106 protein-coding genes and 2 pseudogenes (1 of these 108 only partly in view) are annotated in these 114063 nt (G+C 62.1%); 45 read left to right on the plus strand and 63 right to left on the minus strand.

Annotation, left to right across the window (positions count from 1 at the left end; translation table 11 throughout):
- Window positions 1-116 precede the first annotated feature (116 nt).
- Window positions 117-611 (plus strand): DinB family protein, encoded by a 495-nt coding sequence (locus tag CPI83_RS01350; protein WP_021346035.1) that lies wholly within the window; start codon window positions 117-119, stop codon window positions 609-611.
- Between the two features lie 33 nt (window positions 612-644).
- Here the strand turns inward: CPI83_RS01350 and CPI83_RS01355 are convergent, their stop codons facing one another.
- The 4 genes from CPI83_RS01355 to CPI83_RS01370 all read right to left on the minus strand — a co-directional run bounded on the left by CPI83_RS01355 (window position 645) and on the right by CPI83_RS01370 (window position 4130).
- Window positions 645-1106, minus strand: coding sequence for a DUF6389 family protein (locus CPI83_RS01355; protein WP_097386661.1), 462 nt, complete (start codon window positions 1104-1106; stop codon window positions 645-647).
- Between the two features lie 230 nt (window positions 1107-1336).
- The gene (dmpG, locus tag CPI83_RS01360; RefSeq protein WP_020909650.1) at window positions 1337-2365 is read right to left on the minus strand and encodes a 4-hydroxy-2-oxovalerate aldolase; all 1029 of its coding nucleotides are present in this window, start codon (window positions 2363-2365) and stop codon (window positions 1337-1339) included.
- Window positions 2362-3306, minus strand: coding sequence for an acetaldehyde dehydrogenase (acetylating) (locus CPI83_RS01365; protein WP_020909649.1), 945 nt, complete (start codon window positions 3304-3306; stop codon window positions 2362-2364). Before CPI83_RS01365 ends, dmpG begins: the two co-directional genes overlap by 4 nt.
- Window positions 3303-4130, minus strand: a complete 828-nt coding sequence (locus CPI83_RS01370) for a fumarylacetoacetate hydrolase family protein (RefSeq protein ID WP_092765720.1) — start codon at window positions 4128-4130, stop codon at window positions 3303-3305. The genes CPI83_RS01365 and CPI83_RS01370 overlap by 4 nt, the downstream gene beginning before the upstream one ends.
- A gap of 69 nt (window positions 4131-4199) precedes the next feature.
- Between CPI83_RS01370 and CPI83_RS01375 the strand changes: the two genes are divergently transcribed.
- Window positions 4200-4961 carry an IclR family transcriptional regulator gene (locus tag CPI83_RS01375; RefSeq protein WP_020909647.1) on the plus strand — a complete coding sequence of 254 codons (762 nt, stop codon included), beginning with the start codon at window positions 4200-4202 and terminating at the stop codon, window positions 4959-4961.
- On the opposite strand, the gene helR is transcribed toward CPI83_RS01375, so the two are convergent.
- A complete protein-coding gene (gene helR / locus CPI83_RS01380; protein ID WP_092765692.1) occupies window positions 4923-7145 on the minus strand; it encodes an RNA polymerase recycling motor ATPase HelR in 2223 nt (740 codons plus the stop codon). The two genes, CPI83_RS01375 and helR, sit on opposite strands and share 39 nt — an antisense overlap.
- A gap of 271 nt (window positions 7146-7416) precedes the next feature.
- Here helR and CPI83_RS01385 point away from each other — a divergent pair, with 271 nt between their 5' ends.
- The gene (locus tag CPI83_RS01385; protein ID WP_232816830.1) at window positions 7417-7881 is read left to right on the plus strand and encodes a hypothetical protein; all 465 of its coding nucleotides are present in this window, start codon (window positions 7417-7419) and stop codon (window positions 7879-7881) included.
- 13 nt (window positions 7882-7894) lie between these two features.
- Here the strand turns inward: CPI83_RS01385 and CPI83_RS01390 are convergent, their stop codons facing one another.
- The 7 genes from CPI83_RS01390 to CPI83_RS01420 form a co-directional block, all read right to left on the minus strand.
- Entirely contained in the window at window positions 7895-8812 is a 918-nt protein-coding gene (locus tag CPI83_RS01390; RefSeq protein ID WP_092765693.1) for a carbohydrate ABC transporter permease, read from the minus strand.
- A gap of 8 nt (window positions 8813-8820) precedes the next feature.
- Window positions 8821-9771, minus strand: a complete 951-nt coding sequence (locus CPI83_RS01395; RefSeq protein ID WP_046379584.1) for a sugar ABC transporter permease — start codon at window positions 9769-9771, stop codon at window positions 8821-8823.
- Window positions 9772-9780: 9 nt separating this feature from the next.
- Window positions 9781-10674, minus strand: a complete 894-nt coding sequence (locus CPI83_RS01400) for a phosphodiesterase (RefSeq protein ID WP_029256636.1) — start codon at window positions 10672-10674, stop codon at window positions 9781-9783.
- 22 nt (window positions 10675-10696) lie between these two features.
- Window positions 10697-11449 (minus strand): tyrosine-protein phosphatase, encoded by a 753-nt coding sequence (locus tag CPI83_RS01405; protein ID WP_092765694.1) that lies wholly within the window; start codon window positions 11447-11449, stop codon window positions 10697-10699.
- 51 nt (window positions 11450-11500) lie between these two features.
- A complete protein-coding gene (locus CPI83_RS01410; protein ID WP_029256634.1) occupies window positions 11501-12859 on the minus strand; it encodes an extracellular solute-binding protein in 1359 nt (452 codons plus the stop codon).
- A 49-nt stretch (window positions 12860-12908) separates the two neighbouring features.
- Window positions 12909-14039, minus strand: a complete 1131-nt coding sequence (locus CPI83_RS01415; RefSeq protein ID WP_097386662.1) for an ABC transporter ATP-binding protein — start codon at window positions 14037-14039, stop codon at window positions 12909-12911.
- A gap of 163 nt (window positions 14040-14202) precedes the next feature.
- On the minus strand, window positions 14203-15081 hold the full coding sequence (locus CPI83_RS01420; protein WP_092765696.1) for a MurR/RpiR family transcriptional regulator: 879 nt from the start codon (window positions 15079-15081) through the stop codon (window positions 14203-14205).
- A 180-nt stretch (window positions 15082-15261) separates the two neighbouring features.
- Here CPI83_RS01420 and CPI83_RS01425 point away from each other — a divergent pair, with 180 nt between their 5' ends.
- The 3 genes from CPI83_RS01425 (at window position 15262) to CPI83_RS01435 (ending at window position 18126) form a co-directional block, all read left to right on the plus strand.
- Window positions 15262-15498 carry a CsbD family protein gene (locus CPI83_RS01425; protein ID WP_003943084.1) on the plus strand — a complete coding sequence of 79 codons (237 nt, stop codon included), beginning with the start codon at window positions 15262-15264 and terminating at the stop codon, window positions 15496-15498.
- A gap of 143 nt (window positions 15499-15641) precedes the next feature.
- Entirely contained in the window at window positions 15642-17810 is a 2169-nt protein-coding gene (locus CPI83_RS01430; RefSeq protein ID WP_021346030.1) for a catalase, read from the plus strand.
- A gap of 46 nt (window positions 17811-17856) precedes the next feature.
- A complete protein-coding gene (locus tag CPI83_RS01435; protein ID WP_020909642.1) occupies window positions 17857-18126 on the plus strand; it encodes a Rho termination factor N-terminal domain-containing protein in 270 nt (89 codons plus the stop codon).
- Between the two features lie 57 nt (window positions 18127-18183).
- Here the strand turns inward: CPI83_RS01435 and CPI83_RS01440 are convergent, their stop codons facing one another.
- A complete protein-coding gene (locus CPI83_RS01440; RefSeq protein WP_097386663.1) occupies window positions 18184-18489 on the minus strand; it encodes a hypothetical protein in 306 nt (101 codons plus the stop codon).
- A 160-nt stretch (window positions 18490-18649) separates the two neighbouring features.
- Here CPI83_RS01440 and CPI83_RS01445 point away from each other — a divergent pair, with 160 nt between their 5' ends.
- Window positions 18650-19798: a glutamate--cysteine ligase gene (locus CPI83_RS01445; RefSeq protein WP_092765698.1), complete on the plus strand. Its 1149-nt coding sequence runs from the start codon at window positions 18650-18652 to the stop codon at window positions 19796-19798.
- 77 nt (window positions 19799-19875) lie between these two features.
- A complete protein-coding gene (locus CPI83_RS01450) occupies window positions 19876-20403 on the plus strand; it encodes a CinA family protein (protein WP_092765699.1) in 528 nt (175 codons plus the stop codon).
- Between the two features lie 8 nt (window positions 20404-20411).
- On the opposite strand, the gene CPI83_RS01455 is transcribed toward CPI83_RS01450, so the two are convergent.
- The 3 genes from CPI83_RS01455 to CPI83_RS01465 form a co-directional block, all read right to left on the minus strand.
- Window positions 20412-20624, minus strand: coding sequence for a hypothetical protein (locus CPI83_RS01455; protein WP_029256626.1), 213 nt, complete (start codon window positions 20622-20624; stop codon window positions 20412-20414).
- 73 nt (window positions 20625-20697) lie between these two features.
- Window positions 20698-21549, minus strand: coding sequence for a PHP domain-containing protein (locus CPI83_RS01460; protein WP_092765700.1), 852 nt, complete (start codon window positions 21547-21549; stop codon window positions 20698-20700).
- Between the two features lie 37 nt (window positions 21550-21586).
- Window positions 21587-22285 (minus strand): TetR/AcrR family transcriptional regulator, encoded by a 699-nt coding sequence (locus tag CPI83_RS01465; protein ID WP_232816831.1) that lies wholly within the window; start codon window positions 22283-22285, stop codon window positions 21587-21589.
- Window positions 22286-22503: 218 nt separating this feature from the next.
- Here CPI83_RS01465 and CPI83_RS01470 point away from each other — a divergent pair, with 218 nt between their 5' ends.
- From CPI83_RS01470 to CPI83_RS01480, 3 genes are read left to right on the plus strand one after another with little or no spacing between them, the layout of a single operon-like run.
- Window positions 22504-23874 carry an MFS transporter gene (locus CPI83_RS01470; RefSeq protein WP_019745950.1) on the plus strand — a complete coding sequence of 457 codons (1371 nt, stop codon included), beginning with the start codon at window positions 22504-22506 and terminating at the stop codon, window positions 23872-23874.
- Between the two features lie 14 nt (window positions 23875-23888).
- Window positions 23889-24353, plus strand: a complete 465-nt coding sequence (locus CPI83_RS01475) for a MaoC/PaaZ C-terminal domain-containing protein (protein WP_020909637.1) — start codon at window positions 23889-23891, stop codon at window positions 24351-24353.
- On the plus strand, window positions 24350-26005 hold the full coding sequence (locus CPI83_RS01480) for an AMP-binding protein (protein ID WP_232816832.1): 1656 nt from the start codon (window positions 24350-24352) through the stop codon (window positions 26003-26005). The genes CPI83_RS01475 and CPI83_RS01480 overlap by 4 nt, the downstream gene beginning before the upstream one ends.
- A gap of 7 nt (window positions 26006-26012) precedes the next feature.
- Here the strand turns inward: CPI83_RS01480 and CPI83_RS01485 are convergent, their stop codons facing one another.
- Both CPI83_RS01485 and CPI83_RS01490 read right to left on the minus strand, forming a co-directional pair.
- Window positions 26013-26249: a hypothetical protein gene (locus tag CPI83_RS01485; protein WP_097388107.1), complete on the minus strand. Its 237-nt coding sequence runs from the start codon at window positions 26247-26249 to the stop codon at window positions 26013-26015.
- Between the two features lie 334 nt (window positions 26250-26583).
- Window positions 26584-27309, minus strand: a complete 726-nt coding sequence (locus CPI83_RS01490; protein ID WP_021333291.1) for a TetR/AcrR family transcriptional regulator — start codon at window positions 27307-27309, stop codon at window positions 26584-26586.
- A gap of 97 nt (window positions 27310-27406) precedes the next feature.
- Here CPI83_RS01490 and CPI83_RS01495 point away from each other — a divergent pair, with 97 nt between their 5' ends.
- Window positions 27407-27784, plus strand: coding sequence for a VOC family protein (locus CPI83_RS01495; protein ID WP_097388108.1), 378 nt, complete (start codon window positions 27407-27409; stop codon window positions 27782-27784).
- On the opposite strand, the gene CPI83_RS01500 is transcribed toward CPI83_RS01495, so the two are convergent.
- On the minus strand, window positions 27772-29385 hold the full coding sequence (locus CPI83_RS01500; protein WP_092765702.1) for a helix-turn-helix domain-containing protein: 1614 nt from the start codon (window positions 29383-29385) through the stop codon (window positions 27772-27774). The two genes, CPI83_RS01495 and CPI83_RS01500, sit on opposite strands and share 13 nt — an antisense overlap.
- 103 nt (window positions 29386-29488) lie before the next feature.
- Here CPI83_RS01500 and fepB point away from each other — a divergent pair, with 103 nt between their 5' ends.
- From fepB to CPI83_RS01525, 5 genes are read left to right on the plus strand one after another with little or no spacing between them, the layout of a single operon-like run.
- A complete protein-coding gene (gene fepB / locus CPI83_RS01505) occupies window positions 29489-30502 on the plus strand; it encodes a Fe2+-enterobactin ABC transporter substrate-binding protein (RefSeq protein WP_092765703.1) in 1014 nt (337 codons plus the stop codon).
- 4 nt (window positions 30503-30506) lie between these two features.
- Window positions 30507-31553 carry an iron chelate uptake ABC transporter family permease subunit gene (locus CPI83_RS01510; protein WP_225989595.1) on the plus strand — a complete coding sequence of 349 codons (1047 nt, stop codon included), beginning with the start codon at window positions 30507-30509 and terminating at the stop codon, window positions 31551-31553.
- 2 nt (window positions 31554-31555) lie between these two features.
- Window positions 31556-32605, plus strand: a complete 1050-nt coding sequence (locus tag CPI83_RS01515; protein ID WP_232816833.1) for an iron chelate uptake ABC transporter family permease subunit — start codon at window positions 31556-31558, stop codon at window positions 32603-32605.
- A 23-nt stretch (window positions 32606-32628) separates the two neighbouring features.
- On the plus strand, window positions 32629-33453 hold the full coding sequence (locus tag CPI83_RS01520) for an ABC transporter ATP-binding protein (protein ID WP_097386664.1): 825 nt from the start codon (window positions 32629-32631) through the stop codon (window positions 33451-33453).
- Window positions 33454-33474: 21 nt separating this feature from the next.
- A complete protein-coding gene (locus CPI83_RS01525) occupies window positions 33475-34317 on the plus strand; it encodes an SIP domain-containing protein (protein WP_092765707.1) in 843 nt (280 codons plus the stop codon).
- A 17-nt stretch (window positions 34318-34334) separates the two neighbouring features.
- Here CPI83_RS01525 and CPI83_RS01530 read toward each other — a convergent pair whose 3' ends face one another.
- Window positions 34335-35684: a lipase family protein gene (locus CPI83_RS01530; protein WP_092765722.1), complete on the minus strand. Its 1350-nt coding sequence runs from the start codon at window positions 35682-35684 to the stop codon at window positions 34335-34337.
- Between the two features lie 293 nt (window positions 35685-35977).
- Here CPI83_RS01530 and CPI83_RS01535 point away from each other — a divergent pair, with 293 nt between their 5' ends.
- Entirely contained in the window at window positions 35978-36619 is a 642-nt protein-coding gene (locus CPI83_RS01535) for a TetR/AcrR family transcriptional regulator (protein ID WP_021333298.1), read from the plus strand.
- An 81-nt stretch (window positions 36620-36700) separates the two neighbouring features.
- Here CPI83_RS01535 and CPI83_RS01540 read toward each other — a convergent pair whose 3' ends face one another.
- The 6 genes and pseudogenes from CPI83_RS01540 to CPI83_RS01560 all read right to left on the minus strand — a co-directional run bounded on the left by CPI83_RS01540 (window position 36701) and on the right by CPI83_RS01560 (window position 42300).
- On the minus strand, window positions 36701-37438 hold the full coding sequence (locus CPI83_RS01540; RefSeq protein ID WP_021333299.1) for an SDR family NAD(P)-dependent oxidoreductase: 738 nt from the start codon (window positions 37436-37438) through the stop codon (window positions 36701-36703).
- A complete protein-coding gene (locus CPI83_RS01545; RefSeq protein ID WP_092765708.1) occupies window positions 37435-38910 on the minus strand; it encodes an aldehyde dehydrogenase family protein in 1476 nt (491 codons plus the stop codon). The genes CPI83_RS01540 and CPI83_RS01545 overlap by 4 nt, the downstream gene beginning before the upstream one ends.
- A 133-nt stretch (window positions 38911-39043) precedes the next feature.
- On the minus strand, window positions 39044-39709 hold the full coding sequence (locus CPI83_RS31375) for a crosslink repair DNA glycosylase YcaQ family protein (RefSeq protein WP_343229957.1): 666 nt from the start codon (window positions 39707-39709) through the stop codon (window positions 39044-39046).
- Window positions 39685-40209 (minus strand): annotated as a pseudogene (locus tag CPI83_RS31380) (crosslink repair DNA glycosylase YcaQ family protein); the annotation flags it as partial. The pseudogene CPI83_RS31380 and the gene CPI83_RS31375, both read right to left, overlap by 25 nt.
- Window positions 40209-40850, minus strand: coding sequence for a histidine phosphatase family protein (locus tag CPI83_RS01555; protein WP_092765709.1), 642 nt, complete (start codon window positions 40848-40850; stop codon window positions 40209-40211). The gene CPI83_RS01555 and the pseudogene CPI83_RS31380, both read right to left, overlap by 1 nt.
- 13 nt (window positions 40851-40863) lie before the next feature.
- Window positions 40864-42300 (minus strand): FAD-binding oxidoreductase, encoded by a 1437-nt coding sequence (locus CPI83_RS01560; protein WP_092765710.1) that lies wholly within the window; start codon window positions 42298-42300, stop codon window positions 40864-40866.
- A gap of 140 nt (window positions 42301-42440) precedes the next feature.
- Between CPI83_RS01560 and CPI83_RS01565 the strand changes: the two genes are divergently transcribed.
- The gene (locus CPI83_RS01565) at window positions 42441-43340 is read left to right on the plus strand and encodes a LysR family transcriptional regulator (protein ID WP_046379565.1); all 900 of its coding nucleotides are present in this window, start codon (window positions 42441-42443) and stop codon (window positions 43338-43340) included.
- A gap of 22 nt (window positions 43341-43362) precedes the next feature.
- Here CPI83_RS01565 and CPI83_RS01570 read toward each other — a convergent pair whose 3' ends face one another.
- Window positions 43363-44442 (minus strand): helix-turn-helix domain-containing protein, encoded by a 1080-nt coding sequence (locus CPI83_RS01570; protein ID WP_232816834.1) that lies wholly within the window; start codon window positions 44440-44442, stop codon window positions 43363-43365.
- A 9-nt stretch (window positions 44443-44451) separates the two neighbouring features.
- Complete coding sequence (locus CPI83_RS01575; RefSeq protein WP_021333307.1) at window positions 44452-45423, minus strand: alpha/beta hydrolase; 972 nt, start codon at window positions 45421-45423, stop codon at window positions 44452-44454.
- A 93-nt stretch (window positions 45424-45516) separates the two neighbouring features.
- Here CPI83_RS01575 and CPI83_RS01580 point away from each other — a divergent pair, with 93 nt between their 5' ends.
- From CPI83_RS01580 to CPI83_RS01590, 3 genes are all read left to right on the plus strand, one after another.
- Window positions 45517-46110: a hypothetical protein gene (locus CPI83_RS01580; protein ID WP_097386665.1), complete on the plus strand. Its 594-nt coding sequence runs from the start codon at window positions 45517-45519 to the stop codon at window positions 46108-46110.
- Between the two features lie 159 nt (window positions 46111-46269).
- Complete coding sequence (locus CPI83_RS01585) at window positions 46270-46698, plus strand: YciI family protein (protein ID WP_007735729.1); 429 nt, start codon at window positions 46270-46272, stop codon at window positions 46696-46698.
- Window positions 46699-46701: 3 nt separating this feature from the next.
- Window positions 46702-47976 (plus strand): RNA polymerase sigma factor, encoded by a 1275-nt coding sequence (locus CPI83_RS01590; RefSeq protein WP_097386666.1) that lies wholly within the window; start codon window positions 46702-46704, stop codon window positions 47974-47976.
- Window positions 47977-47991: 15 nt separating this feature from the next.
- Here CPI83_RS01590 and CPI83_RS01595 read toward each other — a convergent pair whose 3' ends face one another.
- Complete coding sequence (locus tag CPI83_RS01595; RefSeq protein ID WP_097386667.1) at window positions 47992-48405, minus strand: hypothetical protein; 414 nt, start codon at window positions 48403-48405, stop codon at window positions 47992-47994.
- Between the two features lie 152 nt (window positions 48406-48557).
- Between CPI83_RS01595 and CPI83_RS30930 the strand changes: the two genes are divergently transcribed.
- The 4 genes from CPI83_RS30930 (at window position 48558) to CPI83_RS01610 (ending at window position 51906) form a co-directional block, all read left to right on the plus strand.
- Complete coding sequence (locus CPI83_RS30930; RefSeq protein ID WP_021333309.1) at window positions 48558-48728, plus strand: hypothetical protein; 171 nt, start codon at window positions 48558-48560, stop codon at window positions 48726-48728.
- 76 nt (window positions 48729-48804) lie between these two features.
- Complete coding sequence (locus CPI83_RS01600; protein ID WP_081051136.1) at window positions 48805-49476, plus strand: TetR/AcrR family transcriptional regulator; 672 nt, start codon at window positions 48805-48807, stop codon at window positions 49474-49476.
- A 144-nt stretch (window positions 49477-49620) separates the two neighbouring features.
- On the plus strand, window positions 49621-51054 hold the full coding sequence (locus CPI83_RS01605; protein WP_097386668.1) for a lipase family protein: 1434 nt from the start codon (window positions 49621-49623) through the stop codon (window positions 51052-51054).
- Window positions 51055-51207: 153 nt separating this feature from the next.
- Entirely contained in the window at window positions 51208-51906 is a 699-nt protein-coding gene (locus CPI83_RS01610) for a type 1 glutamine amidotransferase domain-containing protein (RefSeq protein ID WP_019745921.1), read from the plus strand.
- 98 nt (window positions 51907-52004) lie between these two features.
- Here CPI83_RS01610 and CPI83_RS01615 read toward each other — a convergent pair whose 3' ends face one another.
- Genes CPI83_RS01615 through CPI83_RS01625 form a run of 3 tightly spaced genes read right to left on the minus strand, consistent with a single transcriptional unit; the run spans window position 52005 to window position 54849 of the window.
- The gene (locus tag CPI83_RS01615; protein WP_097386669.1) at window positions 52005-53309 is read right to left on the minus strand and encodes an HNH endonuclease signature motif containing protein; all 1305 of its coding nucleotides are present in this window, start codon (window positions 53307-53309) and stop codon (window positions 52005-52007) included.
- A gap of 56 nt (window positions 53310-53365) precedes the next feature.
- Entirely contained in the window at window positions 53366-54220 is an 855-nt protein-coding gene (locus CPI83_RS01620; RefSeq protein ID WP_092765476.1) for an alpha/beta hydrolase, read from the minus strand.
- The gene (locus tag CPI83_RS01625; protein ID WP_021345987.1) at window positions 54217-54849 is read right to left on the minus strand and encodes a TetR/AcrR family transcriptional regulator C-terminal domain-containing protein; all 633 of its coding nucleotides are present in this window, start codon (window positions 54847-54849) and stop codon (window positions 54217-54219) included. The genes CPI83_RS01620 and CPI83_RS01625 overlap by 4 nt, the downstream gene beginning before the upstream one ends.
- A gap of 68 nt (window positions 54850-54917) precedes the next feature.
- Here CPI83_RS01625 and CPI83_RS01630 point away from each other — a divergent pair, with 68 nt between their 5' ends.
- Window positions 54918-56351: an amidase gene (locus CPI83_RS01630; protein ID WP_092765477.1), complete on the plus strand. Its 1434-nt coding sequence runs from the start codon at window positions 54918-54920 to the stop codon at window positions 56349-56351.
- Here CPI83_RS01630 and CPI83_RS01635 read toward each other — a convergent pair.
- Genes CPI83_RS01635 through CPI83_RS01650 form a run of 4 tightly spaced genes read right to left on the minus strand, consistent with a single transcriptional unit; the run spans window position 56348 to window position 58323 of the window.
- Window positions 56348-56986 (minus strand): DUF5701 family protein, encoded by a 639-nt coding sequence (locus CPI83_RS01635; protein ID WP_042953281.1) that lies wholly within the window; start codon window positions 56984-56986, stop codon window positions 56348-56350. The two genes, CPI83_RS01630 and CPI83_RS01635, sit on opposite strands and share 4 nt — an antisense overlap.
- Window positions 56987-56996: 10 nt before the next feature.
- The gene (locus CPI83_RS01640; protein WP_092765478.1) at window positions 56997-57641 is read right to left on the minus strand and encodes a TetR/AcrR family transcriptional regulator; all 645 of its coding nucleotides are present in this window, start codon (window positions 57639-57641) and stop codon (window positions 56997-56999) included.
- Entirely contained in the window at window positions 57629-57892 is a 264-nt protein-coding gene (locus tag CPI83_RS01645; RefSeq protein WP_019745914.1) for a hypothetical protein, read from the minus strand. Before CPI83_RS01645 ends, CPI83_RS01640 begins: the two co-directional genes overlap by 13 nt.
- Entirely contained in the window at window positions 57889-58323 is a 435-nt protein-coding gene (locus CPI83_RS01650) for a hypothetical protein (RefSeq protein WP_031333873.1), read from the minus strand. The genes CPI83_RS01645 and CPI83_RS01650 overlap by 4 nt, the downstream gene beginning before the upstream one ends.
- A gap of 154 nt (window positions 58324-58477) precedes the next feature.
- Here CPI83_RS01650 and CPI83_RS01655 point away from each other — a divergent pair, with 154 nt between their 5' ends.
- Complete coding sequence (locus CPI83_RS01655) at window positions 58478-59806, plus strand: diacylglycerol kinase family protein (RefSeq protein WP_020909604.1); 1329 nt, start codon at window positions 58478-58480, stop codon at window positions 59804-59806.
- Between the two features lie 112 nt (window positions 59807-59918).
- Window positions 59919-61493, plus strand: coding sequence for a carboxylesterase/lipase family protein (locus tag CPI83_RS01660; protein WP_092765479.1), 1575 nt, complete (start codon window positions 59919-59921; stop codon window positions 61491-61493).
- Window positions 61494-61503: 10 nt separating this feature from the next.
- On the opposite strand, the gene CPI83_RS01665 is transcribed toward CPI83_RS01660, so the two are convergent.
- Complete coding sequence (locus CPI83_RS01665; protein ID WP_092765480.1) at window positions 61504-63444, minus strand: BTAD domain-containing putative transcriptional regulator; 1941 nt, start codon at window positions 63442-63444, stop codon at window positions 61504-61506.
- 82 nt (window positions 63445-63526) lie between these two features.
- Here CPI83_RS01665 and CPI83_RS01670 point away from each other — a divergent pair, with 82 nt between their 5' ends.
- Complete coding sequence (locus CPI83_RS01670; RefSeq protein ID WP_092765545.1) at window positions 63527-64405, plus strand: alpha/beta hydrolase; 879 nt, start codon at window positions 63527-63529, stop codon at window positions 64403-64405.
- A 2-nt stretch (window positions 64406-64407) separates the two neighbouring features.
- On the opposite strand, the gene CPI83_RS01675 is transcribed toward CPI83_RS01670, so the two are convergent.
- Window positions 64408-65385, minus strand: a complete 978-nt coding sequence (locus CPI83_RS01675; protein ID WP_092765481.1) for an ABC transporter substrate-binding protein — start codon at window positions 65383-65385, stop codon at window positions 64408-64410.
- A gap of 244 nt (window positions 65386-65629) precedes the next feature.
- Here CPI83_RS01675 and CPI83_RS01680 point away from each other — a divergent pair, with 244 nt between their 5' ends.
- Genes CPI83_RS01680 through CPI83_RS01690 form a run of 3 tightly spaced genes read left to right on the plus strand, consistent with a single transcriptional unit; the run spans window position 65630 to window position 69529 of the window.
- Complete coding sequence (locus tag CPI83_RS01680; RefSeq protein ID WP_021345977.1) at window positions 65630-67183, plus strand: MBL fold metallo-hydrolase; 1554 nt, start codon at window positions 65630-65632, stop codon at window positions 67181-67183.
- Window positions 67184-67197: 14 nt separating this feature from the next.
- Window positions 67198-67863: a YoaK family protein gene (locus CPI83_RS01685; RefSeq protein ID WP_019745905.1), complete on the plus strand. Its 666-nt coding sequence runs from the start codon at window positions 67198-67200 to the stop codon at window positions 67861-67863.
- Between the two features lie 37 nt (window positions 67864-67900).
- Entirely contained in the window at window positions 67901-69529 is a 1629-nt protein-coding gene (locus CPI83_RS01690) for a sodium:proton antiporter (RefSeq protein ID WP_092765482.1), read from the plus strand.
- On the opposite strand, the gene CPI83_RS01695 is transcribed toward CPI83_RS01690, so the two are convergent.
- Window positions 69530-69967: a DUF2867 domain-containing protein gene (locus tag CPI83_RS01695; RefSeq protein ID WP_021333325.1), complete on the minus strand. Its 438-nt coding sequence runs from the start codon at window positions 69965-69967 to the stop codon at window positions 69530-69532.
- A gap of 53 nt (window positions 69968-70020) precedes the next feature.
- Here CPI83_RS01695 and CPI83_RS01700 point away from each other — a divergent pair, with 53 nt between their 5' ends.
- Both CPI83_RS01700 and CPI83_RS31285 read left to right on the plus strand, forming a co-directional pair.
- Window positions 70021-70593: a TetR/AcrR family transcriptional regulator gene (locus CPI83_RS01700; RefSeq protein ID WP_069145352.1), complete on the plus strand. Its 573-nt coding sequence runs from the start codon at window positions 70021-70023 to the stop codon at window positions 70591-70593.
- Window positions 70594-70772: 179 nt separating this feature from the next.
- Window positions 70773-70901: a hypothetical protein gene (locus CPI83_RS31285; protein WP_003943237.1), complete on the plus strand. Its 129-nt coding sequence runs from the start codon at window positions 70773-70775 to the stop codon at window positions 70899-70901.
- 60 nt (window positions 70902-70961) lie between these two features.
- Here the strand turns inward: CPI83_RS31285 and CPI83_RS01705 are convergent, their stop codons facing one another.
- A complete protein-coding gene (locus tag CPI83_RS01705; RefSeq protein ID WP_046379550.1) occupies window positions 70962-71846 on the minus strand; it encodes an NAD(P)H-binding protein in 885 nt (294 codons plus the stop codon).
- A gap of 56 nt (window positions 71847-71902) precedes the next feature.
- Between CPI83_RS01705 and CPI83_RS01710 the strand changes: the two genes are divergently transcribed.
- Window positions 71903-72229, plus strand: coding sequence for a helix-turn-helix domain-containing protein (locus CPI83_RS01710; RefSeq protein ID WP_019745900.1), 327 nt, complete (start codon window positions 71903-71905; stop codon window positions 72227-72229).
- Between the two features lie 7 nt (window positions 72230-72236).
- On the opposite strand, the gene CPI83_RS01715 is transcribed toward CPI83_RS01710, so the two are convergent.
- From CPI83_RS01715 to CPI83_RS01740, 6 genes are all read right to left on the minus strand, one after another.
- Entirely contained in the window at window positions 72237-73298 is a 1062-nt protein-coding gene (locus tag CPI83_RS01715) for an alpha/beta hydrolase (RefSeq protein ID WP_097386670.1), read from the minus strand.
- 83 nt (window positions 73299-73381) lie between these two features.
- A complete protein-coding gene (locus tag CPI83_RS01720; protein ID WP_084326783.1) occupies window positions 73382-74851 on the minus strand; it encodes a cellulase family glycosylhydrolase in 1470 nt (489 codons plus the stop codon).
- An 80-nt stretch (window positions 74852-74931) separates the two neighbouring features.
- The gene (locus CPI83_RS01725; RefSeq protein ID WP_097386671.1) at window positions 74932-77055 is read right to left on the minus strand and encodes a phospholipase C, phosphocholine-specific; all 2124 of its coding nucleotides are present in this window, start codon (window positions 77053-77055) and stop codon (window positions 74932-74934) included.
- 104 nt (window positions 77056-77159) lie between these two features.
- Window positions 77160-78905 carry an Ig-like domain-containing protein gene (locus CPI83_RS01730; RefSeq protein ID WP_232816835.1) on the minus strand — a complete coding sequence of 582 codons (1746 nt, stop codon included), beginning with the start codon at window positions 78903-78905 and terminating at the stop codon, window positions 77160-77162.
- Window positions 78906-78934: 29 nt separating this feature from the next.
- The gene (locus tag CPI83_RS01735; RefSeq protein ID WP_232816836.1) at window positions 78935-80044 is read right to left on the minus strand and encodes an Ig-like domain-containing protein; all 1110 of its coding nucleotides are present in this window, start codon (window positions 80042-80044) and stop codon (window positions 78935-78937) included.
- A 303-nt stretch (window positions 80045-80347) separates the two neighbouring features.
- Window positions 80348-82270, minus strand: coding sequence for an O-acetyl-ADP-ribose deacetylase (locus tag CPI83_RS01740; RefSeq protein WP_097386672.1), 1923 nt, complete (start codon window positions 82268-82270; stop codon window positions 80348-80350).
- 78 nt (window positions 82271-82348) lie between these two features.
- Between CPI83_RS01740 and CPI83_RS01745 the strand changes: the two genes are divergently transcribed.
- From CPI83_RS01745 to CPI83_RS01755, 3 genes are all read left to right on the plus strand, one after another.
- A complete protein-coding gene (locus CPI83_RS01745) occupies window positions 82349-83029 on the plus strand; it encodes an NUDIX hydrolase (RefSeq protein WP_097386673.1) in 681 nt (226 codons plus the stop codon).
- Window positions 83030-83090: 61 nt separating this feature from the next.
- On the plus strand, window positions 83091-84215 hold the full coding sequence (locus tag CPI83_RS01750) for a dihydrodipicolinate reductase (protein WP_097386674.1): 1125 nt from the start codon (window positions 83091-83093) through the stop codon (window positions 84213-84215).
- Window positions 84212-84691, plus strand: a complete 480-nt coding sequence (locus CPI83_RS01755) for a carboxymuconolactone decarboxylase family protein (protein WP_019745891.1) — start codon at window positions 84212-84214, stop codon at window positions 84689-84691. The genes CPI83_RS01750 and CPI83_RS01755 overlap by 4 nt, the downstream gene beginning before the upstream one ends.
- Window positions 84692-84693: 2 nt before the next feature.
- Here CPI83_RS01755 and CPI83_RS01760 read toward each other — a convergent pair whose 3' ends face one another.
- Genes CPI83_RS01760 through CPI83_RS01785 form a run of 6 tightly spaced genes read right to left on the minus strand, consistent with a single transcriptional unit; the run spans window position 84694 to window position 92471 of the window.
- Entirely contained in the window at window positions 84694-85482 is a 789-nt protein-coding gene (locus CPI83_RS01760) for an SDR family NAD(P)-dependent oxidoreductase (protein ID WP_019745890.1), read from the minus strand.
- Window positions 85472-87217 (minus strand): amidohydrolase family protein, encoded by a 1746-nt coding sequence (locus CPI83_RS01765; protein ID WP_097386675.1) that lies wholly within the window; start codon window positions 87215-87217, stop codon window positions 85472-85474. Before CPI83_RS01765 ends, CPI83_RS01760 begins: the two co-directional genes overlap by 11 nt.
- Window positions 87214-88875 (minus strand): class I adenylate-forming enzyme family protein, encoded by a 1662-nt coding sequence (locus CPI83_RS01770; RefSeq protein WP_020971225.1) that lies wholly within the window; start codon window positions 88873-88875, stop codon window positions 87214-87216. Before CPI83_RS01770 ends, CPI83_RS01765 begins: the two co-directional genes overlap by 4 nt.
- 19 nt (window positions 88876-88894) lie before the next feature.
- The gene (locus tag CPI83_RS01775) at window positions 88895-89935 is read right to left on the minus strand and encodes an NAD(P)-dependent alcohol dehydrogenase (protein ID WP_020909584.1); all 1041 of its coding nucleotides are present in this window, start codon (window positions 89933-89935) and stop codon (window positions 88895-88897) included.
- Window positions 89932-91086, minus strand: a complete 1155-nt coding sequence (locus CPI83_RS01780; protein WP_097386676.1) for a serine hydrolase domain-containing protein — start codon at window positions 91084-91086, stop codon at window positions 89932-89934. Before CPI83_RS01780 ends, CPI83_RS01775 begins: the two co-directional genes overlap by 4 nt.
- Window positions 91083-92471: an NAD(P)-binding domain-containing protein gene (locus CPI83_RS01785; RefSeq protein ID WP_175470368.1), complete on the minus strand. Its 1389-nt coding sequence runs from the start codon at window positions 92469-92471 to the stop codon at window positions 91083-91085. The genes CPI83_RS01780 and CPI83_RS01785 overlap by 4 nt, the downstream gene beginning before the upstream one ends.
- Before the next feature lie 167 nt (window positions 92472-92638).
- On the opposite strand from CPI83_RS01785, the gene CPI83_RS01790 reads away from it, so the two are divergent.
- On the plus strand, window positions 92639-93295 hold the full coding sequence (locus tag CPI83_RS01790) for a TetR/AcrR family transcriptional regulator (protein WP_021333340.1): 657 nt from the start codon (window positions 92639-92641) through the stop codon (window positions 93293-93295).
- 3 nt (window positions 93296-93298) lie between these two features.
- Here the strand turns inward: CPI83_RS01790 and CPI83_RS01795 are convergent, their stop codons facing one another.
- Window positions 93299-93871 carry a TetR/AcrR family transcriptional regulator gene (locus CPI83_RS01795; RefSeq protein ID WP_046379538.1) on the minus strand — a complete coding sequence of 191 codons (573 nt, stop codon included), beginning with the start codon at window positions 93869-93871 and terminating at the stop codon, window positions 93299-93301.
- 36 nt (window positions 93872-93907) lie between these two features.
- On the minus strand, window positions 93908-95023 hold the full coding sequence (locus CPI83_RS01800; RefSeq protein WP_097388109.1) for an agmatine deiminase family protein: 1116 nt from the start codon (window positions 95021-95023) through the stop codon (window positions 93908-93910).
- A 174-nt stretch (window positions 95024-95197) separates the two neighbouring features.
- Here CPI83_RS01800 and CPI83_RS01805 point away from each other — a divergent pair, with 174 nt between their 5' ends.
- Window positions 95198-95512, plus strand: a complete 315-nt coding sequence (locus tag CPI83_RS01805; protein ID WP_042953267.1) for a hypothetical protein — start codon at window positions 95198-95200, stop codon at window positions 95510-95512.
- Between the two features lie 30 nt (window positions 95513-95542).
- On the opposite strand, the gene CPI83_RS01810 is transcribed toward CPI83_RS01805, so the two are convergent.
- Window positions 95543-97129: a helix-turn-helix domain-containing protein gene (locus tag CPI83_RS01810; RefSeq protein WP_097386677.1), complete on the minus strand. Its 1587-nt coding sequence runs from the start codon at window positions 97127-97129 to the stop codon at window positions 95543-95545.
- A 171-nt stretch (window positions 97130-97300) separates the two neighbouring features.
- Between CPI83_RS01810 and CPI83_RS01815 the strand changes: the two genes are divergently transcribed.
- From CPI83_RS01815 to CPI83_RS01825, 4 genes and pseudogenes are all read left to right on the plus strand, one after another.
- On the plus strand, window positions 97301-98131 hold the full coding sequence (locus tag CPI83_RS01815) for a siderophore-interacting protein (RefSeq protein ID WP_097386678.1): 831 nt from the start codon (window positions 97301-97303) through the stop codon (window positions 98129-98131).
- Window positions 98132-98205: 74 nt separating this feature from the next.
- Window positions 98206-99291: an ABC transporter substrate-binding protein gene (locus tag CPI83_RS01820; protein ID WP_097386679.1), complete on the plus strand. Its 1086-nt coding sequence runs from the start codon at window positions 98206-98208 to the stop codon at window positions 99289-99291.
- Between the two features lie 40 nt (window positions 99292-99331).
- Window positions 99332-99709, plus strand: a pseudogene (locus tag CPI83_RS31385) (maltose acetyltransferase domain-containing protein); the annotation flags it as partial.
- Between the two features lie 24 nt (window positions 99710-99733).
- Complete coding sequence (locus tag CPI83_RS01825) at window positions 99734-100138, plus strand: DapH/DapD/GlmU-related protein (RefSeq protein WP_343229958.1); 405 nt, start codon at window positions 99734-99736, stop codon at window positions 100136-100138.
- A gap of 11 nt (window positions 100139-100149) precedes the next feature.
- On the opposite strand, the gene CPI83_RS01830 is transcribed toward CPI83_RS01825, so the two are convergent.
- The 8 genes from CPI83_RS01830 to CPI83_RS01865 all read right to left on the minus strand — a co-directional run.
- The gene (locus tag CPI83_RS01830) at window positions 100150-101697 is read right to left on the minus strand and encodes an ABC transporter ATP-binding protein (protein WP_097386680.1); all 1548 of its coding nucleotides are present in this window, start codon (window positions 101695-101697) and stop codon (window positions 100150-100152) included.
- Complete coding sequence (locus tag CPI83_RS01835) at window positions 101697-103328, minus strand: ABC transporter ATP-binding protein (protein ID WP_097386681.1); 1632 nt, start codon at window positions 103326-103328, stop codon at window positions 101697-101699. Before CPI83_RS01835 ends, CPI83_RS01830 begins: the two co-directional genes overlap by 1 nt.
- Window positions 103329-103460: 132 nt before the next feature.
- Window positions 103461-104354: a hypothetical protein gene (locus CPI83_RS01840; RefSeq protein ID WP_097388110.1), complete on the minus strand. Its 894-nt coding sequence runs from the start codon at window positions 104352-104354 to the stop codon at window positions 103461-103463.
- A 46-nt stretch (window positions 104355-104400) separates the two neighbouring features.
- The gene (locus CPI83_RS01845) at window positions 104401-106173 is read right to left on the minus strand and encodes a sulfite reductase subunit alpha (RefSeq protein ID WP_097386682.1); all 1773 of its coding nucleotides are present in this window, start codon (window positions 106171-106173) and stop codon (window positions 104401-104403) included.
- A 31-nt stretch (window positions 106174-106204) separates the two neighbouring features.
- Window positions 106205-111673, minus strand: coding sequence for a glutamate synthase-related protein (locus CPI83_RS01850; RefSeq protein ID WP_097386683.1), 5469 nt, complete (start codon window positions 111671-111673; stop codon window positions 106205-106207).
- 182 nt (window positions 111674-111855) lie between these two features.
- Window positions 111856-112899, minus strand: coding sequence for a ParB/Srx family N-terminal domain-containing protein (locus CPI83_RS01855; RefSeq protein ID WP_042953247.1), 1044 nt, complete (start codon window positions 112897-112899; stop codon window positions 111856-111858).
- Between the two features lie 185 nt (window positions 112900-113084).
- Window positions 113085-113945, minus strand: a complete 861-nt coding sequence (locus tag CPI83_RS01860) for a 3-hydroxyacyl-CoA dehydrogenase (RefSeq protein WP_097386684.1) — start codon at window positions 113943-113945, stop codon at window positions 113085-113087.
- Window positions 113946-113954: 9 nt separating this feature from the next.
- Window positions 113955-114063: the 3' end of a TetR/AcrR family transcriptional regulator gene (locus CPI83_RS01865; protein WP_021333352.1), read on the minus strand. The gene runs 512 nt beyond the window's last position; the window shows 109 of its 621 coding nt (coding positions 513-621); the start codon falls outside the window, past its right edge; the stop codon is at window positions 113955-113957.

Below are 114063 nucleotides of genomic sequence, written 5' to 3' on the forward strand. Positions count from 1 at the left end.
GTCTTTGCTGTAACGGCAAAATTTGATGCGGGATCGGAGTGAGTTCGGAAGGATCGGTTCTGCCCATCCAGGAATGAAGCCTCTTCATCGTTCTTCGCCGAGGAAGGAGAACCGCCATGGCAACGTCGCGTCGCAGCCGCCGAGATGCCCCACCACCCCGGACAGGGAATAGCGAGGCAGCCACACTACGAGCGTTTCTCGACTACCTCCGTGATTCGATTGCCGCCAAGGTCGAGGGTGCTCCGGAACCTCAGGTGCGCACCACAATTGTTCCGTCGGGAACAACCTTGCTCGGGCTGGCCAATCATCTGACCTTTGTCGAACGATCGATGTTCCTTGCAGAAAACGTGACGGATTGGAAAGCGACGTTTCAACCGTCATCGGAAGACAGCGTGGACGGTGTCGTCAGTCGCTATCGCGAGACGGTCGAGCGCGCCAACGCAGTTCTCGACGGATGCACAGATCTTGCCGCGCCCATCCCGCGGCCGGGGGCGAAACGACCCGCTCCGAGTGTCCGCTGGGCGCTCGTGCACATGATCGAAGAGACCGGACGCCATGCCGGGCACGCTGACATCCTCCGCGAATTGATCGACGGTTCGACCGGACGCTGACGCTGCAACGTGTTCGCCGATGCTTCCGCGCTTTCACCGAGGCGAATGTCCACGGCTGATCTCTGGGCCCACGAGTACAGCGTCGACAGTTCCGTCGGGAGTCGTTACTTCCCAGGGTAGTTCGGTGGCGGTCGAGGGAATGAGCCCGTCGATCCATTTGGCCACGACACCGACGATCACTTTCTCGAGTTCCACACGTGACCACTTTCGCGGTCGATGCGGAACCGGCGGTTCCCAGCCCTCCTCGCCCCAGATCGCGCCGAATAGCTCTCTCTCGTCACCGATCTGCTGATTCAGACTGAATGCGTCGGGACCCTCGTATCGTGCCCAGACGCCGAATGTTCCCTCGCCGTCTTGGTCGAGCGAGACGTCGATGACGATCCCTTCGGTGCGCGGGGTTGCCGCGTTGTGGATCGCAGCCAGTCGATCGCTCACTACCCCCGACGCGGTATCGAGGACAGATCTCAATTCGTCACGGTATTCGGTAGGTTCCACGAGCTCAGCCTATCCAAGGTATCACCCTGCAGGTCTTGCATCGATGAAGCTGGTTTCCTGAATTCGTCTGTAGCGGAGAAGTTTCTACTCTGAGCGTCAGAGATGTCGTGCGACGAACTTTGCCAGCTTTTCGAGTGCCGTGTCGGTGGGCTCTCTCGGCCGAAATGGCAAGTCCCGCCCCCGTCCGGAGACGGGAGCGGGACTCGGGTATCAGCGAACTCGGCAGCGCGTCAGACAGCTTCTTTTGTCGCCTGCGCTGCGAGGGTGAGCGCGATGTCGACGATCATGTCCTCTTGACCACCCACCAGACGGCGGCGGCCGGCTTCGAGAAGCAGTGTGCGAACGTCGATTCCGTAGCGCTCCGAAGCGGCCTCGGCGTGGCGCAGGAAGCTCGAGTACACGCCTGCATAGCCGAGCGTGAGGGTCTCGCGATCGACGCGAACTGGCCGATCCTGCAGCGGACGGACGATGTCGTCGGCGGCATCCTGCAAGGCGAACAGGTCGCAGCCGTGCTCCCACTCCTCGATGTTCGCGACGGCGATGAAGGCTTCGAGGGGGCAGTTACCGGCTCCGGCACCGTGACCTGCAAGCGAAGCATCGACGCGGGTGACGCCGTTCTGCACTGCGACAACGGAGTTGGCAACCGAGAGCGAGAGGTTCTCATGCGCGTGGATACCGATTTCGGTGCCCTCGTCGAGGATGTCGCGGTATGCGCGAACACGATCCGCGACGTCGTTCATCACCAGACGTCCACCCGAGTCGGTGACGTAGACGCAGTGCGCGCCGTACGACTCCATCAGTTTGGCCTGCTTCGCCAGTTCTTCGGCCGGCGCCATGTGGCTCATCATCAGGAAGCCAGAGACGTCCATGCCGATCTCGCGGGCGGTTTCGATGTGCTGCGCGGAGACGTCGGCCTCGGTGCAGTGCGTGGCAACGCGAACCGAGCGAACACCGAGGTCGTAAGCGTGCTTGAGTTCACTGATCGTGCCGACACCCGGAAGCAGCAGCGTGGTGAGACGAGCGTGCTCGAGTACCTCGGCCGCTGCTTCGATCCATTCCCAGTCGGTGTTCGAGCCGGGGCCGTAGTTGAGCGAGCCGCCGGCGAGGCCGTCACCGTGTGCAACTTCGATCGCGTCGACGCCGGCAGCATCGAGAGCTGTGACGATCCGCTTGACGTCGGTGGGCGAAATACGGTGGCGGACAGCGTGCATGCCGTCGCGAAGGGTGACGTCCTGGACGAAGATCTTGCGGTTGCTCACTTGGTTGCTTCCTTCTGCTGGGCGATGCGCTCCGCGATCTGCATTCCGGCGGACGTCATGATGTCGAGATTGCCGGCGTACGCAGGCAGGTAGTGTGCAGCACCCTCGACCTCGAGGAACACCGACACCTGATGGGTGGGGCGATTGCCGTCGACGAGCAACGTCTCGACGGGCTGGTCGGCCGGGATCTCGGTGATCTGGACTTCCTGCTTGAGGCGGTAGCCCGGAACATAGGCGGAGACGTCGCCGACCATCTTCTCGATGGACTGACGGATCTCCTCGTGAACAGCCGGGTCCGGGGCGTCGACGAGGCAGAACACCGTGTCTCGCATGATGAGCGGCGGCTCGGCGGGGTTGAGGATGATGATGGCCTTGCCGCGGCGGGCGCCGCCGACTGCCACGATCGCCTCGGATGTGGTCTCGGTGAACTCGTCGATGTTGGCGCGCGTTCCGGGACCGGCGGACTTGGAGGCGATGGACGCCACGATCTCCGCATACGCCACCGGGACGACCCGAGAAACAGCCGCAACCATCGGGATCGTGGCCTGGCCACCACACGTCACCATGTTGACGTTGGGTGCGTCCAGGTGCTCGTCTGCGTTGACGGCCGGCACGACGTACGGGCCGATGGCGGCAGGCGTCAGGTCGATCATGCGCTTGCCGAGGGGAGCCAGCCGCGCGTTGTTGGCGACGTGAGCCTTTGCCGAGGTGGCGTCGAAGACGATCTCGATCTCGTCGAAGTTCGGCAGACCGATCAAACCCTCGACACCTTCAGCCGTGATCGGCACGTTCAGACGCGCTGCGCGGGCGAGGCCGTCCGACGCTGGGTCGATGCCGACCATCGCGCCCATCTCCAGGTAGTCGGAGTTGCGCAGCACCTTGATCATCAGATCCGTGCCGATGTTGCCCGATCCGATGATCGCGACCTTGACCTTGCTCATGCGTTGTCCTCTTCGCTGGAAAAACTGGTGGTGACGGAACCGAACCCGGAGACGGTCACGGTGACTTCGTTGCCTGTGGTGACCGGTGCCATGGGGCCGAGTGCGCCGGACAGGATCACCTGGCCTGCCGTCAGCGGCTGCCCCAACTCGCGTGCCGTGCGGGCGAGCCAGACGACTGCTTCGATCGGATCGCCCAGGCAAGCGGTTCCGACGCCGGTGGACACCTCGGTGCCGTCGACGGACATCGACATGACGACGCCGGCGGGTTCCACCTCGTCGAGGGTGCGGCGTTCGGTTCCCAGGACGTACACGCCCGAGGACGCATTGTCGGCGACGGTGTCACCGAATTTGATGTCCCACGACTCGATGCGGCTGTCGCAGATCTCGATCGCTGCGACGGCGTAGTCGATCGCGCCGCGCACCTGCGCACTGTCCAGCGGTCCGTCCACGAGGTCGGCACCGAGCACGAAGGCAACTTCCGCTTCGACCTTGGGCTGGATCAAACGACTCATGGGGATGGTGCCGCCGGCGGGGAACTCCATGTCGGCGTACAGAACGCCGAGGTCGGGCTGGTCGACGCCCAGCTGTTGCTGGACTGCCACCGAGGTCAGGCCGATCTTGCGGCCTACGACGACGGCACCCGCCTGCCGACGGATTTCATCGACGCGGCGCTGGACAGCGTAGGCAGCGACGAGGTCGTCGGCGCCGATCAGATCGCGCACCGGTGCGCAGGGAGTACCGCTCGCGATGGCGGCTGCGAGGCGGTCAGCAGCAGCTGAGATGTCCGTCTCGCTCGCTGTACTGGTATTCGTGGGCTGGCTCATGGCCATTACTTTCGCCGTGGCGCCGAGATTGCGCCAGGGAACTGTCTCACTCAGCGATACGCTGGGCAGGTGACTGGCGGCGCAAACCTCGACACCGTGCTCGGCAAGGCGGTGACGATCCTGCGTGCCTTCCGGGCTGACGACCACGTGTTGCCTCTCGCCACCCTGGTCCAACGGACCGGACTGCACAAGGCAACGGTGCACCGCCTGGCCAACGAACTGGTCGCGAACCGGCTACTCGACCGAATCGACGGTGGCTACCGGCTCAGCGGCGGCCTCTTCGAACTCGGCATGCTCGCCTCCCTCGAACGCAGCCTCCTGGAGATGGCGATGCCGTTCCTCCAAGACTTGTACGAGCGGACCCACGAGACAGTTCACCTGGGGGTCCGCGACGGCCACGACGTCGTATACGTCGCGAAGATCGGCGGACACCGGCAAGCCAACTCGCCGTCCCGGACCGGTGGCCGGATACCGCTGTATTGCACCGCAATCGGCAAGGCACTCCTGGCATTCTCCGACAACGAGTTTCGTCGCGAGGTGCTGTCGGAACCGATGACGCGCCGAACCCCGCACACAATTGTTGCGCCCGGCATTCTCAATACCCAACTGAACCGAGTGGTCGAGACCGGTATTGCGTTCGAGCGCGAGGAATCAGCGCCGGGTCTCGCGTGCGTTGCGGCGCCGGTATTCGGGACCAACGACAAACCCGTCGCCGCCATCAGCGTCACCGGTCCCACCAGTCGCTTCGTTCCCGAGAGCCAAGTGCCTTACGTTCGCGCCGCTGCCGAAGGCCTACACAGCACCATCGCTCGCCGCGAACGCTTGCGGTGATCTGGCCGTCCCGGCATGGACGAGCCCGGTCAAGGCCTGAGGCAACGGCCCGTCGTGTAAGACGCCGAGACGTTGGGTTGCGCGGGTGAGGGCGACATAGAGTTCCGACGCGCCGCGTGGGCCGTCGGCGATGATTCGCTCCGGTTCCACGACGAGCACGGCATCGAACTCCAGACCCTTCGTTTCCGAAACAGGCACAGCGCCCGGCACATCCGCAGGTCCGATGACGATGCTCGTACCTTCGCGCCCGGCCTCGTCCTGATTGAATTCGTCGATGGCGGAGGCTAGTTCGTCGGCGGATATTTGTCTGGACCACGGCGCGATCCCGCAGGCGCGGACGGACTCGGGTGGCTGCACGTCCGGCGCGAACTCGGCGAGCAGGGCGGCGGCGACGCTCATGATCTCGGCGGGGGTGCGGTAGTTCACCGACAGGGATCGGTAGATCCAGCGGCCGGGAACGTACGGCTCCATCATCGTCGCCCACGAGCGGGCACCTGCGGGTGAACGGCGTTGCGCGAGATCACCTACCACCGTGAAAGATCGGTCTGGGCAGCGGCGCATCAGGACTCGCCAGTCCATCTCGGACAGCTCTTGGGCCTCGTCGACCACGATATGCCGGTACGTCCAGTCTCGGTCAGCAGCAGCGCGTTCGGCGAGTTCCCGGGTATCGCGTTCGACGAAACGATCCGCCAGGTCCTCGGCGTACAGCATGTCCTGGGCGAGAAGGTGGTCCTCGTCGTCCATCAGATCCTCGCGGCTGATCATCATGTCCAGCACGCCCGCTGCATACGCGGCCTCGTCGCGGCGTTCACGTTCGGCACTCTGGTCGACGGGCTTGTCCCGGCCGAGCATGTCCACCAACTCGTCGAGTAACGGAACGTCCGAGACAGTCCAGGCGTCACCGTCCTGGCGAAGCAGCTTCTCGTCCGCGCCTGCCGCGCGTAGTCGCGCGGGAGAAGTAAACAGCTGTGTCAGTAGCTCTTTCGGAGTCAGGATCGGCCAGAGCGTGTCGAGCGCCGCGGTAAATGCGCTGTTTTCCACCAGCTCTGCGGTCAGGTCCGTCCGCACTTGCTCCCAGGCTTCACGGTCACTGCGTGTCAACCACCCCTTGCCGATCCGCGCTATCGCCCGTTCGGTCAGCGCCCAGGTGAGGATTTCGGTGAACACAGTGCGTGCGTCGTTGTGGGGGAGTCCGCTCGAACGGGCTTCTTCTCGGGCCCACTCCGCGGTTTCGGCGTCGATCCGCACCGTGACGTCCGCCAATTCGATCAACAGTGGGTTCTCGGGCAATCGCTGATGATCGGCAATCGCTGCGCCGAGAACGTCCAGGATCTTCAACGAACCTTTGAGCCCAGCGGCCTCCGGAGTGTCCTCGGCGGTGACGCGTAGACCGGGAACGAGATCACCGGTGGTCATGAACACCACGTCGGACTCGCCCAGCGAGGGCAGTACGCGGCCGATGTGGTTCAGGAACGCCGGGTTCGGCCCGACCACGAGAACGCCGTGACGTTCCATCCGCTCCCGCTGGGTGTAGAGCAGGTAGGCGACGCGGTGCAAGGCGACGACGGTTTTCCCGGTACCTGGGCCACCTTCGATCACCAGCACCCCGGGGTGTTCGAGTCGGACGATGTCGTCCTGTTCGGCCTGGATGGTTGCCACGATGTCCCGCATTCCCTCACCGCGGGGTGCGTTGACTGCCGCGAGCAGGGCGGAATCGCTGTGCGTGTCGTGTTCTACGCCGTCGGGGCGCCCGAGTACCTCGTCGGTGAAATCGACCACGCGTCGACTCCGGGTGCGGAACTGACGGCGTCGACGCATGTTCTCCGGGTTGGCAGCGGTGGCAACGTAGAACGCGCGAGACGCCGGCGCCCGCCAATCGAGCAGCACCGGTTCGTAGTCGTTGTCCGCATCGAGAAGGCCGATCCGGCCGATGTAGGAGGTCTCGCCCGAAAGCGAGTCCAACCGGCCGAAACACAGTCCGTTGTCGGCTACGTCCAGCCTTTTCACCTCTTTGGCAAGCGCGCGCACCTCGGCGTCGCGTTCCATGAGTGCTTCGCCGTTTCCGCGCAGAGCGGTGTTGTACCTGCCTTTGACTCGGGCGCGCTCCGCATCGAGGCGTGCGTAGAGCCCCTCCACATAGTTCCGCTCGGATCGCAGTTCTTCTTCGTGTCCCTGGGTTGGCACGTGCCCTCACTTCCGCTGGCTGTTCCGATCCCGTAGTCGGTCGTGCGGGATCGGAAGAGCCATTCTGCGGCACTACCCGGGCCTTGCCGCAAGGCCCCCAGTGGGATATATATTGATAGTGGAAGGGAGTGTTGATCCTCCCTCACAGTTCTTGTAGCAGATCCCCCAGACTGACGTATGGCTCCCAGCCTGGTCGATGTTTGGACCCTGAACGCCACGGGTACAAATCTAGTGGCCGGTGTTCCAAAATCGGTTGCCCTCATGAACTTACGTGGATCGAGGGATTGTGAAGGCGATACTGGCAACGGCCGCAAGCATCCTTCTGGTGGTTGCCTTGGCCGTTGCCATCTTGCTTTTCCTTTCCGGATCTCCGCGCGAAAGCACCTCACACGAGCTTGCCGATACGGTGCACACGATCGGCGGAAAGCCGACCACCTGCAGCGAGTTGTTCGGCGAAACGTGCAGCTTCGCTTTGCAGTCGGACTACAACCAGTGGGGACAAGACCTCGACAGTTTCGTCAATGCGGGAACTCTCGGTCCCTTCGCCCGCAGCATCGGCTTCGTGGCGGAGGCAAAGCTGAGCTTGCAAGCATGCGAGGTCAGCGCCGCAGCTGGTCGGACGATTCTCGATTTCTACACTCTCGCCGAGATCGACCATCCTGCGGCAACCACCACCGATCTCTTCCCCTTCTGGAACGAGTCCCGCCAATTCCTGTGCCCGGTAAACAGTTTCTGAGAACGGTTGATCGCTACTTGAGCCCGGACTGAACAAACGCGTCGCGCACGTAGCGCTGAAGGAATAGATAGATCAGGAAGATCGGCAGGCACGCGAGTCCGGACGCCGCCATGATGGCACCCCAGTTGTTCCCCTCGGCACCGAGGAAGCTACGGATTCCGATCTGCAGCACGGAATTCGACTGACGCATGATCAGCGCGGGCCAAAGGTACTCGTTCCAGGCCGAGATGAACAGCATGATGCCGAGCGCTGCGAGAGCGGGCTTCATGTTGGGCAGCACAACCTTCCACAGCGTTGCCCACGAGTTCTGGCCGTCGATCTGGCTGGCGTCCAGCAACTCCCGTGGGAATGCCTCCATGTGCTGACGCATCAGCAAGACTCCGAAAGCCGAGCACAAGTTCGGGATCACGATGCCTGCAACGGTGTTGAGCAAGCCCATCTGGGAAATGAGAAGGTAGTTGGGGATCATCGTGACCTGAAACGGAACCAACCACGACCCGACGAAGAGCAGAAACAACGCTTGTTTGCCGAAGAAGTTCCACCGCGCGAACCCGTAGGCGGCGAGGATGGCGACGAACAGTTGGCTGACCGACATGGCCAACGCCATGGTGAAGGTGTTCACCATCATCGACGCCATCGGGATCGTGTTCCACACGTAGCGGAAGTTCTCGAGGCTGAAGGGCGAGGGGAGGGGGCTCGCCGACAGAGAATCGTCAGGGCGACGAAAGGCCGTGGCGAACAGCCAGTAGATCGGGAAAATGCTGAACACGGTCACGGCCGCGAGGACAACATGTCCGAGCACTCGCCGTGTTCGAAATCGGGACCGGACGGGTCCGTCATTGTTCTTGCTCCGGGTGTCGAGGTGTTCCACCGCCGAAGTCGCACCGGAACCATGCGTATGGCTGGGTGCATCGACCAGAACAAATGCCATGTCAGTTCCTAATTGTCGTAGAAGCTCAGTCGGTCCGACAGGCGGACGAAGATGACGGCGATGATTCCGAAGCCGACGAAGAAGAGAGTGCCTGCGGCAGCTGAAAGTCCGGCATCGAAGTTCTGGAAACCGAACTGGTACAACAGGTAATAGATGTTCGTGGACGCACCGCTCGGCCCACCCTGGGTGAGAATGTCGATCACAGGGTACGCCCACTGCGCACCCAGCAGAATCGTCATGAGGGCGAGGAAGACCAGTGTCGGGGACAGCAATGGCAGTGTTATCTTTCGGGTGATCGTCGCCTCGGATGCACCGTCGAGCGATGCTGCCGAAGCGTAGTCCGGATTGATGCCGGCCAGCCCAGCCGAGATGACCAGGACTCCGAACCCGAGCATTTGCCAGCCGACGATCACGACCACACCGAGGAGCGCGAACTTCGGATCACGAAAGATGTTGCCCATCTCTATTCCCCACGTCGCGGCCACCCGTGGGATGGCGCCGCCGTCGGGGTTGAAGAGCCAGCGCCACACGGCACTGCCGGCGATCGGCGTCACGAGAAAGGGCACAAAGATGAGAGCTTGATAGATGGTCTTGGAACGTCCGGAGATCCGCTTGGACACCATTGCGATGACGATGGGCAGCAACAGCGAGAACAGCATGAAAGCGAGTGTGTAGACCACGGTGTTCCGTAGTGCCTGGTGCAGCTCGGGCAATGAGAGCACCCGAGTGTAATTGTCCAGCCCTACAGCTACTTTGGGAGTAGTTGGTACCATGTTCCACTTGTAGAAGGAAAGATTGACAGTCTCGCCGAGCGGTTTGTAGATCCAGACGATCAACAGCACCACTGCAGGCAACAGGTACAGGTACGGCACCAAGGTTCGGGGCATCCACCCGGAACGGGCCGGGCGCGCCGCTACGGCACGCTCCGGCCCGCCGGTACTTGGAACTTCGACAAACATATTCGAGACTCAATTCACCAGTGCAGTAGCGGAATTGGAAGCATCGCTGGCGGGGACCAGTTTGGCTATAGCCTCTGCGAGGTACTCGGCGCTCATTTCGTACACAGTGGCAGACTCCTCGACCGGAACTACCGTGTGCAGAACGCGATCTCGGAAGACATGGACCATATTGAATGCCTGAGCGCCGTCGCGGCCGCGCATGCTGCCCTTGTCCGTGAGAAGGTCCTGTGTGTAGCAGGTCGCAGAGGCAACCGAGACGGGAATTCCGGCGAACGTGCAGGTGGTCGAGTAGTGCAGATGGCCACCGAGAATGCCGCGGACATCCGTTCCCTCGAGCACCGTGGCAAGTTTGCTCTGTTCCTTGAGTTCCACCAAAGTGAGCACGTCCAGAACCGACGGGACTGGCGGATGGTGCAGTGCCAGAAGAGTGCCGTGTGGAGCCGGTACGGCAAGGACCTCTTTGAGCCAAGCGAGCTGTTCGTCGGTGATCAGGCCGTGATGGCTTCCGGGAACAGTGCTGTCCAACACGATGATCCGGAGGCCGTTCACGTCGACCACGGAGTCGACGGACTCCTGCGTCGGAGCGGAATCCAGCAGCCCGCTTCTGAACGCCGGGCGTGCGTCGTGATTTCCCATGACCCAAATCACCTTTGCGCCAAGCCGTTCAGCCGCCGGCTCGACGATTCGGCGCAGTCGGACGTACGCCTCGGGCTCTCCCACGTCGGCCAGATCGCCGGTGAAGACAATAGCCTCGGGGCGCTGGCCGGCCCGCTCCAGTCGCTCGAAGATGCGTGCCAAGTTGGCATCGCTGTCCACGGAATCGTGGAGAAGATCTCCGTCGGTGACAAAGTGCGTGTCGCTGAGGTGCAGGATGTAGTGATCGGGTTCGCCGTACTGGGACATGAAATTCTCCTTCAAGTGTGTGTCAGTTGACCAGTGCAAGATGTAGGCGGTCGAGTTCTTCGGAGCTCAATCCGTGGGCAAGAAGGTATTCGGAGGCACTTCCGTACGAGTCGTCGATGGATTGCAGGCTTGCCCGCATGAGCGCAGCCGGGCTTGCTCCGACGAGCTGGGCGAGGTTCTCCCCGTCGCCGATGCCGTATTCGCGCATCTTGACGGCCATGGCCGATGCCCACTCGCCGGCCAACATGACCTCGGAGAGCGAATAGTCTGCGACGATGTCGCGGTAGTCAACGCCGACCGCTGCAAGAGCGAGAGCAACGACGAGGCCGGTACGGTCTTTGCCTGCCGTGCAGTGCACGAGTACTGCGCTGTCGTCGGACTCCGCGATGGCGCGCACCGCGCGAACCAGCCGGACTCCGCATTGGTCGATGACCTTCGCGTAGATCGCTGCGAGGTCCAAACTTGTTTCTCGAGAGTTTATTTCGCTCTCGAAGATGGGAAGGTGGAATTGCTGGAGGTCCAGCCCTCCGAGAGCGTTCGGTGCTGTGTCCAACTCTTCCTGTTCGCGCAGGTCGATGACGAAGGCCAGCCCGCGCGCTCGGAGAATCTCGCGGTCAGCTTGATCGAGTCGATGAAGAGCGTCCGCACGAAAGAGCTTGTTCCACTTGGTGCTGAGGCCGTCGCGGGCAGCGTATCCGCCCACGTCGCGAAAGTTGTAGGTACCGTTCAGATCGAGCCGACGATTGGCCCGCTGAACCGGAAGAGCTGTAGTCATAGTTTGTTCCCGATTCGGAAGTGATGTTCGCTGGAATTGGAATGGACCGTGTCAGCCGATCAAGTCCTGAGCCCGTTGCTGCGCGGCTTGCATGGTCGACTTCGGGTCCTTGCCGTAGAACACGGATTCCTCGATGGCTTGCGCGAGAATGTCGTCGACCTGGACATAGCTGTTACCGGGGTACGACTGCCACGGCTGAAGCGAGTCGAGTTGCTTGAGGTTGGGCGCCAGTAGCGGATTGCTGTCGGCCCATGGCTTGAGTGCAGCGGGATCCTGTGTCAGCGAAGAGCGGAGAGGCAGGTATCCGATCTTGGTGGAGATCTGTGTGTATGCGTGATCGCTGGTCATGAATTTGATCAGTTCCCAAGCAGCGCGAGCCTTTGCCGGGTCTTGCGAGAAGACGGAGAGGACCGAACCTGAGTTGGTGGGAACCGCTGCCTGCCCGTCGAAGGCAGGTAGCGCGGTAGCGCGCAGATCCCAACCAGCCTTGGCCGCAGAACTGACAAACATGCCTTGCAGCGCAGACGTGTTGAGATCGATCGCGATGTCGCCCTTTGCGAAGGCTTCGTACTGTGTTGCCGAATCAGCGTTCACCAAGACTCCGTCCTCGTAGAGTCCACGAAGCATGGTGACTGCCGAGACCGAGGCAGGCTCGCCGAATTCGATGGTCTTGCGATCTTCGGACAGCACACCCCCACCGGCCGATTTGAAGAGTGCCTGCATGCACCAGCTGCCACCCTTGACCGAACAGCTCACTCCCAGCGACGGCTTTCCTGTCTTGGCGGTCACTGCCTTGGCGGCAGCGGCAACCTTGTCCCAGGTGGAGAGATCGGTGTCTGCCGGGAGCCCGGCCTCGGTCAGCGCGGTGGAGTTATAGAACAATGTCGGGGTGGAGAACACATACGGAACGCCGTAGGTTTCCCCATTCCAGTCGCCGAGTGTTGCAGCTCTGGAGTGGAAGGGATGGTCGCCGCCGAAGTTTTCCTGGACTGCGTCCTTGCCGACCAGTTCGTCGAGATTTCTTGCTTTCAGTGCGGTGACGGCGAAATCAAGTGTGTCGAAGGTCAATTGAGCGACATCGGGTGGCGAACCGGCGAGCATCTGTGTTTGCACGCTGCTCGCGGTGCCGGAACCGGCCGCACCACCGCTCTGCGGCGGCTGAGCTTTGACGTGAATGTTCGGGTGGGCGGCCTCGAAGTCGGAGATGAGACCGGTGATGGTGTCTGTCCACAAACCTGCCTGGGCAAGGTTGTAGGACTCGAAGACGATGTCGACCTGCTGATTCGGGTCGAGTTCCGGTACCTGTACTGCGGAATCGGAGCCGCCGGTGGTGGCACCTCCCGTGGCGCATCCGGCAAGGGCGAGGGATGCCGCCAAAGCTGTGGCGATCTTCCATCGTGTTTTGCGCATGACAATTCTCCTGGTGGTGAAATGCAGTGTCAGAGGACGAGTTGAAGGTTCAGCTGAGAACGGATGAGTCGAGATCCAATGTTGCTGGTATGTCCAGCCATTCGAGTCTTCGTCCGCTGGATCGGTCGAAGAGATGAAGATGACGCAGTTCGGCGGACAGCACCGCGGGTTGACCCTCGTGAAGTGCGATCGGTCGCGGAGCGCGCACGCAGATCGTGGTCGACCCGACCATGCAGTAGGCCACCTGCTCGCTTCCGAGATTCTCGACCGAAGTGACGTCGACGGTGATACGCGCACCGGTCTCGGAATCCGCGCCCGGATGTATCGGTGTGAGGTGTTCGGGACGAATGCCGAGCACGACGTCGCGGGAATCGGACTCCCCTGGCCAGAGTGAGGCTTCGATTCCTTCTGCCGACACCCTCACTCGCCCGTCAATCGAGAATGCCCTCGCATCAACAAGATTCATGGCGGGACTGCCCAGGAATCCTGCGACGAACACCGATGCCGGACGATCGTAGACATCCTCAGGGGTGCCGAGTTGCTCGAGCCTGCCGTGGTTGAGCAGTGCGATACGCGTCGCCATTGTCATCGCCTCGACCTGGTCGTGGGTGACGTAGACGAAGGTGGCGCCCAATCGTCGGTGGAGGTCGGTGAGCTCACGACGGGTAGCCGTTCTGAGCTTTGCGTCGAGATTCGACAGAGGTTCGTCCATCAAGAACGCCTTGGGATTTCGAACGATCGCGCGTCCCACTGCCACTCGCTGGCGCTGGCCACCCGACAATTCCTTCGGCTTGCGTTCCAGCAGATGTGCGATCTCGAGCTGCTGCGCTACCTCCTCGACACGCGCTACTGCGGAGGCTTTGTCGATCTTCTTCACCTTCAGGGGGAATCCGAGGTTCTTGGCCACGGAGAGGTGTGGGTAGAGCGCATAGTTCTGGAACACCATGGCGACGTCGCGTCGACGCGCGGGAGCGGTGGTGATGTCTTCGTCGTCGAGCAATATCCGGCCGCTGGTCGGTTCTAGCAGGCCGGCGAGCATTCTCAGCAGTGTCGTCTTGCCGCAGCCGCTGGGGCCGAGGAGGACCAGGAAATCGCCGTCACGAACATCGATGTCGATGTTGTCGACTGCGGTGACATCTGCGAACTTCCGACTCAGATTCTCTATTCGAATCCTGCCCATTGGCTTCTCCCGATGAAATGACGTTACCCAATCGCATCGAATTGGGGATTTTCGTTACATCGGAAGTTAGCCAGTCGAAGATGAACGGTGATCGAACGCCGTCGTAAATGTCCGTAATTCTCAGGGCAACTATTCGGGCCGGAACGTATGGATGATCCGAATTTCAGCTAGTGGAAACGTGATTGAGGATTCCGATCACATGCTCGAGAGTCTGGGCGGCAGCTTCCGCCGACCCGCCGCGTCGTTCACTGACGGCGATCTGCAGGCCGATCAGAAAGGTCAGCTGGATGACGGTCGCCGAAGCTCCGTGCGCGCCCCACGGCCCGGTTCCGCCACCGAGAACCAGGCCCATGTCGGCCAGTTCCACCAGTGGGGACCGTGCGTATCCGGTCACGCCGATGACGATAGCGCCGGCTTCTTTCGCGGCGTGGGCGGGCTGGAGGGTCAACGAGTTGAGTCCACTGTCACTGATCGCGAGACAGACGTCTCGCGAGGTGAGGTGGCGAGCTGTCAGTTGCTGCATCACCGCATCGGTGGGTGCTTCCGCGGTCCGTCCGTTCAGGATGAACCGAACAGCCACTGCAGATGCAGATGGCCCGGATACCCCGTTTCCCACAACGAGTACGCGGTCGGCGTCGGCGATGGCTTCGACGGCCCGGTCGAAGGCATCCCGATCCAGTGGTGTGAGTGCTCCGCCGAGATCGGCAGCCACTTCGCCGAAGACCGCTTGCATCAACCCGATGCTGTCCTTGGTGTGCGAAGCATCCTGCACCCGGGATTCGGATGCGCCGAGGTCTCTGAGCAGGAGCATGCGCAGATGCTGAAAGCCCTTGAATCCGAGATTCTGACACGCTCGAATAACCGTTGCTGTCGACGTGGACGCGTGCTCGGCCACATCTGCCGCCGACCACCAGGCGAACTCCTTGGGCCGGGCAATGCAGATGTCGGCGACGCGTCGCTCGCTCGGGGCCAGGTTGGGCGCAAGCGCGCGAATCGTGGACAGCGTTCCGCCCACGGGGGGATCGGTCTGTAACTGGCTCATGTGCACTGAATAACACACGAGAGTGAACGGCACTCCCCTCGGCGGTCGCTACTCGTACGCGTCGCGCCTAGTCGGTGCACGGATGTTTATGCGAATTTCGACGGGGTAGGGCCTTCTGTGTGGGAGTCCTGTCTGTGTGGGAACCCTGAGCGAGAATCCGAAACGTATTGGAGGGTCAACGTGCCAGATGACAAGAGCGGTCCCAGCGAGGGAATCAAAGGCGTAGTAGAGGACGTCAAGGGTAAGGCCAAGGAAGCCGTTGGTGCGGTTTCCGGAAACGACAGTTTGACCCGAGAGGGCCGCGCCCAGCAGGACAAGGCCGAAAGCCAGCGAGAAGTCGCGAAGAAAGAGGCGGAAGCCGAGAAGGCTCGCGCCGAAGCGGCCGCAGACGAAGCGCGACAGAAGTCCGAGCAATAGCCCTGACGCACTCGTCACCCTCGGCCTGGGATTGATCCCAGCCCGAGGGTGAGTCGTGGCTCCGCGTTCAGTTTGAAATCTCTACTTACTTAGGGCGTAACAAGATTCGTGCGCCCAGCATGACGATCAAGAGGAGCTGTTCGATGCCTTCATCTCAGTCCGTCCCAGGTGCACCGGCCCCGAAAGCGCCGGACCTGAAAGAACCGGTCAAGCCTCGACAGCCGTTGCCGCCCAAGGACGACCAGCGGCAGCCGGAGGTGCGTACCGTCGCGGGTGCCGAAGAGAAGGTGAAGGGAAATGGACGTGGCCAGCGGGGGGAGTACCTCACCACCGCCACCGGTACACGGCTTTACGAGACCGACCACTCACTGACCGCAGGCGAGCGGGGCCCGACTCTTCTGCAGGATCACCATCTGCGTGAGAAGATCACACACTTCGATCACGAGCGAATTCCGGAGCGTGTCGTCCACGCCCGCGGGGCGGCCGCGCACGGCACGTTCCTGGCGAATGGCGCAGCCGAAAACATCTGTAAAGCCTCGTTGTTCGCTTCAGGTGCCAGAACCCCGGTATTCGTACGCTTCTCGACAGTTCTGGGTTCACGCGGTTCGGCGGATACCGTCCGAGACACACGCGGCTTCGCCACCAAGTTCTACACCGACGAAGGTGTCTTCGATCTGGTGGGCAACAACATCCCGGTGTTCTTCATTCAGGACGGAATCAAGTTCCCGGACATCATTCATGCCGCGAAACCCCATCCGGACCGGGAGATTCCGCAGGCGCAGAGCGCGCACGACACGTTCTGGGATTTCGTGTCGCTGCACACCGAAGCCACCGCGCACACATTGTGGAACATGTCCGATCGAGGCATCCCGCGCTCCTATCGCATGATGGAGGGCTTCGGCATTCACACGTTCAGGCTCGTGAATGCCGACGGCGATACGAATCTGGTGAAATTCCACTGGAAGCCGGCCGCCGGAGTGCATTCACTCGTGTGGGAGGAAGCGCAGATCGCCGGCGGTGTGGATCCGGATTTCCACCGACGCGATCTTGCCGACGCCATCGAGGCCGGCGCATATCCGTCCTGGGATCTGGGCGTGCAGGTGTTCCCTGATACCGAAGACGAAATGTTCGAAGGCATAGATCTATTGGATCCCACCAAGATCGTGCCCGAAGAACTCGCGCCGGTTCAGGTCATCGGAACGATGACACTCGACGCCAATCCGACGAACTTTTTCGCCGAGACCGAGCAGGTCGCATTCCACCCGGGTCACTTGGTTCCGGGTGTCGACATCACCAACGATCGTCTCCTGCAGGCGCGTTTGTTCTCGTACCTCGACACCCAGATCACGCGACTCGGTGGCCCCAACTTCGACCAGATTCCGATCAACCGTCCTCACGCGCCTGTCAACGACATGCTTCGCGACGGCTTCCATCAGGACGGTGTGCATACCGGAGTCGCGCCGTACCATCCCAATTCGTTGGACGGTGGGTGCCCGTTCATGGCCTCGGCGGACAGCGCGGCCTATATCGAGGTGCCCCAGGAAGTTTCAGGGCGCAAGGTGAGGCAGGCGCCGGCATCGTTCGACGATCACTTCTCGCAAGCTCGACTCTTCTACCGCAGTCTCTCCCCTGTCGAACAGGAGCACGTCGCGCAGGCGTATACCTTCGAATTGGGCAAGTGCTACGAGGAGAACATCAAGACCCGGAATCTGGGCATCTTGGCGAACATCGACGCGGGCCTCGTGTCGATTGTCGCAGGAGGGCTTGGCCTTCCGGTTCCCGAACCGACGGAGCCGTTGAGTGATCCGGAGCTCAGCCCTGCACTGTCTCAGGTTGGCGCGGAATGGCCGGTAGACGGAAGGATCATCGCGCTACTGGTCGACGAGAACTCCGATCTCGACACCGTGGTCGCCATTCGAGACAAGATCTTCGACGCCGGCATGGTGCCGCTGATCCTCGGCCCGCACGGCGGAACCATCGGGGACGGTGACGACGCGGTGACGGTGCAGCGAACGTACCTCACAGCTCGTTCGATCGAATTCGATGCAATCCTGCTGAGCGGCGACGTTTCTCGGATCGGCGAGGGCAAGTTGGATCCACGGGTGGAGACTCTGCTGAACGAAATGTATCGTCACAGCAAGGCAATTGGTGGTTGGGGTGAGAGCATGAGTGCGCTGGCTGCCGCCGGTATCGACGAGTCTGCATTGGGAGTCGTCGTCGATGCTGACGCGGAAGGAGCCCTCGCCTCACTCGCTCAGCTTCTGAAGACGCACCGCGTGTGGGGGCGTTTCGAGGTGCCGCCCACATCCTGAGTGCCGGCCACACCGTCGGAGTGAAGACGAGTGAAGGGACGAAACAGTGGCTCGCAAGGACTCACAACCTCAACTCAAGGATCAAGAACTCTACGAAGAGCTACGTGAGAAGGGCGATTCCAAGGAGAAGGCGGCTCGAATCTCCAATGCGGCCGCCAATCGAGGGCGGTCGACTGTCGCCAAGTCCGGCGGACAATCTTCGCCGTACGAGGAGTGGACGGTCGACGATCTGAAGAAACGCGCCAAGGAACTCGATCTGCACGGGTACTCGAAACTGAACAAGGGTGAGCTGATCGAGAAACTCCGCGATCACTGAGCCGGATTCTGCTCGAGTTGTATTCTGCTTGTGCAGAATACAACTCGAGCGTTCCGTTCAGTGCCCTTCTTGATCGAAGAGTTCCTGACCTTCCAGTCGCTTGACCCGACGGTGTTCCATCAAGATGGCCAGTGTTCCGACGACGAAGGACACGACGCACACCGCGCCGGCGATGACTGCCCATCCGTGAAATCCGTAACCTGCTGCCACCAAGGTCAATCCGAGTGTTGCCAGACCCAGCCCGATCAGCAGGTATCCGGGATAGTTGCGCCCGTCGCTGATTGCCTCCCCGACGTGCGATCGATTGGTGTGTTCGTCATCTACCGGTGAACTCCCGCTCATGTTGGTCACGGCGCACTCCATCCTTCGCTCATGAAGACTTGCGATTCTTCGCTCGTCGTCGGTTCACAGGGCAACTACCCGATCGATGGGTGAATGAAACAGATGGAGTAGTGCCGAAGTGCGGAGAAAGCCGTACGCTCGAAGTATCGGGTGTGGAGGAAAACCGGTGCGAGGAAGGCCTATGAATGGGAAGTCGACTCCTGACCTATTCTCGGTAGGTACACCGACTCTCGGTGTCGAGGAGGAGTTTTTGCTCTGCGATCCGCAGACTGGGCGTCCCAGTCTGCGCAACTCCGAGGTTGCTGCTGCCGGGCGAGAACTCGGTATCTCGTTGCAACTCGAACTCACACGTTGTCAGGTGGAGACTTCCACTTCGATCGGCAGCCACATTCGTGACCTTCGTGACCAACTCTGTGAGTCTCGTGCCCTCACCGCCGATGCCGCTGCCCGCGTGGGATGTCAACTCATCGCTGTCGGAACGCCTTTCTACGATCCACCGGTCGACGAGATCACGCAGAAGTCGCGGTACCAACGGATGGCCGGTCAATTCGGTGCGATCACCGAAGGTGTGATGTGTGGTTGCCACATTCACGTGGGTGTCGAAGATCGAGAACGATCAGTCCAGATCATCAATCATCTGCGTCCATGGTTACCAACCTTGTTGGCATTGACGGCGAACTCCCCGATCAGTGGGGGACGCGATACCGGTTATGCGAGTTGGCGTTACGTTCTGTTCGGCAGATGGCCCAGTTCGGGTCCGCCGCCCTTCTTCGAGTCCGTGGGGCACTACGAGGATGCCGTTGCAGCGATGCTGGAGACAGGGGTCATTCTCGATCCACACATGGTCTATTGGGACGCGCGCATGTCGGATCACCTTCCCACCGTGGAGATTCGGATCAGCGACGTGCCCGCCACCGTGGAGGAGACGATGACTCTGGCCACACTGGTGCAGGCACTCGTCGGCACCGCATCCGCTGCGATCACCAAAGGTGAGGTTGCGCCTGCGGTCGATCAGGAGCTACTCCGCGCGGCTTGCTGGCGTGCAGCACGCGACGGACTCGACGGCAGGTCGCTGGACGTGGAATCCGTGCGCTTGCTGACTGCACATCAGGCGGTTCGGCGATTGGTGGATCATGTCGAACCTGCACTGACCGCATTCGGAGAGTTCGAGCAGGTCACGGCTTCCTTGGACAAGGTCTTCAGCAACGGAAACGGAGCGATCATGCAGCGCCGGCAACTCGCACGCCGGTCACGGGTGGCCGATGTGATCGACGAGTGCGCCCGACGCACTTTCGAAGGGTGCAGTTCACAAGGTGGCAGTGAGCTGTAGGGCACGGTTGGAATTGGCATTCCAAGACCTCCAATTTCTTATCGAGGTCACCGATCGGACGGCAGGAGGAGGAACATATGAATGGCGATCCACGACCCGAGCTTGCGTCGGACAAGGATCTCGACGATATGTGCAGGCAGTTGGCCGCAGTAGTAGAGGAACACGGTCTGTCGGTGGCGACGGCGGAATCGTTGACCGCCGGGAACATCGCCGCACATCTAGGAAAGGCGCCGAACGCCGGTTCCTGGTTTTGTGGCGGGATCGTCGCATATACCCGAGCGGTCAAGCATTCCGTTCTTCATGTTCCTCACGGCCCAGTCGTCTGCGAGGACGCTGCTCGGGTCATGGCACACAGCACTGCCACACTGTTCGGCGCGACGTTGGCACTGGCCGTCACCGGCGAAGCCGGTCCGGATACCCAGGAGAACGTCCCACCGGGAACTGTGTGGTTCGGAGTCGTCGACCATGGGACCGCTGAAACAGAGAAACAGGTTTTCGCAGGTGACCCCGAAGCCGTCCTGGGAGCAACCGTCGAGCATGCGATCGGTCTACTTCTGCGTCACGCGTCCGGTCGCCGCACACCAAGTTCGACAGGCGTGGTGTAGTCGAGAATTCAACTGTTCGAACGATTCTTGTGATGTCCCTTGTGTTTCGCAGGAGCCTGAGCAGTAGGAATCAGACGGCCGTCGGCCGCGTATTTCTCGACTACAAGGTGCTTGCTGACGCCTCGATTGGCATCCACGGCGCACGCGATTGCTTCCTTGTCGGAGTCGAAAGGTTCCTCGGTCGAGGAGCCGTCGGGCATCGTGATCTTGTACCGATCCATACATCGACTATTGCGGGTAGATCCGCCTCCGACAACCTTTGCTCACGGAAATGTCGGCCAGGAGAACAGAAGGTCAGCGGGTCCAATAGTCTTCGGGCCTTCGACCTGAACGGAATCCGTAGTGTTCGAGCATCGCTGTCGCTTCCGGGAAGTTCGCCGCCAGAGCTTCGGGCACATGGGCATCGCTTCCGAATGTCACCGCTTTGCCTCCCTCTTCGCTCCACCACTGGGGTATCCAGGACCACAGCCGTCGGGTGTTCATCTCGAGCGCCCGACCGCTTTCGGCGATGGCGCGCATCCCATTTCGGAATCCGTCCTCGAATCGGCGGGGATCGAAAGGTCCGGCGATTTCGGTCGGCCATGCACGCACTGCGTAGTCGATATGGGTGAACACCTCGAAGGTCTGAGAGCCAGCCACCATACGCGGGATCTCTTCGAGGTAAGCCCACATCACTTCGTCGGCGCCCCACTTTCGAAACAGGGTGTTCGGTTCACTCCGATCGTCGCCGACTTCGAGCGTGTGCAAGGACCCCAATACCCGGTCGATCACACCGAGATCAAGGAGGTGCGACGCCTGCGCTTCGTGCAGGTGCGGTTGTCCGAACTCGACTCCGGTGAGAATCCGCAATTCAGGAAAACGGTGTCGACATCGTTCGATGCTGTCGAGATAGCCGTCGAGGTCGAGGATGGGTGCGCGGACGTAGCCGTCGGTGCTCAGCAGGTGATGTTGATGGGGCATCAGATCTGCGGCGGTTGTGCGCCACCGAGCATCGAAGTCGAGATGCTCGGTGAACACCAACGCGGGCAATCCGATTGCTTCGGCACGTGCGCAAGTCTGTTGCATTCGCCCGGAAGCGTCGGACTGTGGCCCGCCGGTATCCCACGACCACTCGCTGTGAACATGACTGTCCGCGGGTAGTTGCATGTTCAGTTCGTATCAGAGCGCGGAAGTTCTGGTGTGATTACAGTTCGGACTGGCGTACGAAGTCGCTCTGTGCGTGGGTGCCCCAAATTTCGGAGGACTGAGTCTCGGGTTCGCTGTCCAGCTTTCGAACTTCGTGAATGAAGTCCACTCCGTTCAGTTCGTCGGACGGAACCGACAGAAGCTTGCATGTGGTGCTGACGAAGAATCGCTGGACATCTTCCAACTCGAGACGCCCACCGGGCCGGTACCAGTGCGCAACCCCGGTGCACATCTCCAGTATCGCGAGTCGGCTCAATGCCAGATCTTCGATGTCGAAGGCGCCCACGCGTTGTCCGCGTTCGAGGATCTGTCCGAAAAGAAGCTCGTACTCGTCGCGCAGCGTCTGCAACTCGATGCGGTTGTCTCCGGTCAATCCGCGCATCTCGTACTCGGCGACGCGGGCAGTCAGTTGGTTGACAGCGGTAATGCCGACGTGCGACGACACCAGGCCGGCGAGCTGGACCACGGGATCGGCGCTGCGGCGCATCGCCCGCTCTCCCGACTGTGTCAGCTCGTCGAGGCACGACCGAATGATCGAGGCCAACAGTGACTCTTTGCTGCCGACGTAGTGATAGAGCGTTGCCGAGTTGATGCCGGCTTCTGCTCCGAGTTCACGAATGCCGGTAGCGGCGAACCCTTTCGTCGCGAACAGCGTGACTGCCGCCCGTTGAACGCGCCCCAGGTCCATGATCCTCATTTCGGTTGGTTGCCCAATCATGCTAGCATCGCCGCCGAAATCGACTGACCGTCAATCAATTGATTGATAGCTGCCTGTGTACTGGCAAATTACATATCTATTCATCAATCGATCGATTGAAAAATGCTTGACTGTGCGTTGGGTCACTGCATAGTGTTCTTGTCGAGCCTCCCCTCGGTGCGCGAGCTAACAGGGCACTCCATACAAGGAGCAATGACATGAACGACGCGAATCCTCCATCTCCCGCAACTGTCGACAGGCCTGCCCTGCGGCGTGTAGCCGGATCAGTTCTGGTCGGCACCACGATCGAGTGGTACGACTTTCAGATCTACGGCGCCTCCGCCGCTTTGGTCTTTGCGCCGCTGTTCTTTTCGGGCGCAGATCCCGCGCTGGCGACGATTCTCTCCTTCGCTACCTTTGCGGTCGGCTTTCTGGCGCGGCCACTCGGCGGTGTTGTGATGGGCCACTTCGGTGACCGCATCGGACGCAAGAAGGTCTTGGTGCTTGCACTTCTCTTGATGGGAGCTGCAACATTCCTGGTCGGCGTCCTTCCGACGTCTTCCCAGATCGGTGTGTGGGCCCCGATTCTTCTCGTTGTGTTGAGGCTGATTCAAGGATTCGGCGTCGGCGGCGAGTGGGGCGGTGCAGTTTTGACTGCTGTGGAGTACGCACCCAAGAATCGCCGCGGCTTCTACGGCAGCATGCCGCAGGTGGGTGTGCCCGCCGGCCTTCTGCTGGCGACGGCCGTCATGTTCGGCACCAAGGCGCTCACCGGAGACCAATTCCTGGTGTGGGGATGGCGAATTCCGTTCCTGCTGAGTATCGCTTTGGTTGCAGTGGGGCTGTACATTCGCACGGCGTTGGAAGAGACTCCGGCATTCGCTCGCGTGAAGCAGCAGAACACCGCGGTCAAGATCCCGATGGTCGACGCGTTCAAGAACTATCCTCGCCAGATCATTCTTGCCGCAGGTTCGATGATCAGCACCGGCGCCTACTTCTACATCCTCAACACCTACAGCCTGACGTACGCCGATCAATTCGATCTGCTGTCCGGAAACCTCATGCTCGGCGCGGTCATGGTGTCCGCGCTCGTTGCCGTCATCTTCATTCCGATCTTTGGTCAACTGTCCGAAAAGTTCGGCCGACGCCGGATCCTGATGGTCGGGATCACCGGCATGGGTCTGTGGGTCTTCGTTGCATTCGCCGCGATAGATACCGGCAACTTCTGGATCACCACCGGCGCATTGGCGGTCGGCGCCTTCATGCTCAGCATCTCGTACGGGCCGCAGGCGACGTTCATCGCCGAATTGTTCGACGCCCGGGTGCGCTACAGCGCGGCCTCGATCGCTTTCCAGATCGGTGTGCTCTTGGGTGGAGCAATCGCGCCGATGGTCGCGGCCATGTTGGTCCGCGCGACAGGTGGATCGTTCGCGGTGGCTGTGTATATCGCTGCCCTGTCGGTGATTTCGCTGATCAGCGTCTACTTCGTCCGTGACACCGACCTCGACGAAGGAAGCCGCGACATGTACATCGATGACAACGGGGCCTATCTACCGCCGGTCGATCAACGCTCAACGGTTGTCAACTAGTAGAGGAAACTTCAATGATCACAAAGAGTTTCGAAGAGATCTCTGTCGGAGACATTGCGGTAACGGACCCGCGGGTCGTCACCGAAGACTATGTGCGAAGTTTCGCCGACCTCACCTGGGATCGCCATCCTCTGCACCTCGACCCCGACTACGCGCAGCAGACGCGCTTCGGTCGCCAGATCGCCCACGGCGCACTCATGCTGTCCACCTTGCTCGGCCTGGTGGAGTTGGATCCCCGTTACCTCCAGTGCTTCTACGGACTTGACCACGTCAGGTTCCACCGGCCGACCTACCTCGGCGACTCGGTGCATGCGGTGTCGGAAGTGCTGTCGGTGCGTCCTCGCTCGGACGGTGAGACCGCGATCGTGACGTCGAAAGGCTCACTCGTCAACCAAGACGGAGACCTTGTTTTCTCCGGCGAATTCTCTTTCCTGGTAGGCGAGACCCATTCCCTCGACCTCGAAGTGGGTGCTCGGTGAGTTCTCGGCCGCATATGTCATGGTGGCAGGATCTCGAAGCAGAAGACTTCGAATGGACTGTGCCAGAGCAATTCAACATCGCGCACGCCTGTGTCGATGTGCAGAATCCCGATGATCTAGCCCTCGTCGTAGACACCGGTGGACACTGGAGTCGGTACACCTTCGGTGAAGTCGCCACGACAAGCCGAAAGTTCGCAACCGTGCTTGCGGATCTCGGCCTTGTCTCAGGGGATCGCGTCGGTGTGATGGTCCCACAGGGGATCGAGGTTCTCGCGACACATCTGGGCGCCTTCCGATCCGGAATGGTCACCGTTCCGCTTTCGGTCAAGTTCGGGTCGGATGCGGTCGTTCATCGAATGCGTGACTCGGGAGCGAAAGTGCTTGTGGTCGACAAGGACTGTTACGAACGAGTTGCCGACGGAATAGGTGAGATACCCGGCATCGAAGCCGTCATCGTTGTCGGAAAGACGGATCAGCCCTCCGATTCGACCCCCGTTCGACTTCTCGATTTCCACAGCCTCGTCGACAGTGCCGCAGAAAGCGCGGAATTGGCGGCGACGGGCCCCGATTCACACGCCATCATCATCTATACCTCGGGAACGACGGGGAATCCGAAAGGCGCCCTCCACGGGCATCGAATTCTCTTGGCGCACATGCCCGGTATGCGGACGGCATTCGACAATGCGCCGCAGCGGGGAGATGTCTTCTGGACGCCGGCAGACTGGGCCTGGATCGGCGGTCTGTTCGACGTTCTGTTTCCAGCCCTTGCGTTGGGGTGCCCCGTTGTTGCGACGCCCGACAAATTCACACCGGCGCGTGCGGTCGAGATTCTGAGCCGTCACAAAGTAACGGGTGCCTTCATTCCTCCGACTGCGCTCAAGCAGATGCGGAGTATCGGCGTCGACGGCACCGCTGCGCGTGGTATTCGGCTGCGAGCATTGGGAACTGGTGGTGAAGCCCTCGGTGACGCATTGCAGGCGTGGGTTGCAAACACACTCGGCGTAGCTGTCAACGAGTTCTACGGGCAGACGGAAATGAATCTGACCATCGGCACTTCGCGTTCGAAGTGGACGCCCGTGAGCGGCTCGATGGGTCGCGCTTTTCCGGGCTTCGACGTCACCCTCCTCGATCCGCTCGGCGAGCCGGTAGCGGTGGGGCAGGTAGGCGAGATCTGTGTGAAGGCAGGCAACCCCGGACAGTTCCTCGGCTATTGGAACCAACCGTCGAAGACTGATGAAAAGGTCTACGACGGGTGGATTCATACCGGTGATCTGGGTCGGACCGATGAAGCGGGGAACTTCTGGTACCAGGGGCGTGCCGATGACGTCATTTCGTCCGCGGGGTACCGGATCGGCCCCGGCGAGATCGAAGAGTGCCTGCTCTCGCACGACGAGGTAGCCATGGCCGGCGTCATCGGTGTTCCGGATCCGTTGCGCGGGGAAGCCGTTCACGCTTTTGTCGTTCTGTCCGAAGGAACGAACTCTTCGGAAGAGCTTCGCCAGGAGTTGCAGACCCACGTGAAAAGCCGCCTTGCTTTCTACCAGTACCCCAGGCAGATCACCTTCATCGACAGCTTGCCGCTCACCACCACGGGCAAGATCCTACGACGGGAACTCCGAACATTGGCCACTGACGCGAACGGCCTTGGCTAGCAGACGCCTACATGTTGGGTAGGTCCACGACGAAGAACCAACCGCTCAGGGCAAGACCGATGACGCCGGTGAAGAGGCCGACTATTGCATCCCACGGCAGCTGGCGGGCATTCGAGAGCAGATGCCCGCCAGACTTCTTCGGGCGACGTCGGAGCGCAAAGATTCCTGTTGTAATCGCGCCCGCACCCAGAAGGATGCCGAAGCCGAAAGCCCAGAACAGGAGTACCGACAGCGCGCCGAGCATCTCCGACCTCTCACTCCAGCGTGCGACGCGCTGTGTTTCGGTCGGGGGAGGCCACTTGTGAGAAGGCGACAGAGCTGCACCGAAACGGCGGGTGTGATGACGAATTGACTGGTCGCTGAGAAACATTGTCCACCACGCCTGGAGTTGAGTCGATGTGCCGCCGGTATCTACTCGTCTACCCCTTCTCCGTGGATATATGCCGCTGAAGTTGGGGCTAGCTGGTTGCGTCGCGCAGCGGAATCTCGATCAGAAGCTCACTGGAACCCCGTACCTCTCGGGTCGATTGATTCTCATAGGCGTGCAACAGCTCTCGCGGTTTCGAATTGCAGGAATGTCATTCGATGTGAACAAGACCTTCCAGGGCGTCGAGGACCCGGTCCAGCCCGAATTTCCACGCTGCCTCGGGGCTGTACGGGGTGTTCTTGGCTTCGCCGGCCGCTCCTCCGACTCGCTGCGCCAGCGGGAAGTTGTCGCCGAGATAGGCAGCCAGACGCTGGTTCCAGGACGACCACACCTCGGCCATGTCGGCCGCTCGGGGGTCGGGGCGCCGTGCTTGCGCCGAGGACCGGGCGAAGTCGGCGACAAACGTCAGCGCGGAATCCCGCTCGATGTCGCTCAGCCCGGTGCCGTCGAACGCGTGTAGTTCGTGGTCGTACTTCGCGATAGTTCCCGGACCCAACGCGGAGCGCTGATCGGTGATGTCCAGGAGCCACCAGTGCTCCGAGTAGAGGGCAAGTTCCTCCTCGGCTACCCGGCGCACGCGCTTGCGCCACGTCATGTTCCCGTACGACAGGCGCGGACTGTTGCTGCGCACGGTGTCGACCATGAGCACCAGGAGATCGTCACGGGACCCGACGTGGGTGTACACCGCCATGCCCGAGATTCCGAGCTCGGCGGCCAATCGGCGCACCGTCACCGCGTCCAGCCCTTCCACGTCCGCGAGGGCAAGAGCGACGTCGACCGCCTGTGAGGTGGTGACCTTCGCGCGAGGGCCGCGGGCTCCACCCTTCGGTGCGAGGGGGTGATCGCGCCACAGTAGGTCGATCAGTTCGCGTGCCATCAGCCGTCTCCAGAAATCGGGAATACCTCAACAGTGGTATACCTTATACGGTGCATACTGTATGCACTGCACAAGGTTTATGATCATGGAGGCCACGATGAAAATCACCAGCACTGCTCTGTCCTTGAACGTTGCCGACACGGACGCGTCGGCCCACTTCGCGAAAACCCATTTCGGCTTCACCGAGGCCATGTCCGACGATGGATTCGTTTCTCTGAATCATCCGGATGCCGGGGTCAACGTGGTCTTCCTTCGCACCGGTCTCGGTACGTTCAAGCCGGACTTCGTTGCAGGTTCGGCCGGGCAAGGCATGCTCATCGCATTCGTGGTCGATGACGTCGACGCCGAGTTCGCCCGCATCGCTGCCGAAGGTGCCTCCGTCGTCACAGAGCCGGAGACCGAACCGTGGGGCGAGCGCTACTGCCAGCTCGTCGATCCCAACGGCATCGTGTGGCAGCTCGTTCAGTGGGTGTGAAGAACCCGAGCGCTCGGCTCGGCGGCGCGCGGCACAGAACGTAACCAGAGGGCGCGTTCGACGGACTGAGCTTGGAAGCGTTGCGGTGAGATCCCGTGCGCAGTGCGAAACGCTCGGCTGAATGCGGGCAGGTGCGCGTAACCCAGGTTCCTCGACACAGTGCCGGGTGCAACCCCGAGTTGGAGTTGGGTGCGTGCCTGGGTCATCCGTGAAAGCGATCGCCATTGCGGATACGTAGTGCCGGTCTCGATACGGAACTCCCGGCGCAGCCTGGCAGCGTCGGTACCGAACTCTTGCGCCCACTCGTCCAGAGTGCGAGGGTCAGCCGGTCGGGCGGAGATTGTCGCTGCCAGTCGTGTGGCAATCGAATCGGCGGCAGACCCGTTCGAAACCGATTGTGCGAGAGGGCCGGTGGCGATGATGTCGAATGCTGCGGCGCTGTCGTGGCCACGCGGGCGCAAGGGTGTGTAGGCGGCGACGAAAGTGTGCAGCAATGCCAATTCGTCATCGGGGGAGAACTGCACGGTCTCGAGGGCGTCGGCAGATACGGTCGATCCGTTCGAGGAGCGGAAGCCGAGCGGCAGAAGCAGTGAACCCGTCGGAACCGTGACGGTATTGAGGACGCCTGCAGGCAGAATCATGGCCTCGCCGGTGCGCAGTTCCCAGCTGCGGTCCGCGACGTCCACCCGGGCTTGGCCTCGGTAAACCCACACTGCGACGTGGGCGCCGTTGACGCGCGGCCAGGTCGCGTTGGCCGGTATCGGCGGCGCAGTTTCTCCGGGCTGCCTGGGCTCTGCGAGCATGCGGACCAATGCTTGATCGTTGTCGGTGTCCACGCTGCGATCGGTTGGACCGGAGAGGGCCCGCCGACGGTAGTCGCTCGGGCTCTCTCCCATCTGGGCCCGGAACGCGCGAGTGAATCCGCTTCCTGTTTCGAAGCCGACTTCGTTTGCAATCCAACCGATCTCGCGGTCCTGCTTCAGGTACTCCAACGAGGCGGCGATCCGGGCTCGAAGCCGCCAGCGCGTGAAGGTGAGGCCGGTTTCTTCCACGAAGTACCGCTGGAGCGTTCGAATGCTGATCCCGGCACGCTTCGCGAATTGTCCCTCGGTGTCGTCGGTGCCAGGCGTTCGCAAAAGGGCGTGCGCGATCTCGAACGCTTCCCGTGACTGCGGCAATCGCGGCAGCGAGGTGGCCCCGTCGTCAGCCCGGGCGATCATCTCGAACAAGGACGACGGGTGTGCAGCGTCGCCGCGCAGATAGCCCAGGTTGTGAACGAACTCGTGGATCAGTCTGTCTTCCCATCCGGGCGGAACGCGCAGGCGCGTCACGGTAGCCGGCCCGGCGCTGGCGCCGTTCGAAGGCGGAAGCAGGATGGGAAACGCGACGGAATCCGAGTCCGTCTCCATTGCGTATCGCGCACCCGCCGGGATCCACAGCGATTCGCCAGCTGGTATCTCGTGGACCGTCGATCCGACTCGGACGCGTCCGCTGCCTGCAAGAACCCAGAACAACAGCGGCGAGCGGGCGGTGCTGGGCTCGGTGGCGCTCGCACGGACCGGCGCCAAACCGATCGCGTTCGGCTCAGATAGTGGTAACACGTTGGCGCTCCTGGACAACCCTTGCTACTTAAGTATGGCTAACTTTACCTCTGCCGTCTGCGTTCGCAGCGGCGCACTCTCGTACCTTCAGAAAGCCATAATCATGCGCAGATCACTTCGCCCGACGGCGGCAATACTCGCCGTGGTCGTCGCCCTCGCTCTTGCCGGCTGCTCCAGCTCGTCAGATAGCGATGCCGGAACCGAGGGCACCCAGAAAACCTCAGGTTCTGCCGAGGGATGGCCGCGCACCGTCGATCACGGCGACCGCAGTACCGAGATCACCTCGAAGCCGACCCGAATTGTGTCCACCTCGCCGTCGTTGACCGGCACGCTGCTTGCAATCGGTGCGCCGGTCGTCGCCAGCGCGGCAACGACGCCGTCGGGAATGACCGATGAACAGGGGTTCTTCTCCCAGTGGTCGGAGGTGGCAGCTGATCGTGGAGTAGAGGTTCTCTACCGAAATCTCGAGCTGAACCTCGACGCGATCGAGACGTTCGAACCCGATCTGATCATCGGGTCCGCCAACGGAGGTGACTCGACGCTCGACGCCTACGCGCAGCTGAGCGACATCGCACCCACCGTTCTTCTCGACTACGGCGCCAGCTCCTGGGAGGAACTCGCAGATCAGCTGGGGACTGTCACCGGACTCGAGAGCGAGGCCGACAAGACCGTCGACGAGTACGACAGCTGGGTGACGACGCAGGCCGGGAAGATCAAACTTCCCGAGCAGCCGGTGACGGCGCTGGTCTACATGGGTGCCGACGGTGTCTGGACGTTCCGGGCCGACAGCCCACAGGGCAATCTGTTGACCTCGCTCGGCTTTACCTATGCCGAGCCCGCTGAGCAGTTTGTCGCTCCGGACAAGCGGGGTGCCTCCGGCGTCGCGATCGTCAGCTCCGAGAACATGTCTGCCGCCCTTGACGGCTCACAGACGCTGTTTGCCGTCTCGATGGGACCCAAGGATGTGGAGAAGCAACTTGCTGCCGATCCGCTTCTCGCCAATCAACCTGCTGTCAAGGGTGATCGGGTCTACGCGATGGGAACGGCGGCTTTCCGCCTCGACTACTTCAGTGCCAAGCAGACAGTCGAGTCGCTGGTGTCCACGTTCGGTGGATGACGGCGTGAGCGCTTCTTCACAGTCCCGGACCGAAGCACCGCTGCGGTCCGGGACAGCCGCGCGTGCGGGGTTGTTGGTCGTGGCCTCCGTGGTCGTGATCGTGCTGGCGTCCGTCGGTGGGCTGGTACTCGGCTCTCGCAATATCCCCGTCGCCACCGTGCTCGACGCGATCCTTTCCTACGACGCCGGCAACAACGAACACCTCGTGGTGATCGGATCACGCTTGCCCCGAACAATTCTCGGGCTGGTGGTCGGGGCTGCACTCGGACTGGCCGGCGCGCTGATGCAGTCGATCACCCGCAACCCTCTGGCCGATCCGGGGCTACTGGGTGTGAACGCCGGAGCGTCAGCGGCAGTTGTGATTGCGATTGCCTATCTGGGGGTGACTTCGGTCGGCGGTTATCTGTGGTTCGCGCTCGCCGGCGCGGCCGTTGCCTCGGTGGGTGTGTACATGTTGGGGTCTGCGCATCGCAGCGCCGCGACCCCAGCGCGCATGGCGCTCGCCGGTGCCGCTGTGGCAACGGCGATCACGGCGCTCACCAGCATGGTTCTCATCAGCAATGAGGCTGCCTTCAATCAGTTCCGATTCTGGGCAGTGGGTTCGTTGCAGGGGCGCGGCGGAGACGTGATCGTCACCGTCCTTCCCTTCATCGCGATCGGTATCGTGTTGTCGTTGTTGCTGATTCGTCCACTCAATGCGATTGCTCTTGGTGAGGACGTTGCCAAAGGGCTCGGCGCCCGCACTGGTCCCGCCCGGGCCGGATCCGCTGTAGCAGTCATCCTGCTCGCGGGGGCGGCCACCGCGGCGGCCGGCCCACTCGGATTCGTTGGGCTGGCTGCGCCGCACATCGTGCGCGGCGTGGTCGGACCGGATCTGCGTCTTCTTCTGCCGTGCGTGCTCGTCGTCGCGCCGGCGTTTCTGCTCTTGGCCGACGTTCTCGGTCGCGTTGTCACCTCGCCGGGAGATCTGCAGACGGGGATCGCGGTGGCTGTGCTCGGCGGACCGTTGTTTGTCGCGCTCGTTCGCTCACGGCGGGTGGCGTCACTGTGAACATGATTGCAGCGCAGCCGGTCCCACCGCTCTTTCGCGGTTGGGTGGTTCGAATCGGGTCGTGGTCGTGGCGCATAGTCCCGCGAGTGCTGTTCGTAGCCATCTCAATCAGCGCGGCGTTGGCGGCGCTCTCGTTTGCCACGCTGATGTACGGAACCTTGGACCTGTCCTTGGGTGACGTGTGGCGCGCTCTGAACGGCGAAGGCACCCCAGCGGCGGTTCGGTCCGTCCAGAATCGCCGTCTTCCGCGGCTGATCACCGCGATCGGGGTGGGTGGAAGCCTCGGTGTGGCCGGCGCGGTTTTCCAGACGCTTTCGCGCAATGTTCTCGGCTCGCCGGACATCATCGGTTTCACCACCGGCGCTGCGACGGCAGCGGTGGTCCAGATCGTGTTCTTCGGCGGCGGGGTACTCCAGACCGCGGGCGCTGCTGTTCTCGGCGGCATGCTGACCGCATTGCTCGTGTACGCGCTGGCACGCAAAGACGGAGTCAGCGGCGGTCTTCGACTCGTCCTGGTCGGCATCGGAGTTGGGGCGATGCTGAGCGCCGTGATGTCGTTCCTGGTGGTACGCGCGGATATCGACGACGCCACCGTGGTGCAGCAGTGGACGGCCGGTTCGCTGACCGGGCGCGGTTGGCCACACGCGATCAGCGTTGCGATCGCCGTCGGTGTTCTGGTTCCTGCTCTCGTCGTGGTGTCCAGGCGCGTCACCATGATGGAAATGGGCGACGACGCAGCGTCTTCGCTCGGAATCTCCGTGGAGCGATACCGATTCGCCGGCATTCTGCTTGCGGTCGCGCTCACCGGAGCAGCAACTGCAGCTACCGGTCCCATCGCCTTTGTGGCGCTCGCAGCTCCCCAGATCGCACGACGGTTGGCTCGGCGCAGCGGTGTTCTTGTCGCGACCTCCTTCCTGCTCGGCGCGGTTCTGTTGGCGGGCGCCGACTTGATTGCCCAAGCGGTCGAGGTCGGTCTCCGAACTCCGGTCGGTCTTGTCACCAGTCTGCTCGGCGGCGCCTATCTGATCTGGCTGCTGGCCCGTCAGGCCTGAAAACCTTGCTACGAAAGAGATTCATGACTACAGCTACTCCGGTATCGCGGCTACACGCCGAGAAGATCGAGCTCCGGTACGCCGATCGAACCATCGTGGACGAGTTGAGTCTCGAGATCCCCGACGGCGGTTTCACCGTGGTCGTCGGACCGAACGGGTGCGGCAAGTCGACGTTGTTGCGTGCGCTCGGCAGAATGCTCGCGCCGCGATCGGGTCGGGTTCTGCTCGACGGTAAGGACATTCGGTCCTACCGCACCAAGGAAGTGGCTCGGCGCATCGCTCTGCTGCCGCAGTCTCCGCTCTCACCCGGAGCGATCACCGTGGCAGACCTCGTGGCTCGCGGCCGATATCCGTACCAGAGCATGCTGCGCCAATGGTCACCCGAAGACGAGCGTGTTGTCGCCGAAGCGCTTGCCGAGGTCGGAATGCGCAATGCAGCAGATCAATTGGTGGACGAACTGAGCGGTGGACAACGGCAGCGGGTATGGATCGCCATGACACTCGCGCAGCGCACCCCGGTGTTGTTGCTCGACGAACCGACCACCTTTCTCGACATTGCCCACCAGATCGAGGTTCTCGACCTCTGTTCCCAACTGCACCAGTCTGGTCGAACGTTGGTCGCGGTCCTGCACGACCTGAACCTCGCGGCCCGATATGCCACGCACGTAGTTGCCATGCGGTCCGGAGAAATCGTCATGCAGGGCAGTGCCTCGGACGTCTTCACCCCTGAGTTACTGCGTGAAGTGTTCGACCTCGAGGCTCTGGTCCTCGAAGATCCCGAAACCGGACGGCCACTTGTTGTTCCGCGTGATCGAAGACCTGCCAGCCAGCTACCCGTCCACAACTGAACCATCGATCAGGAGATATCAATGACTACCGCATCTCGACCTGAAGAAACTGAAACCTCTGCGTCGGCAAAGGCGCCACGCGGCGAAGACCACGACCGTGGTCTCAACGACGTGGTTGCCGTCGTCGAAAGCGTCGAACGTCCGACCGAGAGCATCTTGCGCATCACCGTCCAGCTGACTTCGTCGGCGGACGACCCGAATTGGCTGCGTCCCAACGTCGCATTCCGCATCCAGCTAGGTCCGCAGTACGGCGGCGTCTCTCGTGTCTACACGGTGCGCAGCTTCGATGCGTCGAGCGGTTCGATGACCTTCGACGTCGTGCTGCACGGTCACACCAGCCCGATGATGCGGTGGGCCGACGACCGTCGTGTGGGTGACACGTTCTCGCTCACCGGCCCTCGCCCGCACTTCCTCGTTCCCGAGATCGCTGGTCGCCGCGTCGCACTGTTTGCCGACGACACTGCGATACCTGCCCTCTATTCGATTCTGCTTCAGTGGCCCGAGGGTGTGACCGGTGTTGGTTGGGTCGCCACCGGTGACGCCGAGGCTTTCGCGGAACTGCCCGTGATCCCCGGCCTCGAATTGCATCATGTCGAGGATCGCCTTGCCGAGTATGCCCTCGAGCTCGAGAACCCAGGAGACTATGCGGTGTGGGGTGCCGGTGAGCGAGACGAAATGCGCTCCATCCGAGCGCATTTCCGTAAGACAGTCGGCCTGGCGAAGGACGACGTGGTTGTCTTCGGCTACTGGAAGCGCGGAGTCAGCACTACCGAGATAGATCAGAACAGACTTCGGAACTACACGAGCATCCTCGAAAACGGCGGCACGCTCGCAGACATCGACGATCTCGCCATCGGGATCTGACCCGGCGGTTGGATACTTCAACTCGCCGCGTGTTCTTCCGGCGCCAGTGAATTGCCCGGTGCGATGTTCGAGCAGTTGTTCGGCGCCGGATTCCCGTTGAAACGGTCGTTGAGCCAGGTGATGGCGCCGGGGAGCCAAAGCGCGCCACCGGGAACGTGACTGATGGTGTCGTACTGGTCGTACTGGATCGACAAACCTGCGTCGCAATAACGAGTGGCGAGTGTGCGGACGTCCCCGGCAACCATGACTCCGTCGCCAGGGCCGACGCCGGGTCCACCTGGCTGGGTGCCCTCGAGGGCTCCGTTTGCGGCTTGAGCGATGAACATAGGGATGGTGGGTATCGGCGCGTTGCCCATGTTGATTTTGTTGGCGACGTCGACGTACTCGGGCACCGAGTTGGGGTTCGCATACTCTGGTTTGGCAAGGTCCTGCCAGGTCACCCCCGGGTACTGCAGGATGACGTTCCCGATCGAGGCATCCTCGATGCGAGGTAGGAGTTCGCGTCCGCGATCGCCGAGATACGGATCGAAATCTATGTCGTAGGCACGGGCAAGTCCGACGACTGCCATCCCGACAACGCCTGCCCAGCCGATGCTTCCGTTTGCGTACCGGAGGTTGTTCGCCGGGTTGACCAACAGTCCACCCTGGGCGGCGCCGATCAGGTCCTCGTTGATGTCCGGGGCGTAGTCCGGAGCGAGGATGGACGCCCAGCTGGTGGCGATTGCTCCGCCCGAGTATCCCATCAGGCCGATCTCGGCTGAGTCGGCAATACCTGTCTCGGGAGTGTTACGGGCGGCGCGAAGAGAGTCGAGAGTCATCATTCCGTATTCGGGTCCCGCCGCGAAGTCTGCGTTCGGCCCTTCGGTGTCGGGAATGACGACGGTGTAGCCCAGTGCCAGTAGGGGACCGAACATGGCAGCTTCGCCGGAAGCGAGAGTCCCGCCGAAGGCGACGTTCCGTCCGCTGGCGGTCAGGCTGCCGATCGGGGTGTCCCCCGCAACAGCTCGTGACGGACCGTCTTCCGGGTTCAGCGAATCGTAGGCCGACTGGAACGAGACAACTTTGTCCGGCTGGGCATTGGGTGGTCGAAGAATCGATGTGACATTCGCAGACGGCCGGCCGAGAGCGTCGGTCGACCGGTACAACACCTGCACGGCTTGCAACGGGGTCGGAATGTTGACGACGTGATAGGGCAAGGTCCTCGTTTTGAGAACGGCCCCAGGCTGATACGACGACAGCGGTGCCGAACCGTCGTACTGATAGAAGGAATCCGCCGACGGTTGCGCGGCGACAGTAGGTGCTGTGATGCCTGTGAGTGCAATGGCTGTCAGCGCCACCGCTCCCTGAAAGAGAATCCTCGATGCCACGATCGACCCTTCGGTTTCGTATGTCTCTCGGTACTTGACGGGCTGGTGTGATGACGACCACACGCTATCTTACTTTTGAGTAATAAACGAGAGGCTTGCGCTGGTTGTTTGAATCATGCGCGGACGCAATCAGATTGGGCTTGTTGTTGTGACCATGCTGATTCGGTCCAGGGCGCCATGTGTACGATACGACTAGTAGCTATCGCGACAAGTTGCTGCCTTGGGCTGTGCCGGGTCCTCCGATGCCGGGAAATGCTCTGTGCTGCAAGGTCTTGAAGGACTAAGGAGTGGACATGGGTAAGCGCGCTCCCGACGACGGCGTGTTTCGGGGATCGGGTGATGCCGAGACGGGATTGCTGACTCCTCCGAGCGGTGCACGTAGTGAGGCGGCCCACGAGAAGGCCCTTAGATCAGCAGAAGCTCTTCTGAAATCCGGTGGAATGAAGGCCGCGACCATCGATGCGATCTCCGAACAATCCGGTGTCAGCAAGGTGACTCTGTATCGGCACTGGCCGTCGCGGCAAGCTATCGCTGCTGAAGCATTCGGCGTGCTCATGGCTCGTCATCTGACATTTCCCGAGACCGATAGTGCGCAAGCCGATTTGAACGACTATCTAGGTGACATCGGAAAGTTCTACCGAGGTCCACTCGGGTCGATCTTTGCCGAACTTGTCGGCGCGTGTGCCAACGATCCGACGACGGCGGCATACTTCCGCACTTTCTTCCTCGACGAACGTCGTCGGGGTTTCGCCGCACTGATTCGGCGGTGTGTGGATTCCGGCTACTTTCGCGAAGACATCGACACCGAGGAAGCGATCGATCTGTTCTTCGGGCCGTTGATCTACCGGATGTTGGTCGGGCACGCGGGTATCGACGACAACACTGTGCGCTCGATCATCGATCACGCAGTTCGTGGACTCCGCAGTGGTGCATAGACGGGTTCTCCGTTGAGAATCCGCAGCGCAGGGAGGGCGAATTGCCCTCCCCGCACTGCGATGTGCCTCAACACTCGGGTGTCAGCTGAGCATCTTCAGTACTAGCTGGTACTCACCGTTGATCTCGGCGTTGCGAAGCGGCTTGGCGGCGTCGACCACGATTTCCGTGGCGTCGTCGTGCGCCTTCAGTAGGCCGATGGTCTCGGCAATGTAGTCATCAAGTGGCAGAGCTGATTCCGAGTTCTCCTGACCCATCAGCGTGGTGCGGACTCCTGGCGGGATGAGTTCGATGCACCGGATCGAGGTATCGGCGAGTTGTACGCGCATGCTCTCGGTGAAGAGATGAACCGCCGCCTTTGTCGCGTTGTACGTGGGCGTGACGGGCAGCGGGACGAAGCCGACGGCGGATGAGACGGTGACGATGGTGGCATTGGGCTTCGTCATCAGATGCGGGATGAACTGGCCGGCCAAGCGAATTGTTCCGAGAAGGTTTGTCGTGACGGTTCTCTCGGCGATGTCGAGGAAGTCCGGGTTCTTCAAGTCTTCCGGGTACATGATTCCCGACATCGTCACGAGGACGTTCAGATCGGGAAATTCCTCCGTGACGGATTCATGTGCGGTTCGAATGGATCTCGGGTCGTCCACGTCGATGACGACCGTGCTGATGCCCGGGTACTTGTCCGAGATCTCTTGGAGCAGAGCGGATCGACGCCCTCCGACGATTACCTTGTTCCCCTCGTTCTGCAATCCCACTGCAAGTGCGAGGCCGATACCGGAGGTTCCGCCGGCAATGAAGATGGTATTTCCCGAGATTTTCAATTTGTGCTTCCTTGGTTTGTCGTGGGCGTCGACGTGGCGACAGTGATGGATTTGAGTTGGGTGTATTCGTTGAGCGTCTCGAGGCAGAACTCTCGCCCCAGGCCGCTTTCCTTGAATCCCCCGAAGGGGACACCGCCTCCCAGATTGAAGTACTGATTGATCCAGACGCAGCCCGCATCAAGACGATCCGCGGTTTCCATCGCGTTCTTCAGGTTGGAGGTATAGATCCCAGCAGCGAGACCGTACGGAGTGTCATTGGCTTCTGCGATCACATGCTCGTAGTTGTTCCATCTGAGGACGCACAGGACAGGTCCGAAGATTTCGTCCTGTGCGATTCGCATCGAGTTGGTGACCTCGAGAATCGTCGGCGCGACGAAGTTTCCGGCTTCGAATCCCGGCACTTCTACCAGATCCCCGCCTGTAAGTAGTTGTGCGCCTTCGTCGATCCCGGATTTGATCATGGAGATCACACGTTCGGCGTGTTCCCGGTGGATCAATCCGCTCAGTTCGGTGTCCTCGTTCAGTGGCGGCCCGACTCGCAATGATCGGAATCCTGCGACGAGTTTTTCCACGAAGGTGTCATAGATATCCTCGTGGATGAAGAGACGTGTTCCGGCCAAGCAGGATTGGCCGTTGCACATGAGGACACCTGCGGTGGCATCGGCGACCACTGCATCGATGTCCTCGATATCAGGAAACACGATGCTGGGACTCTTGCCGCCGAGTTCGAGTGTGGTCGAGATCAGCCGTGAGGCTGCGGCGTGTGCCACGAGTCGGCCGACTTCGGTGCTTCCGGTGAAAGCGAGTTTGCTGACCTTCGGATGGTCTATCAGGGCTGCGCCGGCGTCCTCACCAAGACCAGGGACAACATTGAAAACGCCTGCGGGAAACACGTCGGCGGCGATCCTGGCCAGCTCCATGACGGAAACGCAAGCATTTTCATCAGGTTTGAGGACCACTGTGTTTCCCGCAGCGAGAGCAGGTGCAATCTTGAACGCCGTCATTACCACGGGATCGTTCCAGGGAATGATCTGTCCACATACGCCCAATGGCACTCGCTTCGCGACCAGGTATCCCGATGCCAACTCGCGGCCGAAGCCATGGTGGGCCAGCGAGATTGACGCAAAGTATCGCAGGTGTGAGACGGCGGCTCGATAGTCCTCGCGCATCTCCCTGATATGGCGCCCGGTATCCATACATTCGAGCTGGGCAAGCTCTTCGGCCCGATCCTCCACGAGCGCGGCAAACTGCAAGATTTTGGCGGATCGTTCTTCAGCGGTCAGGTTCGCCCATGCAGGAACTGCCCGCCTGGCGGCTTCGACCGCGTCGTCGATCTCTGTGGGCCCGCACCGAGACAGTGTGGCGAGTAGGGCGCCGGAAGCGGCGTCACGCGCCTCGAATGTGGATGTGCCCATGGCTCGGAACGCTCCGTTGATGAACGCACCGTATTCACGAACTGCTTGACCTTCCATGGAACCTCCTAGATTGGTCAATCACTGATTGACGAAGTGTACTGTACGTTTCGTACACTTGTCGATGGTCGCCTTACCGCCCATGGATGGCGTCAGCAGAAAGACCAGCTAGAACAGTGTTCTGGTTACGTCGTCAAGGCGTAGCCGCAGCAATTCCAACCGCTTGCTTCATAGCCTGCGAGACATAGCCGGTGCCGATCTTGACGCCACCCAGCCACTCGGTCAGACGAACTGCCTCGGCGTCGAGCGACCGTTGCGCATCGGCGGACACGGATTCGAGTACTCGAACGTGGACCACTCCGGCGGCGTCTTGGATCCAGCAGCCCACGACACGACCGTCGACCCAAGCGGTGGTGCCGGCATTACCGCGGGTGTCGAAGAGTTGGTTGCGGTGCGGGCCGAGATAGAAGTCACGGTTCTTCCACCCCATGATCGTCGGGTCGAGCACCGGTAGGAGTGCCGCCCAAGGACCTGGATCAGACACCGTGGCGACGTCATCCGGCAGTAACCAGCCCGTGTCGCCTCCGTCGAGTGAGACTGCAACGGCTTCGAGTTCGGAGAGGGCGGCCCGGACAACCGTCTTGGTCGAGCCCAGCCACCAGACGATGTCGTCTTCCGTCCCCGGTCCGAAGGAGTGGAGCCAGCGTCGGACCATTTCTCGGTATCCGTCCGCAGATTCGAGATCGGTGGGGGCGTCGTCGAGCCAGTGTCGCGTGAGACGGGGAATCGGGCGGTGTTGGCGCCGCGCATGATGTCTGCGGTCGCCCCGAGGTGCGTGAGAACCCTGGGTGCCGACCAGATTTCGCCTGCCGAACCCTCGACCTTGACGTCGATCATCGGTACTGCCTGACGGACCTCGAGTGCGGAAAGGCCTTCAGGGGCATCGGTGAGCAGTGTCAGAACCTCCGCCCGCGCGCGATCGAGCCAGTCGTTGCCGTCGACGGCGATTCCGGCCTTGACGACATCCTTGGCCATTCGTGCGCGCTCGGTGTTCGCGACGCGGGCGGACGCACTCGACCACGCGGCCGGCAGCAAGTCTCGGGGAAAGGTGAAGAGTGTGCGGCGCATAGCCAATTGCTTCACGAGACTGCGTTGGTCGTACAAGGCGTTGTCGACGTCAGTGGCGTCCAATGACCGAACCCTCGCCCAGCAAGACAGATAGACAGTCGCTGATTCGGTGGCGTGCAGTACCGTCATCGCCCGCGTTGCAGCTTCCGGAGAATCGACGCGGAACGAAGGCGCCAGCGCATGACGTACTCCTATGCGTGCACGGCGTTCGTCGTCGGAAACATGGCGCATCAGGCCATCGTGCCACAGGCCAAGTGCGTCGTATCGGCTAGTTGCGCGAGAGTTCGATTGCGCCAGTAGTCGTCGTGTTGGAGATGTGTGATGGCCCCGGGCGTGGTCGCGAAGGTCGCAAACCCTGTGGCTTCGACGGGGATCTGCAGCCAAGAGGAGACGACGAATGTGTGTGCAAATCCGTGTGTTACGACGATGTGATCGTGATCGAGTTCGGTCATCAGTTCGCGCATGCACTCGCCGACCCTTGATGCGATGTCGCGGCGGGTTTCGGCACCGGCAACGGGGCCACGGTGATCGAGGCGGTTGTTGTCAGGAGCCGGAACCTGCCGCTGGGTCAGCCACGAGTTCGGGCGCCCTTCGGCTTCTCCGAAGCTGATTTCGCGCAATCGAGAGTCTGTTGTCGCCGGAACATCGAGCGTCCGGGCGATGATCGCGGATGTCTCGGCGCACCGTTCGAGGTCGGAAGAGGTGATGCGGATCGGGCGCGAAGTTCCTGTGCGTCGACGTTTCAACTCTTCGGCGATCAACTCTGCATCGCGCCTGCCGGCGGGCGTGAGAACCGAATTGTGCCAACCTCCGACGATGTCCTGTGCTGTGTGTTCGGCATGAGGATGAGTGACGACGTAAAGATCCTGCACGAGACCCCTTTCGTTACCCGACCGTTTCGGGCAACAGTATTCCAGGATTGAGGATTCCACGCGGATCCCAGGACGATTTGATCAGCTTCATGGCGGCGATGTCGGTTTCCGTGCGCCCCAGCGCTATCCACGGTGACTTCGCGCGACCGATCCCGTGCTCGGCGCTGATACTTCCGTGATGGGCGGAGACGAGTTCGAAGACCGTATCGGTCAGTTCGTGGGCGATGCTCGGTTCGGCGTCAAGAAGATTCACATGGATATTCCCGTCGGCGAAGTGTCCGAACAACATTGGACGCACATGGACGAATCGTTCGGTGAGTACTTCGCGGAGGCTCTCGATGAACATGCCCATCACGGACAAGGGGACGGAGATGTCGAGTTTGACCACCGGAGTCGTCGATGAAGCGCTGATGCTTTCGGTATGGCTTTCTCGCAGAGTCCACAGTTTTCGAGCGGGGCCAGGCTCGACTGTCGCGTCCTCGATGAGATCGGCAGAGGCGGAGAGAACTTCGAGGAGTGACTCTTCCGTCTCGCGCGGCGATGACACCTCGATCAGGGTGTACATCGGTGACGGTGTGCCGAACGGGCGACGGGCATCAGTGTGCGCGCAGACGAGGGAGATGCCGTCGTCGGTCATGATTTCGGCGGCTTCGACGGTCAACCCGCTCTGGCGCACGCGGTTGCACAACTGCAGCGCTTGGTCGACGTCGCGCACACCCGCGAGCACGACCTGGGTGTCGGTCGCCGGGGTGACCAACTTCATCAGGACCTTGGTGACAATCGCGAGCGTTCCCTCACTGCCCGCAAGAAGCCCTGGGATGTCGTATCCGACATTGTCTTTGACAAGTGGAGTCCACCTGCTCAAGACGGAACCATCGGCGAGTACTGCCTCGATTCCGAGTATCTGTGCCCGTGTATTTCCGTATCGGACCATGCGGGTACCGCCGGCGTTGGTTGCGACGATGCCGCCGAGGGTCGCGGATTCCTTTGATGCCAAATCGATTCCGAATCGGAGGCCATGTGCCGAGGCCGCCAGGTCGGCGCGAGCGACGGTCACGCCCGCACCGGCCGCGATTGTCCGGCCGATGGGGTCGACGGTCTCGATCGAATCCAAACGCCTGGTGCTCAGCACCACTGATCCAGCCGACGGTATTCCGCCACCGACCAGTCCGGTATTTCCACCTTGTGGGGTGATGGGAATCCCGGCCTCGAAGCAGGTCGTGACGACGGCGGACACTTCGGCGGTGTCGGCCGGACGGACCACAGCTATTGCGTCACCGATCCAACGTCCCGTCCAGTCGCGTGTGTAACCCTCGATCAGCTCTGGATCGGTGAGAACATGCGCTTCGCCGACGATCTCTGCGAGGGCGCTGACGATCTCTGCGAGGGTGCCGAGGAACCTCGCGTCCGTTGCAGATTCGCGTGCTTCGACGAGTGTTCGGGGGCTCATGTTCAACCTTGTGATCGTTCGGGGACAGTTTTTCGGGAGACGAGCGGTAGAGCAATCTGCACTCGATCCTCCGACCTCAGGTGATGCGCTGTCCAAGACCAAGTAGTGACACCACCATCTGTTCTTCTTATAATCGCCGTATGAACCTGCAGCGCGCACGCTATCTGATTGCTCTGTCGGATCACGGCAGCTTCACTCGCGCCGCCGCGAACGTCCACGTGGCGCAATCTGCACTCAGTCAGCAGATCAAGGTTCTTGAGCGCGAACTCGGAGTTCCTCTGGTGGACCGCCGAGGTCCGCAGTTCACTTTCACCGACGCGGGGCGGGTAGCGGTACGAGAGGCACGCTTCTTGCTCGGGTGCGCAGACCGGGCGGTCGAACGAATTCGATTGGCTGCACGCGGTGTGGACGGGGAACTGCGCATCGCGTACACCCGGTCGTGGGCGGGTGGCGCCGTCGGGGATCTGGTCAGCACTTATCGCAAGCTCTATCCAGGCGTCGAAGTTGTCGTGCACCGGGGCACTTCGGCGCAGACTGTCGACCTCGTCCGAACCGGAGCCGTCGACATCGCGGTTGTGCGACCGCCGCTCGATGACGACGATCGTGAACTTCCCCTGATCGTCCTCGACACCGAACCTATCCTGGTCGCCGTTCCCGTGGATCATCCGTTCGGGGATCGAACGACACTCGAACTCGGAGATCTGGTGGACATCCCCGTCGTATTCTGGCCCGAGGCGAATGCGCCCGGGATGTATTCGCGTACGCTCGAACAACTTTGGCCCGACAGCACTCCCAATATCGTTCGATTCGAGGCTGACGACGAGCAGGTTTTGCACGCCGTCTCGGACGGCGTGGGAATTGCGCCGATCCCGCAGGGGCGGGCCCGGATGCTCCGAATCCCGGGTATTCATCTGTGTGAGATCGCCGGTATGCAGCCGACTCTCGAAGTTGCCGTGACCTACCGTCCGGACAACCCGAATCCCGCGCTTGCACCCTTCGTTGCGCTCGCCGAACGCGAAAGATCGTCAACCACTGTGTAGCACAAGTGATGCGCGGTGGGCCCTATCCGCCATCGAGGACCAGCATCATGGCCGTTGCGCGTGCCCGGTTCTCGATGGTGTCGACGTGGAATCCGACGTGCTGGGACAGCTTCGCCAATCGGTGCGCAACGCTGCTGTGATGAAGATGCATGGAATCGGCTGCGGCCCTCAATGTTCCGGATTGCAGGTATGCCCTCAAGGTTTCGAGTAGTTCTAATCCCTGTTTGGTATCGCCGATCTCTTCGGCAAGAACCAGATCCGGTATTCGCGAGTGATCGATGTGTGATCCCGGTGCCAGGAGGTTGAGGGCGCCGAGATCGTCGGCGTTCACGATCGGTGTTGTTGCTGACGCCTGTGCACGAGCGAATCGTGCAGTGGTGAGTATTGTATTCACTTCGGAAGCGGAAGCAGCCAAAGATATTCCGGCGCGAATGGATGACGACAGTGCTGACTCGGACAGCTCGGGTGTCGGTGCGAACGAACCCGCCACGAGATTCAGATACTCGCCATCAGCTTCTATCCCAACGGCTTTGCCAGGTGTGCAATCTTGCGAAATAACAAGGTGTGCAGTGCCGCCGGCCGTGTCTGAGACTGCCTTGATTGCCATGACGCGGACTGGGGTTTGGGGTTCGATACCGAGACCGGCGCAGGAGGTGAGCACCGCGAGTTCATCCATCGGGAACAACAGATTTCGAGTGTGCTCGGCTTCGGTAGGCAAGCGTCGGGGTTGCAGGATTATCGCTGCGGTCAGGGCCATTCGGTCGACGAGCATTTCGTCGAGCGGCAAGTGCGCACCAGGACGCTCGATCCATACCTTCCCGAGAACCTCGTCGTCTACAGCGATGTCCCTGGCGATGCTCGGAGGGAACTGGGGTTCGGGCGACCATCGGCCGCGTGGGTCACAACGGCGCAAATTCTTCTTGCTTCTACCGTGTTCCACGATCTCGATACCTACAACGCAGTCCGCCAACTGCGCGCTCGCGCGAAGCAGAGATGCGGTGTCGGAGCCGTGCCGCACGAGCGTGTCGAAGTAATCGATGACACGTACCAGGCCTGCCGAGTCTGCATCGAGCTCGGCAAGCCGGTACATCAGTCCTTGCATCTCGCAACGCTACGAGACAGGCGACAGCGAACGCAACCCTCTCCGGAGCGCAGTGAGGGCTTCGGCGGCACTTCTTTCGCTGACTGCTGCGGTCGCCACTAGTGCCGACCCGTGAAAGGTTCCGGGGAAGGAGTGCAATTCGACGCTGACTCCCGCATGCAGCAGTCGAAGGGCGTATTCGATTCCTTCGTCGCGGAGCGGGTCGAGTTCCATGGTGGACAGGTAGGTCGGCGGCAGACCGGTGAGGTCGGTCGCCCGGGACGGCGCAGCGTAAATGGAGACGTCAGGATCTTCGGGACCTGAATACGACTCGCCGAGGTAGTACTTCCACGACAGGATGGCGTTTGGGCGGTGCCACAACGGTGTGTCGACGAAGTTCGTCATCGAGACAGTCGCCAGACGGTCGTCGAGTTCAGGAATTTCGAGGAATTGGAATGCCACGGGCACAACGCCCTCGTCGCGGGCTTTGAGGACAGTGCCTGCGGCCAATCCGCCGCCTGCACTCTGCCCGCCCACTGCGATGCGGCTGGGATCGACCCCCAGTTCCTCGGCATGGGCGTGGATGTAGAGGAGTGCTGCGTAGCAGTCGTTGACGGGGCCGGGAAAGGAGGTTTCGGGGGCGAGGCGGTACTCCACGTTTGCAACGGCGAATCCGAGTTCGCGCGCTACCTCGACACAAAACGGATCGCTGGACTCAGCGGTGCCGATTGCAAATCCGCCGCCATGGATCCAGAGCAGAACGGGGACAGGGCCGGCGGTGTTGTCCGGGGTGAAGAAACGAATCGTGACTTCCGGATCGCCGTCCAGGCCAGGAGCGGACAGTTCACGAAGCGAGACTCCGTCGAATGGCAGGTCGGCCAACATGGCGCCGATCAGAGCGTCGTAGGTGGCCCGCGCGTTGGGGAGGTCAGCGAAGTCCACCTTCGGGAGCATGGTGAGTGCTGCGGCGAGTTCGGGGTCGAGAGTGGGGAATGTTGTCATGCACTCATCATCGAGCCTGAATGTGGCCTACGTCACCAGTGGTTTGTAGGAAATCGGAGAGTCTTCTTCCGACGCCCGTCGGATCTCCCTAGGATGACGCCGGTGGACAGAGTACATCTCGGGGTGGGTTCGAGCGATTCGGAAGTCGGGTCCAGGATTGGTGGACGCCCGCCGCAGGTTTTCGCTGGTCAGCCGATTTTGCAGACGCATGAGTATCTTTTGACGCTCGCGGCGCACACGGCTCCGTGGCTCGGTGCGCGAGAGCTTTCCGTCTTCATCCGTCGGGGATTCTCCATCGGCGACGACGACCTCGAATACCCGGACATCGGGTTCAGGGCAGTCCTGCACCCGCCGTCATCACGAAGTGCGGAATCGGCCGGCACTCACGAGGGCCTGGGGAGCGCGGCGTTGGTCAATCTTCCCGCTGACGACGAAGTGATGCCGTTGGTGTTGATCGCGCCGCAACCGGTACTCATACAAAATGAACCGTCCTACGCCGATGCCGTCGAGGCGGACGGGCATCGCTTCCTGTTCCAGATCAATGAAGAGGGATGGCCGGTGGTTGCCGAGCCGCAACCCGAGTTCGTCGAGGAATACCTGTTTGGCTACGGCTCGGTGTATTTCTACGGGAGCGCTGACGCGGCCGGGCTCGCCTATGAAGTCGTGCCGGGATTTCTCGATTTCTGAGCTGCCAGACGACCCTTCTGCCGATACCGTGGGCAACGTATTCGACCGGCGGATTTGTCCTTCGAAAATTAGTTTCGGAAGTTTGTCGATCGGCGTCTTTGCCGTTCGACGTGTAGGCAGAGGGACCGAATGAGCGGTCCACAAACGAAGGAGATTCTCATGAAGTACATGCTGATCATGCGTTCCACCGACGAAGCCATCGAAGCATCCAAGGACATGGACTTCGACGAGATCATCGCCGCGATGGGGCAGTACAACGAGTCCTTGATCAAGGCCGGTGTGCTGCTGGCGGGTGAGGGATTGGCGATGGAGGAGGGATTCATCGTCGATTTCGAGTCCGATCCGCCGCTGGTCTCCGACGGCCCGTACGGCGAGACGAAGGAGTTGTTCTCGGGATTCTGGATCATTCAGACGTCGACCAAAGACGAAGCCTTGGAATGGGCGAAGCGCTGCCCGCTCGGGCCGGGAAGCAAGCTCGAGGTGCGCCGCGTGAGCGAGATGTCGGACTTCGATCAGGACAACGAGTACATCCAGAAGGAAGCCGGCTGGCGTGAAGAGCTCGGTACCGATCGTCCGGTCGCAGGCTGAACCATGACCGACGAGGCGGTGCGAGAAGAAACGAGAAAGGCTGTCGACGCGGTCTGGCGAATCGAATCCGCGAAGATCGTCGCCACGTTGACTCGCACCGTCGGAGATCTTGATCTCGCCGAAGACCTGGCAGCGCAGGCTCTGCTCGAAGCTGTCGAGCAGTGGCCTGCCACCGGAGTTCCCCGAAATCCCGCTGCCTGGCTGACTTCCGTTGCGACGCGTCGAGCAATCGACGGGTGGCGACGACGAGAGAGGCTGGACGAGCGCTACGCCCACTTTGCGCGTGAACCCGAGAACGACGCTTCGCATTTCGACGACGTCAGCTGGGATCCGGATCGGATCGACGACGACGTCCTCCGGCTGATGTTCATCGCCTGCCACCCGGTGTTGAATCGAAAAGCGCAGGTGGCCTTGACTCTTCGGGTTGTAGGCGGGTTGACCACCGAAGAAATTGCGAAGGCATTCCTGACGCCGACCGCGACAGTTCAGCAGCGGATAGTCCGTGCGAAGAAGGCGTTGACCGCATCGAAAGCGGTTTTCGAAGTTCCAGGACGAGAAGAGTTTTCGAGCAGGCTGAGCGCCGTCCTCGGAGTCCTGTACCTGGTGTTCAACGAAGGTTATGCAGCCAGCTCGGGGGACGAGTGGATGCGGGCGGACCTGAGTGCTGAAGCTCTGCGGCTCGCGCGAATACTCGCCGAATTGGTCCCCGGGGAATCCGAGGTACACGGCCTTGTTGCGTTGATGGAGCTGACAGCCTCGAGATTCGGCGCTCGGACAACCTCGACAGGTGAGCCCATCCTGCTGGCGGACCAGGACCGGACTAGGTGGGACCGCCTACAGATCTCGCGTGGGCTTGCGGCGCTGGAACGAGCTGACGCCGTCGGGCGTGGACGTGGCCCGTACGGTTTGCAGGCAGCGATAGCCGAATGTCATGCGCGAGCAGCAACTTTCGATGACACCGATTGGAAGAAGATAGTCATCCTCTACGAGGCGTTGGCGCAACTGGCCCCATCGCCCGTGGTCGACCTCAATCATGCGGCGGCGGTATCCATGGCATACGGTCCTGGCCCTGCGCTCGAATTCGTCGACAAGCTTGTCGCTTCAGGTGAATTGACCGGGTACCACCTGCTTCCCAGTGTTCGGGGGGAGTTGCTCAGTCAGCTCGGCCGATCCGAGGAGGCTAGAACCGAACTCCTCGAAGCAGCGAGGCTGGCCGGAAATGAGCGTGAGCGTGCAGTATTGGTCGCGAAAGCGGATGCGCTGCTGTCGGATCAGTAGTCACACGATTGGTAGTCAGGGCTGAGTCGGATCATCATTCGGCACCATGGGCGGCATTCCGACTCCGTAAGGATCGAGCATGTCCGATACACGTCGACCCCACCGTTCATGGGCGGACTGACGGGTCATGCCGGCAGCGCGGCCGATGGTTGCCCATGTTGCGCCGAATCTTCGCAGGCTCATGACGCTTGCCGTCGAATCGATGCCTGCGGCGAGCTGGATCCGGAAACATGCCAACTGCCACGCCATCTGACGCTGCGCCGGGATGTCGGTGTCCTGTTCTGCCTCCCATTCGGGGCTGCCAGGTAATGGATCCGTTCCGACAATCTTGTCCGCCTGCGCGCCGGCCTCGGCGATTGCGACGTTAGCCGTCGAAGTTGCGGCGGTCTCGATCTTTGCGGTCAGGGCGGTCTCGATCAGATCTTGCATGAGAAGTTCTCCATTCGTCAGGTTTAGCCTGACAGTTTCAATTGAATGTTGTCAAGAATTTCCTGACTGATTCCATTTGATTAATGCACGATCTATTTGTGTACTATCTAAATGGCCTTCGGTTCTGTTGGCCGACGTCGAAGGGGTTGCTGGTGAAGATCGTGGTTCTGTCATTCCTTATGGCGCTGACCTTGATGACCGTCGGGATCATCGCGGCGCGCAACTGCAGCACTCGACCTGCCGTGACCGGGGCAGTTACTGCGGCGTCGACGGTTCTTGCTGCCGCCTGGACACTTTTTGCTGTGGCCTTCGTACTGACCTGATCGCACTTCGGCGTGAGCGCGCCAGCGTCGGCGACTGAACTGCGCAGCAGGTCAGGTACGTTTTGTCTGCAGCGCGATGCCGCATACGCTGGCAGGCGTGGCAATTGCTGAAACAGACAGGAACTATGGAGGAAGGTCGGTCGCGGCACGCAAGGCCGAGCGCCGTTCCCTCTTCTTGAATGCTGCTCTCAGTGTGTTTGCCGACAAGGGGTATGCCGGAAGTTCGGTGGCGGATATCTGTGCGTCCGCGAGTTTGGCCAGAAGGCAGTTCTACGACGAGTTCGGTAGCCGCGAGGATCTACTCCTGGCGCTGTATGACCAGATTCAACTCGACGCCAGAATTGCAATGGTCGACGCACTCGACGCGGAGCCTTCGGTCAATCTGCGGGACAAGGCAGCAACGGCCATGGCTGCCTTCGTCGAGTCGGTCGGAAGTGACCCGCGACGTGCACACGTTGCCTTCATCGACGTCGTGGGTGTCAGTCCTCGGGTGGAAAAGCATCGTGTGGACCAACGTTCGGTTTGGGCAACATTTTTCGAGTCGATCATCAAAGGGATTGTGGGCGACGATTACGAACCGCCGGGTGGTTACCGGTGGGCGTCCACTGCCTTCATCGGTGCGCTTACCGCGCTGGTGCACCAGTGGAGCACTACGGAGCCTCGTCCCCCTGTGTCGGTACTGGTGGATCTGATGACGGTGCTCCTGAACGCGTTGATTGACGACGCGCCCCTTCGTGCCGGCGAATAGGTCACGAACACCGGGGATTGTAATCCAGCCCACAACGCTCTACTCTCGTCCTCAATATGTTAGACACTCGCATCTAACTTGTGCGCCCGTGATGAGAACTGCGGCAACACAAGGCAATCTGTGCTTTTTCGGGGAGGAATTGGTATGGGACGACGCTGGACAACTGACCGACAACGCGGGGGCTTCGCGATTGCCGTGATTGCAGTAATCGGGCAGATCGCACTTTCGGCACCTGCCTCAGCGGCACCGGACGGAGGTGTTCCTACCCAAGTTCAGGTCCAGTCTGCCCTGCCGCCTGCGGTTGCGCCGCCATTGCCTGCGCTGGACCAGGCCTTTTATGAACCGCCCGCCGGGGTCGTCGAATCCAAGGAGCCGGGTGAGATCATCGCCGCCCGTACAGTGAATCTCGGCACTCTCAATCTGATTCCGACCAATGTTGATGCGTGGCAGATCTCATATCGATCCAATAACGCTGCGGGTGAGGCGATTCCGGCTGTCACCACAGTGATCAAGCCTCGCGGCGACACTCGCGACGGCGGGCCGCGTCCGCTGCTGTCCTTTCAGATGGCCGAAGACTCGCTCGGAAGTTACTGCGCACCTTCGTATGTCATGCAGCAGGGCGCATTGCCGTGGCTGGTGACGGGCGCTGCCACTGGTGGGGCGCAGTTCCTCGAAGTGCAAGCGGCGCTGGCGCAGGGCTGGGCACTATCGGTGCCCGATCATCAGGGGCCGAATTCTTCTTTCGCGTCCGGCCCGGTAGCCGCGCGGATCACGCTCGACGGTATTCGTGCCGCCGAGAACTTCGAACCCATGGAGCTGCAAGGTCGGTCGACTCGAGTAGGGCTGCTCGGGTACTCGGGTGGGTCGATTCCTACTGGTCACGCGGCTGAAATACGGCGCACCTATGCCCCGGAACTGAATGTCGTCGGAATCGCCGAAGGCGGTGTTGCAGCCGATCTCGGTGCTTTGCTCGACAATGCCAACAACGCTCTAGGAGCCGGGATCGTCGCTGCCGGTGTCATCGGAGTGAGCCGAGAAGATTCTGAACTCGCAGGCTTCATAGATCAGCACATAAACCCCGCCGGCCGAGCGCTTTTCGCTGCCAAAGACAACCTGTGCATGCTCTGGACGTCGGCTGCTGTGCCCTTCCTCAACATCAAAGGTTTCCTCGATGTACCGGGAGATCCCGTCCAACATCCCACGGTGAGAGCCGCGCTCTCTCGAGCTGCCATGGGTAAGTCCGTTCCTGACGTGCCGATGTACATCTACCAGTCGAATCCCGACTGGTTGGTGCCTGTGGGCCCGGTGAACAAACTCGTCGATACCTATTGCCAAGATCCTTCTGCGAGTGTCGTTTACACCAGAGACCACTTCAGTGAGCATGTCAGCATGGAAGTCGTCGCATTGCCGAGTGCTCTGCTGTGGCTTCGTGATCGGTTCGCCGGCGTCCCGGCCCAACAGGTGTGCAGCACCTTCGATGCTGGATCGATGGCGCTTGATCAGAGAACGTGGCCGGTCTGGGAAGACGCAGTGGGCGAACTTGTCGCAGGCCTGTTCGGCAAGCCGATCGGAAACTAGCAGGGGACGTGATGTTGTGGTGAGGAATTCTCCCAGGGGCAAGGTGTTGCACTGACTGGACGTTGTTTCACTGATCGGGCCTTGACGATGGAGTCTTGTCACAACTGGCTTCTTGTCACAATTGGGTTCCTGTCACCGACGAAAGGTTGCGCGATGACAAAGCTGTTGTTTGCAGTCACTTCTGCAGATCACTGGACGCTGAACGACGGGACAGCCCACCCAACCGGATACTGGGCGGAAGAACTGGTCGAGGCGCATCGCGTTTTCGTCGAGGCCGGCTACGACATCGTGATCGCGACGCCTGGCGGTAAAGCCCCCGTTGTGGATGAGGGAAGCCTGGCGCCTGAGGTCAACGGCGGGCAAGAAGGCGCTGATCGTATGCGCAAGTACATCGCGGATCTGCAGCCGGTGCTGGATTCGCCGGAGATTCTGGAGAACGCCGATGCTGCCGACTACGACGTGGTCTTTGTGCCAGGTGGACATGGACCGATGGAAGATCTTGCAGTGTCGGCATCCTTCGGCGAGCTTCTGGTGAAGTTCTTGGACGCCGACAAGGTGGTTTCGGCGGTCTGTCACGCACCGGCGGCACTTCTGCCCGCCCAGAGATCCGATGGAAGCTGGCTGTTCGACGGCTATCAGCTGACGGCGTTCACCAATGAAGAGGAGACGCAGGCTGGTCTGGCGGACAAGGCTCCGTGGCTGCTCGAAACTCGGCTACGCGAGTTGGGCGGCAAATTCTCGAAGGCTGAGGCGTGGTCGCCTTATGTCGTGGTGGACCGGAAGCTCTACACCGGCCAGAATCCGGCTTCGTCGAAGCCGCTCGCCGAGAGGATCGTCGCGGACTTGGGCTGAACGATCACCGGCTAGGCCTGAGCACGGCTTTCGGCACCGCATCGAGGACTCCTTCGATGCGGTGCTGGGCCGTGTTCTGTTGTGCCTGAGGTTCGTCCTCAGGTTTTGAAGGTGGTGTTCGCCGGCCGCGGGTGCTGCTGCGGGTCGATCGAGGGTGGTGGGATGAACCAGGGTTTGTTGTCGGCGCCGATGCGGATCACCCATTTTCCGACGAAGCCGGCTTTTCGGTGCATCAGCCGGTGATGTGAACGGCACAGTAGGACAAGGTTGTTCATCACGGTCGGGCCACCGTTGGCCCAGTGCCGGATGTGGTGTGCATCGGTCCAGGCGGGCACGCATGTGCAGCCGGGGAACGCGCAGCCTTTGTCTCGGGCGATCAGCGCCACTCGCTGCTCCGCGGTGACCAACCTCTTTCCGGGTTTCGCATCGAGCGGCGCCCCGTGATCATCGAGCAAGACGGTGGAGAGGAAACAGTCACATCCGAGGAGTCTGGTCTGCGAGACGGACAGTGGTCCGAGCCACGGCATGTGCCCGACATCGAGATCCGACACAGCCACTCCACCACCATCGGGCGAGGGTGCGGCGGCGCAGTCCCGATGCTCCGCCAAATCACGCGCGTTGATGTGCACGTTCACGTGCGGCCGCTGACCACCATCCGTACCGGTCTTCGCGCAGTCCAGATAGCGGCGGATCAGTTCCGTGAACCCATCCGCGGTCCGCTTCGCCGCCGACCGAGAATCCGGAGTTCCATCGGGTGCCGGGGTGGGCATCGTCAGATTCGACAACGCCGACAACAACATTTCACCGGTGAGAGCATCGAAATCTCCGCGCACCACCACCCGACCATTCAACGTCGACGCGATCCGCAACTCATTCCGATCCACATCCTCGGCGGGCGGAATCTCATCCGATTCGAACACTCGCTCCAAAGTCGCGATAACACTCCGCACCTTCGTGGTCGTCGCCTCCACACCGGATGCCGCAGCCAACAACAAATCGATGCACTTCGGTAGCGCTTCGTCCGGCATCCCCTTCGGCGGGGACTCGCAGAACGCCACGATCAACACGGCATGATCGAAGGAGCAGTCCCCGCCATCGAACCGGGCCGCCACCGCCGGAAAAGGCCGTAGCGCTGCACCGAGGGCGGCGATCTTCTTCCCGTCCCGAACCTGCAGCATCGTGTTCGCCGCCAACCAGCAACCCACCCCGCGGCTGGCAATCACCTGATCATCCGGCCGCAACGACAACTCGTCCACCACCGCCACACGAACAGCCTCGAGACGAAGAATCTCCGCACTCGCCTCGATAGCAGCAGCCCGCAACTCAGAAGCAGACAACTGCCACAGACGTCCGCGCAACCCCACCGCAGAACCAGACACCACATCCGACAACAGAACACTCATTGAATCCCCCGATCCCCACCCCCAATAATACTCGAACATCAGTTCGAGTCAAGAGGTTATGTGAGGGCGCGAATGAGTGGAGTGGGGTCTGCGACTACGAACAAATGACCGCCCCCGCTGACCTCTTCGAAGCGAGAGTGGGGGATCATCGAGTGGGCCCAGCGAGCAACTTCGATGGGTACGTTCCTGTCATCGGTTCCGTGCAGGAAAACCGTTGGTACCGAGATGGATTGAAACAACCCTGGCATCTCGTGGCGGTACCGAGCCAAATCGACGACCCCCGCGGATCCGCCCTGTGCGATCCCTTCGGATGAATCCAATTGGAGAGCAGGGCGATGCGACTCGTCGGTCATGACGGCCTGATCGGCGGCCGGCCAGATCGAGACGGAGTCGCTGCGCAACTTGGAGAACACTCCGGTTCCCGCAAGCATTGCGCCAGCCATGCGGGGAGCCCAATTGGCGGCAAAGTACAGCGCGGATACCAGTTTTATCCTGCGCCGCAAAGTATCTCGTGGGGCTCCGGGAATCATGGCGCACGCCAGCACCAATTTCGAGACTCGTTCGGGTACGGCCGCAGCGACTGCGAGCGCGTAACCGCCGCCTCCGGAGAAACCCATCAGTGTGGCCGAGTCCAACTCGAGATGATCGATCAGAGTGACGTAGTCGTCGTCCCAGGAATGAAATCCCCTGTCCGCGTGTGGATCTGTGCGACCGAAACCGGGACGATCGGGGACGATCAGCCGTAGACCCGCCGTCGCAGCCGCGTTGTCGAGCGAGAGCCCCTCGTATCGGCTGCCAGGTGATCCATGAACCACGACTACCGGCCGGCCAGTCGGATCGCCGTACTCGCAGAACGCGATACGGCGCCCCGAGGTGCCACGAATTTCGGTTGTCGTCACGCTACTTGTCATGTTGTGCTTCCTCGCTGCGCGATCGACGCCACGCCATCCAGAATGAGCGTGACTCCGAATTCGAACCTTCGGGCGGGATCGTGATGAAGCGCGAACACCGATGCCTCGCGTCGATCGGCGGGTGCACTGTCGAAAGCTCCGCGTCCCAATTGAATTGCGACGTGTCCGGTCACGAAATCATGCACGGCGCCGTACGCGTAAGTGGCCTGTTCGTCATCGAGGCCGGCCTGCGAAAGCGCTCGCACGACTCGGTGGGCGGTATCGTCGGCGCCGGGCGCTTCCAGTGATGCCTGCCGATGGGCTTCCAGAACGAGAGGATGCCTCATCAGAAGGTCATGTAGACCGTAGGCGAACGTGCGGGCAACCCCGCGCCAGTCGGTCGGCCAGTCGATCGACGAGACGGCTTCTCCCACGAGGGTGGAAATCAGGTCTCGCCTCAACGCGTCGATGCCGCCGGTAGTGCGGTGGACGGACATCGGCGATATGCCCAGTCGCTCGGCGAGCACTCGAAATGAGACCGCGTCCAGGCCGTCCGTATCGGCGATCTCGGCCGCAGCATCGAGTATCTGTCTGTGACTCAATGCTTTTGGTCGACCGGCCCTTGCGGAGCCGGCGGATTCGGATACCATGCTGACAACAATAGCGATACGCGTATCGAAATTGCAAGTGCCGATTGACCTACAAGGAGTGCTGCCCCATGACTGATCTCCATCAATTGTCCGCTGTCGAACTCGCCGCAGTGATCGCCGCGAAGCAGGTCTCGATCCCCGAGGTGGCACGGTACTTCGTCGATCGTGCGACCACTTCCGATGACGTGGGTGCATTCACGACGATCGCCGGGGAACATGCGATCGAACTCGCCGAGCAGGCCCAGCGCAGGTTGGACGCGCGGGACGCCGGACCGCTTCCGCGCCTGTTCGGCGTCCCGACGGCTATCAAGGACCTCGACGCGACTCGCGGCATCCGCACGACCTTCGGATCGGCGCTCTTTCGGGACTTCGTGCCGGACGCCGATGACGAGATCGTCGAGGCGATCCGAGAAGGTGGTCTGATCGACATCGGCAAGACGACGGTGCCCGAGTTCGGGGCAGCGTGTTACACCGAGCCGGAAGTTGCTCCGCCCGCGCGCAGTCCGTTCGATCGCACACGCAGTGCTGCCGGTAGCAGTGGTGGCGCCGCGGCCGCCGTCGGCGCTGGTCTGGTGCCGTTTGCTCAGGGAAGTGACACCGCAGGGTCGTTGCGTTCACCGGCAAGTACGTGCGGAGTCGTGGGCCTCAAGCCGAGTCGCGGTCTGATCACGATGGGGGTGGCAGGTCACGACAACTTCGGTTTTGCGAGCAAGGGGCCGATCGCCCGAACGGTTCGCGATACCGCTGCACTGCTGGATGTTCTGGCGACGCGACCTGGCGCCGGGACGATTCACCCGCCCCGGCCGAAGTCGTTCGAAGAGTTTGTCGTCCAGGCAGAAGGGTCGCACTCTCGCCCCCTGACCGTCGCCCTCGCTCATGGCTCGGTATCCGGCGGCACGGTGGACCCACGAGTCTCCGAGGCGGTATCGAGGGTGGGCGTCGTTCTCGAGAGCCTGGGACACAACGTGTTCGAACGTCCTCAGGCCCGAGACGACGCCTTCGTCGATGCCTTCACCACGATGTTCTCGTCCTTGGCCGGCACCAAGCCCATTCCAGAAGAGTACGAACACTTTCTCCGTCCGATAGTGCAGCACTTACGTGTTCGAGCAAACGAAGTGCCGTCGGGCGATCTGGCCGCGGCAATCGGAGTTGTTCAGGCATGGGCGCGGCGGTGGAGCCTGGATTACGCCGACGCCGATCTTGTTGTCACCCCGACGGTGACAACACCGCCGTTGGCAGTCGGTGAGCTACGTAATGACGAAGACCCCGCGACCGAACTGATCGACATGGTCGCTTTCACGGGAAACACCATCGTCGCCAACGCAACTGGATTCCCGTCGATCAGCTTGCCACTCGGTTGGACGGAAGACGGTGTTCCACTCGGCGTGATGATCTCGGCGAAATGGGGTTGCGACGCAGAATTGCTCTCTGCCGCTGCAATGCTGGAGAACGCGATGCCGTGGAAGGATCGATACCGATTCGACCGCGCAACCGTGCTCTAACCCGGGAGCGACGTCCGCCCGCCGGCCGATGCAAACCCCAACCACGTGTGGCGGTTACCCCACCAACACCACCCGACTTTCGGGGCGTTGCGGTTGTCTTTGCCGTCCCGGCCGGTTCCGTTGCTGATCCACACCGCCGGGGTTCTGGTGTCGAAAGATCCGTCAGGCTTACGCAATCGGGAGCCGATCGTCATGAAGCACTTTCCGCGTTCGAGGACGTCGGGGCGCTGCAACAGCCAGTGAATGCCTTCGGTGAGGGTCAGCGGCGTACGGTCGGCATCAACGATCGCGGGAAGTGCTTCGTCCGGGCTCCAATTGGCCAGGTGATCCCCGCGGTCGACTTCACCGAGCAGATACATCGCGGTATCAGGCAACGCGGCCGGCTCGGTAGGAGCGAACAGATCGACGTCGGCCATGTCGACGACAATGAAGCCCCGCTTGTTCTTGTGCTCGAGCAGGGGAGTCAAAATGGAAGCTGGAGCGAGTTTTTCGTGCACGGTAAGCAGTCCCGCCTCACCTTTTCCGGCTGCGGCGGCTGCCCTGACGTCGCCGGCAGAAAGCCCGGCCATCTCGTGTACCCCGAGTTCGATCAATCGCTCGGCCTGCTGATCGATGGGCGGGAGGTCGAAGTGCATACCTGCGATCCTACCGATCGTGAGCAGGCCGATCGGTGGGATCGGCGGTGGGGGAAGTCGGCCACGAGACGCCCAACGCGCGCATGATGAACGGGACGGTGGTCGCCACGACGGTGTCCACTCGGTCGCCGGCCATGAGCATCGGGCGTCGGCTTTCCACGCAGGCGAGGATGAGTTGCGCGGACGCGGCAGCATCGGAATCGACAAAGACGCCGGCGTCGACACCTTCCTGGACGAGCTGTTCTACCAGAACCGACAGCGGGACAATATGTTCGAGGAAGCTTTCGCGATCCTGCGCGGACAGCAATTCGACCAACGCGATTCCCGTGAATCGCTGCAGTGAGAACTCGACGAGCGTCAGTTTGACGAGGATTTCGATTCGGTCGACAGGATTCTCGCGATCCGCGAGTTCACGCTCGGCCAGGAGCAGGAATCTGTCCATCTCGCGGGTGGACCAGGCAAGCAGTAACGCAGATTTGTCGGGGAAGTAGTTGTACACCGCTGTCCGTGAGACACCGGCTGCCTGGGCCACAGTCTGCAGCTTCACGTTTTGCCAGCCCTGCTCGTGAAGTTCGCGAATGAACGCGTCCAACATGGCTTCTCGGGTCGCGATCTTGTGTTCTGCGGTTGTTGCGCCACCGGTCAGCTTCGGCATGGTCGATCCTCCTGTGTCTGATTCATGGTCACGGGGAGGTCGAACAGATCCGCAACAAGGCGTGGATCACCCTGCCACATCGAGACGGGTACAAGCATCATCTGCTGCGCGATCGAGCGTACGGATCGGCAGACTTCCTGCGCTTCGGCGGCGGTGAGCGTCGTGCGTTTGCGCAATCGCTCCATCTCCGCGGCAGTCAGATCGGTGATCCATTCTTCGGCCGCAAGTGAGAGGGGTGAATCCGGTGTCACGGCCGATCCAACTCGGCACTGGAGAACCTCGAAGTCATCACGGACAGCATGATGACGGCGACGACCGAAACGGCGTGTGCCGCCGCCAGCCAGAGCGACTCGGGTGCATGTTTGTGGAGGGTCGGCGCCATCAGCATGGCCATGAGGAGGGCGAGACCCGACAACATCGCGGGGCCGTTGGGTCGGCCGACAAGCAGGCTGACCAGGAGAACGAGCGCGACAACGCTGCAGGCCACGTCTACAGGCGGGTACGTGGTCGGGACGATTCCGTGGACGGTGTCGGTTAGGTTCAGCCCGATCGACACCAATTGTGCGAGGCCTGTCGCGCCGGCCAGCCAGGCCGTCCACCGCAGTCCGTGAAGACCGGCTTTCCGCACCACGGTCAGAGGCTCCTCCGAAGATCCCCATGCTGCGGACGTCGGTGTTGTCACGGGCCTTCTCCTTTTTATGACGAGGTGTCGTCATAAAGTATCAGCGCTGGAAAAGTGGGTTTCCGAGGGTAGGTAATTGGCTAGTCCTGAGGAGACAGACACGGCAATATCAACAGTTGAATATCCGACGAGGCGAACTGCGGGAGGTGGCTCGATGACGACCCCTGTCCGCACGGATCGGCCCTCGTCGAAACAGAGTTGGTTGGCGCGCGCGGCATTTGCGGCGCTGGTTCTTGCAGTCGTGGTGCTCCTGATTTTCGCCGGACTGAAAACCTTGACCATGCTGATCCTGGGGATCGGTGGGGTGGTCGTGTGCGTCGTAGCGGTGTACTGGTTTCTGACCACCCGCGGATTTCTCCGCTGGATCTCGTTGGCTGTGGCGGTTCTGACGCCGATCGTGGTGCTCGCCTTCCTGATCCGGGAGCGCCTCTTGTGGGTGGTGCTGCTCTCGATCGGATTGTTCGTCATAGCCGGTATCTGCGCCCGCGCCGCTTTGGAGGGGGAGGAGAAGGAACTGCCGGTGGTCGAGCGACCGGCTCCGCCGCCCGCCAAACCGTTCTTCGTGATGAATCCGAACTCCGGCGGTGGCAAGGTCGAGAAGTTCGACTTGAAACGCAAGGCCGAGGAACGAGGGGCCACGGTCGTACTGCTCGAGGGGCCGGAGAAGATCGACGTGACGGCCTTGGCCAGGCAGGCGGTCGCGGACGGCGCCGACCTACTCGGTGTTGCCGGTGGCGACGGAACTCAGGCGTTGGTTGCCGCTGTCGCGGCCGAACACGACCTGCCCTTCCTGGTCGTCAGCGCCGGGACGCGCAATCACTTCGCCGCGGATCTGGGTCTCGACCTCGACGATCCGTCACGGTGCCTCGACGCTCTTGTCGACGGCGTCGAGGTGACGGTGGATCTGGGTAATGTCGGCGGTCGAACCTTCGTCAACAACGCATCGTTCGGGGCATACGCCGAAGTTGTCCAGAGTCCGGAGTACCGCGACGCCAAGACCAGCACCTTCCTGCAGAAACTCCCGGATCTGCTCGCCGGACGCGCCGGAGCGGTGCTGACCGCGCGCTCCCCGAGCGTGTCCGCGGTGGGTCCACAGGCGGTTCTGGTCAGCAACGGACCGTACGAGATGAACGACCTGGCGGGGCTCGGTCATCGCCCGCGATTGGACCGGGGCACTCTCGGGATCGTGGCGATCTCCGTCGGCAGCGCCCGTCAGGCCGTCGGGTTACTCCATCGGGCGCATCAACGAGGCCTGGCTCAGGGCACCGGATTCGAGGTGATCATCGACGCCGACACCGACGAGATTCCGGTCGGCGTCGACGGTGAGGCTCTGGTGATGCCGACTCCCGTCAGGTGCACGGTCAGCCCGCAGGCACTGAGAGTCAGAGTCCCCCGAGACCGTCCGGGCGTCCGTAGGCCCAGGCATGCCTGGGATCTGGTCCGATTGCGAGAGTTGGCTAAGTTCACGAAATCCGGCGCATGACCTGGCGATAGCCTTGCATGACTGCCAGCAGAGCGAATCCGGCAAACATGTCCGATTTGCACCGGATGCTGGCAGCATTGAGGGCCGGTACGGATCCTCGAGGAGCAATCGAATGACGATCACACCCAGCGAAGCGCCGGTAGTCGAGACAACGTACGGGCCGGTTCGTGGATCCACGGAAGGTGCGGTATCGAGTTGGAAGGGGATCCGCTACGCGGCACCTCCGGTCGGGTCGTTGCGTTTCCGCGCACCCGTTCCGCCACAGCCGTGGACCGAGATTCAAGACGCAACAGAATTCGGTCCGTGTGAACCGCAAAGTCGACTTGCGATGATCCCGCTCGGCGAGAACGTTCCAATGGACGAAGACTGCCTGTTTCTCAACGTATGGGCGGCGGGCCCCGCCGGCTCTGATGCGCCGGGTAAACCGGTTATGGTCTGGATTCACGGCGGTGCGTACTTTCGCGGAGCATCCAGCCAACCACTGTTCGACGCAACCACATTGGCTGAAAATGGTGACGTTGTCGTAGTCTCGATCAACTACCGCATCGGTGTGTTCGGCTTCGTCGATTTCTCGTCCTTCAACTCGGAAGAACACACCTTCGAGCCCAATGTCGCTCTCCGCGACATGATTGCAGCGCTGCAATGGGTTCAAGGCAACATCGCGGCCTTCGGTGGTGATCCGAATCGGGTGACATTGTTCGGCGAGTCGGCAGGTGGCGGCGCTGTGACGACGCTGATGACCGTGCCGTCCGCCCGTGGCCTGTTTCATCGCGCTATCGCCGAGAGTTCCCCCGCCACTTCGGTGTACGGGAGTGAACGTGGCGAGATCGTCGCGAAGCTGTTTCTGGAGATCTTCAGCGGCGGTGGCGATCTGGGTCTATTACGGTCCACGTCTGCCGAAGACTTGATCGGGCCGTCAGACGAACTGTTTGCTCGCGTCCCTCAGGAGACGCCCGGCACTTTGGCGTTCGCGCCGATCGTCGACGGTGATCTGCTCCCTGATTACCCGGTGCGCGCGTTCCGTCACGGCAGTGCACACCCGATTCCGCTGATCATCGGAACCAACAAAGACGAATCTTCGCTCTTCCGGATGATGAAATCGCCGTTGATGCCGATCGATCCCGTCGTGATCACGTCGATGTTCGCGGAGATCGCCGACGAGCACCCTGGGCTCGAGCTACCCGATCATTCTCAGATCGAAGGCGCGTATTCGGGGCTGTCCAAGCTGGGCGCTGGTCTCGGGCTGACCCGTGACTTCGGATTTCGTTTGCCCACGCTGTGGATTGCCGAGGCGCACAGCAAGATGGCACCGACCTGGTTGTACCGATTCGACTACGTGCCGCCGATGCTCAAGGCGCTGAAAATTGGTGCGACCCACGGGACCGAACTTGCCTACGTCTTCGGCAACATCAATCACGGAGCGCGGGACATCACCTACAAATTGGGTGGGCTGAGCGCGGCGCGTCACGTGTCAGAGCGCATGCAGGCTAGGTGGCTGGATTTCGCCAGAGCTGCAGGTGATTACGGCACCGGGACCGATCATGAACTGGGTGCGGACCCGGGATGGCCAACTTACGACACCGACACACGCTCGACACTGTTGATCGACAAGCACGATGCCGTCGTCGCTGATCTGGATTGCGAGATCCGGGAGGCGTGGGGTGACACGGTGATTGCATTCACCTGATGGTTCCGGTCTACTGCAGTGTGGCGAGATAGTGCGAGACGGGTCCCGCAGTGAGCATTCCGCTTCCGGCGCCGGCAATTTCGGCGGCGGCAGGTAAGAGTGCCGCTCGAGCACGCTCCTTGACTCGACTGTCGCCGACTGCAGTGGCCGCTGCAGCGGCCAGGCACCACAGTGCCTCGGAGAGTAGCTCTTTGGGCGGGTCCGGCAATGTCTTTACGGCCTTCGTTGCTTCGTTCGTCTGCCCCTGTGCGATGAGGAGGTGTGGCCGGGCCCAGGGTTCGTACGGGCCCCACTGCGTAGCCGGGTCGAAAATTGCCGGCAGTCCCCGCCACACGCGGAGGGCGAGAATTGCGAGAGGGAGTATGCCGTCCTCGAGACCCGGCATGCCGGAACCGGAAAGGTTCACCGCCGCAGCTTCGTACAGCTTCTCGCAGTGCGCCGCTTCTGCGCCGGTAGTGGCCGTTCGCATAGCGCGAAACCAGGTGGTGAACACCGCTGCCAACGGCCGTTCGTGACGTCCGGCCAATCGATCAACTGTCTCGGCGTGTAGCTCGGCTGCGTCGAATTGCCCCAGTGCGCCGAGCGCTTGCATACGGATGAGATGGCCGAGAATCTCGAAGGTGGACAGTCCGTGTCGAGCGGAGAGGTCGACCAGTTCACGGCCGATGCCGTCGCGCTCGGAGGCCAGACCGGTAGTCCAGAACGTCTGCATGAACAATCCGTTCAGAGCGAAAGCCAGGAGACCTGGATCGTCGAGAGCGCGACTGATCTGCACTGCAGCGCGGGCACATTCGAGCCCGCGATGACCGGACAGTCCGCGCGATTCGAGTGCAAATGTCGCCAACAGTCTGGCCCGAGCGGGTTCGTTGCCGACCGGAAGTCGATCGAGGGTGCGCTGAGCGGCCGCGACGATCTGTGCAGCCTGCCGAGGATCGTCGGATCGTGTCCAGATTCCGGGCACGTCGTAGTTGCCGATGATCCGCGCGGTGAGTTCGACATCGTCCAATTGTTCAGCGGCACCGATGATTGTCAGTCGTTGGTTTCGGGCAGTCTCGAGTCCGCTTCCGCCCGTAACTGCCAAACTTCGGAGCAGGCCGACGGTTGACTCCAATCTCGATTTCGATCCTGCCGCTACGGTCCGGTCGTACGCTGCCGAAACCTGAGTGAAGATCTGTTCTGCCGCTACAGGATCCAGGTGGGTTTCGCGGCGGAGAATGTCGGACTCGAGGTCGGTCAGTCGTGGCCCGGGGTCGATGCCCAACTCTTCGGCGAGTAGCTCGCGTGCGCGACGTAGGACTGCCAGAGCATCGCCTTGACGGTTGGACCGGTACAGCGCGAGAGCGAGTAGTCGCCAACCGTCCTCGCGCCAAGGGTGTTCCGTGACGTGGGCGTCCAGATCGGGAATCGCTTCGGCAGTTCGCCCGAGATCGAGTTGCGCGGATGCGAAGCGTTCGACGGCAGTCAGACGCAGTTCTTCGAGGCGCGACCGCTCCGATCGAGCCCACGGTTCTTCGGCGAAATCCGCGTAGGCCGGTCCTCTCCACAGCTGGAGCGCGGTTCGGAGCAGTTCGAGTGATTGCGCCAGCGTCGAATCGGCGGCTTCACGTACCAGTCTTTCGAATTCCCAAGCGTCGACCGCGTCGGGTGCAGCGCGAAAGGCGTAGCCAGGCCCTTCGGTGACAATGACTTTCGGCTTCGTTCGCGGGGCACGATCCGGTTCGAGTGCGCGCCTCAGTGCGGAAACGAACGTACGTATTGCACTGGTCGCCCCGGCCGGAGGATCGACCCAGAAGTCGTCGACAATCACGTCCACCGGAACAACACGTCCTCGGGCAATGATCAGACGAGCGAGAACCGCTCGGTGTCGCGGGCCCTTCAGATCGATCAACCCTGACGAATCGTTCCACGCGACCACGGGTCCGAGAACTCCGAAAAATATGTGGTCTCGCATTTCCCCACGTTATCGCGCTCATCGAATGCTCATCGACTACGGCGAAGCTGATTGCCATCACCCCGACCAACGAGAGCGACCGATGACGATCACCATTCCAGGCTTCGACTACCAGCAGATTTCCACAGCAGACGGAGTGCGGCTCAACGTCGCGGTCGGCGGAAACGGAACACCACTCGTCCTTCTTCACGGTTTCCCCCAGACGCACCTCATGTGGCGTCACGTCGCCACTGCGTTGGCGTCGGATCACACCGTCATCTGCCCGGATCTCCGCGGATACGGAGCCAGCGACAAACCGGTCGAGGAAAACCCGGACACCTACTCCAAAAGAACAATGGCTGCCGACATTGTCGAGGTGGCGAAGAAGCTGGGACACGAGAAGTTCGCCCTCGTCGGCCACGATCGTGGTGCGCTGGTTGCCGTCAGAGCTGGGCTGGACCACCCGGATGTGATCACACAGCTCGGTTCGCTGGACGTGCTCCCGACCTTGGATATGTGGGACATCCTGCACGGATCGAATGCTGCTGTGGCATTCCATCTCTATCTCATGGCTCAGCCACCCGGTCTCCCCGAGCAGATGATCAGCGCCAGCGCCGACGCGTTCTTCGAGTACTTTCTCGACGTGTGGACGCAGAACCGCGAAGCGATTCCGGCAGACGTGCGGGCGGAATACCTGCGCGCCTCACGGGAGGCGGTGCCGTCGATCGTTGCCGATTACCGGGCGTCGGCAGGCATCGACATCGAACACGATCAGGTCGATCGGGAGGCGGGCAACCAACTGCACATGCCGGTCACGGTCATTCAGCAGGACTGGGGTTCGATGCTCGGTTACGACGCCGAGGCCCTGTGGAAAGCGTGGGCGCCCGATCTCGAGCACCGCACGCTGTCCGCAGGTCACTTCATGGCAGAAGAGGCGCCTGCCGAAGTGGTCGAGGCGATCCGCACTCTGCTGAAAAGGTAGTTCTAGCGCTTGACCCCGGCCGCCAAGTCGTCGACGAGAACCTTGGCGGTCAAGGCGTATCCCGCGGCCTTGTAGTAGTCGAACGGAATCACGCGACCGGCCTGTGCGGCGGGCAGGCGCTGCCACGTCGGCGAGGTGTACACGCTGCCGGAGGCGCTGCGATCCAAGGCGAAGATGACGTCGGCTTCTTCGAGACGGTTGAACTGCTCCGACCCGAGCATCACGCGAAGGTCGGGGCCTTCACGGAGCACCTCGAACCCGAGGTCCTCGGCGACGGCGGTGCGGAAATCGTTCTGGAACCACGCGATCTGATCCTCTGCGGCGGCAACGAAGGCAACCTTCTTGCCGGCCATCAGCGGTTCGACGGTCGGGCGGACCTGAGCCACATGGGCGTCGTACTCGGCGAGTACTTCTTCGGCGCGATCGCTGCGCCCGATGCCGGTGAGGAAGTCCGACATGACTTTGCGCCACTCGGGGGTGAAGTCCTTGCCGACGGGCAGGACCGGTGCGATCTGCTGCATCCGGTCGTTGCCGTACGACCCGGTGTCCCACCAGCCGGCGCTGAGGACGAGAAGGTCTGCGCCGAGGGTCGAGATGTATTCGAAGTTGGGATCCGAAGCACCTTCGGCGAAAATCTCGACACCGGTGGCATCCGGGACCTCGCGGCGTAGGTGTTCGGCGGCGCCGGTCGGGTAGGCGGTCACCGGGTACCCCGCAAGGATCGACAATTCGAGGCCGTCGCGTGGATCGAGGGCAACGACGTTCTGAGGGTCCGTCGGAATGGTCAGCTTCTCGTCGCCGCGTGTGAACTCGAAGGTCTCCGCGTTATCGGGCGTCGAACTTTCCGTGCTGCTGCAGGCGGCGAGAAACGCGGCCGCAGCGACGCCCGCGCCGACGCCGAAGAAACCGCGCCGCGTCAGGTTGTCCACGATCGCCCAGTAGTCGCGATCGGTCGTGGAGGGAGAAAGAAGTCGAGTCATGCTTGTTAGGTTAGCCTTAGAGGTTTCCTCGAGGAATGGCGAAACAGCTCCCACGAGCGCCAAGAAATACGGCGAACACGCCAGCGTGCCGAGTGTTGTCGGCGTCACCGGCCCGCCTGAATCACAACCCACTTTCGACCTTTGACGTGCATGACGTCACAACCGGCCGCCTCCTCGATCGCGATTTGGCCCTGATGGCGCCGACTATGCTGGGTGCACCAGCAGTACGATTTCGGAGGTTGCAATGCAGATCACCAGCGTCGGCCACGCAGGATTTCACATCCAGACCGAGGCCGGATCCATCCTGTGTGATCCATGGGTGACCCCGACGTATTTCGCGTCTTGGGTGCCGTTCCCCGACAACACCGAGCTGGACTGGGACGCGCTGGGCAACTGCGACTACCTCTACGTCTCGCACCTGCACAAGGATCACTTCGATCCGAAGAACCTGATCGCGCACGTCAACAAGGACGCCACCGTCCTGCTCCCCGATTACCCGGTGCCGGACCTCAAGCGTGAGCTCGAGAAGCTCGGCTTCCACAAGTTCTTCGAGACGGAAGACTCCGTCAAGCACACCGTCAGCGGTCCCAAGGGCGATCTCGACATCATGATCATCGCTTTGCGCGCTCCCGCGGACGGTCCGATCGGTGACTCAGGCCTGGTCGTCTCGGACGGGGAGACCACCTGTTTCAACATGAACGACGCCAGGCCCGTCGACCTGGACCCGCTGACCGACGCCTTCGGGAAGGTCGACATCCATCTGCTGCAGTACTCTGGCGCGATCTGGTACCCGATGGTCTACGACATCCCGAAGGGCACCAAGCGCAACTTCGGCAAGCAGAAGCGTCAGCGCGGCATGGACCGCTGCCGCAACTACATCTCCCAGGTCGACGCTGCCTGGGTTGTCCCGTCGGCCGGCCCGCCGGTCTTCCTCGACGACGACCTGCGTTACCTCAACGACGATCACGGCGACGAGGGAAACATCTTCCCCGACCAGATCACGTTCCTCGAGCAGATGCGCATCAACGGCAACGATCGTGGTCTGCTGATGATCCCCGGCTCGACCGTCGAACTTCGGGGAAGCGAGAAGGTTGCCCTGACGCATCCCATCCCGGACGCGGACGTCGACAAGATCTTCTCGAACAAGGCCGAGTACATCGAGAAGATGGCGCAGAAGATGGCACCGGTCATCGCCGCGCAGAAGGCTACGTGGGCTCCGGCCGAAGGCGAGCCGCTGCTCGACGGTCTGAAGGCCAAGTTCGAGCCGATCATGGCGCAGTCCGATCTGATCTGCGACGGAATCGGCTACCCCGTCGGACTCGTGATGGGAGAGGAGACGGTCGTCCTCGACTTCCCGAAGCGGATCGTTCGTGAGCCCATCGACGGAGAAGGTAAGTACCGCTACGGCTTCCGCATTGCTCCCGAACTGGTTCGCACCGTTCTGCGTGACGACGAGCCAGACTGGGTCAACACCATTTTCCTGTCGACACGCTTCACGGCGTGGCGCATCGGTGGGTACAACGAGTTCCTCTACACGTTCTTCAAGTGCCTCACCGACGAGCGCATCGCATACGCCGACGGCTGGTTCGCCGAGGCGCACGACGACAGCGCGTCTATCGAGTTGGGTGGCTACGAGATTCAGCGTCGTTGCCCCCACCTCAAGGCTGACCTGTCGAAGTTCGGTGTCGTCGACGGCACCAACCTCACCTGCGATCTGCACGGCTGGCAGTGGGATCTCGAAACCGGCCGCTGCAAGACGTCCAAGGGCCACGAGCTGCGCACCAGCAAGCTGAGCTGAACCGAGCTCGTCGGGTGACGGGATACAGCAGGTCGCTGATCGGCCTGGCGACAGCGCTCGCCGGGTTGGCCGGTTACGTCGACGCGCTCGGATTCATCACGCTCGGTGGGCCTTTCGTTTCGTTCATGAGCGGCAACATGACGCAGGCGAGCGTCGCATTTGCCGACGGGGTGTGGTCGACCGCGCGGGTGGCAGGCGGCATCATCGTGCTCTTCCTCCTGGGAATCGCGCTGGGAACCGTCGTCACCCACTTCACGGAGCGGTACTCCGTCCGGACCCGCAAGGTCACGGTGCTTGCGGTTGTGGCTGGACTGCTGGCCATCGGTTCGGTGATGAGCAGCCTCGACGTCACCCCAGGCGCGATCTCGGCGATGGCCCTGGCGATGGGAGCCGTCAACTCGGTGTTCCAACGCGACGGTGAGGTGACGATCGGTGTCACGTACATGACCGGTGCGCTGGTCAAGATGGGCCAGCGTCTCACCGGAGCCTTTCTGGGCGGCCCGAAGTGGGCGTGGCTGCAGCACTTCGGGATGTGCGCGGGGTTGATCGCGGGCGCGGTAGTCGGTGCGCTGGTTCATCGGTGGATCGGCCTTCACGCTCTGTGGCCTGCTTCGGCATTCACGGTTCTTCTGATCGCCGTCGCGTGGCGGGTCTCGCCCCCGGCGCCGGCACAGGTGTAAAAAGAGCGGGGTACACAAGCCGGAGTGCGGGGGAACTGTGGATGCTCTGATCATCGTTGTGCTGGGACTACTCGGAATCGTCGCCGCCTCGACGCTGGGGGCGCGGATCGGAGTCGCGGCGCCGCTGATTCTGGTGATGGCCGGGATCGTTGTCAGCCTCCTCCCCTTTGTCCCAGCAGTGGACATCGATCCGGAATGGATTCTCGCGGGTGTGCTTCCGCCGCTGCTGTACTCAGCTTCGGTCTCGATGCCGTCGATGGAGTTTCGGCGTGAATTCGGTGCTATCGGTGGGCTCTCAGTTCTCCTCGTCGTGGTGAGTGCGCTGGTTCTCGGTGTGTTCTTCTCGTGGGTGATACCAGGACTCGGCGTCTGGTGGGGCATTGCACTCGGCGCGATTGTGAGCCCGACGGATGCCGTCGCGACGTCCATCGTCAAGAAACTCCCGGTCTCGCCGCGGGTGGTGTCGATCCTCGAAGGCGAAAGCCTGCTCAACGACGCCACCGCTCTGGTCCTGTTGCGTACTGCCATCGCCGGAGCGGCCGCGTCGGTATCGCTGTGGAGTGTGTTGGGCAAGTTCGCTTTTGCCGTCGTCGTGGCCGCGGTCATCGGTGTTGTCGTCGGCAAGGTCAACCTGATGGTTCGTGCCCGTGTCACCGACTCGACGGTCAACACAGTCATCTCGTTCACGGTGCCGTTTCTGGCCGCGATCCCCGCCGAAGAGTTGGGTGCATCGGGGTTGGTTGCTGCCGTCGTGGCCGGGCTCGTCACCGGCTACGACGCTCCTCGGAAGCTTTCGCCGCGTCATCGGTTGTCGGACTCCCAGAACTGGCGCACAGTCGAACTGGTCCTCGAAGGTGCGATCTTCCTGGTGATGGGCCTCGAACTCTCGTCGATAGTCGACGATGTCCGGGTCGACCACGAGGGAATACCTACCGCATTCTTCGTCGCTGCGGGTGCACTGTTCCTCACGATCTTGGTTCGGGCTCTGTACGTCGCGCCGCTACTGCGAGCACTCCAGGCGCGGGCGAACTTTCGCGAACGCATGAAACCCAGACTCTCCGACATCGCGAATCGTCTCGAAAATCCAGAGGATTACCCACCGGACGAAGGGCGGCGTAGCAGGCGCCGGGCGCCTTCGGCGAATCAGATGGAACGGTTCAAGATTCGGGTGCGGCGGACGGTTGCCGATATCGATTACTACCTTGCCGCGCCGTTGGGATGGCGTGAAGGGACGATCGTCATCTGGGCCGGTATGCGCGGAGCGGTCACTCTGGCTGCCGCGCAGACTCTTCCGGAAGACACTCCGAGTCGATCGCTTCTGATCTTGGTGGCGTTCCTGGTCGCAGCCGGCTCGTTGATCCTTCAGGGTGGGACGTTGAAGCGCGTCGTAGTGGCGGTCGGTCCGGCAGCGCAGGACCTCACCGATTCCGAACTCGACGAACATCGACGTTTGCTCGCTCTACTCGAGGATGCTTCTGCGAGTTTCGTTCCACCCGAAGGGCAGTCGAAGAAGAAGACCCGGCTCGATGTGATCGACGCGCAGCGCCAAGCGCTACTCGACGCGCGGGACGACGGCCTGTTCGACGCACGGATGCTCGGATCGGCACTGGCCGCGCTGGATGCCGATCAGATCAGCCTCGAACTCAAGGGCGGTCCGGACGGTTGATCACGTGCACAGTCTCTTTCGAGCAGACGTCATCATTGCCCGCGTGATCACGCCGTGCAGTACCTGAACTGGTGCGAAGTAGATTCGGCCCGCGCGGTTCTTCAGCTCCACGGCAGTGACGACGTGCAGGAGACCGGCGTCGTTGTCGGCCTGAACCGAGGCGACGAATCGTAGGTGTTTCTCGTCCGCTTCGATGAGGGCTTCGCCGTCGGCGATCTTGTCGACGGCAAAGGTGTCCGGGCGTCCCTTGGCGATGCCGAGCAGTCCGACTACCCGCTCCCTGAGCCAGAACATCGCGAGGACTGGTGCGGGGACATTCCTGACGTCGAAGACGGCCTGCGCCCACTCCTCGGATGTATGGGTCGGAACAGACGGGATGGTGATCGTGGTGGCTTCTGCCCAGTCCGGTGCAGGCATTGCCTTGAATGCGAGTGTCATTTCATCCTCCGTACGGTGCCGTATGGAACTTACCCATACGGTACCGTACGGAGGTGACGAATGCCCGCGCCCGACTCTCCCGCGATCAGTGGATCGATGCTGCTTTCGAGGCTCTGACCAGCCACGGGCCAGGTGCCGTCGCTGTGGAGAAGGTGGCACGCACGCTGGGATCGACCAAGGGTTCCTTCTATTGGCACTTTGCGAACCGTGACGAATTGCTGCAGGCTGCGCTCGATCGATGGGAAGTTCTGGCAACCGAGCGACTGATCTCTTCCGTCGAGGCCTCCGGCGAACCGGCAGAGGTGAGGTTGCGTCGCCTGGTCGACGCGGTCACAACCGGACTGCCCGGTCGCCGTGCGGAGTTGGAACTGCTTGCCGGGATCGACCATCCTGTGGTTTCGGCGGCGGTTCGACGTGTCACCGAGCGTCGAGTCGCCTACATCGTGACGTTGTTGGTCGATCTGGGGATGGACAGGCAGAAAGCGGAACATCGTGGCGTACTTGCCTATTCGATGTACCTGGGGCAGATGCAATTGGTGCACAGTGCGCCAGATGTGGTTCCTGGCAGCGGTGCGGACGCTCACGCGCTCGCCGACGAGTTCGTGAGCATGGTTCTGGCCGGGTAAGTCCGCCATCGAATGCAGCGTGATCTGCGCATCACCCTGCGCTTTCAGGTGAGGGACCACACATTGCGCGTAACCCATAGTTACAGATACTTTGAGGTCAGCTGAAGTGGGGTGCCGGGTATGTCGGCATTTCCCGGAGGCGCAAAACCGTTTCACGACAGGAAGAAAGGTGACTCACCATGAGCGTTGTGCTTATTTCGTTGCTGGTCGCCGCTGGACTCACCGTGCTGGCCACCAGTGACGGTGCCGGTCTGGACTTCGGGAGTCGGCAGCTTAACCGCCAGTTGAAGACCCGCACGCACCGGTAACCCCGGAAATCGGCCGGCTCCACGCGATACTTCGCGGAGCCGGCCTTTTGCGTTGTCCGGTCAGTTCACCCCGAGATCTGCCAGCCAGGCCCGCGTGCTGCGGGCAGTGATACCCAAGGCAGCAGTAGAACCCGTCGCGGAGTCGAACGCGACGCTGTCGGCAGATTCGAGTCCCGTGTAGAGCTGGGAAACCCCGGCTGCTGCACCCGCTCCGATGATCGGCGCAATCGATGCACCGAAGGCATCGGGTGTTACGGCTTCGAAAGTTACCGCGCGCGAGAAGTGTTCGGCGAATGCCTCGGCCAATTCGATACCGGTGATCGCCGGAATCTGTCCGATGTCGACCGCGTCCGGTGCTACGTCGAGAGTCAGGGCCGCGACGGCTGCATCAGCGACGTCGAGATGTGAACTCCATGCGACCGCGAGATCGGCACGCAGTGGGTAACGCAGGACGCCTTCGTCTTTCACTCCCGACAGCACAGTGGGCAGAAGAAGATTCTCGAGGAACAAACGTGGGGTCAGAACGGTCACCGCGATGCCTTCGGCGCGAAGTCCGTCGACGAGCTCGGAGAGAACGGGTGTGTTGGGACCGGCAAGCGGCGAAGTAGCGTCGCCGATCACCGTGCCGCTGGTAGAGATCACGAACCGCGAAGGGCGTGCCGCTCTCGCTGCAGCCAGAACATTGTGGGCATAACCAGCTAGCGTCTCGGTGTCGCCGGCGAGTGGCAGGTGAAAGAACACCCCGTCCGCCCCGCGATAAGCGTCGGCGAGAGAGTCGACTGACGCATTGTCCGCGACGACGGTGTTCGCACCCTCGAACGTCTGGTCAGGGTTACGGGTAATTGCTCGGACTTCGGCCCCTGCCGATCCGGCGAGAGCCGCGACCAGTCCTGCGAGAACGGGAGAGCCCTGTGCGCCGGTGGCGCCATGCACTGTGTAAGTCATGACGCCTATAGTTCACATCGGGAACCAGTTACTTCAAGTGAACTAATGGGGAATCGATGAGTGAATCAGGTCACGTGCTTCCGGAGTGCGGCGTCGCGCGCTTCCTGCTGGTCCTGGACGGGCCGTGGGCAACGCTGATCGTTCGTGAGCTCACGCACGGCCCCATGCGCTTCACGGAACTACGACGCGCTTTGCCCGGCATCAGTCCAAGGACACTGTCGGCCAGGCTCAAACGTTTCGAGGAGTTCGACCTGGTGACCCGGACTGCTTACGCCGAGGTGCCGCCGCGAGTGGAGTACGAACTCACCGCGACGGGGATGGAACTGCGCTCCGTGCTCGAAGCGATGGTCGAGTGGGCGGATCTGGCACTCCCCGTTTCCTGAGGTGCCCTCAGCGCGGGCCCGAAAGTCCAACTCGCAGAGCGCCACAGGCCTCGAACATCGCGTCTTGTCCGGTGTGGCCGACGCCGGTGGTGTTGACGAAGGCATGGATCAAACCGCTGTGACGCCTCAGTGCGACCGGGACTCCGGCCTCTCGCAGCCGGTTCGCATACGCTTCGCCCTCGTCGCGTAGTGGGTCGAAACCGGCGACCGCAACGTACGCGGGCGGTAGGCCGGCCAGGTCAGGAGTGAGCAGCGGTGAGACTCGCGGGTCGAGAGCCGAAGTGCCGCCCGACAGGTAATGGGCTGCATACCAGTCGAGTTGGGCGTCGGTGAGAAAGAAGTCGGTGCCGAACATCTTGTGCGACGGGCGCTTCGACGAAAGGTCCACCCAGGGAAAGAAGAGCAGTTGGAATGCGGGTTTGACGTCGTCTTCGGTCGTGGACTGCGCGACGACGGCAGCCAGGTTCCCGCCGGCGCTGTCTCCGCCCACTGCAATGGATTTCGGATCGGCGCCCAGTTCCGCGGCATGTTCGGCGCAGTACCGGAATGCGGCGACGGCGTCGTCGATCCCGGCGGGAAAGGGGAACTCCGGTGCCAGCCGGTAATCCACCGACAGCACACTGACTTCGCCGTGGCGGGCCAGGAAGCGGCACACACTGTCGCCGCTCTCGAGGCTGCCGAGGACGAACCCGCCGCCGTGGAAGTACACCAAAAGTGGAGCGGGCGTGGAGACCCCGGCCGGGCGATACAGCCGAGCGGAAATCGCGTGGTCTCCGGCCGGGATCTCGAGGTCGCGAACCGTTTCGATGTCGATGGGCGTACCGCCGAACAGTCGCGATTCGGCGTCGATCTGAGCTCGTCCCTCTTCGACCGGAAGATGCTCGAAGCTCGTACCTTCCACTGCCGAGAGCAATCGCAGTGCAAGCTGGATCTCGGGGTGCAGAGTCTGTCCGTCGATCTCCTTCGGCTTGCCACCGAGAATGCGCTGCGCGCCGGTCGGTAAGGCGCCAACGACATCGAGCACCACCCGCGCAACACGATCTTGGACAGACATCTTCTCCGTGGACATACTCGCCTTCCGTCGGCTGATCACCCGTCGCTTGTACGTTACGAAAGAACTGGACAAATATCCAGGAACTTCGACGCTCGCGATCAGCTTGCCGGCGTCACCGTGACTGTGACGGGGCCCGCGTCGTCCGCGGTTTCCACTGTGAGAAGACGGCTTTGGGGGTTCCAGTTCACGATGTCGGCGCCTGCGACGTCGACGCCGCCGGGAAAGCCGCTCTCGGGTAAGTAGATCTCGGTCGGTGCCGTCACCGCGGGGTTCGGGGTGAACGTCAGCTGAAGGCGGTCGACGGTCGAGGACCATTCGGTGGGTGTGCCAGCGACGGCGCGCGGATACGGCTTGTTCAGGGTGTCGACGAGGAGTGTCTGTGTTCCGTCCGGCAGGTACGGGCCCCAAGGCCCGGGATCACTGGACCAGTAGGAGACGCCCGCGCCGAGTTCTCGGGCGGTCGTGTAGACGCGGTCGATGTAGTCGGTTGCGCCGGGCAGTGTTGTGTCGAGCCCGAATTCGCCGAGAATGACCGGGACGCCGCCGAGTACGTTTCCGGCTATGTGTTCGACGCTGTCGCGCCAGGTGTCGATGGTCGCGTCGGTGAGTGTGCGTGAGAGGCCGGAGTATCCGTCACCGAGGTCGAGGGGCAGTGGGTACAGGTGTGGGCAGTAGGCGATTCGCTGTTCGCCGGCTCGTGGGTCGTTGATCTTCGTCAGTCCGCTGGGGACACCTTGGTTGACGCCGACGGCCTGCGGGGCCACGCACACCCAGCTGTCCTGATCGACTTCCCTGATGGCGTTGGTGGTTCGCTGATACAGGGCAGCGAGGGGCCCGCCTTCGAATGCGGGGCCTTGGAGGGAACCGCCCCACGGCTCGTTCATCAGGTCGTATGCCACGACGGTGTCATTGCCTGCGAAACGTTCGGCCACCGCCTGCCATGCCTTCGCGTAGTGCTCGACCAGTTCGGGGTGTTGGCCGGTGGTGTTCCAGAAGTTGTCGAATGCGCGCATCACGCCGGGTTGGATGTAGTACAGCTCCCAGCGGTCTTGAGGGCTGACCGGAAGGCCGTCCATGTATGTCGCCCAGGCCGGTGCGCCGTTGCCGATGTTGCCTGCGCCGTTGCCGCTGTTGCCCTCTGGTGTGATCGCGCCGGAGTAGACGTCTTGATGCATGTCGAGCATGACCTTGTAGCCGCGCTCGGCGTACCAGCTGACCCGGTCCTCGACGCGGTCGAGATACGCCTGGTCGTACTGTCCTGGTTCCGGTTCGACCGAACGCCAGGAGATCAGGAACCGCACGAAATTTGTTCCCATGTCGGCATGTTCGCGTTCGAGGTCGGCTTCGGTGAACTTCGGCATGCCGTCGGGTGCGCTTTTTGCGCTCGACGCCGTGTTGAACCCTCGCAGGATCAAGGAGCGGCCGGCGTCGTCGGTCAGGTACGACGGCGGCACGTCCGTGCCGCCGGCGCTCCCCGACGTGGGCAGGCTGCCCTGAGCCGCGGCAATGCCGCCGCCCAGTATCAGTGAGCCCGCGACTATCAATGCTGAGAGCGGGATACGGCGCACGGAAACTCCTCCTGGATGTGTGGATGGATTGACTTGTCCGACTGAGGATTCAGCCCTGGTCTTGATCACTCGGTGTCGATTCACGTCGGTTGGCTTACGCTGGTACGCCCGTTTTCGATGTGTCCGACGAGCACGCGCTTGAATTCAAGATCTTCGTCGACCGTCACGGTGGCCTGATACCAGCCGTCCACCGACGCCACCGCCCACCGGCCGCGTGCGCCGGCAGCGAGCTTCAGTCGGTCTCCGTCGACGTCGACGGAGAGTGCACGACTTCCGGAATTGTTCGCGGTCAGTACAAGCGCGCGCGACCCTGCGTCGATGGTTGTCGAGACGTCGAGCGAGGCTGCCGCACTGTCTGTAGCTCCACTGAACTCGCGCCTGAAACCATTGGGACCCACCAGGGTCAGGCTGTAGACGCGATCACTGAGCGCAACGGTGTCATCGACCTCGCCCAGGAGGTCGTAATGCCGTGGCTCGTCGAACTCACCTGCGTACGGGTACAAGGCCAGGTGAGTTGATGCGGCACCGGCATTGACCAGATGGACCGTCAACGAGCCGGTTTCCGGGTTCACCGTCGTGTAGGCGTCGGGCTGATAGGGAAGGGCCCGTGCTGGTCGAGTGCCGCTTTCCTGCAGGGGCATTCTCTGTTCGGTGGGTGGGGTCGGTGTCCACCGCGGTTCCAGAGGCGGAGTGGGCTGCGGGCGCGCCAAAGTCGGTCGGCTACGCGGGTTGGCGAAGTCGAACGCCGACGTCAGGTCGCCACTCACCGTGCGTCGCCACGGGTCGATTTCCGGCTGCGTGATTCCGAACCGCTTCTCCAGGAATTGTGTGACGGACGTGTGGTCGAACACTTGTGAACAAACGAAACCGCCAACAGTCCACGGCGAGATGATCGTCATCGGCACCCTCGGGCCGAGGCCGAGCGGCTGATTGCCGACCCATTCGGTTTCGACCGAGCGCGGTGGTCGAGGTGGCGGTACATGGTCGAAGTACCCGTCGTTCTCGTCGAAGTTGACGATCACGGCCGTCTTCGCCCACAGATCGGGATCGGAGGCGACGGCGTCGAGCACTTGATATAGCAGTGTTGCGCTCGCCGCAGGTGACGATCCCGATGGGTGCTCCGAATCCACTTCGGACGGAACGAGATAACTGACTTGCGGCAGTCTGCCCGACTCGACGTCCTTCCTGAACTCGGCGGCCAGTGTGCCGGGCCGGGATCGGTACAGTGCGCGATCGTAGAGTTGGCGATCAGCAGGCGACAGTTGGTCTGCAGCATTCTCGAGGGCCAGTACCGCTGCGTCCTGGACCGGCGCCGGCATCGACGGCAGGGCGAGATAGAACCCGGCCAAGGTCTGCAGTTCGTAGGGGAGCAGGCTTGGCCGACCAAGCAGCCCTGCCGCCACTTTCTTGAAGGCAGTGAAGTATTCGAGGTTGTTGTCTCCGAAGTTGTCCCACTCTTGGTAGGTCTTCCAGGAAATGCCGGCGGACTGCAACCGCTCGGGAACCGTCGTCCATCCGTAGCCGGCGTGCCAGGGGTTGTAGGCCGCATTGGTTACAGCTCTTCCCTCGGGGCCGGGCGGATCCGAAGGCAGGACGGACTCGGTTGGATTCGGCGAAAGTGGCTCGTATCCGGTGTATCCAGAGACCCAATAGTTCCGGTTGGGGCTCGTCGACGTCGGAACGGAGCAGTGGTAGGCGTCGCAGATTGTGAACGAGTCCGCCAGTTCGTAATGAAAGGGAATGTCTTGCCGGTCGTAGTACGCCATCGTCGTACCGGTTTTTGCCGCAATCCAACCGTCGTGCCAGCCGTCGGCGAGTGCGGCATGTCCGCCCGCCCAGCTGTGATCCAGCCCGGTGACGTTCTGGGTGTCCATGCGTTGTGCTGCAGCGGAATCGCGGATGAGGAAGGGGAGCACAGGACCGGTAGGTCCGGGTTGTTCGAAGACGCTTTGGCCGCTGCGTAGACGCAACGCATTCGGATCCCCGAAGCCGCGGACACCCCTCAGAGCGCCGTAGTAGTGGTCGAAAGATCTGTTCTCCTGCATGACGAGGACAACATGCTCGATCGAATCGAGCCCGCCGGAGTTTGCGGGTGTCGCCAGTGCACGTTGAAGCGACGGCGGCAGAAGGGAAGCGGCGGCGACTGCAGTCGCACCGACCCCGGCGGCGAGAAACGACCGTCGAGAAAAGGAATTCCTGGACACTTGTGCTCCATCGATCAATCAATCAGTGCTATGACTACGGCCGCGACATGCTGTTGCCGCTGCTCCGAATCGGTGCAGCGGCAACAGTGTCGAGAGAAATGCGATCAGGAACCGAAGAGACCGCCCAGCGAACCGAGGCTGCCCGAGCCGCCGTTTCCGCCATCATCAGGCGCAGCAGAAACCTTTACGACGGATTCGTCCGACGCAGACTGCGTGAATCCGCTTCGCCCGGCGTATGCCGCCTTGATCGGATGGTCGCCCGTCGATGCGAAAGTGTGCGTCAGTCGCGCCACACCATCGACTCCGACGACAACGGGTTGTCCGATGGGTTGGTCACCGTCGAAGAACTGAACCGAACCCCCGCCCGGATTAGGACTGACCGTTGCGGAAAGTTCTGCCGCGACATTCTGCTTGGCCGTCGCGGGAGCTGCCAGTGAGGTCGAGGTGGTGACATCGGACGGCGCGGGATCAGACACGGTGACCGTTTGGGCCGATGCCATCGACGGCATGAATCCTGTTGCGCCGGAGTAGTAGGCCGACACTGCATGAGATCCGGCCGAGGTGAATGCGTGTTCCAGAGTGGCTTTTCCGTCAGCGCCCACCGGGATCGGGGCACCGATGTTTGCAGCGCCATCCTTGAACTGGAGAGTGCCACCAGTGGGGGTCGGCGTGACCTGCGCCCTCAGCGACACCGATACGCCCGTCTTTGCATCGGTAGGAACGTTCACGGCAGTGTCGGTCTGCTTGACGACAGGTGCGGCAGTCACCGTGACCATCGTCTCTGTCGAGTTGGAACTCTGGAATCCGTTGACTCCCTGGAACGTTGCGGAGACCCGCGCGGTTCCGGCGGTGAAGAAGGTATGCGGTAGCCGGGCAGTGCCGTCGGCACCGGGCGTGACAGGTGTACCGACGTCAGCGCCGTCCACCCTGAACTGCACGTTTCCGTTGACCGGAGCCGGATCCACCTTTGCGACAAGCTCTGTCGGTGTGCTGGCTTGGATCGAGTCGGGCATCTGGATTGTGGTGGTTGTCGGTTGGCTGACGTAGATGGTGGTCAGGGCCTGCCCACCGGCGTTGAGGCCGGAGTTCCTGTTGTCCCGCGGGGAGCAGTTGTAGCGCTCCCAGTAGTTGACTGTGAAGACATCCTTCTCGCGCTGGACGAATGTGAGCGCATTTCGGTCGTCGTCGTAGTTGGCGGAGCCGGGATCGGAAACTCGCAGCGAAGGCTTGATCTCGCTACCAGCCGCACCGGCTTTGACTGTGACGTCGACTGCGGGGAGTCGGAACTTGGTGTTGGCACCGACGATGATGCCGTCACTCGATCGAACCGCGGAGGACGGACCGTTTCCGATGGTCCGATTCGATCCGGAGATACGCAGGTGCGTACCGGATGCCGATGGATTACCGCCGTCGTCGATCTGTGTGACTGTTGGAGTGGCACTGTCGGATCCGAGGCCGTACGCACTGTCCGCCACAAGCTGCGAACTCACGAATTCGACGCCCGACGGGATGTCGAAGTCGTACTTGATCCGGGCCCAATGCACGACTCCACGGCTGGCATGGCCGCCGCCGTTTGCCTTCATCTCGTTCGGCTGCACGCGGTAGGTGACGGTCTCACCTGGTGCCGCGGTGGTCGGCGCGGTGATGGTGACCCCCGAGCCGAGCGTCTCGTTGAACGTGATCGGGCTTGCCGCACCGTCCATCTCGCGCACATGGCATGCAGTTGTGAAGGCCACGCTCTTGGTCTCGGGGGCAGCAGAGGCGGTCCCGCCGCCGGCGATCGCGAACAACCCGCCGGCCAGTACCGAGACGGTTGCAATCGCAGAGCCGCGTAACAGTTTCGAGTTCATCGACGAATCCTGGTTTCTGTTCACAGTTTTCACGACCCGAATCCCGGGGTACCAAGGCTGCCGAGGCTACCGGTGCCCGGCTCGGGCTCGGACGGTTCGACGACGTTGATCGTCACGGCGCCCGACATCGACTCCATGAAGCCTGCAGATCCCGTGTAGTACGCCGTGATGTTGTGGTCGCCCACTGTTGTCATCGTGCGGTTGGCCTTCGCGACGCCGTTGACGACGGCCACCGGAGCGCCGAGGTCGACCCCTCCGTCACGGAACTGCACTGTTCCTCCCGACGGCCACGGAGTGACCGTCGCCGTCAGTTCCACGGAGTCACCGACGACAGCTTTACCGGGTGCGTCGATTCGCGTCTGTGTCTGAGCGAGGCTGGAGTCGACATTGATCACGGCGAGCGGCTGGCCGCCTGCGTTCAATCCGGCCGAACGATTGTCGCGTGGTGAGCAATTGGTGGTCAGCCAGTATTTGACGCCGCCGAGCAGGGTTTCCTGTTGCAGGAAGGTCAGGTAGTTGGCGGCACTGTCGTAGGAACCGGAGTTGGTGTCGGAAACGCGGAGCATGGGCTTGATCTGGGTTCCCACAGCCCCTGACGTGACGGTGACGTCGACTGCCGGGAGCTGGAACGTCTTTCCTCCACCGACCTCGATTCCGCCGCCGCCGTTGTCGTCGGTGTTGGGTCCGTTGCCTGCCGTGATGTTGTTGCCGGAGATACGAAGATGCGTCCCATTCGGATCGGGTGAACCGGCATCGTTCACCCGCGTGATCGTCGGGGCGACCCCACCCAGATTCGAGCTGGTGCCGGCCACGATCTGCGCCCCCACGTAAGAGGTGCCTGCAGGGATGTCGAAATCGAACTTGAGACGTGTCCAGTTCACGACGGACCTGAGGTCGTAGCCGTCATTGGGGACCGTCATCGGCTTGGGGGCGAGTCGGTAGGTGAAGGTCGAGTTCGGCGGAACCACGGTCGGGGCACTGATCGTGACGCCGGAATCACGCGTCTCGTTGTGTGTGATCGGACCGGGGAACTGCCACCCGTGACACGATGCCGTGAACGGGAGGTTCACATCAGCGGCGGATGAAACTCCCGCTCCGCCGACGACCAGGGCAACGCATCCGGTCAAGGATGCGGCCACCCCTACTCCTCGGCGCATCAACGTCGACACCATTCACATTCTCCTTGAGTAGCGCTCGAAAAGATCGAGCTCTCGGCTTGAAGCCGGGTCCGGGAACCGGCCTCGAGCTGACAGAGAAGCGAATACGTCTTCGTCGTTTGCTCACCACCAGCTCAAACCCTGGAGAGGAGTAGAACACAGAGCGAGCCGCGAAATATGCGATTCGGACAAATTGTTGGACAAACGTCCAACCGGCGAAATTTCTCCACTTGTCTGACCGCTCTGCACTGCTTTAACGTGGCGTGAAGTGGGCCCGGTAAACGGTCAGGCGATCGCGCGGCGCATCAGTTCTGCCGTCTCCTTGTTGAATGCGACCAGTGTGACCGTCTCGACCTCGGTCTTCGCCGTGCGAATCGCTGAAACGGCCTGTCGGACCGCATCTTCCTTCGGCCAGCCGTAAACCCCTGCCGAGATCAACGGAAAGGCGACGGTTCGTGCGCCGATCGAGTCGGCAACGGCGAGACTGCGGGTGTACGCCGACCGAAGCAATCCGGATCGGTCCTCGGAGCGCGAATACCTCGGGCCGACGGTGTGAATCACGGCCTTGGCGTGGAGCTTTCCCGCGGTGGTGGCCACGGCCGCACCCACCGGGAGGCCGTCGGGAAGGCTGGTGTTGCGCAATACCTCGCAGGCCTTCAGGATCTCCGGTCCTCCGGCTCGGTGGATCGCGCCGTCGACACCGCCACCGCCGAGGAGCCTGGAGTTGGCCGCATTGACGATGGCGTCGACGGTCAGCGTCGTGATGTCACCTTCGACGACTGTAATAGCGGGCATGGATCCTCCTGTGTTTCCGACGGCTGTGTTTCCGACTGCCGTGTTCCAGAGTTCACGCTTCGGGCGAGCCCACGGCATAGCCGAGCGTACGTCGTAGGGGTCACGTCCGATCAACATCGAGTATCGCGCCGCAACCGACGGTGTGCGACTGTGCGCCTGAACGCAATGAAGGAGTACGCGCTTTCCCTCGGCCCGCAACGCCTGGACGGTGCGCGCTGCGTCGTCGAGAACGAACTCGAGGTTGGCGTTGGAATCGTGACCGTCGTCGACCAACCAGAACTCGACGTGATCGGAGCTGACCTGCCGTGTTCCCATGCGGCACAGGCTGACCACGGCGTCGTAGTCCGCAGTGGACACTGCATCGACGCCGCCGAGCATCACGCCGTCGTCATGCGGATGTGTGGTCAGGTGGTGGGTTCCGCGGAATTTCGAGTAATCGAGTTCTGCGGTCGACGGCCATCCGTTCTTGTCGTCGGTACCGCCGCGAGCAGTCTTGATCGCCAGGCGAACCAGATCGGAGGAACGGTATCCCGGCCAGCCGTGCATGATTCGGCGCCAGCGGGCGGGAACAGCCGACGCTCCCCAACGGGCGCCGAGAAGGCCACCCGCGATGGCCGCAGTCGTGTCGGTGTCCCCGCCGGCTCGTACGGCTGCTTCCAATGCGTACTGGAGGTGGCGAGCGTCGGCATTGTCCGTGGAAGTGATGGCCCACCAAGCAGTCTGAAGTGCATGCACCACCCAACCGTTCTTGGAGAAGTCCTGCGGGTTCCCGGTTTCGGCCTGATCGAGCAGCGGGCCCCAGTATTCGGCTACCTCCTGATCGGCAACGGAGAGGAAGCCTCGAACGCCGTCGAAGTTGCCGGCGACAACGGCATGGCGGATGGCATGGGTCCACAACTCACACGCCTGTCCGGCACGCGGGTCGTCGTGCGTGAGTGAACTGATCCGGTGCGCGGCCGCCATGGCACCTTCTGCATCGTCCAAGTAGGAGAGGGCGACGGGAGCAGTCCGCATGAGCGAGCCGTTGCCGGCCTTGCGGCCGCTGATCGCCCGCGCACGATCCGCCATCGCCGCTGCGCTTTCGGAGCGGACGGACAACACTGCTCGCGTCTGGTTGCCGATGTCCGCGGGCTTCGAGTCGTACCACCGGATGAACTGTGCTGCAATGGCATCGAGACCGTCAGAGCTTCCGATGTCGATTCCGGTAGCGGCCACCTCGGCGATCGCAACTGCCATCGAGGTGTCGTCGGTCCATTCTCCCGGCGCCCAGTCGAACGGGCCGCCACCGATCATGTCGATCGTGACCTCGGCCTTCGGGTAGGTGAATTCGTAGCCGGCGCCGAGTGCGTCTCCTGCTGCGGTGCCGAGCAGAACGCCGGCCGCTCGATCGGACTGCTGTGCGGTGAGTTTCATAGCCACCTCTTCGGTTCGCGATGATCGTTTGATCAACTTTGCGCTAACCATAGATCATGTTTGAGATAACATGCAAGGGTGAATAAATGGACAGGCACGAGCGGCAAGGGATTGACGGACTATCCGCGTCCGTCTGTGGCAGTGGACGTCGCGGTGCTGACCTACAGCGGTGGATCTCTGAAAGTTCTGGTGGTTCGGCACCGTCTCGGTGCGCTGGCGCTACCGGGAACGTTTCTGCACGAACGCGAATTGCTCACGGCCGCAGCCGATCGTGCCCTGTCGGTCAAGGCAGAATTGACCCAGACGAGCTTTCACCAGTTGGCGATCTTCGACCGACCGGACCGCGACGACCGTGGATGGGTTTTGTCGGTCGCGCATACCGCGGGCCTACCGGAATCGGCACTGCCCGATTCGGCGCTTCTCGTCGATGTGTACGACGACGAGGCAGTGAGGGGACTCGCGTTCGACCATGCCGACATGGTGCGACTCGCGGTCACGGACCTACGCACGAGGTATGCGTCGTACGTGGATCCGGACGGATTGTCGGGCGGGACGTTCACCGTCGCCGAACTTCGGGGACTGTACGAGGTGATCTTCGATCGTCCGTTCCAGAAGGACAGCTTCCGCCGGCAGGTGTTCGACGCGCTCGAAAGTACCGGCGAGATGAGCAGGCCAGGTAACGGCCGGCCCGCCGAGACGTACCGGAGGCGGGGTGACGGCGCACTGACTGCGCAGGCAATGGCATTTTTGACCGGATGAAGTGAAACGAATTCTTGCAGTTCTGCTGACCTGACGCGCTGAGCTGGGTAATGTCCGGTTGATGGGTGCAGTTTCGAATGAAGCCGAGTCCAAGATTCCGACTGTCGTGTGGGGTACCGGCAACGTCGGGCGTGCATCGATTCGCGCTGTGACAGCCAATCCGGCCCTCGAACTTGTCGGCGTCATCGTTGCCAACCCTGCAAAGGTCGGGCGAGACGCCGGCGACCTCGCGGATCTGGGAGTGCACCTGGGTGTCGCGGCTACCGACGACGCCGATGCCGTGCTCGCAGCGTCTCCCGGCGCGGTGGTCTACGCGGCGTCCGGCGACATTCGGCCCGATGACGCGGTTGCCGACATCACGCGGGCGCTGGCCGCCGGAGCTGTAGTGGTCACGCCGTCGGTATATGCGCTGTACGACCCGAAATCTGCGCCTCCCGAACTTCGTGATCCCGTCGAAGCTGCCGCCAAGGCGGGCGGCGGCGCTCTGTTCGTCTCCGGTATCGACCCAGGCTGGGGCAACGACATCCTGCCGATTCTCGTCAGCGGGCTCGCGGGGACAATCGACCAGATCCGGTGTCAGGAAATCTTCGACTACACGACCTACGAACAGCCGGATTCTGTCCGCTACCTGATCGGGATGGGTCAGCCGATGGACTACGAACCTCCGATGGTCGCGCCCAGTGTTCCCACCATGGTCTGGGGCGGGCAGATTCGGCTCATCGCCCGAGCGCTCGGGGTGGAACTCGACGAGATCCGCGAGACCTTGCTGCGCCGCCGGCTCGAGGAAACCGTGTCGACCGAACATATGGGGGAGTTCGCGGCCGGCACCCAAGGCGCACTGCGATTCGAGGTTCAGGGAATCGTCGGCGGGGAACCCCTGATCGTGATCGAACACGTCACGCGTATTCATCCGTCCTGTGCCCGCGACTGGCCGCTCCCGCCAGACGGAGGCGACGGCGCGCACAAGGTGATCGTCGAAGGACGACCACGAATCGAGATCAACGTCGAAGCCACCGATGAAGGTGGAAACCGCGCGGCCGGTGGAAATGCCACGGCCGTAGGACGTCTCGTCAACGCAATTCCGTGGCTACGTAAGGCTGAACCCGGCCTTTACGACGCGCTGGACGTTCCGCTCACACCCGGCGTCGGCAAGCTCGGTGCCCGAAACTCGGAGGTACTCACATGAATATCGACATACCCGAAGGCAAGAACCCGATCGGCTACGTGTGGGGCGAGATGGTTCCCGGCATCGGGCCCGCGGCCGCCGGGTTCTCCCAAAAGGTCTACACGGACGGCACTCTCGGACTCCGCGAGTTCGAGGCGGCCAGGCTTCGGATCGCTCAGATCAACGGGTGCATCTTCTGTCAGGACTGGCGCACCGAGCGTGACGGCGAGACTGTGGAGTCGACGTTCGATCAGGCTGTCACCGACTGGCGCACCACAGATGCCTTCGACGACAGGACGCGCCTCGCTGCCGAATACGCCGAGAGATACGCCCTCGACCACCACGGGCTCGACGACGAGTTCTGGGAACGTATGACAGCTCACTACTCCCAGCGAGAAATCGTCGAGTTGAGCATGTGCCTCGGATCGTGGTTGGCCTTCGGCCGGCTCAACCACGTCCTCGGCCTCGACACTCAATGTGTGTTGCCCGGCAACTGAACCTAGTTGCCCAGCGTCGTCAGATCCGGGTAGTTCGAGACCTCCCAGCCGCCGTCGACGACCAGACTGGTTCCGGTGATGTACGAGGCGTCGTCGCTGGCAAGATAGAGGCAGGGGCCCGCGATCTCGTCGGGAGTTGCCGCTCGGGACATGGGGATTCGGCTGAGAAACATGTCGCGGGCGGGTTCGTAGTTCATGACCGGCGCGACCAGTGGCGTGTCGACCAGGCCGGGTAGAACGGCATTGACCCGGATCCCCGACGCAGCGAGTTCGATCGCGGCATTCTTGCTGAACATCTCGACCCCGGCCTTGCCTGTCGCGTACGCGCTCCCGTAGGGGCTCGGCACGTGCGCGTTCAATGAGGACACGTTGACTATCGCACCACCGCGACCGTGCTCTCGGATATGCCGCGCTTCATGTTTGGTGCAGAGGAAGACGCCCTTCTGCACCAGGTCGATGGTGAAGTCCCAGTCGGCCTCGTCGAGGTCGACGATCTGCCCCACCCTCGACGCCCCGGCAACGTTGAAAGCCAGATCGATACCGCCGAATTCCGCAGCCGCAGCGGCAATAGCCTCGGCAACATCGGATTCCTTGGTGACGTCAGCGGGAACGGCGAGGAAAGACGCGCCGTGCTGGGAGGCTAACTCCTTCAAACCCTCTGCATCGATGTCTATTCCGGCTATCTGTGCGCCTTCGCCGATAAGTCGTAGTGCAATGGCTGCACCGATACCTGATGCTGCGCCGGTGACAACCGCGGTTTTGCCGGCAAATCTGGACGTGTTAATGGGCACCTGCTTTCAAGAACTTTCCGGTTCGGCGGTTGCCGAGAACGGGTGCTGCTTCTCCGTCGCCGAAGACGTACTCGCCGCCGACGAACACTGCGGTGACGGTCTGATCGTTGCGATTGACCATGCGGGAGAGGTTGTCGTACTCCGCGACCGGACTTTCGGCGTACGCCTCGAGTGAATCGTCAAGATGGGCGGGATCGATCACAACCAGGTCGGCGCGGTCACCTAATCGAAGGTGCCCGGCATCGACGTCGTACCACTCGGCGAGTTCGCCGGTGAGGCGATGCACCGCTGCCTCGACGGTCATGAAGGGACGGCCGACCTTTTGGGCATCGTAGACACGTCGTAGTAGTCGTAAGCCGAAGTTGTAGAACGCCATGTTGCGCAAATGCGCTCCGGCGTCGGAGAACCCGAGTTGGACGCCGTTGTCCTGCGCGAACTTGTCCAGAATCTCCGGCCGGTGGTTCGAGATGGTTGTGCGCCAACGTACTTTCGTGCCGTGTTCGAGGACCAGATCCAGGAATGCATCGACAGGGTGGAGGCCGCCTCGTTCGACGCCGACCTGCCCGAAGCTCTTGCCGACAAGGGATTCGTCGGGGCAGGAGACGATTTCGGCGTCGAAGAAGTCGCGGTGCCAGACTTTGACGCCGAATTTTTGATCGTAGTCCTTGCGGAACTGCCGACGGTACTTCTCGCTCTGCATCAGAACGTTGCGTTCCATCTCGTCGGTCAGATGCAGTGCTGCAGCGCCGGATCCGAACTCCTCGAAGACAACCAGGTCGATGCCGTCGGCATATACCTCGAAGGGAACTGGCAGGTGCTGCCAGCGCAGGTCGCCGCCGAGTCGATTGACTAAGTGTGCCAGTGGGCCGAGGATCACCACGGCCAACTTGTTGGACTTGATGTCGGCCGCCGAAAGCATGCTCGTCTTGAGTCGCTTACGCCAGATACCCGCACTGGAGAACGCCATCGCTCCGGTACTCATCGGGTTGGAGAGGTCAGGTCCGGCCTGAAATACCCGTCCTCGGCGGCGCAGGATCGCATTGAGTCGGCGTCGTTCTTTCGTGGTTGCATACGTCGACGGCAGCGTGCGTGAGCGGCAGGTCTCGCCGTCGAGTTTGTCGAACAACAATTGCTGACTGGACATCCCGACGAATCCTGCGTCGAGAGCTTCGGTCAACTGTGCTTCCATCGACGCGAGTTCGGTGTCGGTGGGGTGCACGCTCTTCCGGGTAGCACGATCCAGTCCCATCTCGGCGGCTCGCATGTCGGAGTGTCCGATGAAGGCTGCAATGTTGGGACCTAGCGGAAGCGCCTCGAGTGCAGCAACATACTCTCTCGCGGAGTTCCAGGTCTTGGCCCGCGTGAGTGCCTCGACGACGTGCTTGCGTGGGATAGCTTCGACGCGGCCGAAAAGGTCGCCGGCGTCCGACGGGCTGGCGTGAATGGTGGACAGGGAACACGATCCGACAAAGATCGACGTGACCCCGTGTCTGAGAGATTCGCTCAGCGCCGGGCCTTCGAGGATCTCGACGTCGTAGTGAGTGTGGATGTCCACGATGCCCGGGATCACCCACTTGCGCCGCGCGTCGATGACACGGGGACAGTCGGTTTCGTCGAGTGGATCGAGGGAGATGGCAGTGACCAGCCCGCCTCTGATACCCAGATTGCGGACAGCTGGTTTCGCCCCGGTGCCGTCGAACCACAGACCGTTGTTGATCACGGCGTCGTAGGTCATGAGATAGCCACCTTTGCGCGTATCGTCTTCCCGGTTGCATTGCGAGGCAGAGGAGTTGTGCTCAGTTTCCACTTCACCGGCACCTTGAAGTAGGCCAGTCGTTCGGCGACATAGTCGCGTAGTTCTTCTTCGGTCGCCGCTCCCTCGCTGCGAAGAACGACAACGGCCGCCACTTCTTGACCGAGGTCTGCCGAATCAATGCCGATCACAGCGCATTCGAGTACCGCGGGATGCTCGTCGATAGTCTGCTCGATTTCGAGAGGGTAGACGTTCTCGCCGCCGCGCAGGATCAGATCGGACCGGCGGCCCGTCAGGCGGAGTCGGCCGTCTTCGAGAACTCCGAAGTCGCCGGTTCGGAGCCATCGGTCGGGACCGATGGCGGCAGCAGTTGCAGTCTCGTCGTTCCAGTATCCCGACATCACATACGGACTGCGAGCGCAGATTTCGCCCTCCTCGCCGTCGGGAACCGCAACACCGAATGGATCACGGACCTCCACACTCACACCGATGATGGGCCGTCCGAGAGTTCCGGGGAACGCGGCGAGTTCTGGTGGCGTGGCAACCGAAATGCCGGTGGAGGATTCGGTGAGCCCGTAACTGTCGACCAAGGTGTGCTGCGCAAAAGGCAGTCGTGCGCGCAGGCGGTCTTGCAAAGCCGGAGATGACGGCGCAGACGCGAGTGCAAAGGCGCTCAGTGAGGTCAGGTCGTACTTCTCGAGACTGCCATGTTCGAGGAGACGGGTTGCCATGGTGGGGACCACCGCCCAGTTGGTGACCTTCTCGCGTTCGACAAGGGAAAGGACTTCGTCGACGTCGAAGGCGCCCTGATGGATGACCACGGCTCCGCCCGTCGCGAGTCGTGGGATCGCCAGGTTATGCAGGCTTGCAATGTGAAACAGCGGCGCGGTCAGCAGATACCGCAAGTCACTGGGTCGGCCGTCACTGGGTCGGCCGGTGAATGCCGCAGCGAGGCGATCGCTGTAGCGGTGGTAGTCGATGACGGCCAACACGTTTCGATGAGTGTGAACAGCTCCCTTGGGGCGGCCGCTGGTTCCGCTCGTGTAAAGAATGACGGCCGGATCGTCCTCGTCGACGGACGTGCGGGGCAGTGCAGAACCCGAATACTTCTCCATCAATGCCGGTAGATCTTCTTCCATCGTGAGCACGGGAACATCGGTGTTCACTTCGGAAAGAACTTGTGCGCGTTTGGCGTCGGCGATCACCACGGTGGGAGTGGTGTGATCGATGCCGTACTGCACTTCACGGGCCACCCACCACGAGTTGAACCCGACGGCGATGGCGCCAAGCGACTGAGCCGCCCAGAAGGTCATCACCCATTCCGGCGTATTGGCGGCGAGGATGCCCACCCGATCGCCCTTGCGAACGCCGTAACGCTCGCGCAGCGCAGTGGCCAATGCTGCTACGGCCTCGCCGTGCTCGAGGTAGCTGAAGCGTCGGTCCTTGGTCACCAGGTAGTCGCGTGATCCGTAATCGAAGGATGCAGCGAGCACGTCGCCGAGTGCCTTGTCACGGTTCTTCATGACGGGCATCGAGCTGCCGAGTACATCCTCGACTTGCATCTCGAAAGGACCACCAGGGCCGGTCAGCCCAGCCATGACGGACGCGATGAATGCTTGTGTATCAGCGGAAGTAGTCACGTGAAGTGCCTTTCGAAGATTAGGGTACGAGCACTGCGCGTCCGGTGACCTTGCCGTGTTCGAGACGGTCGAGTGCGTCGCGGGCATCAGCGAGGTCGAAGCGGGCTACTTCTACCGTTACCAGACCAGCCTGTGCCAGGGCGATGGAATCGACGAGGTCGTTTCTGGTGCCGCCATAGGACTTCCGGATCGATGCGCCCCACGGCCAGCCCGGTCCGCCGGCAGCTTCGGCTGTGATTCCCGGGTTTCCGCCTCCGAGACCCACCATGCGATACGCGCCGTTCGGCGCAACCGCTTGAACGGACATCTGTGCAGTTGCGTCGATACCGACGAAGTCGAAGATGACTTCTGCGCCTCTGGCCGACGTGAGGTCGAGGATGTGCTGCGCGGTGTCCGGTCCCGATTCGAGCGTGATGTCGGCGCCGCAACGTTTGGCGAGATCGAGTTGATCCTGTCCGACATCGACGGCGATGATGCGCACGGCACTGATTGCCCGAAGTATCTGTACTGCAACGTGACCGAGTCCGCCGACGCCGATCACGACGGCGGTGGCACCGGGCTGGAGATGTTCGCGTGCGCCGCGAATGGCGTGGTAGCTCGTCAGTGCCGCATCGGCGAGTGGTGCGGCCTGCAGGAAATCGAGGTCTCCGATGGGTACGAATGAGCGAGCCGGGATCTTGACGTACTCGGCCATCCCGCCTTCGGGACCGAGCCCGGGGCAGGGCGGCATCGCGGTGCGTCCAGCGGCGAGGCACATGTTCTCGTTGCCGCTCATGCATTCTCGGCACTGTCCACAGGACCAGCACAGGTAGACGACGCCACGCTCTCCGACGGAACGGCCGTCGACGCCACTCCCGACGGCTTCGATCGTTCCGGCAATTTCGTGGCCGATGGTCAGCGGTTCTTCGCGCATCTTGTACGGAAAGTGCAGGAGATGCAGATCGGAGTGGCAGATTCCCGCTGCGCCCACCCGAATCAGCAGTTCCGATGGACTGATCTCGGGGATCGGCACGTCGTTGATCTCGAGGAGACCAGGCCCCATGAGCTGAGCTGCCTTCATGAACTGACCTCGCTGATCTCGGAGTTGTACGCAGCGCTCAGATAGGCGTTGCTGCGGTCGGACCCGATCAGACCGGGTGCCATCTTGTTCATGACGTAGGCGAAAGTCATCCGGCGGTCCAGATCGTTGACCAGCATCGAGCCGCCGATACCGGCCCACCAGCAGGCGCGTCCGTCGGGAACCAGGGGTGCGGTATCCGGGTGCGGCAGTCCGTATCCGATGCCGAACTTGAGCGGAGTCATGATCCCGAGGTCGATACCGTCGGCTTGGATCTCGAAGATCAGGTCGATGGTGCTCTGCGAGAGCAGCTTCTGGCCGTCGAGCACACCACCGTTCGAGATCACGGATTGGATCCGAGCGATAGAACGTGCGTTGCCGTGGCCGTTGACTGCGCCGATCTCGGCCTCCCGCCAGGGCGCGGTGTTGACCTCGGGGTAGTCGAGCAGTGGGCAGGTCAGGGTCTTGATGAAGATGCTGTCCTGGTCGAGCGTGGACAGGTCGAACTCCAACGCGGGCGGCGGAGCCATGGTGGCTATTCGACCGAAATGCTCTGCGGACGTGCCGATGTGGAAGTCGGCTCCCAGTGGACCGGCAAGCTCTTCGGCAAAGAACCTGCCGAGGGTCCGACCGTCGATGCGACGAATGACCTCACCGACGAGATGGCCGTAGTTGATCGCGTGATAGCCCGACGCGGTACCTGGGGTCCACCAAGGCTTCTGGGTAGCGAGGCGAGCGGTGGACGTCTCGAGGTCGTAGATGTCCTTCAGCTCGATCGGGCGCTCCCAACCGGAGACGCCAGACGTATGCGACAGAAGGTGGCGAACTTCGATGTCTTCCTTGCCGTTTACCGCAAATTCGGGCCAGTAGTGAGCAACCTTCTGGTACACGTCCAATTGGCCGCGTTCGACCAGCAGGAGCGCACACAGAGCCGTCATGGTCTTGGTGATGGAGAAGGTGTTGACGATGGTGTCCGGGCCCCAAGGAGTGGTACGGGATTCGTCGGCGTATCCGCCCCAGATGTCTACTACGGCTTCTCCGTCGACGGTGATGGCGATGGAGCCACCCAACTCCTCACCGGATTCGAGTTGCGCCTCGAAGGCGGTGTGGACGGCTTCGAACTCGTTGTTGCAGTGACCGTTCACCGTGCTCATGCGCGATCCGCCTTCTCGAGTTCGTGTGCTGCTGCACGCGCCGCAACAGGTAGTTTGTTCCCCGAGGCCGCGGCACGCTTGGTGCCCTTGGCAATTTCCTTGTTCATGTTGCGGACGTACGGGTCGAACTCGAGCTGAATGGTGTGGCGCGGTGACTTGTAATAGGGGGCGAGGAAGTACGCCTCGTCGGCCTTGGTGATCTCCTGCATCTCGTTCGCGGACGGCAGCTGGTATTTACCGGTGAGGTAGGCCGCGACGAGCTTGCTCTGCTGCTCGGCGAAGTTTACGAGCGTCGGCATGGGCTGAGCGAGTCCCATGAAGAAGAGGTTGTCGATTCCGGGCTTCATCATGCGTTTGAAGAGTGGGAATCGGTTGTCTTTGTCCGGCAGCAGGTTCGGGTCGTCGAAGAAGGGGAAGCTGATGTTGTAGCCGGTGGCGCAGACGACCACGTCGACGTCCTCGGCGGTGCCGTCGGCGAAATGAACCTGCTTTCCGTCGAGTTTGGTGATCGCCGGCTTGAAGGTGATGTCGCCGGACCCGGCGCGTCCCAAGAACTCGCCACTGGCTGACGGATGTGCCTCGAAGGGGCGGTGATCTGGCTTGGGTAGTCCGTAGCCCTCCATGGTTCCCAGGTTCTTGCCGAGGAATCGACGACTCAGGAACAGGCGCAGCCCCCGAGGCATCCAGGGCGGGGTGATCAGTTTGTCTCCCGGCACGCCGCCCAGGTATTTCGGCAACACCCACACGCCGCGGCGTGCCGAGACGATGAGCTTGTCGGCGAGGTATCTCTGCCCCAGTTCGGAAGCAATGTCCAAGCCGGAGTTCCCCATTCCGACCACGACAACTTTCTTGCCGCGCATGTCGATCGGATCGAACGGGTCGTTGTAGCTGTGGCTGTGCATGAGGACGCCGTCGAACTCGCCCGGGTAATCCGGGATGTTGGGATCCCAGTGGTGACCATTGCAGACCATCAGGACGTCGTAGGTGCGGACTTCGCCGTCCGAGCGCGTGATCGTCCACAGTCCGTTTGCATCACGCTCTGCGGCAACAACACTGGTGTTGAAGATGATCGACTCACGCAGGCCGAAATGCTCGACGTAGTCCTTGAAGTACTGGAAGAGTTCGGAATGGTGGGGGAAATCGGGAAGGTCAGCAGAGACCGGGAAGTCCTCGAATGCCAAGCGCCACTTCGACGTGTCGATATGCAGGCTCTGGTAGCAGGCCGACATTCCGTTGGGGTTCTTGTAGTACCAGTTTCCGCCGACCTCGTCGGACGCTTCGTAGCAGTCGAAGGGTATTCCGAATTCCTTCATTCGCTTGGCCGTCGTGATTCCGGTAGGCCCGGCGCCGATGATGCAGACGCTCGGCAAGGGGGAGGGGCTCATTCGCCATCGCTTTCTGTTCTGTCTCGGGCGTGCGCGAAGAAGAATCGAAGCCCGAGAAGTGACTTGAGTCATAGTGCGCCATTCGCTGACGATGTGTCAATGAATGACGCAATGTTTTTTGATGACGGTGAGTCGGTGATTTGCCAGGAAGTCGAAATGCGAGCAAGGTGGGCGACGTGAGCACGACTACCGATGGCCCGAAGAACAGGCGGGGAACCCTTCGCGACGAGCAGAAACGAGCGACGCGGGCCAAACTCGTGGACGCCGCACGCACTCTGTTCGAGGAACGGGGATACGCGGCTGTCACGGTCGACGACATCTCCTCGGTCGTCGGATGCAGTAGAGCCACGTTCTACGTGCATTTCGCCAGCAAGGTGGAGATGCTCAAGACGATCGGCGCGGCCGGGATGGCGGCGAGTGCGTTCGCTTTCTACATCGATCTCGATCGGGTCCTCGACACGAACTCTCGCGTGGAGTTCACCGCATGGCTGGAGCGTGCCTTCGACTGGTTCGACGAGAACAAGCGCCTGCTGCCGGCGTGGGACGAGGCCGTGGCACTCGAACCGGAGTTCCGCGAGACAGCGCGAGACGGTATGACCGAACTACCGAATGCCATGCCCAAGTATCTGGGTCGGTGGCCGGTGGAACAGCATGACGAGGCGAGGTTGCGCGTCGAATTGCTCGTGAGCCAGCTGGAGCGATTCTTCACACGCTGGGCCGTGCAGGGGACGATCGATGTGACTCGGATGCAGGCGGCCGAGGTTCTGACCGACATCTGGTTCCCGGCCCTGTCGCCGGAATCCAAGGGCGGCGACGAGCGGTAGGGGCTAGCTCGGATCGATCTCCACGCTGATCGCACCGATGAGGAGTTCTCTTGCTCGTTCGATGGAAATCGAGCCGCTCAGCCAGCGTTCACTCAGGCCTTCGACCAGTGCAGTGAGTCGTTCGGCGGCGTCGGCCGGGCTTGCCTTCGGATCAGCGAGGCCGACGTCCTGAGCTTGCCGGATCAAGGATTCGACGTCGTCTGCCCATTTCTGCGTTGTGGTACGTAGTGATTCGCGTAGCTCGTCTGCGAAGACGGCGCTTGCCCGAAGTTCGCCCCATGCAATGCTGTTTTCGCGAATCTTCGGCGAGTTCTGAAACTCCAGCAGGAGCATCTGGTCGAGCTGCGCGCGCGGGTCTGTTTCCGTGAAGGCATCCTCGGTGTACAGCGCGGCGCGATCGTTGATGTGATCGAGGGCCCGGCGCAGCACACCGGCGCGGTTCTGGAAGTGGTAGTAGATCAGCGCGGTCGACACCCCCGCCTCGGCGGCGAGCGTTTCCACTCTCAGCCCGCGCACGCCGTGCTGGGCGATGACGCGGACTGCCGCTTCCAAGATTTCCGTTTGACGGTTCGACACGAGTCCGAATTCTACGAGGGTGGTCGGGACGGGCTTCTAGTCCGCAGGTTCCTGCTGGGTGGTGCAGTGAATGCCGCCACCACCGGCGGCAATGGCGTCGATGTTGATCTGCACGACGCGACGGTCGGGGAAGAGGCGCTCCAATTCACTTCTGGCAGCCTGGTCGGCCTCGGGATCACCGAATTCAGGGGCGATGACTGCTCCGTTGCACACGTAAAAGTTGATGTATCCGGCTGCGAAATCATCTGATTCGAACTGCGGCCTGATCGAAACAGGTGCCTCGAGAACAACCACTTCCAGCTTCCGCCCCTGGGCGTCGGTCGCGTTCTCGAGAATCTCGAGGTGGCGTGCGGTCACGTCGTGGTCGAAGGACTCCGGATCCGTGTCGAGGCCTGCGACCACGACGCCTGGTCGCGCGAAGCGGGCGTAGAAGTCCGTGTGGCCGTCCGTGATGTCCTTGCCTGCGATTCCCGGTAGCCAGATGATCTTGTCGAGGCCGAGCAGGGGACCGAGTTCGGCTTCGACGTCCGACTTCGACCATCCCGGGTTGCGGTTGTTGTTGAGGACGCAGCTTTCGGTGATGATGGCTGTTCCTTCGCCGTCGACCTCGATGCCGCCGCCTTCGAGGATCAGGTCGGTAGGCAATGATTCGACTCCCGCGCGGGCGGCGACAAACGCTGCGACTTGGCCGTCCTGATCAAAATCCTGCTTCTCGCCCCAACCGTTGAAGTTGAAATCGATACCCGCTTTGGTCCCGTTGCCTTTCACGAATACGGGGCCGGTGTCGCGCATCCAGAGGTCGTCGAGAGGGGCGGCGATCAGTTCGACCAATGGGCCGACGAGGGTTCGTGCCAAGTCCAGTTCCTCGGAACAGACAAGCATCGAGACGGGCTCGAACTGCGCGATAGTCTGCGCGATCGTCGCGAGGTTGCGCTGGACCTCGGGCAGGAGGGCGGCTCCCCAGATCGCTTCACTGGCGCCGAACGCCATCCAGGTGCGCTTGTGCGGATCGCCCTCTTCCGGCATCACCCACTCGCGAAGATCGTCGCTGCCATTGCTCCCGCCCGAGGCTGAGTCGGAATCGCCGCAACCTGCCAGGAAGAGGCCACTGAGCGCGGCTGCGCCTGCCTGTATGAACCGACGTCTGTGCATTGCGGTGACTCCTTCTGCTTCTCGCGGGCTCGTGTGGTCTTCGAGAAATCTGTTCATCGCGCGCGAGTGGGGCAACATCCAGCTACTGTTCGATCACACCAGGTGCGTCTGGCGCTCACTTGCTTGCACAGAGACTAGCTCCTGACTGAAAATTTAGTCAAGAAAGTAGTGATCATGAACGATGACATTCGGGATACCCGCCAGCCGATGGTGACTTCGCTTGGCATCATCTTGGGGTTCTTATTGAACTTTTTGGCTCAGTGGGCAATTCGCGACGACGGCAAAGCGCCAGTGGAAACCACGACGGACTGGGTCATCGTGGTCACGCTGTTCACAGCCGTCGCTCTGATGCTCATAGTTCTCTTCCGAACGCTGAGTAGCTCGTATGAAGTGGAGCATGCTCGCAAGAGGTACCGCAGTATTCTGCGTCTCTACTTGTTTGCCATCTCGCTGGTTTTTGCCGGAATGGCTGCCGCACTGTTCGTGTAGTGGGAACTGAAGGAATTATCCGACGGAAGGTCACGAGTCGATGAGTCCTTCGACCGTTCCTCGCCATCCGCGGCGCTGGTAGTCCCGGGGCGACATGCCGTGAGCCGCGATGAAGACCTTGGTGAATCCGGACGCGTGCGCGTAGCCGAGTCGACGGGCAGCCTCCCCGGCCGCGAGGCCCTCCTCGAAATAAGCGCGGGCGAGGGTCATCCGCAACTGACCGCGCCAGCGCGGGAAGCTCTGGCCGGTGGCCGCTACGAAGTCTTTGAGGAGCAAGTCCTCGTCGACGCCGAGCCGAGCGCTCCAATCCGGCAGCGTGCGCGAATCGGCGGGGTTCTTCCGGAGTGCGGCAAGGATCGTTTCGACTGGATCGGCCTGATCGCCGCTGGGTAGGGGTGCTGCCGCGGCACTTCGAATCAGCCTCGCGATCCGGGCGGGGTCGTGGATCTCGGGGCGCAGGTGGGTGTAATTCGCGACCACCGTGTGCAGCAGATACGCCTGCGCTTCGCGCGCGAAGTGCAGCACACGTGGGGGCGGTGCGGTGACGGGAGAGGCACCCGGCTGGGATCCGAGGGGAAGTAACAAAGAGCCTTCGGCGATCTCGACGCTGTTGCGCACTCCAGCGGGAAGCCACATCGCGTCACCCCGTCTCAGATTCCAGGTTCGGTCGCCGAAAGTGACCCGGGCGGAGCCTCGGTAGATCCAGACAACGACGTGAAAGTCGTTGACCCGTGCCCACGTTCCACTTGCGGGGATCGTCGGGGGTGCTGGTGCCGATCCTGACCGGGCGCCTTCTTCGGACAACAATGCAACGCCCTGTGCCAGGGTCTCGTCTTCACGGGGCGGCGTCGGGCGCCGGTTGGCGCGTGCGTAGTCGGTGGGTGTCATGCCGGTGTGTTCTCGGAAGGCGCGGGTGAAGCCCGCGGGTGTCGCGAATCCGACCTGGCTACCCGTCCAGCCGATTTCGCGGCCGGCGGCCAGATATGAGGTCGCTGCCGCGATCCGGGCCGAAGTACGCCAGCGCACGAATGACAATCCCGTTTCCTCGGTGAATCGGCGCTGCAGGGTGCGGACACCGATCTTGAGTTGCTGGGCGAACCGGGAAAGTTCGGTGTCGTCGGATGGCGTCCGCAGCAGCGTGCGTGCGATCTCGAGGGTTTCGGCCGAGCGTGGCAAGCGCGGTGGGGAGTATGACGGGGAGTTGTCGTCCACGTCGGAGTGAACACCCGCGACAAGCTCGATCAGTCCGGCTCCCGCTGCCGTCTCACCCCGAAGAAATCCCAAGTTGTGCGCGAATTGGTGGACGAGCCAGTCCTGCCAGTCTGCTGGGATCTCGAAGTCGATGACCCGGTTCAACGCGGGCGGCAGGTCGGCCGCGGGCAGTGGGATGGGAAATGCGACCGCGCCCGGATCGACCCGGATGCTGTACGCGATTCCCGCCGGTACCCAGATTGCCGCCCCCGCAGTCACACTGCGGGTACGGCCGCTGATCTGCAATTCTGCGCGCCCGGTATGTACCCAGAACAGCAGTGGCTCGCGTTCATTCGCGGTCGAGGCGAGCCGAGCAGCGGGGATCTCGGGGACTTCGCCTGCGGGGAACACCAGCCGTGGTCCCACGATGCCCTCCCGACGTCGATGCATTCTCTTCCAGCCGACCGATGAGTGTAAGAAGTCGGCACGCACGGATAACCCTAACTGATTAGGGCAGGCTAGCTTTATTTATTGGCCCGCCCGTCGTGATCGAACGTGGGCCGGACCCCCGTCTGTGCGCTTCCGAGGAGACTTTCCGTGCCCCGAAACACCCGTCCGACAACGGCGTACCCCGTTACCTTGCGTGAACTCGAGGTACATCGGGTGACAGAGGTGACGCCGGGCATGCGGAGAGTGACGCTCACCGGAGTCCAACTCGACACCTTCACCAACGCCGACGGAATTGCCGAACCCGCCTTCGCGAGTACGGGCTTCGACGACGACATCCGGTTGCTGTTCACCTACCCCGGCGAAACCGACCCGGTCCTGCCGGTAATGGTCGACGGCAGTGTGACTTTCGCTGCGGGGCGCCGTCCGCTTGCCCGCGCATACACCGTGCGCCGCTACGATCCGCAAACAAGGGAACTCGACGTCGATTTCGTCGTTCACGGCGACGGAGTGGCTACCACCTGGGCGCGGGACGCCAGCCCGGGCGACCGAATGCACATCGCGGGCCCCTCTGTATCGCAGGGACTCCCGGAAGATTACGAGTATCTGCTGGCCGTCGGTGACGAGACCGCGTTGCCGGCGATCGCACGTCTGCTCGAGGAATTGCCCGCCGATGCCAGGGGGCATGTGTTCGTCGAAATTGCGGACTCGGCTCACATCCAATCGGTGCGCGAGTTGTCCGGGGTGAGTGTCACGTGGTTGCCGCGCGAGGGGGCCGAGCCCGGCGCCACTACTTTGTTGCTCGACGCGGTCAGTGCTGTCGAATGGTCTGACGGACGCGTATTCGCGTGGCTTGCAGGCGAACAGGCGACGGTTCGCTCGCTTCGTCGTCATTTGATTCGTGATCGAGGAATTGTGAAGACCGACATCGATTTCACCGGCTACTGGAAACGCGGCGGGGCCGTGCGCGCAGATTCCTGACCTGGCTCCATCGCTCACCCAACACCCTTCACCTCAGCAACACCGAAAGTGCTCGATAACACCGAAAGGCAGAAATGACAGTCCTGCGCACCAGACGATCACGGATCACCGGACTGATCGGGGCCGCGCTCGCCGCAGCGCTCCTCGTAACCGGGTGCTCGGCCTCGGCCGAAGACTCGAAAACGGCATCCTCTCCCGGTTCGGAGGGGAACGCCCTGCCCGCTGCGGAAGGAACGACCACCTACCCGCTGACCCTGGAATCGCCATACGGTACAAGTATTCTCGAGAAGCGACCGGAGCGGATCGCCGCCATCGTGCCCAACGCCGTCGACACGGAAATGCTCCTCGCGCTCGGCGTCAAACCTGTCCTCTCCTCGTCGATGGTGAAGGAATCGGCTTCCCAGTCGTACTTGTTGCCTTACGACGCAGAGGATCTCGACACCTTCGAGTTCGCGATGGGCGGAACACTTCCCGTCGAAGCGATCGCCGCGAGCGAACCGGACCTCATCGTCGCCGTCGGCTGGGCTGACGGCCTGGGTGGTTTGTCCATGGGCGACTACTACGAGCGTTTGTCCTCCATCGCACCGGTGGTGACGAGCCCCGACACGAAGTCGCGGATGCTCGTGCCGTGGAAGGAGTCGATCCGTGTTCTGGGCGAGACCCTCGATCTCTCGAATGCGGCTGAAAAGGTTGTGGCAGAGCATGATCAGTACTTCGCCAAAGTGCGTGAGGAAAACCCGCAACTCGCGGGTCTGACTGCGACTTGGGCGATCTTCTACGGCACCGGCAATGGGTTGCAGTATCTTTCAGCGCCAGGTTCGGCGCCGGCAACATTCCTGGGTGAGCTTGGTTTCGCCGAGAATCCGCGTGCGAAGGAGTTCGTCACCCAGAGCACGGTCGGAGAAGAACTTCTCGAGAACATCGATGCGGATTTCCTGCTGATCGGTCGCAGTGCCGCCGGCAGCGAAGAGGATTTCGACAAGCTGACCGGCGGGAAGCTCTTCCAAGCACTCGGCGCTGTGTCCTCCGGTCATTGGGTTGGCCTGCCTCCTCGCACCGCCGACGGCGGGGATGTTCTGTGGGCAATCACGAGCGGTGGCCCGATCGGAACGACGTGGGCGGCTGAACATATCGTGCCGCTCGTCAGCGCGAAGGTGTAGACGGACAACTGGAGAACGGAAAGCGCTCACCCGTCGCCACATGATTGTGTGGCGACGGGTTGTTCGTACAGCAGGTGTCCCGGGTTGGGGTCACCGATGGAACGAAAAAAGCCGCGCAACCTGGGGTGATCGGTCCGGCGGTAAAGGTGTGCGATCTCGTTCGCCGTCCGGGCTGCATTGGAGCCGCCCTGTTATAGCGCTCGATGGGGTGCGGTGTGCCCAGTCGGAGTGCGGTGGCGCGGTGTGCGACGATCCGCGGGTGGGAGAACAGGCGGATCGTCTTGCTCGTGGCGAGTGGTATCTCGATGATGACGAGCTGCGGGAACGGCGGCTCGAGTGTTGGCGTCGGCTCGACTCGTTCAATGGGGCTGCGGCGGACGACGATGCTGTCCGCTCACGGGCTCTCGCTAGCCTTTTTGGTGAGGTAGGTGACGGAGCTTTGGTGGTGCCGCGGTTCCAATGCAGCTACGGACACAACATTCGGCTTGGAGCCAACGCATTCGTCAACGCGAACGGGTTCTTCATGGATGATGCGCTGATCACGATCGGCGCGGACGTGAGGATCGGGCCTGGAGCCCAGCTGATGACAGCGTTGCACCCTGTCGATGATCATCGACGGCGCCGCGAGGGATGGGAGCGAGCGGCTCCGATCGTCATCGGCGAGAACACGTGGCTCGGTGCCTCCGTCACCGTCGGTGCAGGAGTTTCGATCGGTCATAACGCCGTGATCGGTGCCGGAAGTGTGGTGTTGCATGACATTCCCGATCACGTCGTTGCTGCTGGATCGCCTGCAAGGGTTGTCCGTCGTACACCTGCCGAAGTAGAAGGACTGCAACGCGAGCACTAGGGCTTGCGATGTCAGAGCGTGATCGTGCGGGTGGGCTCCCAGATGGCGGGGTCGCGGTGGGTGACGACGAAGACGGTAGCCGCCACTTCCCGCACGGCGCCGGCGATGCGGCGCTCGGTGCCCTCGTCGAGAGCCGAAGTAGCCTCGTCGAGCACCAGGACGGGAGCGTCTTTGAGGAAGGCACGAGCGATCGCCACCCGCTGACGTTCGCCACCGGAGAGAGCGGATCCTTGGTGACCGATGTCCTGATGAATGCCGAGCGTCGAGCGGTCGAGAACGGCGCCGAGGGCAGCGCGCCTTGCGGCTTCCTCGATCTCGGTTTCGGTAGCACCCGGTCTTCCCAGTCCGATGTTCTCACCGAGCGTGCCCGAGAACACGAGTGGATCTTGTGGCACGTAGCCGATATGAGCAGCCAGGTCGTCGTATGGCAAGTCGCGCAATGAAACTCCGCCGAGAGTGACGCTGCCTTCGTCCGGGTCGTCGAAGCGCATGAGCAGTCCGAGAAGGGTGCTCTTCCCCGTACCCGAGCGCCCTGCGACGAGAACACGCTCCCCGGCGGGGATCTCCGCGTTGATGCCGCGCAGAACCGGAGCGTGGTCCACTCCTACGACCTTGATGTCAGTTCCAACAGGGCGCGCGGCGTCCTGGCGCGAGGGCTCGGGTAGTGCGGGAGCCGAAGTCGCGGCGCGGTAATCGCGAACCGTTGCGCGCAGTTCATTGACTCCGATTCCGGCCAGAGCGAGTTCGTCGAGCGGGGCAGCGGCGCGGGCGGTGAGGATGACGAGCGCCAGAGCGGCTGCGGGATCGTCGAATCCGGTGGCGGCGAGGAAGATCACTGCGCCTGCCAGCGGCACAATGGTGGCGATCGCCGAGATGAATGTCGCTGGTGCCGCGGCGAGATTGGTCCGTGCAAGCGCAGTTTCCTGATCCCGCCAACTTCGCTCGATACGTTCGACGGAACGTGTGGGACCGGCTGCCGTGCGCAGTAATTCGAGATGATCGGTGAGCTCGAGAGTCGACTGCGTTGCTGCGAGTTCAGCCTCATGCCGGCGAGCGTCCGCTCGGCTGAGAGCGCGTTGGGCGAGCGTCTGAGCCGCGAGGGACACGGCGAGCAGTCCGCCGACGAGCAGCATGACGCCTAGCCCCGCGACGACCGCGATCCCAGGAAGCAGGAGCAGCGGTATCAGCGGCGTAACGAGGAAGGTCTGAAGTTGGTGCGCGGGAACGCTCATCAGTGACGGGATTCCGCGCCCGGCGACGGTGGCGAGCAGCGCCCGGTTGTCGTCGGTGAACCACGACAGCTTGGTGCGGGCGAAGGCGTCGCCGAGCGCATCGTAGAGATCGCTGACGAGTCGAGCCCCGGTGAAGTAACCACCCCGCGAGACCAGGACGGTCACGAAGAGAGCGATTGCGGCCGTGGCCAGCACGAGAACCGGCGACCGGTGATCAGCGATCGAGAGGGCGAGGGTGGTGTACGCGATCGCCTCGAGGACAGCAACGGATACCCAACCGAATCCGATGGTGATCAAGCGGCGACGGGCTGCATTGGCGCTGTTCATTATTCGGCTCCAGTCAGGGCGGCATTACGCGAGGCGGCGTTGTGCGAGTTGGGACTGTCGAGGTCGAGTCGATCGTCGGCGTCGTCTGCAAGAGCAGAGTCGTGGGTGACGATCACGATCGTCTTCCCTTCAGCGTGCGCGAAGTGGCGCAGTTCCTTCAGCAGTTCGGCCGCTGTCCGATCGTCGAGCGCACTGGTCGGCTCGTCGAGCAGCAGTACTGCTGCGGGCGAGAGGAATACCCGAGCGAGCCCGACTCGCTGACGTTCTCCGCCGGAGAGTGAAGTGGCGTCGGTGTCGAGGCTGATGTCGATCTGTGCCCGGCGTAGTGCGGCGTTGTATTCTGCGTCCGTTGCATCGGGGGCGGCCAGCGCGATGTTCTCGCGCACCGTGGCCGGCAACACGTCTGCGCCCTGGGGTGTGAGCAGAATGGACTGTGGCCGCAGGTTCTCGTCGATCGTGAGGACGCTCTGGCCCGCGTAGCGGACGGTACCGAGTTCCGGGATCTCGAAGCCGGCCAGTGCTTTCAGGAGCGTCGACTTGCCCGCTCCACTCGGTCCCGTGATCGCAGTGATCGCGGCTGGGCGGAATGCATGCGTGACGCCGTCGACGACTCTGCGGTCCGCGATCATGACAGTCAGGTCGACGATCTCCAGGCGGTCGGAGGGACTCGACGCCGGAACGGTGAGTGCTTCACCGGCAGGGAGGGTGGGTTCGTCCAGGGCAGCGGCGAGCCGGACTGCAGCAGCGCGTCCAGCCGCGACGTAGTCGAGGCCGTGCCCGAGCCGCAGGGCCGGTGTCACGATTGCGAGGCTGAAGAGAATAGTGGCGGCCAACGTCGTTGCATCCCAGCGATATCCGACGGTGTAGGCGATCGCGAACGTCGCCGTCGCCTGCATGAGTGCAACCGCGACGGCCGCAGGGGTAGCCACGAGTCGAACGCGCTCCTGCATTCCCCGGGTGAACCGTGCTGTCGATTCTGCATAGTCGGCGGCAGCGCCGGTCTGCGCGCCGTAGATCCGGCAGACGTGGATACCGCGGGCATAGTCGTCCACGGCGGTCACTATGTCGCCCATGACATCCGCACTTTCGGCGCTGTGCCGAGCGGCCATTCTGGGGATCACGAACAAGTAGAACAGTGCTGCCACGATGCCCGGAGCCAGAGCGAGAAGCGCCACGGGGCCGGCTGAGGCAACCAGCACCGCGATCGTGACCGCCGGGACCACGATCAGTGTGGCGAACTCGGCCGGTAGGTGCGCAGTCATATGGTGCAGCGCCGAGATGTCGGCCGAAACGAGCCTCCTCAGTGCGTCTCCGCTGTAGCGGGACAGCGTGCTTGCGGGCAGTCGAACGAGATGAGCTGCGAGCTGGCGTCGAAGCCTGGCCTCGAAGAGCGACTCGGCGTGATGGGAGAGCCACGACGACGTGGCCGCGAGCGTTACCCCGGTGAGCCACAGCCCACATGCCCACCCGGCCCAAGTCATCGACGGTTCACCGATGAGTTGCACGACGCTCCAGAGCGCACCGAGCATCGCGACCCCCGACGCTGCCGCCGCGAGCACCCCGGCGGCCAATGCAGGCAGCGCCGGGCGCAAAGCCGGGACCAGCGACGGTTCGACGAGAGGGCGGGGCATGGATAACTCCTTGAATCAGCGTCCGGGTGCAGACACGACAAATGACCGAAACCCAAGGCTAGGCTTCGGTCGTCACGTCCAGTTATCGCGATGCGCCGATTTCTTACACCCGAATGGGTCGTACTTCGGTCTTCAGGATGCGGCCGAAATGGAACTCATGACGTCTTCCCATACGGCCATGACCGCGGATTCGGTTGGGCCAGTCTGAGTGAACACGGCTACGCACTTGCGGCGGAAGTCGTACACCTCGACAGACGTCGTCAAACCGTGCACTCCGTGGGTGCGGGTCAGCCAACACTCCGAGACGCCGTTCAGATCGATCATCGTTCGGCAGGTGTCCGAGGCTAGAGTCAATGTCCCGCCGAACATGGCTGCGGCGTCGAGGTGACCGCGGTGAATCTGCAGGCAGCCGTTGCCGGCGACGACACTCGTGACGGGTAGTTGATGGTAGGACAGGTGCTCCATCCCGGCAGCCATGAGGTGAGGATCGATTCTCCGGTAGCCGAGGGCACCCAGAGCGACCAAGCCGCTACGACGTTCGCTGCCGCTGTCCGAGAGGATGAAGTCGAGCTGTGTCAGCTGATCGGCCTCGGCCCAAAAGGCGGGAGTATTCGATGTCTGGGCGGGAGGGCTTGTTTCCCTCACAGTGCTCGGTGCAGTTCGCATCGCTTCGAAGGCGAGACGATCCGAGGTCGGGGTCAAATACGTAGTGTGTGAACTCGATCCGTGGGTATCGAACATCCGAAGCGTCGGGGGCAGGTGCTGTTCTGCGTCAGTGGTCACCACCGAACCGAGGGCGGAAGGCTTCAAACGTAGGGAGACAAGTCCCGGCGTGCAGACCAGCGGATCGCCGGGAACTGTTGGAACGGCGTACTTGCCCGAGTCGTTGACAGCCACCGGACCTGCAACGGTGATCGCTACGGCGTCGTCTAAGAGCGGCAACATTTTGCCGACTACCTCAGGTGTGGTGTCGATCAGTCCGCCGCGGAACCCTGGACGCGCAAGCAGTGCGTCCAGGTCCGACATGCGCGCCAAAGCTGCGCAACGGCATTCGCCACGGTGCGGGCACATCTCAGTAGACATCCCGTAGATACCGCTTCGATCGTTTGAGGTTGTTGACGTAATCCTCGGCGGCGTCCGCATCCAACCCACCGTGCTCGGCGACCACCTCGTGCAACGCGTCGTCGACGTCCTTTGCCATCCGGGTCGCGTCGCCGCAGACGTACACGTGCGCACCGTTTTCGAGCCAGTCGAACAAGTCTTGGCCATGCTCGCGCATACGAGTCTGGACGTAGACCTTCTCGGACTGATCACGCGAGAATGCCAGATCGAGACGCGTCAGGACACCGTCACGGGTCAGACCGTTCAACTCGTCCTCGTAGATGAAGTCACTCGACTGATGCTGATCGCCGAAGAAAAGCCAATTCTGCCCCGACGCGTTGCGTGCGCGACGCTCGTGCAGGAAAGCGCGGAAGGGTGCGATACCGGTGCCGGGTCCGATCATCACGACGGGAGCAGTGTCATCGGCAGGTAGGCGGAACGAATTGTTCTTGGAGACAAAAACTCCGACCCGATCTCGCTCGCCGACGCGGTCCGCCAGGTACGTCGAGCAGACGCCGCCGCGGTCCCGCTCGCCCGAGCGGTAGCGCACACTCGCTACCGTCAGATGCACGGTGCCGTCGTGGGCCAGCGGGCTGGAGGAGATCGAATAGACCCGATGTTGCAGCGGGCGCAGAAGTGCAAGCAGATCTTCGGGATTCAAGCGAATGCTGTTGTCCAACTGCAGGAGATCGAGAACGTCCTTGCCCCACAGCCACGCATCGAGCGCTTCCCGATCTTCCGTGTCGAGAATGTGCTGCAGTTCGGCGTCGCCACTGCGTCGGGCGATGTCTTCGATCAAATCGCGCGAGGGAATCGAGATCTCGTAGTCGCTGGTCAACACCTGGTCCAACGGTGCGGACGAGCCGTCCTTCGCGGTGACGACGTAGTCACTGCTCGCACCGAGCTGAAGGATGATCGCCTCGACGAGAGCGGGGTCGTTGATCGGGCGGATGCCCAATCCATCTCCGGCCTCGTAGTCCAGACCGTCCTCGCCGAGCGCAAAGGTGAAGTGGCGGACTTCCTTGGCGGAGTCCTCGCCGGACAACAGTCGGTTGGCGAGGACGGTTGCAGGATAAGGGTTCTTGCGAGTCCACTGGGACTTGGTCTTCGTCGGAGTGGACGCAACCGGCGAGGCAGCGGCCCACGCATCACCGTCGACACCGGCTACCGCAGCGACCGCCCGAACGATCCACTCGGCCGCCGGATCCTCGTAGTCGACGTCGCAATCGGTGCGGTCGACAACCCGGGACCCGCCGAGTGCTTCGAATCGGGCGTCGATGTTCTTTCCCGACTGGCAGTAGCCGTCGTAGCTGGTGTCACCGAGTGCGAGTACTCCGAAGTAGAGACCCTCCAGCCGGGGCGCACTCTCGGATTCGACTGCATCCCAGAACAGCTGCGCGTTGTCAGGCATCTCGCCCTCGCCGTAGGTGGAGGTGATGACGAGCACCCGGCGCATGGCGGAAAGTGCATTGATATCCACGGTGTCCAGACCCGCGACAAGTGGTTCGAGACCGTGGGCACGAGCAGCTGCGGCCGCGTCTTCGGCCACGGACTCCGCGTTGCCGGTCTGGCTTCCGTAGAGGATGTGCACTGCTGCGCCGGCAGTTCTCTCCACTGTCGCTGTTGCAGCACCGGTTTGACCGGGCATGACAGTTCGTGAGTGTAGACCGGCCAGGAATCCGGAAAGCCACGCGCGTTGGTCGCCGTTGAACGGTGCGTATTCGGGGATGTACGGGATTTCCATTTTGAAGCTCACCTACGTTCGGGGGAGGAGGTCAGGACACCAGGTCTGGGATCGTGCGCGAAGCGAACAGTTCGTCGAAGTTCGGCAGCGATCCAAGCTTGTCCCGATTCTTGTTGTCTTGAAACAGAATCCACCCGTACGTCGCCGGGCTGTCCATGGCCAACACGTTGCGCAGGCTCAGCGCCTGCTTGTAGTCGTCGACGCGCTTGGCTGCAATCAGCGCAGCCAGCTGTTCGTCGTCGTAGCCGGCCAGAATCTCTTTCGAGTACTTGACCAAGTGCTGGACGAGGGCGAAGTCCTCGGTCAGTACCAGGTTTCGGGCCGCCTTCTGCACTGCTGGATCGTCGGGTCCGGACGCACCCGGCGTGCGGGCGGCGGCGAGTTGTTGTGCGAAGTGAAGCACGGTGTACGCACTGAGCAGCGCATACATCGTCGCGGTATCGGTCTCGCCGTAGGCGGGGACTGCTCCGTTCAGCGCGGGGCGCCCATCGCGCACTGCGAGTTTGAACGTGCGGACCTGACGTGCTGCGATGGCGGACGCCAATTCTTCGAGAAGCTCTTTGTGCGACTTCGCAGCCAGGATTGCATCGCTGTCCTGGTAAAGCATCAATGCCTTGGGCATGGCGTAGACGAACGAGTGCTGTTCGACTTCCCAGTTCTCGAGCAGTCGGGTTCCGAGTGCGGATCCCGTTGCTTCCACATGCAGTTCGAGCAGGAGTTGTACCGCGTGGTTGTGGACGGCGGCTAGAGGATCGGTCGCAGCGGTGATCGAACCCAGCAGTACGGAATCGGTACTTGCTCGCAGTGCCAGTTCGCCGCGAGGGTCGTACTGGTAGAAGAACCCGCCGCTCATGCCGTTGCCGACACCCTTGCCGAACTCGCCGAGATTCACGACAGCACCGTTGGTCATGTACTCGCCGGCGAAGTCGCCGACACCTTCGACGACAGCACTGGCGCCGGAGTTGCGAACGGCAAAGCGATCGCCTGCTTCACCTTCGACGAACACTCGTCCGCCGGTGGCGCCGAAGAGCGCGAAGTTGCCGATCAACACGTTTCCGCCGGCGTCACTGGAGCCGCCGCCTGGGCTGCGCACGGCAATCACACCGCCGCTCATGCTCTTTCCCACACCGTCGTTACATGTCCCGGTGTGTTCCAGGTGCATGCCGTCGTTGCAGAATGCGCCGAACGAGAGGCCCGCAGATCCGGTCGTCAGGACGCGAACGCTGCCCGGAGCCAGATATCGTCGCCCACGCTCGTCAGTCAGTACCCCCGGAGCGAGAAGGCCCGCCGCTCCGTAGTTGAGTTCGCGTTCGAGGTCGATCGCCAACTGCCCACCGACGCTCTTGTTCCGGTTACCCAGGTGCAGTGCACCTTCGGCGAATTCAGGTCCGGACACGGCGACCGAGGCCTCGCCACGGTTGAAGAGCACCGTGCGAACCTTGTCCATGATCTTCTCGTCGAGCGCGTACTCACGCTCGAGGTACACGGGATTGTCGACGGTGATGTTCGGGGCGGACTCGAACATCGCGTCCAGTTTCAGATTGCCGACGATGGACGGGTGATCGAGCAGATGCAGGAGATCAGTTCGACCCCGCGCTTCCTGAAGGGATCGCATTCCCAGATTCGCGAGCAGTTCCCGAGTTTCGTGAGCGATGTTGAGAAGGTACTGCGCCATGGCGCGGGGATCGCCGTCGAACAGTTCCGGGTTGGTGGTCAGACCGGCCGGACACTTGATGTTGCAGTTCTTGGCCATGACGCAGCCCATCATCATCAGCGCAGACGTACCGAACTCGAAGCTGTCTGCGCCCAGTAGCGCGGAAGTGATGATGTCGCTGCCGGTCTGATGCGCGCCCGAGCATCGCAGAACGACTTTCTGGCGAAGCCCGTTGGCACACAAAGCTTGATGGACCTCCGCGATACCGACCTCGGCCGCACGACCCGCGTACTTGAGGCTGGTCACCGAAGCGGCGCCGGTGCCACCGGTGTTTCCGGCGACGTTGATGACGTCGGCGCCGGCCTTGGCGACACCGACGGCGATGGTGCCGATTCCTTCCGAGGACACCAACTTCACGATCACCCGGATGCGCGCTGCCTTGCAGTCGTGGATGAGCTGAGCGAGGTCCTCGATGGAGTAGGTGTCGTGGTGCGGCGGCGGCGATACCAGTTCGACGCCGGGCGTTCCGCCGCGGGCAGCAGCAATGTCGACGGTGACCTTGGCGGCCGGAAGCTGCCCGCCCTCACCGGGTTTTGCGCCCTGGCCGAGTTTGATCTCGATCTCTTCGAGCATCGGGTCGGCGAGGTATCCCGCCCAGATTCCGAAGCGTCCGGATGCAAACTGCTTGATGCGCGACGCACGAATCGTGTTGTAGCGCGAAAGGTGTTCGCCGCCTTCGCCGCTGTTGGACATCGCGCCGACCATGTTCGTGCCGTGAGCGACGGCTTCGTGCGCCGGAGCGTTCAGCGCGCCATGACTCATGGCACCCGACGCCAACTTCGGGGTGATGTCGCTGGCGCTCTGTACCTCGGAGAGAGGAACACCTGCCGGTGCGACCCTCAGCTTGGACAGGAACTCTGCCCCGATGCCGGTTGCCCTCAGCGCAAGATCCGGTGTGATGGCTTCAATGGTGATATCGGCGGCAAAGGTGGCGCAGAGAGCGTCGCCGAGTGCTTTTGCTCGCGCGCTGTCACCGGCCAGTGGACCGTCCAGGCGAAGCGTGTACCGGTCGTCTGCGGCGGATTCACACTGGACCCCGCGCATCACGATCGCAGTGTTGCCGCGTACCGAGAATCGGCTGATCTGCTCGGCGAACTCGGCTGTCGTAACCGCAAACGTGACGTCGGCGGGAACAGAGATGACGTCGCGCAACGCTGCGGGCCGACGCGATCGTTCCGCAGCCATAACGGTAGAAAAGTCCCGGTACCCCGCGGTGATGTCGAAGTCGTCGATTTGTTCGGTGGTCAACCGGTCGAAGCTCGTTGCCCGGTAGGCCCCGGCGTCGAGGCGGAATGCGTCGTCGAGTCGCCCGAGTGGAAGCAAGCGAAGAGCGTCGAATTGCTCGGTGCCGGAGGGACTGTCGAACGCGATCTTCTCTTCGGTGAGCTCGACGTACTTGCGGACTGCGGTGGTACCGAACGAATGCCCTGCGCCGTCTGCGCGCTCCTTGAACAGGCCGAGCAGTGGCAGGTCCTTTTCACCCTCGACTTCACTTGCACGCTCGTGCCACTGCTTCGAGGTCACCGCGACGGTGTCGAAACCGACGCCACCCACCGGTGACTTCATGTTGGGGAACCACTGGCGCAGAACAGGGTCGGACGTATCGAGGAAGTTGGGTTCGAAGAATTCTCCGCCGATGTAGCTCTCGACAGTGCACAGGCCGACGCGTCCCATCGTCTTCATGAGGGACTTCTCGGCAGCCTTCGCGAAGCGTCGGAAGGCGGCATCCGGGTCGGCAGCGAACTTCTCCTCGGCTCGCAACTGAACGGACAAGGGGTAGACAGCGGAAGCACCGAATCCGAGCGCAGCGGCAACGTGGTGCGAGGACTCGATCTGGCCACTCTCCACGATGAGAGAGACACGCAATCGCAGGCCTGCGTCGATAAGGCGTTGGTTCAGTGCTCCGACGACCATGATCGCGGGAAGCGTTGCGCGCTCATGAGATACGTGCCGGTCGGTCAGGACTGCGATCCCGCCCTGTTCTGCTGCGAAGGCGACAACGGCGTCGCCGAGCGCGGTCATCGCGTCAACCATCGCCTGCGCGTCACCCGCGGCGGGGTAGAGCATTTCGAAGCGGCGATGCGGGGTGTGCTTCTGTTCGCGGATCTTGAGCATGTCCAGATGCCCGAGGATCGGCGACGAGATGACGATCTGCTTGGACTGTCCGGCGGTCATCTTCGCGCCCAATGCAACCCGGAGGGTCATGCCGTCCGCTTCCCGGATGCTGTCGAGCGGAGGGTTGGTGACCTGGGCGAATCGCTGCGAGAAGTAGCGTGCCACACCGCCTTCACGATCGGAAAACGCGTTGATGGCGTTGCCGTAACCCATGGCCGATACCTTCTCGGCTCCGTGCGTGAGCATCGGATCCATCAGGAATTTGAAGCTCTCCTGATCCAGGGAGTACGCCATGTAGCGCTGATGAACCTCGAACGTTCCGTTGTAGCGCGTCGGTGAGCTGACCTTCTCCGCAGGTACGGCGGGAATGTCTTCGATCAGGATTCGCGATTGCTCCAGCAGAGACCGGTAGTCGCGTTGTGCGGCGATCTTTTCCAGAGCTTCACGGGCAGTGTAGGTATGGCGATCGCGATGATCGAAGTACAGCATTCCGCCGGCCTCGACGCGTCCACGGTGAATCACCGTCTCGGGTGCGAACGCGATCTGTCCGGCTTCGGAGAATGCGCACACGTAGTCGTGTGTCTCGATCGTGCGAAGTGGACGCAGGCCGAGGCGGTCCAGGCGGGCGCCGATGATGGTGCCGTCGCCGAACACCAGCGCTGCCGGTCCGTCGTTCTTCTCCTCGTACAGCGAGAAGTACTCGAACATCGCACGCACTGCGGGGGAGAGAGTGGTGTCGTTTTCCCAGGCAGGGGGCATCATCGAGACCACAGCTGTCACCAAATCGACGCTGTCCTCGATGACGCGTGCTTCCAGAGTCTGATCGAGCCGGCAACTGTCGGACTGACCGGGCGGACGGACGATCGCACGTCGTTTTGCGCTCGCCACCGCAGCTTCGGAGAGCCGATTCTTCTTGTCCGTGTTCAGTTCTCCGTTGTGAGCCATGAACCGGAACGGCTGCGCCATCGTGGGATGCGGGTCCGTATTGGTCGAGAACCGCGTGTGGAAGTACATCGTGTGGACAGCGTGATCGGGGTCGACCAGGTCGCGGAAGTACGGGATCACTTCGTCGGAGTTCAAGCGGCCCTTGAGAACCTGAGTCCTCGCGCTGAGGGACAGTGGGTACAAACCGCGTAGTGCAGGCGTGTTGTACGCGATTGCCTCGATGGCGAGCAGGGCCTCGTGCACGAGGCGATCGACTACCGCAGGCTCGGGACGCGGAGTGGGGACCTCGAAAATCCACTGCCTGACCGGAAGTTGATGCGCGATCGCGGCCGGCCGAATCGCCGAGTTGTCGACCGGGACGTCGCGCACTGCGAGAGTGGTGAAACCGCGATCGAGAAGTTCACGTTCGACCAGGGCGGCAGCGCGTGCATGCTGGGCGTCGTCGTCCGGAAGGAAGAAGTTGCCGACGCAGAAGCGTCCGGCGCGAAGGTCGGGGCGCCCGGTTACCTTGCGGAAGAACCGGAGGGAGAGGTCCACCGAGACGCCGCCGCCGTCGCCGACGCCCTCGGAGGACATACCGCCGCGGTGCGGAACCGAGCAGAGCGCTTCGCGGCCCTTGATCAGGACATCGTGGGTCTGCACGCCGTCCTTGCGCGTGATGAACCCGACCCCGCAACTGCTCTTGTCATCTGCGGGGTCGTACAAACCGACGATGGACGTGCTCACTGCAGCAACCTTCTCCCTGTCCTGGTTGCCCGGAGATTGTTCGACCGGGCAGATACGACGGCATGGTTTCCGTCAGGGCAGGGCGTCGCTGCTTCGATGAAGCGGCACCCGAATGGGATCAGACTACTGAGTAGAGGCTTACCTTAGTCAAGTTTGCTGGGTGTGACTTGGATCTGAGCAGGTCAGAGGGTTGCTTTGTAGGCAAGTGCGTAGGCGATCTTGCCCGGCTTGTCGTCTGTGTACGGCTTCGACAGCTTTGCGAACTCGCCCTTGGACTCCGCTTTGCCGTCGTTCCAGGCCGGCAGGACTCCGAGATCGGCGGCCGTGAACCCGCTGTCGACGACGGCATCACCCGCCAACGCGGTCTGTGCTTTGGTCACCGACTTCACGGTGGCCAGGTAGCTGGAGAGGTCGTCGCGATTCCAGTTGGTGAGGTCGACGGGCGCGGCGTCGCGGACCCACGCACCCCAGTAGAACTCCTGGAACGGAATCGTGCCGGCGGCGAATCCGATGTCGCGGGAGAAGTACATCAGGCTGCGGTACTTGTCGTCGGCGAAGTTGGCCAGGCCGACGCTCTTCGGCAGGGACTGGACCGGTACCTGGTTTCCGTCCACGTCACGCGACCAGACCCACTTGTTCTTTTCCATCTCGGTCCAGAAGGCGCCTTCACTCAGGCCGCTGAGGTTGCCGAGAACCCGCAGTCGCACGTGCAGGTCGGGGCCTCCGTCGGCCGTCTCGATGAAGGACGTGAGGGTGTGGTGACCGTCGGTCAGGTAGAGATCGCCGCGGGGTCCGACGACCACGGTCTTCATGGGCGCGATGCTCTCGGCGGTTTCCTGACCCACTGGAATCTGGCAGGTGAAGGACGACGGGTCCTTCAGCGTCGAGGCAGGAGTAGCGGTCGCAGCCTGGATCTGGCCGTTCGCCTCGCACCAGTCGTCGAACTTCTTGTTGATCGTGTCTTTTCCGAGCGTGTATCGCCCGAGCTTGTAGTACACCTCGTCGTAGCCGAGGGAAGGCTGCGTCGCATGAACGTCGCCGATGCGCACGTCCAGAAGGTCACCTTCTTTGGCGCACAGGTACTCCGAGCCGCCGGCGGAGCCTGAGAACGAACCGGTGGAGATTCCGCCACACGCGAGGGGAGCGGCGACAGCGGGTGTGCTGACCAGTGTTCCGGCGCCGAGCAGTACCAGTGTTGTGAGTGCCGAGATGGCGGAACGACGCATGTGGGGATCTCTCCTGAGGATGGGTTCGCACGTGAAGAAGCTTGCGTCACAATCGCTCAGGGTGGTTTCGGACTTACTGACAACAGACGTCCGCGCGGTGGCTACCACGTGAATTCACGTCGTAGCCACCGCGCGGTGAGCCTGTTGGTTGATCAGCTCTGTTGGTTGATCAGCCCGGCAGTTGATCAGCCTTTGTAGTTGTAGAAGCCCTCGCCGACAGCGACGCCGAGCTTGCCTTCGTCGATGTAGTTCTTCTTGATGTAGTCGGCGAACGCGCGCTGCTTCTCGCCGCCCTGGGAGGAGATGTTGTAGACGGTGGTCAACCCGACGACATCCATGATCTGGAAGGGGCCGAACGGGGCTCCGGTGCCGATACGCCACGTCTTGTCGACCATGTCGGGATCGGCGATGCCGTCGATCAGCAGGTCGGATGCTGCATTGAGGAGCGGGACCAGGAGCGAGTTGAGTACGTAGCCCGCCTTCTCCTTCTTGAGTTCGATCGGCACCATGCCGATGTTCTTCGCGAATTCGACGACCTCGCGGTACACGGCGGGGTCGGTGGACTCGGTGCCCATGACCTCGGCAGTGTTGTTGACCCACACGTGATTTGCGAAGTGCAGTGCGAGGAACTTCTCGGGGCGGCCGGTGAACTCCTTGAGGTCGCTCGGCAGAAGCGTCGAGGAGTTGGTTGCGAACACCGTGTGCTCCGGAGCTACTGCGGCGAGCTTCTCGTAGGTGTCGCGCTTGATGGCGATGTCCTCGGGAATTGCCTCGATGACAAGATCGGCCTTGGTCACGGCTTCGGCGAGATCGTACGAGTACGTAATACGTTGTAGCGCTTCGTCGGCCTTGCCTTCCTTGGCGCCCTCGACGTTTTCGGCCTTGTAGGCCGCGGCCAACGAGTCGAACCGAGCCTTGGCCTTTTCGATGACCTCGGCGTTGATGTCGTACGCGACGACGTCGAATCCGTGATAGGCGGTCTGATAGACGATCTGCGAGCCGAGAACTCCGGTACCCAGAACGGTGATCTGCTTCAGTTCAGTCATTTTCGATCCTCAATCCTTTTCGGTGGGTAGTCCGGCAAGCGTCAATCGAACTTGTGCGGCAACGATGTTCGTGAGTTCGTCAGCCGTGATCCGGTCCAATGCCGCGCGGGCTATTTCG

The organism is Rhodococcus sp. H-CA8f, assembly GCF_002501585.1.
GTDB classification, from domain to species: domain Bacteria; phylum Actinomycetota; class Actinomycetes; order Mycobacteriales; family Mycobacteriaceae; genus Rhodococcus_F; species Rhodococcus_F erythropolis.

Bases quoted from the DNA above. Each gene is read 5' to 3' on its own strand.
- CPI83_RS01655 (WP_020909604.1), top strand. From the start codon at position 58,478: ATGACGACCCCTGTCCGCACGGATCGGCCCTCGTCGAAACAGAGTTGG.
- CPI83_RS01400 (WP_029256636.1), bottom strand. From the start codon at position 10,674: ATGTCCCAGTACGGCGAACCCGATCACTACATCCTGCACCTCAGCGAC.
- CPI83_RS01835 (WP_097386681.1), bottom strand. From the start codon at position 103,328: ATGCCCCGCCCTCTCGTCGAACCGTCGCTGGTCCCGGCTTTGCGCCCG.
- CPI83_RS01750 (WP_097386674.1), top strand. From the start codon at position 83,091: ATGGGTGCAGTTTCGAATGAAGCCGAGTCCAAGATTCCGACTGTCGTG.
- CPI83_RS01630 (WP_092765477.1), top strand. From the start codon at position 54,918: ATGACTGATCTCCATCAATTGTCCGCTGTCGAACTCGCCGCAGTGATC.
- CPI83_RS01445 (WP_092765698.1), top strand. From the start codon at position 18,650: ATGAATGGGAAGTCGACTCCTGACCTATTCTCGGTAGGTACACCGACT.
- CPI83_RS01515 (WP_232816833.1), top strand. From the start codon at position 31,556: ATGATTGCAGCGCAGCCGGTCCCACCGCTCTTTCGCGGTTGGGTGGTT.
- CPI83_RS01775 (WP_020909584.1), bottom strand. From the start codon at position 89,935: ATGAAGGCAGCTCAGCTCATGGGGCCTGGTCTCCTCGAGATCAACGAC.
- CPI83_RS01765 (WP_097386675.1), bottom strand. From the start codon at position 87,217: ATGACCTACGACGCCGTGATCAACAACGGTCTGTGGTTCGACGGCACC.
- CPI83_RS01465 (WP_232816831.1), bottom strand. From the start codon at position 22,285: ATGAGGATCATGGACCTGGGGCGCGTTCAACGGGCGGCAGTCACGCTG.
- CPI83_RS01460 (WP_092765700.1), bottom strand. From the start codon at position 21,549: ATGCAACTACCCGCGGACAGTCATGTTCACAGCGAGTGGTCGTGGGAT.
- CPI83_RS01570 (WP_232816834.1), bottom strand. From the start codon at position 44,442: ATGCAAGGACTGATGTACCGGCTTGCCGAGCTCGATGCAGACTCGGCA.
- CPI83_RS01580 (WP_097386665.1), top strand. From the start codon at position 45,517: ATGACGCCGGTGGACAGAGTACATCTCGGGGTGGGTTCGAGCGATTCG.
- CPI83_RS01495 (WP_097388108.1), top strand. From the start codon at position 27,407: ATGAAAATCACCAGCACTGCTCTGTCCTTGAACGTTGCCGACACGGAC.
- CPI83_RS01430 (WP_021346030.1), top strand. From the start codon at position 15,642: ATGCCTTCATCTCAGTCCGTCCCAGGTGCACCGGCCCCGAAAGCGCCG.
- CPI83_RS31285 (WP_003943237.1), top strand. From the start codon at position 70,773: ATGAGCGTTGTGCTTATTTCGTTGCTGGTCGCCGCTGGACTCACCGTG.
- CPI83_RS01640 (WP_092765478.1), bottom strand. From the start codon at position 57,641: ATGCCGAAGCTGACCGGTGGCGCAACAACCGCAGAACACAAGATCGCG.
- CPI83_RS01535 (WP_021333298.1), top strand. From the start codon at position 35,978: ATGGGTAAGCGCGCTCCCGACGACGGCGTGTTTCGGGGATCGGGTGAT.
- CPI83_RS01780 (WP_097386676.1), bottom strand. From the start codon at position 91,086: ATGAGCACGGTGAACGGTCACTGCAACAACGAGTTCGAAGCCGTCCAC.
- CPI83_RS01675 (WP_092765481.1), bottom strand. From the start codon at position 65,385: ATGACTCGACTTCTTTCTCCCTCCACGACCGATCGCGACTACTGGGCG.
- CPI83_RS01560 (WP_092765710.1), bottom strand. From the start codon at position 42,300: ATGAGCCCCCGAACACTCGTCGAAGCACGCGAATCTGCAACGGACGCG.
- CPI83_RS01805 (WP_042953267.1), top strand. From the start codon at position 95,198: ATGAACGATGACATTCGGGATACCCGCCAGCCGATGGTGACTTCGCTT.
- CPI83_RS01860 (WP_097386684.1), bottom strand. From the start codon at position 113,945: ATGACTGAACTGAAGCAGATCACCGTTCTGGGTACCGGAGTTCTCGGC.
- CPI83_RS01755 (WP_019745891.1), top strand. From the start codon at position 84,212: ATGAATATCGACATACCCGAAGGCAAGAACCCGATCGGCTACGTGTGG.
- CPI83_RS01635 (WP_042953281.1), bottom strand. From the start codon at position 56,986: ATGCACTTCGACCTCCCGCCCATCGATCAGCAGGCCGAGCGATTGATC.
- CPI83_RS01715 (WP_097386670.1), bottom strand. From the start codon at position 73,298: ATGTCCACGGAGAAGATGTCTGTCCAAGATCGTGTTGCGCGGGTGGTG.
- CPI83_RS01565 (WP_046379565.1), top strand. From the start codon at position 42,441: ATGAACCTGCAGCGCGCACGCTATCTGATTGCTCTGTCGGATCACGGC.
- CPI83_RS01370 (WP_092765720.1), bottom strand. From the start codon at position 4,130: ATGAGCCAGCCCACGAATACCAGTACAGCGAGCGAGACGGACATCTCA.
- CPI83_RS01575 (WP_021333307.1), bottom strand. From the start codon at position 45,423: ATGACAACATTCCCCACTCTCGACCCCGAACTCGCCGCAGCACTCACC.
- CPI83_RS01410 (WP_029256634.1), bottom strand. From the start codon at position 12,859: ATGCGCAAAACACGATGGAAGATCGCCACAGCTTTGGCGGCATCCCTC.
- CPI83_RS01585 (WP_007735729.1), top strand. From the start codon at position 46,270: ATGAAGTACATGCTGATCATGCGTTCCACCGACGAAGCCATCGAAGCA.
- CPI83_RS01440 (WP_097386663.1), bottom strand. From the start codon at position 18,489: ATGGAGTGCGCCGTGACCAACATGAGCGGGAGTTCACCGGTAGATGAC.
- CPI83_RS01705 (WP_046379550.1), bottom strand. From the start codon at position 71,846: ATGACTTACACAGTGCATGGCGCCACCGGCGCACAGGGCTCTCCCGTT.
- CPI83_RS01710 (WP_019745900.1), top strand. From the start codon at position 71,903: ATGAGTGAATCAGGTCACGTGCTTCCGGAGTGCGGCGTCGCGCGCTTC.
- CPI83_RS01485 (WP_097388107.1), bottom strand. From the start codon at position 26,249: ATGCTCGGCGCGCTGTCGGTACTCCTGTTCTGGGCTTTCGGCTTCGGC.
- CPI83_RS01390 (WP_092765693.1), bottom strand. From the start codon at position 8,812: ATGGCATTTGTTCTGGTCGATGCACCCAGCCATACGCATGGTTCCGGT.
- CPI83_RS01665 (WP_092765480.1), bottom strand. From the start codon at position 63,444: ATGCGAGACCACATATTTTTCGGAGTTCTCGGACCCGTGGTCGCGTGG.
- CPI83_RS01785 (WP_175470368.1), bottom strand. From the start codon at position 92,471: ATGAGCCCCTCCCCCTTGCCGAGCGTCTGCATCATCGGCGCCGGGCCT.
- CPI83_RS01740 (WP_097386672.1), bottom strand. From the start codon at position 82,270: ATGAAACTCACCGCACAGCAGTCCGATCGAGCGGCCGGCGTTCTGCTC.
- CPI83_RS01475 (WP_020909637.1), top strand. From the start codon at position 23,889: ATGATCACAAAGAGTTTCGAAGAGATCTCTGTCGGAGACATTGCGGTA.
- CPI83_RS01610 (WP_019745921.1), top strand. From the start codon at position 51,208: ATGACAAAGCTGTTGTTTGCAGTCACTTCTGCAGATCACTGGACGCTG.
- CPI83_RS01365 (WP_020909649.1), bottom strand. From the start codon at position 3,306: ATGAGCAAGGTCAAGGTCGCGATCATCGGATCGGGCAACATCGGCACG.
- CPI83_RS01730 (WP_232816835.1), bottom strand. From the start codon at position 78,905: ATGAACTCGAAACTGTTACGCGGCTCTGCGATTGCAACCGTCTCGGTA.
- CPI83_RS01405 (WP_092765694.1), bottom strand. From the start codon at position 11,449: ATGACTACAGCTCTTCCGGTTCAGCGGGCCAATCGTCGGCTCGATCTG.
- CPI83_RS01855 (WP_042953247.1), bottom strand. From the start codon at position 112,899: ATGCGTCGTTCCGCCATCTCGGCACTCACAACACTGGTACTGCTCGGC.
- CPI83_RS01670 (WP_092765545.1), top strand. From the start codon at position 63,527: ATGACGATCACCATTCCAGGCTTCGACTACCAGCAGATTTCCACAGCA.
- CPI83_RS01660 (WP_092765479.1), top strand. From the start codon at position 59,919: ATGACGATCACACCCAGCGAAGCGCCGGTAGTCGAGACAACGTACGGG.
- CPI83_RS01625 (WP_021345987.1), bottom strand. From the start codon at position 54,849: ATGGTATCCGAATCCGCCGGCTCCGCAAGGGCCGGTCGACCAAAAGCA.
- CPI83_RS01620 (WP_092765476.1), bottom strand. From the start codon at position 54,220: ATGACAAGTAGCGTGACGACAACCGAAATTCGTGGCACCTCGGGGCGC.
- CPI83_RS01455 (WP_029256626.1), bottom strand. From the start codon at position 20,624: ATGGATCGGTACAAGATCACGATGCCCGACGGCTCCTCGACCGAGGAA.
- CPI83_RS01845 (WP_097386682.1), bottom strand. From the start codon at position 106,173: ATGGAAATCCCGTACATCCCCGAATACGCACCGTTCAACGGCGACCAA.
- CPI83_RS01605 (WP_097386668.1), top strand. From the start codon at position 49,621: ATGGGACGACGCTGGACAACTGACCGACAACGCGGGGGCTTCGCGATT.
- CPI83_RS01350 (WP_021346035.1), top strand. From the start codon at position 117: ATGGCAACGTCGCGTCGCAGCCGCCGAGATGCCCCACCACCCCGGACA.
- fepB (WP_092765703.1), top strand. From the start codon at position 29,489: ATGCGCAGATCACTTCGCCCGACGGCGGCAATACTCGCCGTGGTCGTC.
- CPI83_RS01590 (WP_097386666.1), top strand. From the start codon at position 46,702: ATGACCGACGAGGCGGTGCGAGAAGAAACGAGAAAGGCTGTCGACGCG.
- CPI83_RS01545 (WP_092765708.1), bottom strand. From the start codon at position 38,910: ATGGAAGGTCAAGCAGTTCGTGAATACGGTGCGTTCATCAACGGAGCG.
- CPI83_RS01680 (WP_021345977.1), top strand. From the start codon at position 65,630: ATGCAGATCACCAGCGTCGGCCACGCAGGATTTCACATCCAGACCGAG.
- CPI83_RS01820 (WP_097386679.1), top strand. From the start codon at position 98,206: ATGACAGTCCTGCGCACCAGACGATCACGGATCACCGGACTGATCGGG.
- CPI83_RS01615 (WP_097386669.1), bottom strand. From the start codon at position 53,309: ATGAGTGTTCTGTTGTCGGATGTGGTGTCTGGTTCTGCGGTGGGGTTG.
- CPI83_RS01840 (WP_097388110.1), bottom strand. From the start codon at position 104,354: ATGTCGGACCTGGACGCACTGCTTGCGCGTCCAGGGTTCCGCGGCGGA.
- CPI83_RS01525 (WP_092765707.1), top strand. From the start codon at position 33,475: ATGACTACCGCATCTCGACCTGAAGAAACTGAAACCTCTGCGTCGGCA.
- CPI83_RS01800 (WP_097388109.1), bottom strand. From the start codon at position 95,023: ATGCACAGACGTCGGTTCATACAGGCAGGCGCAGCCGCGCTCAGTGGC.
- CPI83_RS01600 (WP_081051136.1), top strand. From the start codon at position 48,805: ATGCCGCATACGCTGGCAGGCGTGGCAATTGCTGAAACAGACAGGAAC.
- CPI83_RS01470 (WP_019745950.1), top strand. From the start codon at position 22,504: ATGAACGACGCGAATCCTCCATCTCCCGCAACTGTCGACAGGCCTGCC.
- CPI83_RS01830 (WP_097386680.1), bottom strand. From the start codon at position 101,697: ATGAACAGCGCCAATGCAGCCCGTCGCCGCTTGATCACCATCGGATTC.
- CPI83_RS01595 (WP_097386667.1), bottom strand. From the start codon at position 48,405: ATGCAAGATCTGATCGAGACCGCCCTGACCGCAAAGATCGAGACCGCC.
- CPI83_RS01450 (WP_092765699.1), top strand. From the start codon at position 19,876: ATGAATGGCGATCCACGACCCGAGCTTGCGTCGGACAAGGATCTCGAC.
- CPI83_RS01415 (WP_097386662.1), bottom strand. From the start codon at position 14,039: ATGGGCAGGATTCGAATAGAGAATCTGAGTCGGAAGTTCGCAGATGTC.
- CPI83_RS01490 (WP_021333291.1), bottom strand. From the start codon at position 27,309: ATGGCACGCGAACTGATCGACCTACTGTGGCGCGATCACCCCCTCGCA.
- CPI83_RS01420 (WP_092765696.1), bottom strand. From the start codon at position 15,081: ATGAGCCAGTTACAGACCGATCCCCCCGTGGGCGGAACGCTGTCCACG.
- CPI83_RS01695 (WP_021333325.1), bottom strand. From the start codon at position 69,967: ATGACACTCGCATTCAAGGCAATGCCTGCACCGGACTGGGCAGAAGCC.
- CPI83_RS01520 (WP_097386664.1), top strand. From the start codon at position 32,629: ATGACTACAGCTACTCCGGTATCGCGGCTACACGCCGAGAAGATCGAG.
- CPI83_RS01395 (WP_046379584.1), bottom strand. From the start codon at position 9,771: ATGTTTGTCGAAGTTCCAAGTACCGGCGGGCCGGAGCGTGCCGTAGCG.